Genomic DNA, 106037 nt, shown 5'->3' with positions numbered 1-106037 from the left:
CGCTTTGATGTCGAACAGGTTGTTTCCATTGCTGCCGCCGATGGCGCCCCGGGCTTTACTGGCGCCGTAGTAGAGGATTCGCTGGATATTCATTTCGTCCCATCCTTCCAATGTGTTGATGTCAGGCGATACCTCGGCGTACTGCCACCGGGTGCACGTAATCCTCCGTGTTCAGAAACCGAGATAGCGCGAGTACCCGGCTACTCGAATCTTGGTTTTGCGGTTTCGTGGTGCTATATGTTGCGACGTCGCGGCTTCCGGTCGCTGCAGGCCCTTTTGGCCTCGGGTTACCGACGTCAGGCATCTTCGTCGGTGTTCATGACTCGGCGGTTTCGTGTTGGAGGATCACGCACGTGACGACCACATTTCGGGCTACGACACACCTGATCTACCGACCGGACATCGTCCCGTACACCACTTCGCTGGACGTAACTCGGATTGCGCGTCTGCCGCAATCCGTCATGGATCCGAAGCACAGGTCAGCACCTGACGATCAATGCTGGCGACATGTATCTGTCAGCCAAGGCCGCATACCGCGCTGGGCTGATCGGGGACAACGATTCGGTCCAGGTGATCCTCACCGTAATTCGCGAGTTTCCAGCCCGCGCCGAGACCGTGACCCAACTCGATCAGAATCCGGGCTGACAGTCGAGGACCCTTAGCCCCTGTTGGCGATTGCTGCCGGAATCGGCCGATCGAATCATACTGCCGCACAAGCCATCAGTGGCATGACCGGCAACAGCACTCACTCGGTTCGAGTATATGAATACTGGCTGGTCGAGTAAAATGCAGTCCTCCAACTTGGCGCGATGAAAATGGCTACTGATGTGCAAATATAGGTGGCACTGGCGGGATACCGAATAGCAAGCCGCCGAGGACATTCGGTGATGGACGCACCCGGGCTGCTCGCGCCGCGCTAGCGGATACCGTCGAACTCAGCGCCCACTCCCGCGACGAATCCGCGGGATCAGGACAGAAATGGGCGCTGAGTCCATGGACCCTAACGAGCGTTCGCGCGCGAGAGGTTCCACCCCTGCCACGTATCTTCGTCGAGATCGAAGCGGATCGTCGAGAGCACTTGGCTGCGCTGCGGTTCGGGAAGCCGCTCGACGGCGGGGACGATATCGGGTGAGAGCCTGCCGAGGTAGAGCGTGTCGAGGTTCTTGCCGTGCTCCCAGCGGTCGACATTCCGTTCCGCGACAAGGCCTTCCGGGTTGAGCACGGCCAGTGCGAACAGTGTGGACATGGCGGTGCCGATGGCGGCGCGCGGCAGCCAGGTGCCGTCCAAGCGAAGGACAGCGGCGATCATCAACAGGTACACCAGCCCCAGCCAGAGTTCGCATACCTCGACCAGCAGACGCATGACAGTGAAGCCATAGGCCTGCTGGTAGGTCCACATGCGGCCGAGGGCGGAGGCCACGATGATCAGCGTCAGCGCGCTGATCGCGCACAGCAGGATCCGCAGCCAGGCTCGGTCGGCGGCAGATTCCCGTGCGGCCCAACGCAATACGACGGCGATCACGGCGAGGGTGAGGATGGTGACGATCGAAAGCTGCCAGAATCCGCTGCGCGCGTATTCGGCGTAGGTCAGATTCGCGGTGCGCTGCACGTAGTCGTCACCGCCGAACAGCGCGACGAACTGGGCGGCGACGAAAATCGCGAACAGAATGGTCAACGCGCCCACCGGCAGTGCCCACTCCAACCGTCGCAGGCCTCGGCCCGACGGTGCACCCGTCGCCGCGGCTCGCGGACCCGCAAGCAGATACATGGCCCCGACGCTGCCCAGACCCAGTGCCGCGAACAGCACGATCCACCGCACAACCGATGGCGCGTCGATCTCCGGCGTCACCGCGTCGAGCAGTTTCGCGAATGTCGCATCGGCGCCGCCCAGCAGCGGCACGAAAACCGCCAACAACGCCAGCGTCACCGCAACCGACATCCCGGCTCGCCACGATCGGCGCGCCGGACCGTCACCGATCCGCCCGAACGCCGAGTACACCCACGGAATGCCCGCGATCGACTCGATCGGCACCGCGATCACGTCGTACCACGCGCCATACACCGAACGCCGCCCGACAACGGCCAACGACCCGGCCACCCCAGCCCCGACGACACACAGCGCGAACAGCCACCCGGCCGCCCGCACCGCCCCGACTGCCAGCAGCGCCAACGCCAGGGCCGTCCACCACACTCGTCCCCAATGCACAGCGCGGACACCGAATCCTGATCCAGCTGGATCAGCGTCCGCACCACCGTCTTCCACAGTCGTCCGACCGCCGGTACCGACCGGATCCGAGCTCCCCGGTCCGCGCTCGGTCGCTTTCGAGATGGGCGATTCCGGCGAATTCGGTATCGATGCTGCATCGGCCTCCACCGAACCGCCGCTGTTCATGTCAGAGCGATCGGACTGCGCGCCTGCGTCTTCGAGTAATGTCCGCCCACCGGGTATCTCGGGGTTGCGCCTCGTCTCCTCGGACGCGGCCGAATGCTGTGCCGAGTCCGCCGCTTCTGCCGTACGACGAGCGCGGCGGTCCACTGTGAATACCGCGGCCGCTGCCACCGAACCGGCGAGCACCCAGCCGATTCCGGGGCGGTCCAACGGGATGAACACCGCGCCCGCGAGACCCGCGATGCCCGCTGCGGGCAATACGCCTGGCGGGCGGGCGACGCGCCGCCATCTCGGCACTTGTACAGGCCTGGGTCGCGGCACGGGCAACGCGGAGCCCGGCGGCGGAACCGGCGGCATCATGGGCGGCGGCGCACTCGATGGCGGGCTCATCGGCACACTCGACGGGCTCGACCACACACTCGGCGCGGTCGGCGGCGTTGCTGATGGCGTGTAGGCAATACTCGACGGCACTCCCCGATCCGCCGTCGACATGCCAGTAGGTTCGCCCGATTCCGTCCGCACCACAGCCGCGCTCGTCGAATCCGATGCGTCCGACGCCCGTTCAGCGGGCGACGCAGCCGACGCCACGACAGCCTCCGCAACCGGATCCTCGGTCGAGGTCGGCGCAGCACCCACGGATTCGGACGTGGACAGGTTGTCGGGCTCGAACGGTGTCCCCGTTTCGGCCGGAGAGTCGGCCGCGTTCGGTGCTTCGGCTGCCGATTCGGCTCGTACCGTCGGCTCCGATATCGCTGCGGATGGCGTCGGTGATTCGGGTTGCGATGGATCGACTTGGTCTGGCATGAATATCCCCTCCTACGGGTGTGCGAGATCGTCCCGGAACCCTCCGAGGTCCGGGTTGCGGAATGTTGAGCGTCAAGGGGCCGGAAGTACCACGCGGATGCGGGAGCCCGGATCGGCGACGGCTATGGTGCCGCCGTGTAGGTCGACTATCCAACGCGAGATGGCGAGGCCGAGGCCGGTGCCGCCGCCATCGGTGCGCCCGCCGCGGGTGAAGCGGTCGAAGATGGTGGCGCGCTCGGCGATCGGGATGCCGGGGCCTTGGTCTTGAACGTCGATGACGAGACCGCCCCGGTCGGCGCGGGCCTCGATGCGAACTTCCCCGCCCGCGGGTCCGTGGCGGGCGGCGTTGTCGAGCAGGTTGAGCAGCACCTGATGCAAACGTGCGCGGTCTGCGAAAACGCTTGCACTGCTTGGTTGCACATCGGTGCGGAAACGCACGCCGCGCCCGAGCGCCGCGGCGGCCACCTCGGCCTCGGCGATGACCTCGGCCAATAGCGGTGTGACGCTGAGTTCTTCGCGGTCGAGGGCGCGCGCGCCGGATTCGATGGTGGACAGGTCGAGCAGTTCGGAGACGAGACGGCCGAGCCGTTCGGTTTGGGCGAGTGCGGTGCGCAGGGTTTTGTCGTCGGGTTCGGATACGCCGTCGACCATGTTCTCCAGCACCGCATTCAGCGCGGTGATCGGGGTGCGCAGTTCGTGGGAGACGTTGGCGATCAGGTCGCGGCGCTGTTGGTCGGCGGCGGCCAAGTCGGCGGCCATCTGATTGAACGCCACCGCCAGTTGGCCGACCTCGTCGCGGGAGCTGGCCCGCACTCGTCGGGTGTAGTCGCCCTGCGCCATCCGCTTGGCCGCCGCGGTCATCTCGCGCAGCGGTCGGGTGGTGCCGTGCGCGAGGATCTGCGAGGTGATCAGCGCGATCACCGTCGCCGCGATTGTCGTCTTCGGCGGCAGCCAGCCGATCCGCAGCCGGAAGAAGCCGAATGCCACCCCGGCCGACCCGAGCATCAGAATCGCGAACTTCAGCTTGATCGATTTCACCGGATCCAACGGTCGCGGCACCACGTCCGCTACCGCGTCCGATATGCCGCGCAGCTTCCGTGAAACAGATGCGCGCCAGGGCACCCCCGCGCGCACGACATCCTCGGTGGCGTGATCGTTCATCGCGCGTCCAACGCGTAGCCGACACCGTGCACCGTGCGGATCACGTCCGCGCCGAGCTTGCGACGCAATGCCTTGATATGGCTGTCGACCGCCCGGGTGCCCGCGGCGTCGGCCCAGTCCCACACCTCCTCGAGCAATCGTTCCCGGGCCAGCACCACGCGGGGACGTCGTGCGAGGCGAGCCAGCAGGTCGAATTCGAGCGGAGTGAGTTGCGCTTCGATATCGGCGCGCCACACACGACGCTGGTCCACATCGATGCGCAGATCGCCGACGATGATGGTGGCGCCGTCACGCTCGGCGACGCGATCCACCCGGCGCAGCAGGGCGTGCACGCGAGCGGTGAGGACACGAAGCGAGAACGGCTTGGTCAAGTAGTCGTCCGCGCCGACACCGAGGCCGATGAGCTGATCGGTTTCCTCGGTACGCGCGGTGAGCATGAGAACCGGGATCGGGCGCGCGGCCTGGATGCGGCGGCACACCTCGAGACCGTCGAAACCGGGCAGCATCACATCCAGCACGACCAGATCGGGCACCACCGCCTCGGCCGTCGCGACCGCTCCCGGCCCGTCATGCGCCAGATCGACGGTGAAACCCTCGGCTCGCAGACGTACCGCCACCGATTCCGCGATGGTCACCTCGTCGTCGACGACCAGAATCCGTCGCGCCGCCTGCCCATTGCCCGCCGCGTGCTGTTCCATGAACCGAAACCCTAGCCACCCGCTGTGGAGAGAACCCGCGTCAATTGTGGAGATTCCGTGTGCACCGCAGGCGCGCTCGAGCAGGTCGGCGGAGTCGGCTACATCAAAATGTTTCCCACCTGCAACGAAGCGAATACCGAGAAGCTGCGACCACGGCGGACAGTTAGCGACATGGTTGCCATGGGCCGGATCGGGATACGTCTGCTGATGGCCGCGGTCATCGCGGTCATCGCGCCCTCGGCGACCCCCCGTGACGCGACGGCCGCACAGATGGCGACACTGGGCGGCGGCTCGGGCATCCTGATCGAGGGCCGAGCGGTATGCACCATCACGACGGTCGGCTATGACAGCGCCGGCCGGATGGTCGGACTCACCGCCGGACACTGCGCCGACCTCGGTATGTCCGTCCAGGCCGAGACACAGCAGGCGGGCACCATCGGTACCGTCGCCGCGGTCGGGCACAGCAACGACTACGCCGTCATCGAATTCGACCGCACCAAGGTCACGCCGGTTCGCCAGGTGGCGCAGACCTTCATCGGCGGCATCGGCGCACCGCCGCGACCGGGCGATATCGTCTGCAAGAACGGCCGGACCTCCGGCTTCGACTGTGGCGTGGTGTGGGATACGCACGAGTGGTGGTTCCGGAGCCAACTCTGCTCCAGGCCGGGCGATTCGGGCGGGCCGGTCACCCTGGGCGACCGCCTGGTCGGGATGAATATCGGGCACATCGGGATCGTGGTGGCCGGCGTGACCGTCTTCGACGTCGCCTGCGGCGCCGTGCCGGCGGTGCACGATCCGGCCGTCGCGATCGACATCGGCGTAATCCTGGATGAGATGAATCAGTCGGACGCCGTCGGTACCGGGTTCCGGCCACTCTGAGTTCACGGGCCCAATTCCGGGCTATCCGTTCGTGCACTCGATGCCGAATGCGCCGACTTGTCGAGCGTCACCCTCATCGACTTCGAACCCGTAGCCGCCACTACAGATCCATGCGTTGACCCGCGGACCGGCTACACCTGATCGCCCTCGGCCACACGCTGGCCCCTGCCGACGCGGTCCCCGCTGTTCCAGGCTCCGCGCGACCCACTCGCTCGAAGGCGTTATCCGCTCAGCTGGGCGAGCAGGAAGTCGCGGGCGACGCTGGACGCTCGTTCGAACTGCTCCTCGTAGACGGCGAAGTGTGGACCCGGGATCAGCGCCAGTTGTTTGGGTTCCAGGGCCTCGGCGTAGCTCTGCAGGGCGATATCGCTGGGCGTGAGAGTGTCTTGATCGGCGACCACCATCAGCAGTGGCGTCGGAGAGACGCGCCGCAGGAAGGCTTCGGGGGCGTAGGACTGGAACTTGTCGACGCTGGAGAGGGTGACCTCGTTGCGCCAGGTGGGGATCTGCGGGCCGTTGGCCATCAACCAGTTGTAGACCTCGATACCGGGCATGGCGACGAGTTCGGTCGGATCGTCGGAGGCCGCCTTGATCATCTGATGCGGTTTGCCCGAGGCGCGAGCTTGCCGGTCGGCGGCGATGGCCGCATGGACCGCGGGCAGCATGATGGAGGGGACCAGACTGCGGAAGTTGGCCCAGCCGTTGGTGAGTGGCACCTGCGACACCACCGCGCGCACCCGTCGATCGGTCGCCGCGACCACCAACACGTGGCCGCCCGCGAAACTGGTTCCCCAGATGCCGATCCGTTCCGGATCGATGCCCTCCAGGGTTTGCGCGAACGTGATCGCATCGCGATAGCCCTCGATCTGGGCGACGGGGTCGACCTCGTAACGCGGTTCGCCATCGGAGGTCCCGAATCCAGGGTGGTCGTACACCAGACAAGCCAGGCCCGCTTTGCTGAACACTTGGGCGAACGGGGCAACCCATTCCTTGACGCCCGCGAAGCCGTGTGTCATCACCACCAGCGGGACGGGGCCCGACGCCGCTTCCGGCCTGAAGAGCCAGCCCCGCAATGTCACTGCGCCGCTGGTGAATTCGATATCGACCCGCATCCGATGCCCTCCGTTACTTCCGTCCTGTAACGAAGGTACGACGCGGATGACGCGCTGTCGAAGGCCGTGCGCGCGCGCAGATCAGGTCCACAGCACCGCGATGAATACGTTGACGATCGCCAAACCACCGGACGCGTGCGTCAGCCACGGCATCGGCTTCCCCTTCTTGGCATCCGCACGACCGATCTCGGCGAACGCGGCAACCAGCACGGAGATGACCAGCTTGGTACCGATCTTCGCCATATTCGGATCCTTGCCGAGCGAATCGATCGAATCCGCCATCCCCACCAGGATCAGACCGGTGACGAGCTGTGCCCGCGCACCCCACACCATAAGCTCGGATACGCCCGGCTGTCCGGCGACATACCCGCCGACAACCGCAGCCATACCCAGCAGATGGGCGACGACGACGATGTTGTACACGACCTCCACGTCGCACACTCCCTCAGTCACGGTGACCGTTTCGACCCATGAGTCTTCCAGCACCGTCGCTCGCCGACAGGAGAATCCGAGGCAACGGCGATCTGGCAGAAACCGTGCACGCGGCTGGCTACCATGACGAGGATGCTCAGCAGCGCACACATCGAAGCCCGCATACCCACCCAGGACTTGGCCCGAGCCCGCCGCTGGTACGCCGAAAAACTCGGCCTCGAACCGGTCGAGGAACGCGAGGGCGGCTTGCGCTATGAAGGCGCCACGGGTGTCTTCTGCCTGTTCGCCTCTGCCGGTGCGTCCGACGGCTCGTTCACCCAGATGGGTTTCTACGTCGATGACATCGAGGCAACCGTCGCGGGCCTGCGTGCCCGTGGCGTGGTGTTCGAGGAATACGACGGCGCCGTGAACGGGATCATGGACATCGAGGGCAACTATCCGAGCAAGGGACGTGCCGAGCGAGGCGCGTGGTTCCGTGACAGCGAGGGCAATCTGCTCGGCATCGGTCAGGTCATCCCGTAGCGCACCGACTCTGACAGTATCAGATACTGTAGCTGTAACAGTAGGTCGCGGACCGTAAGCGGCTGGAGAAGGCGCGGGTACCACAGTGAGCGATGACGACCCAACCGACGGCACGGTACACAGCCACCGCGACGGCGCCCTGCTGCGCCTGACCCTGGACCGCCCTGCCCGGCGTAATGCACTCAGCTCCACCATGATCGATGATCTGGTCGGCGTGCTCACCGCCGCCGCCACCGACGACACCCTGCGCGTCATCCACATCCAGGGCGCGGGCGACGACTTCTGCTCCGGCGTGGACTGGGTCGCCACCAACAGCAATGGCAACCGCGCCCGGACCGGTGACCTCGTCCGCCGCATACCGCATACCGCGCACCGCGTCATCGAACTCGTCCACACCATTCAGCTGCCCGTGGTCTGCACTGTCCGCGGCTGGGCGGCGGGTATGGGATGCAACCTCGCGCTCGCGGCCGACTTCACCATCGCCGCCGCCGATGCCGTGTTCTGGGAGCCCTTCCTGGCCCGTGGATTCAGCCCGGACACCGGATCCACCTGGCTTTTGCCCCGCCTCGTCGGCCTCACCCGAGCCAAACGATTACTGCTGCTCGGCGAGAAGGTCGGGGCCGCCGACGCGGCCGACTGGGGCCTGATCCATCAGGCCACTGATCCCGCCGAACTCCAACAGCACACCGACGCGTTACTCACCCGCCTGAACGCGGCGGCGACCATCGCCTTCGGACTCACCAAACAGGCCATCCATCACAACCAGCACACCAGCCTGCCCGAAGCACTCGACCACGAACTCTTCGCGCTCGAACTCGCCTGCCGCACCAAGGATTTCAAGGAGGGCCTGACCGCCTTCCAACAGCGTCGCCCGCCGGATTTCCAGGGTCGATAGCAAGGTCTCCACCTCGCCGATGTGACAACGACTCCGCTGCTCGCCGAGGCGATGGCCAAGGGCCGGAAAATCGGGCGCACCCGATGAGCGGAACTTCGAATACGGGTCTGAAACGCATTCTCGATGACGCGAGTCGGCTGATCGAGGCACCGCGAGAAACGAACGCGCCGGGCCGTCGGTGAGCTGACTCGCTACGGCACGTCGGGTTCCTTGACATGGAAGTGTTCGTCCCGCAACCGGAATGCCTCCTTGGTCCCGTGCTCGGCGCGCGTCTTGACGAAGTTGAACTCGCCGGGGGCGAATTGCAGATTGGTGCCGAATGCGTGGAAGAGATAGCTGGCCACTTCTTCGCCTTGATATGCCTGACTCTGTTCGACGAGCCGGAACGCCTCTTTGGCGATGACGACGCCGTCGGCGGGCATCTTCGCGGCCTTCTCGGCCCAATACCGCGCCCGCGCGGTGACCGCGTCCGGCTCGCACGTTTCGGTGAAGACACCGAGATGTTCGATACCGCCCGCCTCGATGATGTCGCCGGTCAACAGCAACCGACGCGCGAGCACCGGACCGAGCCGGTGGAAGAACATATGCAGGCTGCCGAGCGCGGGACCGAGGAAGCGGGTCGCGGGCATACCGACTTTCGTATCCCGCGCGATCACCGAAATATCGGTCATCAGCGCCATTTCGAAACCGCCACCCAGTGCGTAGCCACTGATTTCGCCGACAGTGACCTTCGGAAAGCCGAGGAAATTGTGGTAGAAGTCGAACGATTTGCGGTCTACCGTCAGCCGCCGCCGTTGGCTGGGCCGACTCTTGGTGGGCCGCTTGCCGTTTCCGGCCCCCTCGCCGTACCAGCCATAGGCATTGTTCATATCGGCGCCGGTGCTGAACACACCGCCCGCCCCCCGCAGCAGCACGACGGTGATGTCGTCGTCCTCGGCGATCTGGTCCAGATACCGAGCCAGACCGTCACGCATGGCCGCATCGTAGGAGTTGCGCCGACTCGGATTGTTCAGCGTGACGGTGGCGACCCTGTTGTCCGGGTCCACGTCGTAGAGCACGCGGCCGTCGGCGGCGCTCGAACTGGTCATCTGCGTGTCTCTTCCTTCTCTTTCGGGGATCGCTTTCCGTATCGCGCGCCGGTCAGCCGCTCGGGTGGCAACGCGACCGTCTGGACGACCGCCGTGCACAGCACCTCGTCTTCCAGAATCAGCCGCGCCGCCGATTCGATGCCGGTCTCCCCCACCGACCGGACGATCTCGAATCGCAGCTCGACCAGAATCGGCGTCGGACGACGATAGGTGACATGCAACGAGCGAGTCTTGCCGGTCAGGCCGACCGCACAGCTCTGGTGCTGGACGACGGCATCGAAGAAGACCGCGAGGAACCCGCCGTGCACGAGCCCGGGCGGCCCCTCGTGCACCAGCGGAAAGGTCACCCGGCCAACGGCCGCCCCGATGTCGAGATGGTCGAATCGGTATTCCGGGAAACACGGATTGTATGCGCCGATATCCGAGGCATGGTCCAGATAGACGCGCTGCGAAGCACTTTGGGTGGCGCCGACCCGCGGCGCCGGATCCGGCGGGATCGCCAGGACCAGTTCGCGCTCCCATTCGCCGAATTGCCCGAGCATGGCGTCGACGGTCGGATGGGGATGTTCCAACGACAGCAGTAACCCGCTGAGCCTGCGGATGGCGGCGGCCGCGGCCATGGTCTGCGGCAGCGGTTGCTCGCCGAAACGAATCGCCGATCCGGTCGCGGCCGTAGCGCCGTCCGGGGGTGTTTGCCCATGCTCGGCCATCGGACCTCTTTTCGTCGTCGATGCGTATCCGCTACCTTTGCAGAAGGCTAACGGTACTGTCTACTGTATATACATCAGTAGCGTGCGTCAGCAGCCGTGCCGAGGAAGGAATACCATGCCGTTCGACACCATCGGATACGACGTCGACGGGCATACGGCCACCGTCACACTGAACCGGCCGGACGCCCTCAACGCGCTCAGCCCGCATATGATCACCGAGTTGCGGGCCGCATACGACGAGGCGGAGCACGACGACAAGGTCTGGTCGATCATCGTCACCGGCGTCGGGCGGGCCTTCTGCACCGGCGCGGACGTGAAGGCGATCCCCGGCGACGGCAAGGTGATCGACGAGCGGCCGTATCTGTCCACCTATGAGCAATGGGAAGCACCGCAGGAGGGCACACCGCCGTTTCGCGCCATGACCAAACCGATCCTGGCCGCGATCAATGGATTGTGCTGCGGCGCGGGGCTCGACTGGGTCACCACCGGGGATATCGTCATCGCCTCGGAGCGCGCGAGCTTCTTCGATCCGCACGTCAGCATCGGTCTCGTCGCGGGCCGCGAGGTGGTGCGCCTGGCCAGGGTGCTGCCGCGTTCGGTCGCGCTGCGCATGGCGCTGACGGGTAAGCACGAACGGATGAGCGCGCAACGCGCCTACGACTTGGGGATGATCACCGAGGTGGTCGAGCACGAGCGACTCCTCGAGCGCGCACACGAAATCGCCGACATCGTCAATTCCAATGCGCCGCTTGCGGTTCGGGGCACCCGCCTGGCCATCGTCAAGGGCCTGGACGTGCCGCTGCACGAAGCGGAGATGCTGGCCGAATCGTTCCGCGAGCGCGTCACCCGCACCGAGGACGCGCTCGAGGGACCCAAGGCTTTCATCGAGAAGCGGACCCCGGATTGGCAGTGCCGATGAGTTTCGAAACCATTCTGCTCGAAGTGGATCCGGTCGACCGGGTCGCCACCATCACCTTGAACCGGCCCGACCGCCTCAACGCCTTCGATCGCACCATGTGCGAGGAAATCGAACGTGCCTGGCATATCGTCAAATTGGACGATGCGGTCCATGCCGTCGTGGTGCGCGCGGCCGGCGATCGGGCATTCAGTGCCGGTTTGGATATCAAGAAGCCCTACGGGCAGCCCGCCAGCGTGTGGCATCACGAGGATCCCGGTGAGGCACTCAGCCCGAAGTGGCAGAAGATGTGGAAGCCGGTGGTCTGCGCCGTGCACGGTCTCTGCACCGCGGGCGCGTTCTATTTCGTCAACGAGGCCGACATCGTGATCTGTTCGACCGAGGCCACCTTCTTCGACTCGCACGTCTCGGCGGGGCTGGTCTCCGCATTGGAACCCGTCGGGCTCATGCGACGCGTCGGTCTCGGCGATACCTTGCGGATGGCGCTGATGGGCAATGACGAACGCGTCGGCGCGGACACCGCGTTGCGCATCGGGTTGGTGACCGAAGTGGTCGAGCGCGATCGACTCTGGGCCCGCGCGCACGAGATCGCGGCCACCGTCGCCGCCAAACCGCCCGCGGCCACGCAGGGCACGGTCAAGGCGATCTGGGAATCACTCGACAAGCCCTATCGAGCCGCGCTGGACCACGGCCTCATCTACACCCGCCTGGGCAATCCTATCGGTACCGCCCAACTCGCCGATGATTCTGCGCCACACCGTGTTTCGACCGAGCCGAGGATCCGGTGATGAACGACTACCCCGGCGCGGACCATCCACTGATCCGACGCATCGCCGATGTGCTCGACCTGCGACCGGACGCGCCCGCGATCGAATACGACGATCGGTGGTTCTCGTGGCGACTGCTCGGCGATATGGCACGCCGGATCCGCTCACACACCACCGAGCCCGGGACCGAGCCGCGAAAGGTCGGCATCCTGCTGCGCAATCGGCCCGAGCATGTCGCCGCGTTTCTCGGCGTCCTGCTCGGTGGCGGCAGTGTCGTGGTGATCAATCCGGGACGCGGTGACGACCGGATCCGAGCCGATATCGCCGCACTACGGCTACCGCTGGTCATCGGTCGCGCCAGCGATCTCGCGGCGCTGGTCACGCCCGAATCGGGCACGGCGACGGTGTCGATATCGGAATTGGATGTGGAGCCGCACTCGACCGGGCAGCCGCACGATTTCGGTGCGGCCGAGCCGGGGGTGGCGGTGCACATGCTGACCAGCGGGACGACCGGGCCCCCGAAGCGCGTCGATATCACCTACGACATGCTCGCGCGCAGTGTACTGGGCCCCGACCCGAGTCGTGCGACGCCGCCCAGCGAACCACGCCGTGGTGTCGCGATCGTCAATGCGCCGCTGGTCCACATCGGCGGCATATTCCGAATACTGCAGTGCGTCACCGAGGCCCGGCCGTTCGTGCTGTTGCCGCGGTTCGAACTCGGCAGCTGGGCCGAGGCGGTGCGTGCGCATCGCCCGGCCGCAGTATCGCTGGTGCCCGCCGCATTGCGCACGGTGTTGCATTCGGATCTGGGCAAGGACGATCTGGCGGGCATCCGCGTCGTCACCTCCGGCACGGCACCGCTATCGGCCGCCGATGCCGACGCCTTCTACGAGAAGTTCGGGATCCCGGTATTGACGTCTTATGCCGCAACGGAATTCGGTGGCGGCGTCGCGGGCTGGACGCTCGCCGATCACCGGCAATACTGGAATGCCAAGCGCGGCAGTGTTGGTCGCGCGAGCGGCGGCGCTCAGCTGCGGGTCGTCGACGAGGACGGTACGGTCCTCGGGGCCGACCAGCCCGGTCTGCTCGAGGTTGTCCCCGGCCAGCTGGGACCGTCGGCGGACTGGATCCGCACCACCGATATCGCTCGCCTCGATGCCGACGGATTTCTGTGGATCCTGGGGCGGGCCGATCAGGCGATCATCCGGGGCGGGTTCAAGATCATGCCCGACGATGTGCGCAGCGCCCTGGAAAGCCATCCCGCTGTGCGGGGGGCGGCGGTGGTGGCCCGGCCCGACCAGCGTCTCGGGGAGACACCGGTGGCCATGGTGGAACTGCGCGACGGCGCGACCGCCGAAACCGACCAGCTGGTCGTGTTCCTCCGAACTCGTTTGGCGGCCTATGAGATTCCCACTCGGATCGTCATCGTCGACGCCATTCCGCGAACACCGTCCGGAAAGGCGGATCTGAGCGCGGTGCGACGGCACTTCACCGAACCCGCGGCTGCCGCGCGAGGCGACAATGGCCGCTGAGTCCCCCACCGTGGCGCGGCTGCTGCACCGGCATGCCCGAACCCGCCCCGATCATCCGCTGTTGATCTGCGACGACGAACGCCTCAGCTATGGCGAAGCGCAGCGCCGCTCGGCCCGGCTCGCCCGCGGATTGATCGGGCTCGGGGCCGGTAAAGGTACACATATCGGGTTGCTGTATCCCAACAGCGCCGACTTCGTCGTCGGCGCGCTGGCGGCCGCGCGGATCGGCGCCGTGATCGTCCCGTTCTCGACCTTCGCCACCGCCAGGGAAATGCGCGAGCAGTTGGTCGACGGTGATATCCGAATTCTGCTGGCCGCCGACAGCTTTCGCGCCCACGATTACGTCCGACAGCTGACCGAGGAGCTCACCAGCTCGAAATTCGGCTCCGGGGGCAGGTTGTTCTGCAGTATGGTCCCGCAGCTGCGCCACGTCGCGATCAGCTACCGCACGGACCTGTACCGCGTCCGCAGCATCGAGGGTCTCGCCCACCTCGCCGAGTCCGTCGACCAAGCGCTGCTGACCGCGATGGAAAACGATGTCGACGGCTCGGACCCGCTGGCCATCATCTACACCTCCGGATCCACCAGCGCGCCCAAGGGAGTCGTGCACACGCACGCCGCACTGCTCGACCACCAGCAGAACTTGAACGAGATCCGCGGCCTCACCGAGGCGGACATCCTGTTCTGCAACTCCCCGTTCTTCTGGATCGGCGGATTCGCCTTCGGGCTGCTGGCGACCCTGGTCGCCGGATCGACGCTGGTGTGCTCGAACGCCACCGACGCCGGTGCGACCCTCGATCTGCTCGAAGCCGAAAAGCCCACGATGACAAACGGTTTCGCGGCGGCCACCGCCCACCTCGCCCGGCATCCCAGCTACACCGACCGCGATCTGTCCAGCATGCGCCGAGGCAACCTGTACCCGATCATGGCCGAAGAAGTGCGCCCGCGCGATCCCGAGCTGCGCCACAATATGCTCGGCATGACCGAGGCGGGTGGTGTCGTGCTGCTCAGCGGTGACGAATCCGATCAGCCGGAGCAGCGTCGCGGATCATTCGGCAAGCCCGCTCCCGGATTCGACATCAGGGTCGTCGACCCGGACACCCGTGCCGACGTCGAGACCGGTGAGATCGGCGAGCTGTGTATCCGTGGGCCCTATGTCATGCAGGGCTACTACAAGCGCAGCCGGGAGGAGAGTTTCGACGCCGACGGCTGGTTCCACACCGGTGACCTGGTGCGCGTCGACGCCGACGGCTTCGTCTACTTCATCGGCAGACACGCTTCGATGATCAAGACCGCGGGCGCGAACGTCTCCCCCGGCGAGGTGGAGAAGGCCATCACCAAGATCACCGCAGCCACCGCGCATGTGTTCGGCATTCCCGATCCGGATCGAGGTCAGACGGTCGCGGCGGTGATCGTGACACCGAACGGCGGCGCCATCGACGACGTGCGGGAAAAACTGCGATCGGAACTGTCGGCGTACAAGATTCCCCAACGGTTCGTATTCGCGCGCGCCGCGGACATACCGATGCTCTCCAGCGGCAAGGTCGATGTCCGACGACTCCGAAAGATGTTCGATGCCTGAGGATGTCGCGGCGAGCGCACGCACCGTAGATACCTTGATACGACTGCGCGCCGACCAGAATGGAGCCGACGCGGCGGTCATCGATACGGCCACGCGGCTGACCTACGCCGAACTGGACGCGACGACACGCGAGCTGGCCGCGGCATTCGTCGAGGCTGGTGTCGCCAAAGGCGCCCGGGTTGGGCTGATCATGCCCAATAGCGTCCGCTGGGTGCAGTTCGCGGTCGCGCTCACGCGTATCGGTGCGGTGCTGGTCCCACTCAGCACCTTGCTGAAGACGCCGGAACTGGTTGTGCAATTACGCGTCGCCGCAGTGGAATTCGTGATCACGGTCGAGGAGTTCCGTGGGCACCGCTACATCGCAGGCCTGCGATCCGAGCTGGGCCTACCCGACGACGCTCCGATCCAAAACCCGGCGCTACCCGCGCTACGGCGGGTATGGACGGTCGATCAGGCGATTGGGCTGCCTGTCACCGCGACGGCCACCGAAGTCGCCGTCGCTCTGGCGCGCACCGTCACCGCCGCCGATCCGCTCACGATCATGTTCACCTCCGGTAGCCGGAGTCTGCCCAAGGGCGTAATCCACTCGCACGGCAATGCATTCGGGGCCGTGCGCTCCGGACTCGCCAGTCGATGCATCCACCGCGGCACCAGGCTCTACCTGCCGATGCCCTTCTTCTGGGTGGGTGGCTTCGGTGGTGGCATTCTGTCCGCGGTGCTGGCGGGAGCCACCTTGATAACCGAGGCGATTCCGCGACCGGAAACCACCTTGCGACTGCTCGAACGCGAGCGGGTCACCCTCTTTCGCGGTTGGCCCGATCAGGCCGAAGCACTTGCGCGCCAAGCGGATACGATCGGCGCCGACCTCTCGGCGCTGCGGCCGGGCAGCCTCGAGGCACTTTTGCCGCCCGAGCAGCGCTCGCGACGCGGTGCACGCGCCAACCTGTTCGGCATGACCGAATCCTTCGGCCCCTACTGCGGGTACCGCGCCGACACCGATATGCCCGGCACCGCGGCGGGCAGCTGCGGGCGACCGTTCGCCGGTATGCAGGTGCGCATCGTCGATCCGGCGGACGGCCGCCCGGCACCCGCGGGCATAGTCGGTGAGATCCAACTCCGCGGACCGCATACGCTGCGCGGCATATGCCGACGCGGTCGCGAAGACCTGCTGACCGTCGACGGGTTCTACCCCACCGGAGATCTCGGCCATCTCGACGAAGACGGATTCCTGTTCTATCACGGCCGCTCCGACGATATGTTCAAGGTCAGCGGCGCCACCGTCTATCCCAGCGAAGTGGAGCAAGCCCTGCGCGGTATCGGCGGTGTCGAGAACGCCTTCGTCACCAATGTCGTTCAGGGACAAGGCGATCAGGTGGCCGCGGCCGTGGTGGGCGATATCGCCGTCGATCAACTCCGCATCGACGCCCGGCAACGCCTCAGCGCCTTCAAGGTGCCGACGATCTGGTTGCTGCTGGAATCCGATGAGGGCATCCCGCGCGGATCGACGGGCAAGGTCGATATCACGGCACTGCGCGACCTGCTGTCGCGCCTCGGCAGCAACTGAAATACCGCGCGTTCGACGACAAGGTGAGCGAAGACATGACAGCGATGCAAGCGATCAGTGGGCTCCTCGACCACATCGGATTCCGCCGGAACGGCGGCACGGACGCCTCGCCCATTTGGGAACTACCGGTCGCTCCACACGTGGTCAACACCTCGGGCGCACTACAGGGCCGGCTCATCGCGACACTGGCCGATATCGCCGCGGGCACGGCAGCATTGGCGACGCGGCCGAACAGCGGCGGCGTGGTCACCTCGGATCTGAGTGTGCGCTATTTCCGTCCCATCACAGACGGTGCAGCGCGCGCCGTGACCAAAATCGTGCACGCGGGTAAGCGGTCCATCGTCGTTCAGGTCGAAGTGCGGGGCGTCCCGGGTGATGAGTTGGCCGCACTCGCGACCGTCAACTTCGCCACGGTAAATTTCAACACCGGTACGTCAGAGCTGTAGCCGAGCGCGGCCGCATTCACCGGCCGGAACCGTAGCCGAGCGCGGCCGGACTCATCGGCCAGAGCCGTAGCCGAGCACGGTCAAGTCCGCCGCGATGCGAGCCAGTGCCGCGGGCGAACTCGCCCGCGCAGTCATTCGCGGCCGTACATGGCCGCCACCTCGTCCAGCTTCGCTTTCAATGCCGCATTGCGCGGCAATTGTTCGACGACCTCGATAGCGACGGGCACATGGTGGCTCGGGAGAGCTTGCCGGACCAGTTCTTTCAGGTCGGACTCAATCGGGACAGGCGCGCCGCGTCGCACCTCCACCGCGGCGAAGGGCACCTGACCGAGCCGCGCATCGGGCACACCGACCACGCAGGCGTCGCGGACCGCGGGATGCCCGAGCAGCACCTTGCGTACGGTCTCGGGCAGGATCTTGAATCCACCGCGATTGATCGCGCCGTCACCCCGGCCGTGCACCGTGACGAAACCGTCGGCATCCACCGAAGCGAGATCGGTCGTGCGCACCCAATCCGGGCCCAGCACAGCCACTTCGGCTTCCAGAAAGCCCTGCGCTCCGACTGCCGCTTCGGATCCGGTCACCGTGTCGATCACGCGGACCCGCACACCCGGCAGCGGCCTGCCGACACTGCCCTGCTTGGTGGCACCGAATCGCTGATGCAACTCGGGTGTCCACGCGCAGACCGAGCCCGCGAATTCGGTCGCGCCGTATGCCCATAGCAGCGGAATACCGTAGCGCTGCTCGAATTCCGCGCGCAGTTCCGGTTCCAGCGGCCCGGAACCACCGGGCAGATATTCCAGCGAGGCCAGGTCTTCGCGTGGGACATCGGCCTGCAGAATCAATCGCAGAATGGTCGGCTGCACGCCAGCGCGCCTGATCCGGTAGGTCTTGACCGCGCGAACCCACTCTTCGACGCTGAACTTCTCCAGCAGCACCATGCGCTTGCCGAGAAACGGACCGGCAAGCAACTGGCAGATGCCGACACTGCCGAATGGCCAGTACACCAGTTCCGGCGGATCGTCGCGTGCGGCGGTTTCACCGCCGGTCATGGTCCGGACCGTATGTTCGAGTGCGGACAGCGGGATCGGCACCCGTTTGGGCGGTCCCGTCGTTCCGCTGGTCAAGATATGCAAGCCGGGTACCTCTGCCACCGGATCCGCACTGCGAGTGCGCAGTAGCACCGTCTCGATCCGCGGCGGATCCAATGAAAGCGAAACTCCGGCACTACCGACTCGTTCGCACGCCGCGAGCACCAGTGCGGTCCAATCCTGGTGGTCGGCGATCACGGCGCTCGGCCGCAATTGCTCGATATCGCGGGCCATGGACTCGGCGGACTGATAGGAATTGATCATCGCGATCGGGCGCGACTCGGCGATGCATCCGAGCACCGCCGCCGCATGCGGTACGCGGTTGCGAACAATGATGGCGACCCGCTCGGATGTCGAGACATCGGCCAGCGCGAGTTCGATGGCACGGATGTGGTCGACGATCTCCTCGCCCGTATACCATCGCTGCTCGAACTCGATGCACGGGCAGTCGCCGTACTCCGCGAGTCGAGCCGCTAATTGGTTCGCGAATTCGGCAGTGCCGCCCGTGTTTTCGTCGTGCGTCTGTTTCGTCATCAGGAAACCGTCGTGGCCTGCGGCCGGTAGAAGATCGTAAGTTGCCCGATGCCGGATGCCGCTCCGAGACCGGCCGCGATCGCGAAACCCACCCAGCCATCGGGTTGATCGGCATCGAAGAGCAGCCGATCGATGCTGATCCGCCCGGGGCCGACCGTCGCTACGGCGATCGCCGCCACCGCGAGCACCATGTTGTACTCCCAGCCATTGCCCACGATGAAGAATCCATTGGACCGATGGACGGTCCACGCCGCCACCAACATGAGCGCGACGAATCCGGCCGCGGCGACCGGGGTGAGCACGCCGAGCGCGAGTGCGATACCGAAGCCGACCTCGCAGCCCGCCGCCAGGCGCGCGTGCAGCGCCCCGGGTTTCATCCCGATGCCGTCGAACCAGGCGGCCGTTCCGGCGAGGCGTCCGCCGGAAAAGATCTTGCCGTATCCGTGTGCGGCCATGGTCAGGCCGAGGCATGCTCGCAGTAGCAACAGACTGACGTCATAAGCATTCATCACAGCACCAATACATCGAGAACGGAGGTCTGGTACCGGTTCGCAGGGCTCGATCCGAGCGTTACCGTATTCCATACCGCTGGTATTACAGTAATGTTTATATACACTTGCCGGGCGGTCAACCAGGAGGCCATGTCATGACAAGTTCATCCACCGGCGGCAGTGCGGTCGCACCGGAGGATTTCCGCGAAATCCTGGCTCACACCAGGAAGTTCGTCCGAACCGTCGTCGTCGAGCGGGAGCGCGAGATCGCCGAAGAGAACCGGATGCCCGACAACATCGTCGAACAGGCCAAAACCATGGGGCTGTTCGGCTACGCCATCCCCCAGGAATGGGGCGGACTCGGCCTCGATCTCGCACAGGACGTCGAATTGGCAATGGAATTCGGCTACACCACACTCGCCTTGCGGTCGATGTTCGGCACCAATAACGGGATCGCGGGCCAGGTACTGGTCGGATTCGGCACCGAGGACCAGAAGTCACGGTGGCTCGAGCGCATCGCCTCCGGCGAGGTAGTGGCCTCGTTCGCACTCACCGAATCCGGGGCGGGTTCTAATCCGGCATCGTTGCAAAGTACAGCGGTCCGCTCCGGTGTGGATTGGATCATCAACGGCGAGAAGCGATTCATCACCAACGCTCCCGTGGCGGATCTGTTCGTCGCCTTCGCACGCACCCGCCCGGCCGACGAAAACGGCGCCGGAATCGCGGTATTCCTCGTACCCGCCGACTCCCCCGGCGTCGAGGTCGGACCCAAGGACCGCAAGATGGGACAGGAGGGCGCGTGGACCGCGGAGGTGCGATTCCAGGATGTGCGCGTGGGTCCTGAGGCGCTGGTCGGCGGCAGCGAGGATATCGGCTACCGCGCGGCGATGACCTCACTGGCCCGCGGCCGGATCCATATCGCCGCACTCGCGGTCGGTGCCGCACAACGCGCCCTTGACGAATCAGTGGCCTACGCCGCGACCGCCACTCAGGGTGGCACTGCGATCGGTCAGTTCCAGTTAGTGCAGGCCATGATCGCTGACATGCAGACCGGGGTCATGGCGGGCCGGGCGCTGGTCCGCGATGCGGCGCGCAGTTGGGTGGCAGGCGAGGACCGGCGCATCGCGCCATCGGTCGCAAAACTGTACTGCACCGAAATGGCAGGCAAGGTAGCCGATTTGGCGGTACAGGTACACGGCGGCACCGGCTACATGCGTGATGTGGCCGTCGAACGCATCTACCGCGATGTCCGGCTGCTGCGACTCTACGAGGGCACCAGTGAGATTCAGCGGCTGATCATCGGCGGCGCACTCGTCAAGAACGCCCAGCGCGGTCGGTAACGGAATCCAGCGTCGACAGCACGGCAGGAGCGGAAATCCCACTCAGGGCCAGGACTTCGTCCAGGCTGCTTTCCGTGAGCACCCGCGTCGTCAACGCCTTCAGCTGCTCCAACTTGGCACCACGGATCGCCTGCTCCACCGAGGCAGGCAGCCGACCGAACTTCAACGTCAACTGCTCGATCAACGCCTCCGCCCGCCCGCGCGCTTTACTGCGCGCGTAGCCTTTTGCAAAACCTTCTGCGCGCAACTTGTCGGCGGTAGTCACGATGACCTCCTTGGTTTCGGGACCGAGTTGTTCGGTTCCGCGCTGGCGTCCTCGACCCGCGCCCCCGCTCGAGCCAGGACATCATCAAGACTGCTCGCAGTGAGCACCCGCGCGGCCCACACCTTCAACTGCTCCAACCCACCATCACGGATCACCTGCTCCACCGACGCGGGTGTCGGTATAAACCCTCTATTCCTCACGCCGAAAACGTTTCCCACCATCGCACTGAGGAGATTGGCGTGAACTGGCATCGAGCGGGTCGGTGACCCGTTCCGTCCGCTGCCGCCGACTCGGATCGGCAGGCACGTGGTGGGCATCCTCGGCGTGCTAGAACTTCTCCCCCATCCCGTGAACCGCGCCACCAGCGTTGCGCAGGGACAGTGAGGGCACTGCGGCGGACCCGGAGCCCGTGTCGAGTCGATGATCGGGCTCCGGGTCCAGGATTACTGCACCGGCTGGGACACAGTTGGTCTCGTCTTCACTGGGGATGGTGACTACTTCCGCGGGCGCTCCAGCGCGTCCTCGACCGCCGCGAGGGCATCGACCGGGGTGCGGTTCGCGCCATGCGCGTCCCGCCCCAACTGCGGCCAGCCTTTACCCTCCGGTCCACGCAGCTGGATCCAGATCTCCCGGGTCTTCTCCAGCAGTTCGCGCTGCTCGATCTCGGTCAATGCGGACATGAATTCCTCCTCTAATCCCCCGCCACACACCGCGGCGAAATCCTGCGGCGACATGCCATTGGCGGCATTCATGTCGCAAGCACCCAACGGTGAGCAGCCCTCGGGCAAGCCACCACCGAAGCCCCGGCCATCGGTGTATTGATGCGCGATCTGACCGGGCAGATTCGAGTTGCGGCCATAACCCGCGCCGATCACCCGTTGCATTCCATGTCACCGGAGTCGTCCAAATGCACGCGCGCGCTGCCGACCCGCTGTTTGAACGTCTCGTAGTCACCGTATTCGGCCTTGTTACCCACCTGGATGATCCAGATGTTCTTGCCGTCGTGGTGCCAATCGCGATCGGCGAAGTAGTCCTGCGGCAACGGATCCGGCCAGAGCTGCTGCAGATCCGCCAGCGCCTTGGCCAGTTCGGTCCGCTTGGTCGCGTCCTTCTCTTGCGCGATCTGGAGCACGAGCGCGCCGATCTTGTCCTTGCCCTCCTTCGCCACCGCCTTGTTGTAGACGTCGACCTCGTCCTCCTGCAGGCTCAGCCAGGTCGGGTGCTGATTGGAGAACACACCGATATATGCCTCGCCCCGATCGGCAACCGGCACACCGGGATCCGGGTGCGTGTATTTGCCGAACACCCAGAAACCCTTCGGTCCGTAATGGAATACGTCGAAGTTTTCGAACAGTGCGGAGTTGGCGTCGTCGTAGGCCGAGCTGCGCAACTCATCGGTGCGGTCGAAGCCGCTCTTGGGGAAGAAGACATGTGATCCGCAGTCGGCGAGATCGTTCTGCACGGCATGGAAGTCGTAGGCGATGATCGTGGCCGGGCCGTATTGCGCGACCATGGGCAGTGCGAAATACCCTGTCCACCAATCCAACCCGTCCGCGCCACTACCGAACGGGCTGGTCCCGGTGATCGCCTGTTCGTTCCCGACGATCGCGGCGATACCACCGATCACCGCGCCGGGGGACCCGCGAGCGCGTTGCCGAGGAAGGCGCCCGTCAGCCCCGCGAGCACGGGCGAGACATCCAGGTTCACCAGCCCGGCTGTGGTGAAGACGTTGAGCGCGCCGTTCACCGTCGCCTGGTTGACATTCGATTGGATGTTCATCTGCCCGACTCGAAAGTTCTGGATGCTCGCCAGCATGATGTCGGGATTGCGATAGGTGAGGATATTGGCGCGGGTGCGCGTCGAGCCCTCGACGAAGATGGACAGATCGTCGGCGATGTCCTCCGCATCCGAGATGTCGAGAACGGCGCCGAGCACCGCACCGGCGACGGCCCTATAGAAGCCGCCGACAATGCCGCCGAGCACGCCGAGCAGCCCGGCCCCTTTGACCTTCGGCAGTGTGGTGCCGACCAGTGTGGCGAGCTTCTTGAACACCTCGCAGTCGTGCAGGCCGAACTTGTCGACCCGCTCCAAGGTCCCCGTCACCACCTGTTTGTTGAGGAAACCCGATGCGCTCCACCAGAACACGACGCTGTCGTCGTGGGCGGTATAAGCGACCGTGTCGTCGCGGGTGTGGGTGCGTTCGATGTCCCGGTACATCTCACCGAGAAACGCTGCGTGTCGGTCCAGTTTGGGCGCGTATCCCTCACGGTAGGAATCGATCTCGTCGGACTGCTGGGAGAACCACAGACCGTACCTGTGTGCCTCGGCAAAGGTGATCGACACCCGCGAGCGGTCGATGAATCCCGCTTTCGGTGGATGCGCTGCGATTTCGAGCAGTACGTCGGGTACCTGGTAGGTCGAAGTGGCCAGCGCGGCTCCGATCTCGGAATCGGAATCGTCGAACAATCCGCGCTCGCCGAACAGGATCTCACTGGCGTCGCCGAGCGCATTGTCGAATCCGGAGGCCTTCGACTTGAACTGGGCGAAAGCGCCGCGCCGACAGCGTTTCCGCCCGACACTCCCGTCGGCTACAGCCTGTACCGGCAGCTGATCCAGGACACGGGTTGCGCCGCTCGACGGCGGGCGATACCGCGAACGCGGTGCAGGCCCGATTCCTGCACAGCTACAGCGTCTTGGACGACAAGCGCATCCCGCGGCCGCGCTATCTGTATGGAATCCAGATCGGCACAACGGGATTCGAGGTCGATAGCGTCGAGAAGTTCCCGCATTCGGAGATGACGAAGTACTGGCTGCGCTGCTTCGCGCAGTTCACCAGTCATTCTCGTCGTGGGTTCACCGGCAGTGCACGTGCCCTTCCAGGAACGCTTCCTGACCAACCCGAGGCGAACACCCGCTGCACCGACCGGCCCGAGAACGACATCCACAACGAGAACAGGTAGACTACCGTTTCCTTACCAAGCAAACGGACGGTGACCTCACCGAAGTCGACCCATCGATGAACGGCTTGAACGGATCCAGCTTCGACGCCCGCTGCGGATACCGCTTGCGCTGCTGCGGGATCTGCGAGGACGTCTCCCCCGGCTCGGCCGCGACGGCCCGGCTGCACGACGGCCCGATCGCCCGATCGCCCAATCCAGCATCCGCTACGGATGTTCGTCATCCAATTCGAATTCGACGGCCAGCGCGCGACCCAGTCTGGAAGCCCACGGTCGCGGCCGGTTCCGCAGAGGCGCCGTTCTACCGCACGCTGCGGCAGTTCTCTCAGCGCTTCGGCGCGGAGAAGTTTCCCGGCAAGGACGTGCGGTGCGGTACTTTGTCTTCGCATGACGCGAATAGACCTGCCGCGCTGGGTGGAGCTTCGGGAGCAGCAGCGGACCGCAGTTACCGACGCGGTCCTCGCGCTCGTCGCCGACGGCAGCACCCAACTGTCGGTCGCGGATCTGGCCGAGCGCGCGGGCATGAGCCGACCGACGTTCTATAAGTACTTCCCGACCGCCGCGGCCGCGATTCTGCACACCGAACGCACCCTGCTCGAGCAGATCGAGCGGTTCGTCACCGAGCGCGAATCGCGTAACGAGAATGCTCGCGACCGCCTCCTGGAACGCTTCGAGTCGACTTTCGAGTACACGTGCGCACACCCGGAGGTGGTCCGCTTCTTCACCTTTTTCGACTTCACCTTCGAACGGTTCGGCCTGGCCGAGACCGAGAAGTCCGAACAGCGCCAGATCTCCGGCGCGGCAGGCGACCCATACCTCCAGTTGTTCCACGCCGGTCAAGCCGACGGATCCATCAACGCCGACTTCTCGACCGACACCACCTACCTGGCGCTCGTTACCTCGCTTGTCGGCACCCGCCAGCGGCTGCTGATCGAGACCGAATGGACCACCGGCGTCGACCAACGGGCCCGCGAGGCCTACTCGACCCTCATCGAAGTGTGGCGAAAAGCCTTGCGGCCGAAGTAGATACATCTCCACCACGTATGTGCATACACACCGCATGCACTGCAGTAGACCGTATGGCGCGGGGGTGTCTCATGAAATCGAAGGCGCACACACAGTGCTCACCAGCGAGAGTCGTAGATTGGGAGCCGCGCTGACGCGAGCGCTGCACGAGGCTGGCGCGAAGGTGGCGATCGTCGCCCCGCGAATCTCGAGCAATTCCGCGAACTGGCCACTCGCTACGCCATACGCGCCGCCTATTACCACGCGGAACTCACCATCGCCGCCATCATCCTATGGCTCAGATGAATTACAGAACACGGCCTTGGCCCTTGGGGAACATGCCCGACCACGCGGTGGCCGAAAAGTTCAGCGCCGCCGGGTTTCCCAGGTACATCGCGATCGCTGCGCCACCGTGCTCGGCCCGGATGCGGCGCAGCGATGTCGGGCACCGCTTCGTCCCAGCTCACCAGTGTGAAAGTGCCGTCGGGCGGCCGTCGCAATGGGTGGCGGACCCGCAGAAAGGCGCGCAGATGCGACAGAGCGTCACCTGTTCGCGTTTCATCGGCATTCCTGATCCGGGCCGGGCGCTGTCAGGTAGCGACTCGGGCGAGTTCGTGCGCACGGTAGGCGGTGAGGATGGGTTCGAGTTCGTCGGGAAGCGCGCCGTGCAAGATGACCTTGTCCGCGCCGTAGGCGAGTTCCTCGCGAACGCGGGCCGCGCACTGTTCGGGTGATCCGGTGGCAGCGTGTCTGGTCCATTCCTCGGGGATCAGTTCCTCGATGTGTCGCAACTGCTCGTCGGTCGCGATGCGGTCGATGGCGCCCGGGAGCGATTGCACGACCGGATCGTCGCGGAAGCGTTGCAGCACAGCCGGATCCCACTCATTGGTCTTGACCATAAGGTCGCCATAACCCTGCAGGTAGGTAGCCAGGCGGCCGATCAGCTTGTTGCGCCGACGCTCCTGCGGCAGGTGGTCCCCCACCGTCGCCAGGCAGGACCACACCTTGACGTCGTCGGGATCGCGACCGGCTTCCATGGCAGCGTCTTTCACCGTCTTCACGCAGCGTTGCAGCGTTTCGGGGGAGAAATACGTATGCAGGATCACGTGGTCGAACAGACGACCGCCGAGCCGAAGGGTGTTGGGGCCGAACGCGACAATCGCCAACGGGATGTCCTCGTCGAACTCCCCATCCAGGTACAGGGTTTGATATTTCCCGAGCGGTCCGTCGTGACCAACGACGACCCCGCCGTGCCAGAGCGTGCGCATCACCTGCGCGAAATCCTCCATCTGCGCGGTGGTGATACTCGGGATCCCGAACATGTCGTAGAGCCCGGGAACGCCTCGCCCGATACCGAGGGTGAATCGGCCGCCGGAGAGCCGATGCAGAGTGGTCGCCCACGACGCGGTGATCAGCGGATGACGCGTGTTGTGGTTGGTCGCCGCGGTCGCGACCCGCAGGCGGGTCGTCACCGCGCAGGCCGCCGCGCTGATCGTGTTGGCCTCCTTGAGGTTCCAGCGTTCGGAGATGAACGCAGTGCCCAAGCCCAGTTCCTCGCCGCGGCGGGCCTCGTCCATCACCCCGGCCGGGCCTTTGCCGCCTGCGCCGGGAAGCAGGTAGTAGCCGAGTTCGTCGAGGATGCGGTCGTTGGTCGACATTCCTACACTCCTGGGTTCAGACCGACAATTCACGGATCAGCTCGAGGGTGCGCAAGTCCCTGATAGCCCGGCACGAGCGGGTGAACAGGGTGTGCATCATGTCTTCGGAACGATGGGTCGGCGTCGAGGTGAACGCGTAGCCCAGTGTGGCGATGAGGTTCAGCTGCATGACACCGAGCCGGTAGTCGCGCCAACAGGTTTCGAGGTCGTAGCCCTGCACGCCCTGGGCGAGCAGCGCACGGTGGTACACACCCACGAGATCGCGCTCGGCCTGGACACGCACATCCGGCATCAGGCCACTGACGATGAAATAGGACAGGTCGCGAGCGGGCAGCCCGATCGTGGTGCTCTGCCAGTCCACCACCGAGATCCAACTCTCGTCGGGCGCGAACAGCACATTGTTGAGCCGAAAGTCACCGTGCAGCACACTGAATCGCTCCGGCGCGAGCTGCAGCCACGCGGGCGTCAATCGCGCGGCCTCATCCAACGTCCGGCAATCCTGTTCGCTCAAACGCGACCCGAATTCACGCAACGCGATATCGGTGGCCATCCGGATGCCGTCGCCCACGCCCTTCGCCACCTCCGGAGTGGCCTTCGGGATCACCACATGCGGAAATACAGCGATGGCCGGATCGCACCAGAACTGTGCGTGCAGGCCCGCGATCGCCTCGGCGGCCAATTCCGCCGCGCGCACCGAACACCCGGCCACCTCGTCGCCCTGCACAGCCGGCGCGAGATCTTCCATCACCAGAACGAAGTCGTAGCCCTCGCCCGCCGTATCGCAGTGGTAGACCTTCGGGATCGGCACGCGGGCCGACTCGGCGAGTTCGGAGTAGAAGCCGTGTTCGCTGCGATAGGCGATACCCACCTTGCCCCGCACCTCGGGATCCTGCGATGGCAGCTTGATCACGAAAGTCGTTGGCAGACTTGACGGATTCGCGGAGTAGGTGACTGTCGCGCGGTAGGTCGAACCTGTCTGGCCGGTGCCGACCGGCACGAGACCCACTGTGCTGACAACTACTTCGGTGCCGTTCTTGCCGAGTGTGGCCGACAGCCACTCAGGCGTCACGTCGGCGGGGGTGGCGGGAATATCGCTGGTCGTCCTAGTCGTCACAGTGTTCCGCTTCCTGGGTGCGCGGTCGCGCTCGGCAACCGCGAATAACGGGAAGTGATTCGGTCCGCCTACTCCCCCGCCCGGCTGGCCTCGGCAGGCACGGCCCTCGTGCGAAGTTGGTTTCTCTGTGGCGAGAATCACTGCCGCGAGCCTAGGCAACCACTTACACCGTGTCAACGGTTGATTCGGCCATACCGAATCCATTACAGTAAATGCCTCTACAGTCCATCGCCGCCACGCGAACGGCTATCTGCCAGGCGGTCAGCAGGACGGTGCTCGGCACAGGGGGTTGGGAATTCCGCCGGAAGGGTCCGGTGACGCTACGTACACGGCTCATCGGACCACGCGGCATCGTTGCCCGGCCGTTCACCTCACGTATCCGCCAGGCAGGAAAGGCACGCCGGAATGAAAATCGAAGGCGCACACGCGGTGGTCACCGGTGCGAGCCGTGGTTTGGGCACCGCGTTGGCACGAGCGCTTCAGGACGCCGGAGCCACCGTGGCGCTCGTCGCCCGCGAATCACCGGAGCTACACGAAGTTGCTCATCAGCTCGCCGCCACCGCCTATCCCACCGACCTCACCAATCCGGCGCAGGTGCGCGGCCTGCTCGACCGGATCGAAGCCGTCCGGGCCGTCGACATCCTGGTCAACAACGCCGGTACCGACATGATCGGGCCGTTCGACGAACTGACTGCCGACCAGCTGGCGTTCATCCTCGCCCTGAACGTATCGGCTCCCGCCGAACTGCAACGCCAGGCGGTCCCCCGCATGTTGGCGCGCGGGGCCGGGCACGTCGTCAACATCGCCTCCTACGCCGGCGTCGTCGCCGCACCCCACCTAGCTACCTACGCGGCGACCAGGGCATTCACCATTCATCACACGGCGAACTTGGCGTTCGAATACGCGCACACACCGATCGGGTTCACCAAGGTCGAGCTGGGCGAAATTCATGACACCGGCCTGTTCGACAACGCACAGAAAGACCCGCTGTACGCCGAAATGGTGACGCGCGCGGGCAGATTCCGGATCGCGCGAATCCTTACCAAGGACGAAATCGCCGCCAAGGTCGTCTCAGCCATCATCAACAACCGATCATCGGTGCGCCTCCCACGACGAATGTCCCCGTTCGGCGTCCTCCCCGATATCCCACGCATACTCTCCGGCAAAGCCGCGGCACAGTTGCGCCGTCGGGCCCAGCCCTCGGATCACGGCACGTACCGGGCACGGTGTTGAGACCGGCCCGCGGTCCGAACGCGATACCGGAGTTCTGCCGTCGCACCGCGTTTCGTGCCGAGCCTCCGGATGACCAGGCCACCCACCGATGTCGAGACGGCCCCGATGTCAGTGGCAGGTGGATCTCACCGTACTTCGCACCTCATGTAACGCCGATGGCCCGAAACTCGGAACGGCCGCAGGTCGACCGGTCTGAGATACGCTGAGCGTTGTTGAATGCTGAGCGCGCCTGTTACCTGGTGTCCGGGTATGTGCTGAGTGGATTGCACACAGCTGATGACCAACGATGATTTGTTCCGGACCCGCCGTGACGTCATTACTCCGGTCGCGGCGGAATTGAGTGCGGCAGGTTTCGAGGACGCGGAAGAAATCGGCCACGGTGGATTCGGTGTCGTCTATCGCTGCAGGCAAGTTGCGTTGGACCGTACGGTCGCGGTGAAAGTGCTGACCGCGGAGTTGGACGAGGAAAGCCGGGCGCGGTTCTTCCGCGAGGAGCGGGCGATGGGCCGGCTGACCGGACATCCGAATATCGTCACAGTGCTCCAAACCGGTGTCACCCCGAGCGGCCGTCCCTACCTGGTCATGCCCTATCACCCGTTGGATTCACTGGATGCGTGGATCCGCCGACAGGGTCCCCTGCGAACGGAAGAGGCGTTGCGGATCGGGGTGAAAGTCGCAGGCGCGCTGGACAGCGCACACCAGCTCGGGATCGTGCACCGCGATGTGAAGCCGGGAAACATCCTGCTCACCGAATACGGCGAGCCAGCACTCACAGATTTCGGTATCGCACGCATCGCCGGCGGATTCCAAACAGCCACCGGCAAGTTGACCGGATCACCGGCGTTCACCGCCCCGGAGGTGTTGGAAGGCGAGGCACCGGGCCCGGCCGCAGACGTCTACGGGCTAGGCGCCACCCTGTTCTGTGCGCTCACCGGGCATGCGGCGTTCGAACGGCGCAGCGGAGAGAACGTCGTGTCCCAGTTCCTGCGAATCACCACCGAGCCGACCCCGGACCTGCACGGGAGCGGCATTCCCGAAGACCTATCGGCGGCCGTGGCTACGGCAATGAGCCGGGATCCGCGCGAGCGGCCCTCGGCGGCGGTGTTCGGGGAAACTCTGCAGCGAATGCAACGGCGCCACGGGTACGCGATCGACGAGATGGCGCTGCACCTCGAACCTAACCGTGAGCCGCGAGATCACGCGCAGCAGAGGCGAGACACGGTACCGACGTGCGACAGCAATTTGCCACTCGAGCTGACCAGTTTCATCGACCGCCGCACCGAGACCGCCGAAGTGAAGAATCTGCTGTCCACCCATCGACTGGTGACCTTGACCGGCATCGGGGGCGTCGGCAAGACCCGGCTCGCCATGCGATCGGCGGCGAACGCGCGTCGTGACTTCGCCGAAGGGGTCCGGGTGATCGAGCTGGCCGACGTCCGCGATCAGACGGTGCTGGTCGAAGTCGTGGCAGCCACCTTGGGCCTGAGAGACGATTCGCACCAGCCGGTCCATTCGGTAGTGCTCCAGTACCTCTCTTCGCGAGAAATCTTGCTCGTTTTGGACAACTGCGAGCAGGTGGTGGAAGCGTTGGCCGAGCTGGTCGAGACATTGCTGCTGGCATGTCCGAATCTGCGGATACTCGTCACCACCCGCGAGCCACTGGATATCGCCGGAGAAGCGGTGCTGCGGGTCTTACCGCTGACCGTCCCGGATCCCGACCACGAACCAACCTTTCGCGGCCTGCCCAAATACGACGCCGTGACCTTGTTCGCCGACCGCGCAGCGGCCGTAGTGCCAGGCTTCGAACTCACCGAGGACAACAAGGCCACCGTGGCCCGGATCTGCTCCCGCCTCGACGGGTTACCGCTGGCCATCGAACTCGCCGCCGCGCGGATGCGCGCCATGTCACCCGCGCAGATCCTGCGGCGACTCACCGACCGATACGCCCTGCTCACCCGCAGTAGCCGCACCGCACCGGAACGTCAACAAACCCTGCGCTGGTGCATCGATTGGAGCTACCAGCTGTGCACACCGGACGAGCAACGTATCTGGGCGCGGCTATCGGTATTCGCGGGTGGCTTCGAACTCGACGCCGCCGAGCAGGTATGCGGTGGGGATCTCGCACCCGCGACGCTACTCGATGTCCTATCCTCCCTGGTCGACAAATCGATAGTGATCCGCGAGGAATCCGACGGCGTCGTGCGCTTCCGGATGCTCGAGACCATGCGCGACTACGGCCGCGAAAAGCTGCAAGAGACCGACGAATACCAGGATCTGCGGCGCCGACACCGCGACTGGTACGAGCGATTGGCCCTGGCCGCGGAGGCGGAATGGATCAGCGACCGCCAACTCGACTGGCTCGCCCGCCTCGACCGTGAACAACAGAACTTCCGCGCCATGCTCGAGTTCTGCCTCGCCGAAGACGACCCCGAAGCCACCGAGGCCGGGCTGCGCACCGCCACCGCGCTCTTCCCGTTCTGGAGTTTTCGCGGTGTGTACAGCGAAGGCCGACGCTGGCTGAAGCGCGCACTCGCCCACCCCGGAACGAGCTCGATCCAGCACAGGGCCGGAGCGCTTCACGCCGCCACCGTCATGGCGGCAGTACAGGGGAACCTCGACCGCGCGTCCGCCCTCACCGCGCAGTCGCACACATACGCCGAGCAGGATTCCAGCCCAATCGCCCAGGCCCTGGTCGACTATGCCGATGGCGCCATGGCGCTACGCCGAGATGAACCCGCTCGCGCAGCCTCGTTCTTCGAGGCCGTCATCGAAGCGCTCGGTTCGAATCGCCGACAGTATCTGTACTTGGTTTCGTCGCTCTCGCTCGCTATGGCGTACACACTTCAAGGCGATACGGCGCGGGCGATAGAGCAATACGAGCGAGTACTTTCCATCACCGAAGCGTGCGGCGAAACGCTGTATCGGGCAAACGCGCTGTGGGGAATCGGCATTGCTGCATGGCAACAGGGAGAGCCAGACCGAGCGCAAGAGCTGCTGAAGGAAGCCATACGAGTCAGCTCGCCGACCCGCAGCTCTGTCCTCGCGGCGTTCGGCCTCGAGGCACTAGCTTGGGTCGTCGCCGATAGCGATGGCGAGCGATCGGCGATACTGATGGGCGCCGCGAAAAAGTTGTGGCCGAGGGCTGGTGGTGTCAGCACTATTTTCCCGAATCTGTCGCATTATCACGACCAATGGGACCGTGAGACACGTCGAATCCTCGGCAAGCGAGGATTCGACGCGGCGTTCCGTCACGGCCAGTCGATGGGGATGGACGCAGCCGTGGCATACGCTCTCGGGCAGCAGCCGAACGCCTCGCAGCGGTTCACTGCGGAATCGAAATTGACCAAGCGCGAACGGGAGATCGCAAACCTCGTCGCACAAGGCCTCACCAACAAGCAGATCGCCGCAAAATTGGTGATCTCACGACGCACCGCCGAAGGTCACATCGAACACATCCTCACCAAACTCGGATTCACCTCACGGGCGCAGATCGCAGCCTGGATCGTAGACGAAGCCAGACAAGACAATCCTTGACCGCCAAACCGACCTCGGCACCACTGCCGAGGTCGGTCATAATTGGCCGGCTCGAGTCGCTTCTCGCGGAGTCGATACGGACAGCGGTTCGCGGGACGGGCGCCTTGTTCGCGAATCTCGACGGCGATCAGGTACCTGCCGCATGTTTGCTAGATCGCCGAGGGACGGCCTGCGCAAGGTCGGCTACTCCAACGAACGCCGCGTCGATCCACAGGCTGCGGCAGGGCTGAAATCCCACTTACATTGGCACGGAGAGGTATTCACCGACGGGCAGATCATCGATGTCCACACAAAAGCCATCGATGAAGTCGCCCTGGTCCGGGCCCGCCGCCTGGCAGGACCGAACGGCTGCCATGTCCGAGACCGATCTGGCCGCCCGGCCCATGTTCCACCGCACCCGCGACGCGGTGCGTTTCTATTTCGCCGGCGCCGGTGGGACGAAAGGCTGGTTGATGGTGGTGAAATACTGGATGGCCGCCATGATCGCAACGGGTGCCGTCACCAGAAGTTGCCCTGCCAGAGTTCCCAGGGCGCCCACGGCGACGATCCCGCCCAGGCATCCAATCGCTGCCGCCGGGATGAACGGGCCGAACATGCCGACGATCGTCGCCGCGGCGACGGTTGCGCCCGCGATACCGCCGAGTACACATCCGACTGCACCGCCGGTGATACCGCCAACAAGCGTGCCGATGGTGGCCCCCGCAGTGATGGTACTGGTCAGTCGGCTCCAAGCCGCTTGCTCGCGGTCATACGGAGTTTTCCACGGTGCAGTGTCTTCGTAAGGCAGCGCAACCGGCTTATAGGTCGCGTCCGTCAGATCGAATCGAGGAGTCAGGGTCGCGGTGCGATCATGGATATCAGCAGTGATCGGGAATTCGAAGTCATCGACCCGGAAGGCCAAATGGGTGCCTGCGAGCACGGTGCCGTCCGCCGCCTTGATCTCGAACACACCGTGATCATCAACCAGCGAGCCTGCGTCGGTGTGCACGATCGTCGATGTAGCGGTCCTTTCCGCGGTGTAGTGCACGGCACCGTCTTCGATTACCGGTGCGGGAGCAGCGGTCGCCGCTCCCGCGGACACCGTAAGCGCAGCGGTCAGCACGACCACGACCGATACCTTTTTCCCCATCATTTTTGTTCTCCTTTTCATTCCTCAGAGAAAAGCCCGATTTCGAACTCGCGGATCACCACCGAGTGGCTCATATCTGCGACTGTCTACAACGGGCTCTCATCCGAGGTGGATATTTATGTCACGGATCAGGGAGGGAAATACCCTCCGATAACCGCTTTTACGGCGGGAAATACCCGCTCCGATTCACGCCATCCGAACTGCCGGTTGAATTGCAGCACCGGCACCGGATACAGCAGGCCATCGTGGCATGAGAAACACAGACCCCATCCGCGCGGAAAGTTAGGGCGCCGAGGCCAGTTGAATGCCCCCTCGTTGCGAAAATTCCCTGCGAACGGTCTCCTGAACACAGCAGGATTCATCATGATGCCCCGCGAAGTGACACGAGGCGAAATTCGGTGTCTGTCGAAAATGCCTCCATCGCATGCCGCGGATGACACCGCGGCGGAAATGCATGTACTTGTTTTGCCGATTCGCCCAGCGAGTCCATATCGGCCGATGACCGCGCGGCGCAGAACATGACAATTGATTCGATCTCATGATGATGTCGGCTTTTCAACTTCAGCGAGTGCGTTCTGTAAATGTGTAGGCGCGTTATGCCATCAGGCGGACAGAACGCACGACCGGGCCTACGGCTTCGGCACTGGATGCTCGGAGTTGGCTGAGCCGGTGTGCAATCGGCTATTCGTCCGAACGTCCTGTATCGGCGGCGGCCTCAGGCGGTCATCGTGGCTGTTCGTCGGGATTGACCGGTACTGCCTACTGAGGCGCGGTACCGAACGCCGCCTCTCCAGCACGCCCGCTTGCCTGGTCAGTCCAGATATTTTGCCTGTTCAGGTGGCATTTTCTCGTTCTTGTGGCGTTGGTGCTGCTGGGTTCCGGGGGCCGACGGTGACTGTTTCCAGTGCGCGGCCGGTCGTGCGTTCGCCCCAGCCGAGGTAAGCGATGGCGGTGATGGCCAGGACGACACCGACATAGATGAACACCGCAGTGTAGCCGAAGGTGGTGAAGATGACGGGCAGTAGGTTGCTGCCGCCGGCGGTGGCGAGGCGGCCGAGGCCGTTGCCGAGCCCGCCGCCGAGCCCGCGGAGTTCGGTGGGGAAGATTTCGGGGCCGTAGGTGAAGGCGAGCACGGTCGAGGTTTGCAGCAGCATGGCAATGAGGAAGCCGGTAACGACGATGACACCGGCCTCGTCTGCGTATCCGTAGACGAGTACGAGTGCGGTGATACTCAGGTAACTGATGCCGAGGCTGTATTTGCGTTCCCAGCGGTCGGTGAAGGTAAAGGCCAGGAACGCGCCGGGGATTGCACCGAGTTGCACGATCGAGGTGTAGGTGAGGCTGTGCACGACGTCGAAGCCGTGCTCGACCAGCAGCGTGGGTACGAAGCTGGTGTAACCGTAGAACCCGACCACGGCGAAGATGCTGGCGATGAAGAACACGATGGTCCGCCGCCGGTACTGCGGACCGAACAGTTCGCGCAGCCCTCCTCGAGCCGCTGGTGTCTCGGTAGCGATCTCGGGCTCGGGGAGATCCGTTCCGAGTTTGGCCACGGCCTCGCGTTCCAATTGGGCGACAAGCGATTCGGCTTGTTCGCCGGTGCCGTTCGCGATCTGCCAACGGATCGACTCGGGCAGGTATTTGATCATCAGCGCGGCGACGACGATGCCCAGCCCACCGACGAGGAACACCCAGCGCCAGCCATCGGTGCCTGCGGGGACGACGGCGCGGGCGAACCAGGATATGAGGGGTATGCCGGAAAGCCCGACGCCGAAGATCAGGGCCAGGTACCGGCCGCGCAGGTCTCGTGGGTACATCTCGGAGACGTAGGAAAGCGCGATCGCGGTCATCGAGGTCAAGCCGACGCCGGTGAGGATGCGGAGTACACCCAGTGTCGCGAGATCTGTTGCCAGTGCCGAGAGTGCCGAGAATATCGAGAACCAGATCGAGGACCAGATGAGTGGTTTCTTTCGGCCGTAGGCGTCGGAGAGCCTGCCGCCGATGGCGGAGCCGAGGAACATTCCGACGAAGCCGAGCGAGGTGATCAGCCCGATGCTGGCCACGCTCAGGTGCCACTGTTTGCGCAGTTCCGGCGCGACGAGGGCGAATGTGTGGAGGTCGGCGAGTTCGAAGACGAACACGCCGGCCAGGAGGATCGCCCATCGCCGGTGGGAGCGGGTTGTTACGGGGATGCGGCTGAATCTGGCCAGCAGTTGCGGGCCGGTACCTGATTGTGTCATGAGTGTCTCACACGTCGTTGTGCCAAAGGAACGGGTTTAAATACCGAGGGCTGTGGCTCGGTCGAGGATGACGCGCAGAATCCGCACGGAGGCGATGTCGACCATGGTGCCGTCGACGGCGACCGCGCCGAGTCCTCGCGCTTGGGCGTCGTCGAAGGCTTCGACGAGCTTGCGGGCCTCGGCGACCTCTTGGGGGCTGGGCGCGAATTCCGCGTTTGCGAGCGTGATCTGGCTGGGGTGGATGGCCCATTTGCCGCTGAATCCGACGGTGTGGGCCAGCTTGGCTTGGCGACGATAGCCGTCGGGGTCGCCGAAGGCTGCGAAGGGGCCGTCGATGGCGTCTATTTTGGCGGCGCGTGCGGCGATGGCGATCTTGTTGCGGGCGTAGTGCCAGAGATCACCGGGGTAGCTGCCGTCGGAGTCGCCGAGGTCTTTTACTCGAACGCCTTGTGAGGCCGAGTAATCGCCGGGTCCGAAGATGAGAGCTTCGAGGCGGGGCGAGGACTGCGCGATCTCTTCGACCGCGATCATCGCCTCGACCTCTTCGATCAGTACTTCGATGCCGATCCGTTTGGTCAGACCGAGGTCGGTTTCCAACTGGGTGAGCAGTTTGTCGACCCACCAGACGTCGCGGGCGGATTTGATCTTGGGCACGATGACGATGTCGACCGCGTCGCGGGCACCGGTGACGACGTCGATGATGTCGCGGTAGGCGTAGTGCGTTTCCAGGTCGTTGATCCGCACGGCGCGGGTGGCGGGCCGCCACGAGTGGTTGATCAGAGCGTGCACGATCTTCTGCCGTGCACTCACCTTCTCGGCCGGGGCGACGGAGTCCTCCAGATCGCAGAAGACCAGGTCGGCGTCGCTGGCCGCGGCCTTGGCGAGCATCTTCTCGCTGCTGCCGGGGGTGGACAGTTCGCTGCGTCGCAGTCGCATGGGTGGTGTTTCCTTTCAGTGGGTTGCTTCGTGCAGGTCGAGTAGTTCGGCGGTGTGTTCGCCGAGCAGGGGTGCGCGGCGGGCCCGAGGTGTCGGCGCGCCGCCGAATTTGATGGGTTGTCCGGCGACGGTCACGGTTCGCGTGCTACCGGGGTGCTCCAGCTCGATCAGCATGTTGCGGAGGTGGACGTGTGGGTCGGCATAGATACCTGCCGCGGAGTTGACCGGACCGCAGGGCACATCGTCGGCAAGTGCCTGGACGATCTCGGACATCGTGCGCGCACTCGTCCAGCTTTCGATCAGAACGCGGACTTCGTCGCGAACGACGACGCGAGCGTTGTTGGAGGCGAACAGCGGATCGTCGGCCAGGTGGGGTTTGCCGACAGCAGTACAGAGTGCTTGCCACTGGCGTTCCCGCGGGGCGGCGATGGTGACCCATCCGTCGGCGGCACGGTAGAGGCCGAAGGGACACAGCAGTGGATGGTCGTTGCCTTCGCCGGTGGCGACCACACCGCTGTAGGAGTACTGATAGACGGTTCGTTCGCACAGGGAGACGATCGCGTCGTACATCGCGACGTCGACGAATCGTCCTCGTCCGGTGCGCTGGCATTCGGTGACCGCGGCGAGGATGCCGACAGCCATGAGGGTCGCGGGGAAGATGTCCCCTATCCCAGGACCAACCTTGGTCGGTGTGCCCGGTGGGCCGGTGATGCCCATGATCCCGCCCATCGCCTGCGCGACGACGTCGAAGGCAGGGCGTTCGGCGTACGGGCTGGGACCGGCGCTCGTACGCGGATCACCGAAACCGCGCAGCGCCCCGTATACGAGCCGGGGGTTGTCCTCGGCGAGACTTTCATAGGACAGGCCCATCCGGTCCATGACCCCGGCGCGAAAGTTCTCGACGAGTACGTCCGCGTCGCGGGCCAGCCTTCGAACGGCGGCAATGCCCTGGGGGCTGCGGAAGTCCACGACGACACTGCGTTTGTTGCGGTTGACGCTCTGGAAGTAGCCGCCGTAGTGATGCTCGGTGTCGTCATCGGGGAATGGGCCGTGGTGGCGGGCAGAGTCCCCGGCCGGTGCTTCGACCTTGATGACATCCGCACCGAGGTCGGCCAGCAGCATGGTGCAATACGGACCGGCCAATGCGCGGGTGAGGTCGACTACGACCAGACCCGACAGGGGGCCGGTCATCGCGCTGCCTCCGCGCGCTGGATCAGGATGCGGCGTTCGCCTTCGAATACCACTGTCTCGTCCTGATTCACGCCCCAGTGTTTGAACCTCACCACGCCTGCGTCGGCACGGTCACCGTCGTCCTTCGACAGAACCTGGGTGTAGGCGTAGAGGGTGTCGCCGTGGGTGACCGGCGCTTTCAGGCGGATCTTGTCCAGCCCGAGTTCGGCGACCGCGTGCTCGCCGGTGTCCTGGGTCGTCAGTCCCAGCACCATGGAGATGGTGACGCCGCCGAAAACGAGGATGTGTGGGAAGGCGCTGTCGCGGCGGGCGTCGGCGTTGAAATGGGCTTGGGCGGTGTTCATCACCATGTTCGTGATGAGTACCCCGTCCATTTCGGTGACTGTTTTGCCGCGCGCGTGGCGGTAGACGTCGCCGACAGTGAATTCTTCGTAATACATGCGGGAGTCCCTTCAGAGGACGCTCGCTGCGCCGGCGCAGCGGACGAAGTTGGTCCGGATGAAGTCGACGACGACCTCGTCTCCAATGAGTCCTTCGGTGTGCCAGCTGACGACACCCATGCCGGGCCGGCTGCGTGAGGTTCGGGTTTCACGGACCCGGCTGCGGGCCCGTATCGTCTCGCCGACCAGAACCGGGCGGTGAAAGGTCAGCTCCTCGACACCGAGAAACGGTCCACCGTTCTCGCTGAGGTCCTCGACGCTGAGCCCGAAGACGGTGAGGAAGACCAGATTCGGGTGCGCGACGAGACGTCGGTGTCCCTGCTGGTGGGCGGTGTCGGCATTGAAGTAGACCGGGTTGTAGCTCAGAGTCAGGGTGGAGAACCTGATGCTGTCGGACTCGGTGAGGGTGCGTCCCCAGTGGTGGTCGAACCGCTGCTCGGGGTGGAAGTCCTCGAAACAGCGACCTTTGGCCAGCAGTCGGGCACGGTGCTTGATGGTGTCGAAATCGTCGGACACGGACGGCGTTTTCCTTTCGGTCAGCGGTGGGTTGCGCGACACAGCGTTCGCGCATCGGACAGGTCGTCGAGGGATTCCACGACGGAGGCCAGATGTTGTGCGCGTCGCGCGCCGAGAACCGGATCGGCCAGAGTGTGGAACTTGGCCAGCAATGACCCGGTCTGCTCGGCGGGGTGGTGGCACCATTGCGGCTCCCGCATATCGCGTTGCGTGTCGAATCGCCGGCCGTCGGCCAGCCTCAGATGCACATCGGCGGCTGGGCCTTCCATGCTGCGATCGGCCGTTACTGTCACCTTGTCGCGCAGCGCTGCCACCGGCGCACTGGTGACGACGTCGTCGGTGAACAGGTCCGGTGTCGCGCGGTGGTGCAGCAACGCGAGCGCGGCCGTGAGGCGCAGGCTGAACTTGGCTTCCAATCCCGTTCGGGGCTCGGGGATACCGCAGACATTCAGATGACCATGCGGCACAACGATTTCCACGTGATCGACGTCGGCGGCGGCGATGCCGTGGTCGGAGCCGAGGGTGATGAGCGAGTCGATCGAGGCATGGGTGAGGAAACACGCGGCATGCAGCTTGAAGCGGACGTCCTGCAATCGCCACGGCGAGCCGAGCGGCTGGTCGAGCAGTTCGCCGTGAAAGGCATCGGATTCGGCGGCGGCGAAGCCCTGCTTGTCGGCGAGGATGTCGTCGGCGCCGGTGAAACCTCGAGCGGCGAGCTCGGCGGCGACCACTCCGTTGGCCGCGGCCCGCCCAGCGTGCAGGGGTTTGCACATGGTCCCGAACGATGCCTTGAGCCCGGCGGCCTGCGTACCCGCGATCGCCAGAGCGGCATTCATGTGTTCCGGGCCCAGGCCGAGCAGATGCGAGACCGCAGCCGCCGCACCGAAGGATCCCAGCGTCGCGGTGGTGTGGAAGCCCAGCGCATAGTGTGTGGCGCCGACGACTCGCGCGAGCCGAGCCTGTGTCTCGACACCGGCGACGAACGCGGTCAGCAGCGCCCGCCCCGACGCACCGAGTCGTTCGGCCACTGCCATCGCCGCCGGGGCTACCGCCACCGAGGGATGGCCTACTCCGCTGATCACGTCGTCGAAATCCAATGCGTGCCCGGCCGTTCCATTGACCAGCGCCGCACTCGACGCAGGCAGAGTCGTGCCGGTGCCGAACACCGTGCACGGACCCGAGGACACCTCACAGGTCACGTAGTCGGACACCGTGACGGCCGCCGGCTCCCGCGAACCGGCGATACTCGTCCCGAGCACATCCAGCAGACACTGCTTGGCCAGCTCGATCACCGACTCGGGGAGATCGTCGTATCGCAGGCGGCTGACTGTGGCCGCGAACGCCGCGGTCGGCGGGGAATCAACACTCGATTGGGGCATGGTTCGGCACCTCCAGAGGATGCACTTCGAAATCTATGCCATAATGTGGCATGGCATCCCGAATTAGTGGAGTGAGTATTGCCCCCGGGTGCCCCATCTGTCAACGACTTGCCCTCCGGGCTCCCGGCGGGGCTGTGAAAGGAGCTGGTGATGCAGAGTGTCCTGCGGAGCCTGCGAGTACTCGAAGCGGTATCGGAGCATCAGCCCATCGGCGTCGCCGCGCTGTCGCGCATGCTGGATCTGCCCACGTCCACCGTGCAGCGGATCTTGGTGACGCTGGCCGAGGCCGGCTGGTTGCGAGGCACGGAGGAGGATCTCAACCGTTGGGTGCTGACCGGTCAGGCGTTGATCGTGGGCCGCCGGGCGATGGGAGAGATCGGCATCCGAGAGGCGGCCGCCGAGCCGGTGCGAGCACTGGCCGAGGCCACACACGAGACGATTCACCTGTCGGTCCTAGACGGACGCAAACGCACCGTGCTCATCGATCGGTTCGACAGCGATCAGCCGGTGCGCACCTATAACCGCCTCGGCACCGCATCCCCGCTGCATGTCACCTCTATCGGGCGCAGCCTGCTGGCGGCGATGACCGACGAGGATGTCGAGTGGGTGATCGCTCACGGCTTGCCGCGGATCACCGAGAACACCATCACCGACCCGGATCGACTGCGAGCCAATATCCGCGAGATTCGCGAGCTCGGGTACGCGGTCAATATCGGCGAGAATCGCGCCAACGTCTGCGCTGTCGGCGCCGCGGTGCTCGGGCCGGGCCGCAAGCCCGTGGCCGCAGTCGCGATCTCGATGCCCGATATCCGGTTCGACCACCGGCAGGTCCCGCTTTGGGGTGACCTGGTGCGCAAAGCAGCGGCCGCTATCGGTGCGAACCTTCGCGATTAGGCGCAAGCACTTGACGTGACCACAGTCATGGGGTGATAGTCGCCTAGCAAATATGGAATGCCATCCCACATTGCGGCATAAATGAAGGAGCTATCCCATGTCGGTGACTGATGTCTTGATTCCACCGGTGCCTGTCGTGACCCCGCCGTTCGACACCGGCATGCGCGTAGAGATTCAGGCGCACGCGCGCCGGTTCACCGACGAAGAGGTCATTCCCGTTGCCGACGAGCTCGACAAGAACAAGATGGAAATGCCCCGCTCGCTGATCCACAAGATGGGTGAGCAGGGCTATTTCGGGATCATGGTGCCGCAGGAGTACGGCGGCATGGGCTTGGGTGTGTTCGAGTACTGCATGATCGCCGAGGAACTGGCGCGAGGATGGATGAGCGTTGCCAGCATCATCGCCCGCGCTCAGGGGATGGGCACCGGTTTCGACGACGCCGACAAGCGCCGCCGACTACTGCAACGCAGCGCCCGCGGGGAATGGATCGGCGCGGCCGCCCTGTCCGAGCCCGGCGCGGGATCCGATCTGGCCGGCGTCAGCACACGCGCCGTCCGCGACGGCGACGACTATGTCATCACCGGGGAGAAACGTTGGTGCGGCAACGCCAAAGCCGCCGACTTCATCCAACTGCTGTGCCGGGTGGGTGACCCCGAACCCGGCCAGCGACGCTCGGCCGGTCTGGCCACCTTCATCATCGAGAAAGACCGCGGCGGCTTCCCCACCGGTCTCACCGGCACCCCGATCGACAAGATCGGCTATCACGGATTCCTCACCTGGAACCTCGAGTTCGACGGGCTGCGCGTACCCGCCGCCAACCGAGTCACCGACCTGGGCCGTCCCCGCGCCGGCGGAAAGGGCAAGGAAGCCAACACCTTCCGCGCGATCGAACAAGGGCTCAACGTCGCCCGCGTGCACACCGCCGCCCGCGCGGTCGGACTCGCCCGCGCCGCCACCGAGGAATGCCTGCTCTATCTGCAGGAACGCCGGCAGTTCCAGCGCCCCATCGGCGACTTCCAAGCACTGCGATTCATGGTCGCCGAGATGAGCGCCCGCGTCGAGCAGGCCCGCGCGTTCTACCGGCAAGTCGCCCATCTCATCGACCTCGGTCAGGCATGCGAACGCGAAGCCGCGATGGTCAAACTCCTCGCCACCGAAATGGCTGTCGACGTGACCGGACAAGCCATGCAACTACACGGCGGCAACGGCTACACGACCGAGCGCCGCGTCGAACGCTTCTGGCGCGACGCCCGACTCACAACCGTCTTCGAGGGCACCAGCCAAATCCAGCAGAAAATCATCTCCGACCGCCTACTCCCACGCAGCCCGATCGCCTGACCGTGTCTGCCGACGTCACGATCCGCCTCCCCCATCGACCTGCTCCACACCATCACCGATCCGACAGGGCATCCGGGATGATTCCGAATACTGTTGTGCACGAAGATCTCACCGGCGATCAGCGGGGTGTGCGGGTGATCCGCATCTCCCGCCCGCAGGCCCGCAATGCGCTCGACACGGCCACGAAAGATCTTCTGATGCAGATGCTTTCGGACGCCGACGCGGATCCGGAGGTGCGCGCGATCGTACTCACCGGTACCGGTGGGGTTTTCGTCGCCGGCACGGATCTGAAGCAGATGAAGACGCTTGCACCGGCCGATCATCTGGTGCAGCGGACCGGGCAAATGTTCTCTGTGCTGGATGCGCTGGAGACGCCGGTCGTCGCCGCCGTGGAGGGTTACGCGCTCGGTGGCGGATGCGAGCTGGCAATGGCCTGCGATGTCGTGATCGCCGGTGCGTCAGCGCAATTCGGTCAACCCGAGATCAGGGTCGGGTTGATTCCCGGCGCGGGCGGGCTGAGTCGGCTGGTGCAGCGTGCCGGTCGTTCGCGGGCGCTGCACCTGGTGCTGACCGGTGACCGCATCGACGCCACGACCGCGCAGGAGCTGGGCATCGTTGCCGATATCGTGCCGGACGGGACGGCGCTGGGGACGTCGGTCGAGCTGGCCGCCCGGATCGCGGCGCAACCGCCGCTTCAGGTCCAGGCGATTCGCCGAGTGGCCCGGCATGCCGAGAACTCCCCGCTGCGCACGGCAATCGAGCTGGAGCGCACCACTTTTCAGCTGCTGTTCGATACCGCGGATCGAAGCGAGGGCATCCAGGCATTTCTCGACAAACGAACACCGAACTACCAGGGGAAGTGATGGCTGCCATCGAACGGATCCGGATTGTCGGCGCCGGTGCCATGGGAAGGGGGATCGCGCAGGTCGCCGCCACCGCGGGCTATCAGGTCGAGGTGACCGACAGCGACCCTCGCGCGGTGACGGCCGCACTGGACTTCATCGCCACCATGGTGCGCCGCTCGGTCGACAGGGGCCGCTGTACCGGCGAGGAAGCTGCGGCGATCCTGGCCCGGTTGTGCCCCGGCGTATCTCCGACGGCGCCCGCGGACGACGTCGATCTGGTCATCGAGGCCGTCGTCGAGGACCTGGCGGTCAAGCAGTCGATTCTGGCCGAGCTCGAAATTGCAACGCCCACTGCGATTCTCGCCTCCAACACCAGTTCGCTGTCCATCGGCGTGCTGGCGACGGCGCTGGGCGACCCGGGGCGGCTGGTGGGGTTGCATTTCTTCAATCCGGTGCCGCTGATGCGACTGGTGGAGATCGTGCCGGGACTACGGACCCGGCCCGAGCTGGTGGACACGGCCCGGTCCGTGGTCGAGCGGATCGGCCACACCGGGATCGTCGTCCGCGATACTCCCGGGTTTCTGGTCAATCATGTCGGCCGGGCGCTGCCGACCGAGGCATTGACCCTGCTGTCGGAGCAGGCGGCCGCACCCGCGGACATCGACCGCATCGTGCGTGATGTGCTCGGCCTGCGCATGGGGCCGTTCGAACTCCTCGATCTGACCGGTTTGGATGTCAGCCATCCGGTGATGGAGACGGTTTTCGCCGGGTTCTACAACGATCCGCGGCTGCGGCCGTCGCCGCTGGCGGCCGCCCGTACCACCGCTGGGCTACTCGGCCGCAAGACCGGCGAGGGTTTCTATCGATACGACGGTGGGGAGCGCGAATCGATAGCCGAACCCGAGTTCGTCGCCGATCCGGCAGCCATACCGGTGTATGTCCACGAGCATCCGGAATTCGCCGCAACGCTGCGTTCGGCGGGAGCGTCGGTGCTCGAATCTCCTTCGCCCGCAGCAGTTTCGCTGGTGTTCCCGGTTGGTGAACCGGCCTACCGGCTGGCGGTTCGTGCGGGGCTCGCCCCTTCCCGGACCCTCGGTGTGGATCCGCTCAGTGTGACGGGGAAACGACTGGTGGTGGCCGTTCCCGTCACCGCCGATCCAGTAGCCACCGCGCCTGCGCTCGCAGTACTCGCCGCCCCGGCGGCTCTGACCCTGACCGCCGACGGACCTGCTCCAGTCGCCCAGCGCATCCTCGCCACGATGGTGAACCTGGCCTGCGCGATCGCCGAATCCGGCATCGCGACACCCGCCGATATCGACCGCGGCGCACAGCTGGGACTCGGCTATCCGCAAGGCCCGCTCGACTACGGCGATTCCGTCGGCGCCGCATTGATCACCCGCATTCTCGACGGGATACACGCCTACACCGGAGACCCGCGCTACCGCGCCAATGGTTGGCTGCGCACCCATGCCGACCTGGGACTTTCTTTGCGCGCCCGCGAAACCCGACCCACCGACCTGATGAGAAATCGAGGATCGCATGCTCCTGCTTGACGACACGCACCGCGAAATAAAAGAACTGGCAGCGGATTTCGTCGAAAGAGAAGTCGTCCCGCACGCTCGCGACTGGGATCGTGCCGAATCGGTCGACCCCGGGATCGTCACCCGGCTCGGAGAGCTCGGATTCCTGGGCCTCGGTATCGACGAACGCTACGGCGGCACCGAGGTCGATCTGATGTCCTACATCCTGGTCTGTGAGGAACTGGGCCGCGGTGATTCGGCGGTCCGCGGGATCGTCTCGGTGTCATTGGGTTTGGTGAGCAAGACGATCGCTGCGTACGGCACCGAGGAACAGAAGCAATGGTGGCTGCCCGAGCTGACCTCCGGTCGCGCGCTGGGGTGCTTCGCTCTCACAGAGCCTGACAGCGGTTCCGATCCCGGTTCGCTGCGCACCCGCGCCGCCCGCGACGGTGACGAGTGGGTGCTGTCGGGAGAGAAGATCTTCATCACCAACGGCACCTGGGCGTCGGTGGCGCTGGTGTTCGCGCGCACCTCGCCGGACGGCGGTAAAGGCATCACCGCTTTCCTGGTACCCACGGATACAACGGGATTCACTGCCACCACGATCCATGGCAAACTCGGACTGCGTGGCCAGGCCACCGCCACCCTGTCCCTGGACGCTGTCCGCATACCCGACTCCGCGCGCCTCGGCGCAATCGGTCAGGGCCTGTCCATCGCGCTCGGCGCGTTGACCAAGGGCCGCATTTCGGTCGCCGCCGGCAGTGTCGGCCTCGCTCAGGCCGCCCTCGACGCCGCGGTCCGGTACTCCACCGAACGCACCCAGTTCGGGCAGCCGATCGCCACTAAGCAACTGGTGCAGGAATTGCTCGCGGACTCGGCGCTCGACATCGAGGCCGCGCGCCTGCTCACCTGGAAAGCGGCCTTGCTGGCTGATTCCGGGGCCCCAAAAGAGGAAGTCCGGCTGGCATCTTCGATGGCCAAACTTTCCGCCAGCGAGACCGCGGTACGAGTCAGCAACAACTGTCTGCAGGTATTCGGTGGCTACGGCTTCATCGACGAGTACCCGATGGGCAAGTACCTGCGCGACGCCAGGGTGCTGACCCTCTACGAGGGCACGAGTCAAATCCAGAAACTGATCATCGGCCGGTCGCTCACCGGCATCAATGCCCTGTAACCCCAATAATTTTCGAGGATCCTGCCATGCGTGATGCGGTCATCTGCGAACCCCTCCGGACTCCTGTCGGCCGATTCGGCGGAGTGTTCAAAAACCTTGCGCCCCAGCAGCTGGCCGCGGCCGTGATCACCGAACTGATGCGCCGCACCGGAATCGCCGGCAGAGTGATCGACGATGTCATCCTCGGTCAGGCCGGACCCAACGGGGAGGCCCCGGCCATCGGACGCGTCGCCGCTCTCGACGCCGGACTCGGCATCGACGTGCCCGGCCTGCAGGTCGATCGTCGGTGCGGATCAGGCTTGCAGGCGGTGCTGCAGGCCTGCATGCAGGTCTCGACCGGAGCCGGTGACGTCATCCTCGCGGGCGGCGTGGAGTCCATGAGCGACACCGAGTTCTATGCCACCGGCATGCGCTGGGGCGTCACCGGCGACGGGTTCGCACTCGCCGATCGTCTCGTCCGTGCCCGGGTCACCGCGGGTGGCGAGAACTTCCCGGTGCCCGGCGGCATGATCGAGACCGCGGAGAATCTGCGCGCCGAATACTCGATCAGCCGCATCGATCAGGACGCGCTTGCCGTCCAGTCGCATCAGCGGGCCGTGGCCGCGCAGCGCGCGGGCCGCTTCACCGACGAGATCGTGCCGATCTCCGTACCGCAGCGCCGATCCGAGCCGATCCAGATCGATACCGATGAACATCCGCGTGCCGACACGACCGCCGAATCACTGGCGCGGCTGCGCCCGATCCGTGCAAATGTGGACCCCGATGCAACCGTGACCGCCGGGAACGCCAGCGGTCAGAACGACGGGGCCGCACTGTGTCTCGTCACCACCCCGGATACCGCCGATCGGCTCGGCCTGCGTCCGCTGGCTCGGCTGCGGTCGTGGGCGGTCGCCGGTGTCGCCCCCGCCACCATGGGGATCGGGCCGGTCCCCGCCACCGCTTCGGCCCTCGACCGGGCCGGGCTCTCCCTCGACGATATCGATGTCATCGAACTCAACGAGGCATTCGCCGCCCAGGTTCTCGCCGTATCGCGACAGTGGGGACTCGAACCCGACGACCCGCGCCTGAACCCCAACGGCTCCGGCATTTCGCTCGGCCACCCGGTCGGCGCCACCGGTGCCCGGATCCTCGCCACCCTCCTTCGCGAAATGCAGCGCCGCGAAGCCCGGTACGGCCTCGAAACCATGTGTATCGGCGGCGGTCAGGGACTCGCGGCGGTGTTCGAACGGCTCGAGTAGCCGAAGGATCCTGTTGTCACCACCTCGGTGCGTGACATCAGGCATTGCCCAAGTGATCATCAGGACTACGCGGTCATCAGGATTGCGCGGGTGCGCGGTGTAACTCCTTCCAGTCGTAATAACGCGTCACAGCACTGCCCAGGACCAAGCCGATGACCATGCCCAGCAGGGTCATCCAGATCGCACGAGTAAATCCGGCGGAGCCGTCGGCGTTGAAGTACAGGATGGCCCTGATGCCGAGGTACACCTGGTGCATCGGTTCGAACTGGGCAAGCCAGGCAACGGATTTCGGAAGCGCCTCGACCGGAATGGTGCCGCCGGAGGACGGCAGGCCGAGCACGATGAACAGGACGAGGTTGACCAGCAGACCAAGGGTGCCGAGCGCTGACACGATCGACAGCGCGGTGACGCCGACCGCGATGATGGCGAAGGTGCTGTAGAGGAACAGCAGCAGCGGCCGCTCGATCGGCATATCGAGCCAATGCCCGACCGCCATGAATATCCCGGCCGCGACCGGCGCGGTGGCGGTGATCACGCCCCACTTCAGCAGCAATGTCCGCAGCCGGGAAATCGGCGTCGGCGGATAGTGCACGTACCAGGGACCGAATTCGGTCGGTGCGAAACCGAGCGACGAATCGACCATCCCGTTGATCACCATGGCGCCGGTGAATCCGGCCAGCAGCACCATCACCGTGTAGAAGAACGCCGTCAATCCACCGCCCGTACCCGACGGCAGCGGATGGAACGGGCTGACGACAACATCGATCGGCTTGGACAGCATCAATCGGCTGAGGCCGACCAGCTCCGGCGTTTGCCCGCCACCGGAGCTTTGCAGTTGGGTCTGCACGTTGTCGGTGAGCTGTTTGCCCACAGTCAGATTGGCTTGATTCAGTGCGTTCTCCGCGATGGTCTGCACGACCTGCGCGGAGAACGACCCGGTCCGCGGATTGGTGTACACCGTGATGATCGGCTGGGTTACTTCGCCGGGCACCACGCTGGCGGTGGCGAAAATTCCGAGCCGCTTGGTGAAGTCGCTCGGAATGACGATCGCCCCGTACACATCGCCCGAATCCAACTGAAGCTGCGCCTCGTTGATGCCGAGCACCCGCAGGTCGATCTTGTCACCAGGAATCTGCTGCACCAGCGCATCACTGATCTGCTTACCCACATTGGTCGGCTTCCCGCCGATCACATCTCCGCTGTCCTGATCCACCAGCGCGATCGGAAAACTGTGCAGATGCTTCCCCGGATCGACCACATACGAGAGATACATCGTCGCCAGCAGGCCCATGAGCAGCGAAACCACTACAGCCGGCACGAGCCATACACGCACGACCGAACGCCAACTGGTCGTTTGCTCGCCCTCTTGCGGATTCGTCATAACAGCACCGTCATTCCTAGGTTGTGACACATGGGGTTGAAGGACGTGCGGCTCGCCGCGATCACCGCCTCGACATCGAGGGCCTGGACCACGTTCAGCAGCCGCCCGTCGGGGGCAGTGATCGCGTCGAACGTCACGGTCTCGGCCAAGTCGTAGCCGAGTCGTTTTGCCCTACTGCGGACTGAATCTCGTACCATTCCCGGGAGACGCCGAATCTGTCCGTGCGCAGGTGACCGATCGCGGTCGGCGTCGGTCTCACCGCCGGTGCCTGTTCGCCGAAACCTGCGACAGGTACTCGCGGTACCTCGGCATCAGCAGTAGCGCGCGCCCACGTGCGGTGATCCGCCACCTGGCCGGCGGGGGCCGGGAGCCGTGGGCGAGACCGGAATCCGCGAGTCCTCGCAGGGCGGCTCGCGTCGCCGAGTCCTTGCGTCCCGCGTGCCCGCACAGCTCGCGTACAGTCAGTGATTGCATGGGACCCAGAATCGCGAGCGCGGCAAGGACTTTGGCCTGTGGCTCGGTCAACGCCATCGCATCCTCCGTTTTCGACGGTGCGGCAACTCGGATGGACTGCGTCCCGCGAGCGCGCGACCGCCATCGCCGCACCGATGCCGCGTTCGGCCCCTGTCCCGACGTGCGGCAGGCACAACGCCGGTGTCGCCATCGCTCGGGACATTGGTCGGTCGACCTCGCTCGACGGCGCCTCGGAGCTGCCGGTCACGGCCCGAGGAACAATCGTTCACACGGCAAGTGCGGCAGCTGCACATAGTCATCGGTGGTGTCGTGGATCAATTCGATTGTGTACCAATGCTTTCGCATCCAATCCTCGATCAAGTTGGGGACCGCCACCGCCGTGGCCGTGTAGTCGAACGCCATGTCGGCAAGCCATACCCGCAGGTGCACATTGCCTGTGGTCGGGAACCACCCTTCGCTGGTCATGACCTATCGACTCATGAGGCAACGCAAGATTGAACAGGCATGGAATTCGACCGATTGTCGCGTATGCGCGAGCCGACGGGTAGGTCGGTGATGGCTGCGCCGAGGTCGCCCTTCCCGACTCAGCACGACCACCAGAATCCTATTGCGGCAGGCCTTTCCAAGGTCCCGTGGCGTACTGCGGTACCGAAGTGTCATCTGGCGTGTCCGTGTTCGGTGATGAACTCGTCGTTGAACAAGTGCGTCATGGGACAGCTCCGAGCGCTGCTGATCGAGGGTCGATGTGGCGTGCGTCCACGGCGGTTAGACTATCAGAAATAATGTGGTTAACCAACTACTTTTTTAGGCCGTTTCAGGTCCGGCGACCCGGTGTGGGTAGCGGCTCATCCCCTTCCGCTGCGCGAGAACGGTGACTGCGAGCGCCAGTGTCGCGATGGTGAGCATCGCGGCGGCGGCGGACCAGAAGCCGTCGGTGCCGTTGAACCCGGCGATCAAGCCGCCGCGCACATAGCTCAACGGTGCGATGTAGTGCAGCCAGCGAAACGGTGCGGGGACGGTTTCGATCATCCAGACGCCACCGAAAGAGAAGACCTGCAGCATCAGCGCGGCGAGTGAAATCATTGTTCCGGCAACGTATCCGAACAGTGTGAATGCCGCACCGACGAGAGCTGCCGACATGATGGTCGCGAGGAGCACGACAGCGGCGACCATCCACAGGGTTTCCGGTGCGGGCTGGGGTGAGAGCGTCTTCCACAGACCAGCGGCGAGCCCAGCGGAGGCGATCATGCTGACCGCGGTGACCGCCGCCATCCGGCGCGCGGCATGGCGCAGGCGGCTGCTACGGGACTCGGATTCGGTTGTATGCCTGGACAGCTCGTGTTCGCGATGGGCTTGGAAGGTCATCCACACCAGTATTGTCAGCAGCATGGTGCCGATGGCCAGCAGCGCGGGCGCGGCACCTGGGCCGAGGTGGCGGGCGGGGGCGACGTTCTTGGATTCGGCGGTGACGGGTGTGGCCAGCAAGGTGGCCATGCGATCACGTGCGGTGGGGTCGTTCAGGTCGGGCAAACGTGTTGCGCCGTCGCGCAGCCCGGTCGCCAGTCGGCCGGCGCCGTTGTCGAGTTCGTGGGTGCCGTTCTGCAGTTGCTGGATACCGGTGCTGACCTTGGTCATTCCGTTGTCGAGCTGTCCCAGCCCGGTGGCGAGCCGGTCGGTGCCGTCGGCCAGGCGAGTGCCTCCGGCAGCGAGTTTGTCGACGCCGCCGCGATAGTCGGCGGTCGGGTCGTTGAGCTGGCGCGCCAGCTCCCGTCCACCGGATTGCAAATCCTGCAGTCCGTTCAACACCGAGGAGAGATTGCTCAGGATGCCCGCCGCGTCGTGACTCAGCGCGTCCGGGTTACCGGACAGCTGTCGGGTGAGAGTTTCGGCCCGGGCGGCCAGATCACCGTTGCGGTCGATGAGTCCGACCAGTCGGCTGATGCCGTCGGAGAGTCGTTGTGCACCGGCACCGACGGTGCCGGTGCCGGTCTGCAGGGTGGTCAGACCGGTGGACAGTTCATTGGCGCCCGCCGCGAGCTGTGCTCCTCCGGTCGCGGCCGCGGCGATTCCGGGGGCCAGCTGGGTATCGATGCCGGTGGCCAGTGTGTCGGCTCCGGCTGCGAGCCGTGTGGTGCCGTCGTGCAGTTGGCCGGCGCCGTCAGCGGCCGAGCGCAGCCCGGTCCCGGCCGAGTTCAATCCGGTCAGCACGGTGCTGACCGCTTGTGCGGCAAGTCCTTTCCGCACAGCGTTTTCGACCGCGGTCATCACCCGCGCGCCGGTCGAGGACGCCATGGTGGTGATGTTGTCGTTGTAGGTGATCTCGATCCGAGCGGGATTCGCCGTCGGTTGAGCGAACCGCGTGACGCTCGCACTGAAGTCGGCGGGGATCTCCACCACGAAGTAGTAGTCACCCGATTGCAGTCCGCGCGTGGCGGTTTCGTGGTCGACGAGGGCGAAATCGACGGGCTTGGTCGACAAGAGAGTGCCGATTACGCGGTCACCGGCGGCCAGCCGCTTGTCGCCCTCCCCTACCGGCTTGTCGGAGTTCACCAACGCCACCGGCATTTTGTGGACGGTCTTGGTCGGATCCCACATTGCCCACATGTACAGCGCCGAGAAGGCCAGAGGCAGAGTGATGATCGCGGCGAGAACCAGACGCGCCCAACGAGATCGGATCCATCGCGAAGGCCCATGATGGGCCGAGGTGGTGCTCAAAGTAGCTCCAGGTACATGTCATATGCGAAATGTGCGGAGGCGGGCGGACGTCAGGAACACGCGCAGGCCGCCTGCCTCGTGACTTCGAAAAGGAGCCCGGGCCCGTGTCGGAGGCGCAGAGTCGCAGCCGGTGCCGATCACCGATCGACCCTGATGAAATCGATCGGTCCGTGCAGGATCGGTTCCGGCTCACGACGTTTCCGCCACGGGCCCGGGTCCTTCGGGCCCCGCCACCGCCGAGGGGTGGCAGCGGTGACGGGGCCGGTCGGATGGCCTGATCAGTGACCGGAGCCGCTCGAGGAGCCGCTCCTGAGCGCACCGGCCGAGCCGCTGGGCAAGCGGAGGTTGGCATCGGGGACGCCAGTCCCGTCCGGGTCGAGCAGTCCGTCTTGATTGGCGTAGGGGCTCTGGCCGGGCGGAGCCTGGCGGGTGATGATGTACTTCCACAGTCCATCGGCCAGTCCGACTCCGCCCGCGAGCAGCGTGCCGACCAGGCTGCCGCCACCGGCGAAGGCGAGAATGATCGCAGGTGCTGTGGCCAGGCACCCTGGGCCGACGAGCAGGCACGAGCCCAGCCCGAGTACGCCGCCGACCACGGCCCCGACGGCGAGACCTACCAGAGTGCCCGCGATCGCTCCGCGGAACAGGTTGCTGGACAGATCGTCGAGTGCGAGTTGTTCTTCCAGCGGCGAGGCAACAGGCTGGGTGCCGTCCGCGCGAAGCGCCGCGACATCGGGCGTGAGCGCCAGCACCCGGCCGCCGTCGGAGATGGTTTGCCCGATCTGGTGGTGTTCCCCATCAAGGGTGAAGGTCAGCGGCAGGGTGGTCAGCAGTTGGCCGTCACGATCGAGCATGACCACCGACTGCTGGTCCGGGGCGAGTGAGAAGGTGCCGCGGTCGAGGGTCGTGATCACCGAATGGCCGATGACCTCGAGGCGATAGTGGTCCTCGGGAGTCGGGTCGGCATTCGCCGGTACTGTCGCCACCGAGGCCGCAGCGATCGTCGCCGCCACGGTGAGGGTTGTTGTTCCGAGTTTCATTGCGCGAACCTCGGTCCTTACTGCTCTTGCGGGGCGGCGGCGGGCGCGGGGATTCCACCCGGCTTGCCCTGGACCTGCGGGGCGTACTTGGTCTGGCCCGGTTCGGCCCGCATCGCGGTCACGTATTCGTAGAGCGCGTAGGCCGCGGTCGGGCCCCCGGCGAGGACCGCTCCGGCCAAACCTCCTACCGCGCCGACCAAAGCGACGATCGGTAGCACGGTCACGACACAGGCCAGGGCGATGACCGCGCAGGCCGCGCCGGCGATCACGAATCCGACGCCGATGCCGGCGATCGCGCCGATGGCGGTGCCGACGAGGCTCCCCAGGGAGGTGCCGATGCTCACGCTGTTGATCAGATCGTTCATCGCCAACTGGTTCTCCAGCGGCGAGGCGACCGGTTGCAGAGCGTCACGCCGGATCCCGTCGGTGTCGGGGGTGAGGGTCAGAGTGCGCCCGTCACTGGAGATCTCGGAGCGGATCGGCAAGGTCTGCCCATCGATGCGGTACGACAAGGGCATCGCATCCAGCACGTGGCCGAGAGAGTCGAGCACCGAGACCGACAGGGTGTCCTTCGCCAGCGTGAACACCCCGCCCTCGAGCGTGGCGATCACCGACTTGTCGACCACGTTCGCGCGGTAGGTCACCGGCGGCGCGGTCGGTTCCGGTTCAGCTGACGCGGTGGCCATGCCCGTTGCGACGGCAGCCACAGTGATCGCTGCTGTCCAGGCCGATCTGTGAATCTTCATTGATTTCCTCATCTTCGGAGGCGTTGGTCCCGGCGGGCGGGGTGCCCGCCGCCACTCCGATGCACAACCTCAGCATGTGATGGTCATTACACTGAGCGTAGACTGTGAATCTACTTATAGACTCCGAGTCGATCAATAGGGAATGAGAAAAATAAGGGAGGATGACCGGGGAGCGGACGGAAGGACAGGCATGCAGATCCAGAGATCAGTGGATCCGTCGACGCGGCAGGGCCGCCGCGTGCTGGAGACACGGCGGCGTTTTATGCGGGCACTGGCCGAACTGTGCCTGGAAATCGACTACGGCGCAGTGACGATCGACGCCATCGCCGCTCGGGCCGACCTGGGACGCGCCACGTTCTGGAAGCACTTCCGCGACAAGGACGATCTGCTGTTCCAGATGTCCACGGTGCTGCGTCAGGATCTGGACGCACGGGTGGCCGCGGTCCCGACCGACAATGTCGGCTTCACCGGTGAGCTGACGACCGCGGCCTTCGAACACGCCGCTGCCGAGCCGCAGATGTATCGCGTTGTGCTGCGCGGGACCGGTGACGGCGTACCGCTGCTTGCGTTGCTCGACGAGGTCGCCCGCACGGCCGAACAGATCTTCGGTTCCCGCGCCAAACGACTCGACGCGCAAGCCCGGATACCCCTCGAAGTCGTGTCGCGGGCGTGGGCCGGTCAAACGGCCACGCTGATGCTGTGGTGGCTGGAAACCGGGATGCCGCACCCGCCAGCCGAAATGGCCCGGATGGCAAATGAACTCGCGCTGCACGGACACCTGTGGGCGCAGGGCTTCGCCGAACGATATCTATCCGACGGCCCACAGATGTAGCACCACGGTCGGCGGACATCGCGCAGTCTTCACGCGTCGACCTGACTCTGGCAAGACCCGCTGCCCTCGACGGACTTGGAACACGGCGATCAAATAGCTTCCAATGAACGGAAATTGGTGCGCGGACCCAGCCACATCACAGTCACGGCCAGCATGAGCATCAGCAGTCCGCACCCAGCGTAGAGCGCTCCGGGACCGAGACTGTGCAGGGTCGGTACGGCGATGAATGGCAATACCGCGGCAATGACCCGAGACATCGAATAGGTCCGGCCAACCAGCGTGCTGCGCAGGTGGGTGGGGAACAGCTCTGCACCGTAGGCTCGGGCGACTGTGCCGTGGAAAGTAGCGCTGAGCCCGGTGAGGAACCCGAACAATACGATCAAAGTCGGCGGGCCTGCCAGCCCGAAAGCGAACCCGAACGCTCCCACCGCCACCGCCGAGGCGACCGCGAGGGTCTTGCGCTGGACGCGATCGGACAAGGCCACCAGCAGCAACGGCCCGAGTGGATAGCCCAGGGCCGACAATGCCGAGTAGGCCAGCGAGTCCACGACCTCGATCCCCTTCGCCAGGATCGCCAACGGCGCAATAGTGGAGAACCCGTAGATGCCAACGGATCCCAGCCCTTGAAGCAAACCGATCAAGGTGATCCTTCGCCGCAGCTCGGCAGGAGTGAGCAGGGAATCGTGGCCGGTGGACCGGTCGGCAAGTAAGGGGTCGGAGGCCGCGGTGACCGGCGGGGAGCCCTTGTCAGCCGCGCCCGCAGCGAGGATGGAGTCGATGATCGCGACCGCCTCGGTTTCGCGGCCGCGGGTGATCAGCCACCGCGGCGACTCCGGAAGACGTTGCCGCATAACCCAGATGAGCAGTGCGCCGCCTGCGGCGAAGGTGAGCATCCACCGCCAGCTGTCGATACCGGCAATGGTGTGTGGCAGTACCGTTACGAGGATTCCGGCGACCGGCACGGCGGTCATCCCGAAGGTATAGGACCAGGCGACCAGCCGCCCGCGGTCGCGGGGTGGGAGGAGTTCGGTGAGGTAGCTGTCGACCAACGCCAGCTCAGCGCCGAGGCCGATACCGAGCATGAACCGCAGCACCACCATGCTGAGTTCGCCGTCGGCGGCGGCGCAGGCAATGGACAGGATCGCGTAAGCGAGTAGGTTGAGCTGGAACATCCGGCGGCGGCCGAATCGGTCGGCCAGTGGTGTCAGCAGCCAGGCGCCGAGGAATTCACCGGCGAAGGGCGCTGCGATGATGGCGGCCTTCCAGCCGGAGCTGAGGTTCCAGTCCCCGGGCAGCAGCGGCAACATCAAAGTGCCGATAGCGATTTCGTAGAAGTTGAAGAACGAGCCGATCCCCACCAAGGCAACAACCCGCCGATGCCAGGGCGTCACCGCCAGACGGTCGAGGGCTTGCAGGGCGGTGTGCGCGTCGGTGGTGTGCGGTGTGGTGTTTTCTGTCATTGGATCTCATTCGAGCGGGGATCAGTTCAATGACCGATCCCGTGATCGGCCACGTCGATCAAGTCGTCGTGGCCGAAGTCGTTTTCAGGGGCGGGCAAGCATCATCAGCTCACGGACGCGATGTTCGGGTCCGAGATGCACGATCGTGGTGAGTAGGTCCCATGCCAGGATGTTGTCGAGCGCTGGGACTGCGAGCGAGGCGAACTTGTCGGTGAGACGTTGTTGCTGGGCGGCGAGATCGCGGTCGGGTATAGCGACCTCATGTTGCGCGGTGTAGGTCCTACCGTCCTGCAGCACCTCGACTCGTGTGGGTGGGCCGGGGGGCGCGTCGCCGACGAGCGTGATTTTCGCTCGTAGGGCGATGAGCTCCGGGTCGTGGGCGTCCTCGTCACGGATGACCGATGTGGGGCGTTTGAGCAGCGCCATGGCCGCGAGGTGCGTGAGGCTGTACTTCACCTCGAGGGCGGTGGTGGGTTCGGCGATAGCGGCCGCGCCGAGCTCGATGGCGCTGACATGGACCTCGACGTGGTCGATTCGGTCGGCCTGCACGGCGCCGGAACGCACCAGATCGCCGATACCTTCGAGCATCGAATGTGTCCAAAAGCAGGAGGCGTGGTACTTGAACAGGTTGTCACGCACGTGCCATCGACCGCGTGGATCGGCAAGGGCTGCGTCGAGGTCGGTGCCTCCGCCCAGCAGCGCGGCCAGGCCTTGGTCGGCTTCGATGGCGTCAGGATTTGCGGTGAATCCGTCGGCGGCGAGCAGCGCGGCGAGCAATCCGTTCTGGCAGGCCTTCCCCGCGTGCAGCGGCTTGGCCATGGTGCCGAAGTGACATTTGAGCCCGGCGGCCTGGGTGCTCGCCAGACCGAACGCGGTAGCGGTGGCATCGGCATCCAACTCGAGCAGATGCGCGCAAGCGGCGGCCGCGCCGATCGTGCCGATGGTGCCGGTCTGGTGGAAACCACGTACGTACGGCCGTGGACCCAACGCGCGGGCTACCCGGCAGACGGTCTCGTAACCAGCGACGAATGCGGCGATGAGTTCCCGCGCGGTGGCGTCGAGCTGTTCGGCGAGCGCGAGGGCGGCGGGCAGGATCGCCACGGATGCGTGGCCGAGGAAGGCGACACTGACGTCGTCGAAATCCAGTGCGTGCGAGGCAGTTCCGTTGATCAGTGCGGCGTCGAGCGCCTGGTAGCCGTTACCGTGACCGACCACCGTGGCCGGGCCTTCGGCCGACCTGAGCGCCAGCAGCAGGATCGCCGTGGCCGGTTCGTCGGCGGCGCCGAGGGTGACACCGAACCAGTCCAGCAAGCAGTGCCTGGCGATCTCGACGACATCGTCGGGTAACTGTTCGTATTCCAGCGCGGACGACAGCTCGGCCAATGAGCGTGTCAGTCCGGTGCTCATGCCCCCGCCTGCTCGTAGTGCTCACGGATGGCGCGCTTGAGAACTTTCCCAGTCGCGTTGCGCGGCAGCACATCCCAGACATCGACATGTTTGGGCGCCTTGACCGAGCCGAGCGTCGCCTTGGTGTGGTCGATGATCTGCTGTTCATCGACGGTCTGCCCTGGTTTGGCGACGACGACGGCGGTGACGGCCTCGCCCCAGCGTTGGTCGGGGACGCCGATGACGGCGACCTCGGCGACGCCGGGTACGGCACCGATTACACGTTCGACCTCGGCAGGGTAGACATTGAAACCGCCGCTGATGATGAGGTCTTTCTTGCGGTCGACGAGGTGGATATAGCCCTCGGCATCGATGTAACCCGCGTCGCCGGTGTGGTGCCAGCCGCCGCGGGAGACTTCGGCGGTGGCCTCGGGGTCCTTGTAGTAGCCGACCATGACGAACTCGCCGCGGACGCAGATCTCGCCGACCTCGCCCTGCGCCAACTCATGGCCGTCGTCTCCGAGGATGGCGACGGTGGACACCGATGTCGGTCGGCCGATGCTCGACAGCCGCTGTTCGGGTGCGAGTTTTCCGTCGACGAAGTGTTCTTCGGCGGGCAGTGCGGTGATCAGCATCGGTGCTTCGGTCTGGCCGTAGCCCTGTCGCATGATCGGACCGAACAGTTTCAGGGCCTGTTCGAGCTTGTCCAAGCGCATGGGTGCCGCGCCGTAGATCAGCTGCCGCAGCGCCGGGAAGCGCCGCTGCTCGATGCCGGGCATGTCGACGATCGCGTAGAGCACCGTCGGCGGCAGCATCGTGGTGTCGACACGATGTCGTTCGAGCGTGTCCAGGAGGGTGTCGAGTGCGGGGCGGTGCAAGATGACCACGGTCCCACCGCGGTACAGGGTGGCGAGCGCGATCCGGCCCGAGACATGTGTCAGTGGTGCGGCGGCAAGGAACACGGTCGGTTGGTCGGCGTCGTATTGCACCTGTTGGGACAGTGCGCTGATGAAGAACGCGAAGCGGCGGTTGTCGTGCATGACCCCGCGCGGCAGTCCCGTGGTCCCGCTGGTGGGGTAGATCGCGGCGATCGCATCGGGATCGCCGATGCCGGGGCCGCTGACGTCCTCGGCGGGCGCGTCACCCAGCCAGGAGTCGAGATCGGTATCGTAGATGATCATTTCGCGGATTCCCGGCGCAGCTTCGCTGAGTGCGTCGGTGTGTTCACGGTAGGCGGAGTGCAGGAAAAGGACGTCGGCGTCGAGCCGCTGGAGCAGCTGGCCGACCTGCGGGATCGCGTCATAGGGGTTGAGCGGGATCCATGTCAGCCCGGCACGCATGAGACCGAGGGCGCAGGCGAATCCGTCGATATCGTTGGGAGCCAGCACGGCACCGTGATCGCCGGGCCGGAATCCGTGTACGCCAAGGGTTTGCGCGATCCGGCAGGACAGGTCGCGCAGCTGTACGTAGGTGATGCTTTCCTCGCCGCAGATCAGTGCGATTTGATCGGGGTGTTCGTGCGCGCCGCGATCGAGTCCGTCGGTCGGCCTCATGACGCACGCCCCGCGATGAGCTCGGCCCGGTCGAGTACCGCGCCGAACATGCGGGTGGTGGCGGCGTCCACCAGTGCGCCCTGCGCGGCGGCCGCGCCGTCGCTGGATTCCTGTGCCTGGCACATCTGCCGCGCGATCGCGATCTCCTGTTCGGTGGGTGAGAAGATGTCGTTGGCCGGTTCGATCTGGCTGGGGTGGATCGCCCACTTACCGCTCGCACCGAGCGTGCTCGCCCAGGTGGCTTGGGTGCGGTAGCCATCGATATCACCGATGAACGGGTACGGGCCGTCGATCGCATCGAGCCCGTGCGCTCGAGCCGCGGCGATGACCCGCGCACGAGCGTGGTGCCACGGATCGCCCGGATAGGCGTCGGCCGGGTTCGCGACGTGGCCGTACCGGACGCCGAGGCTGGCGGCGAGGTCGCCGAATCCGAGGATCAGCGCCTCCAGTCGTGGGGAACAGCCCGCCAGTTCCTCGGCGCGGCCGAGTGCCTCGGCTTCCTCGATGAGGATCTCGAACCCGATGGGGGTGGACAGCCCTAGCTTGTCTTCGAGCTGTGTGACCAGTGTTTCGAAGAACCAGACATCGCGGGGGGCCTTGATTTTGGGCAGGATCAAGACGTCGAGGTTGTGCCCGGCGCGGGTGACGACGTCGATGACATCGTCGTGGGCCCAGCGGGTTTCGGCGTCGTTGACGCGGACCGCACGGACTTTCCGCCCCCAGTCGAGGTCGTTGAGCGCGGTGATCGCCAACTCGCGGGCGCGCTCTTTGTCTGCGGGGGCGACAGCGTCCTCCAGATCGAGGAACACCAGATCCGCAGCACTTTCGGCGGCCTTGTGGATCATTTTCTCGTTCGACGCCGGTACGGCGAGTTCGGAGCGGCGCAGGCGAGTCATCATCGAATCTCCCTCGGGTGGTGGCTTTCGCGTTTGAGCAGGACGGTGCGTTCGCCTTCGAAGACGATCGTGCCGTCGGCTTTGAAGCCCCAGTGCTTGAAGCGGACGAGACCGGCATCGGCCCGGTCGGTTGCGGGTTCGGTCGCGATCACTTCGGTCGCGGCGTAGATGGTGTCGCCATTGACGACCGGGGCGCGGAATCTCAGCTTGTCGAGCGCGATTTCGGCGATCGCGTCCTCGGCGGTGTCCTGGGTGGCCATGCCGACCACGAGTGATGCCGTCAGCAACCCGAATACGATGCGTTGCCCGAACGGGGTGGCAGCCATGGCGTCGTCGTTGAAGTGCGCCTGGGCCGAGTTCATCACCAGCTTCGACAGCAGTTGGCCTTCGACGTCGGTCACGGTGGTGCCGCGGTAGTGGCGCATCCGGTCACCCGGGGTGAAGTCTTCGAAACGTGTCATCGTTTGTGCCCCAATAGGTTGTCGGCGATCAGGGTGCGCTGGATCTCGGAAGTGCCCTCGAAGATCGTGGTCAGCCGGGCATCACGCCAGTAGCGCTCCACGCGTCGCTCGGTGGTGTAGCCGTTGCCGCCGTGCAGCTGCATCGCCTGGTTGGTGACCCGCACAGCCATCTCGGTCGCGACCAACTTGCACATCGACGGCAGCGTCGCGCTCTGGTCACCGGCGTCGAGTGCGTGCGCGGCTTGATAGGTCAATGCTCGGGCGGCCTCGATATCGGCCGCCATATCGGCCAATGTGAACCGCAGCGCCTGGAAACTGGCCAGCGGCCGCTCGAATTGGTGGCGCTCGAGCAGATACGCCTGTGAGTCCTCCAGCGCGCCACGCGCCAGGCCGATTGCCCGGGCCGCGGTGTGCACGCGCGCGACGTTGAGCCCATGCACGACACCGGCGAATGCGTTGCCCTCCAGGGCCGCCGAGGCGGGGACGAGTACGCCGTCCAGGTGCAGGTTGTAGGTGGTGATGCCGTGGTAGCCGATCTTGTCGATCGGTGTGGCGACCATGCCCTTGGGCAGCGTGCCGGGCTTCTTCTCGATCAGCAGCGCGACCAGTCCGGTCGTGCGATGCTCACCGGGCGCCGGGTCGTGCTCGCGGGCGATCATGACGATGAAATCCGCCCGAATGGCATTGCCTGTCCATCGCTTCTCACCGGTCAGCACCCAATTGCTACCGAGACGGTGTGCGCGACACGAGATTCCGGCGAGATCGGATCCCGCGCCCGGCTCCGATGCCGAGAACGCCCCGATCCACTCGCCTCGGGCGCTGCGCCGCAACAACTCGGCGCGATGCTCGGGATCGGGTACATCGCAACCGAATCCGTTGCCACGCGCCAGCAGGCTCGGCACGCTCATCCACGCACGCGACAGCTCCTCGGTGACCAGCACGTACTCGAACACACCCAAGCCGAGGCCGCCGTACTCGGCAGGCACCCGGATTCCGAAGTACCCTTCCACCGCCAACCGCTCGATGAGGGCGTCGGGGATATCCGCACCCTGTCGATCGAGCTCATCGGCGACGGGCAGCACCTCGGTCATCGCGACCTTGCGCGCCCGCGCCTGCAACGCGAGCCGCTCGGGAGTGAGATAGGGATTGGTCATACCTGCGCCTCCCGCATCAGAACAAGGTTCGCCCGCGTGAACGAGACGACGAGCTCGCCGTTCTGGTTGCGCCCCTCGGTGCGCCAGGCGACGATGCCGAAACCCGACTGCTTCTTCGACGGTCGTTTGTCGATGACAGTGCTGGTCGCGCGGAGCGTGTCGCCGGGATAGACCGGCCGATGGAAGCTCAGCTCATCGATGCCCAGGAACGGCCCACCCGCCTCCGACAGGTCCTCGACGCTGAGCCCGACGACCGTGCACAGCGCGAGCATCGGATGGATCACCATGCCGGGATGGCCTTCGATGCCCGCGTATTCGGCGTTGAAGTAGAGCGGGTTGTAGGACAGCGTGACGGTCGCGAACAGGGCCGCATCGCCCATCGTGAGCGTCCGCCCCCAGTGATGATCCAGGTGTCGGCCGACCTGGAAGTCCTCGAATTGACGCCCACGGGCCCGCAACGGAAAGGCCGTCGGCTCGAGAACTTGCTGGTTGAAGGTCATGGGAAGACCGTAACACAAAAAGTGGTTGGCTAACCACATAATTTTTTCTGCTAGGCTTACGGCCGTGACCACGCATGCCACACCCAGCCCCAAGCAGCAGCGATCGGAGCTGTCCACCACGCGACTGCTCGACGCCGCCGCCGAGCTCATCGCCGAGCGCGGATACGAGCGGATGACGCTCACCGCCATCGGCCAGCGCGCCGGGTACAGCCCCGCCCTGGTCACCGCACGCTTCGGCTCCAAAGAGGGGCTGCTGGCGTCGCTGCTGGATCGCATCACCGTCGAGTGGGCCGCGGAAAACCTCACCCCGGCGGTCGGCCAGTCCACCGGAGTAGAAGCGCTACACCGGTTCCTCGACGAGCTGCGCGCGAACTGGGGACGTCATCCACACCAGATGCGCGCGTTGTATGTCCTGATGTTCGAGGCGGTGCTGCCCGCACCGTTCCTACGCGACCGGATCGCCGAACTCCATCGCGATCTACGCCGCGCCATCGCACAGGGAGTTGCACAGGCATCCCCCACCGCCGACGCGCCGAGCCACGCGATGCTCATCGTCGGCGCCATACGCGGAGCCGTCTACCAGTCACTACTGGACCCCGAGGCCGTCCCGATCGACTCCGCACTACGCGAGGTGACCCACCTCGTCGATGCCCTGCTCCCGGACCCGACCCCACCACAATGATCTGCTGAGACACGGCGCCCGCGGCGGGGCCCGACCGTGGTGGCCCGGCTTGTCACCGAAACCGTCACCCTGGCATGGGATTCGGAGCGCACCGCGCCGAGCCTCAGCTCCAGGAGCCACGAGGTTTGATCTACTCGATCAGGTCGCGGCAGCAACTTGTCCGATTCACATGGACCCGAAATGGGAGGTGGTCCGATGACACCGCAGCTCGGTCCGCAACACTCGTATGAGCACAAACTGCGTTGGCTGTTCCTGACCATCGTGACCGCGAGTTTCGTGTTCCTCGTCCCCTGGATCGCATATCTGGCGACCAACCTCCCGTCCCGCTACGAGGTGCGGCAGTGGAATGTCGCCTGGGTCGGATTCGACTGCATGCTCGTGGCCGCGGTCGGGTTGACCGCACTGTTCGCCTGGCTGCGCCGTCAGGTATTCATCCCATGGGCGATCGCCACCGGCACCCTGCTCACCTGCGACGCATGGTTCGACATCGTGATGGACTGGAACACACCCGACCTGCCCAGCTCATTATTCACCGCGCTGTTCGGAGAACTACCGCTGGCCGCACTGCTGTTCTACGCCGCACGCCGACTCATCAAACTGGCACTGCACGCGGCATGGGTCCTCACCGGCCACACCGAACCCGCCCCCGGACTGGGCCAATTCCGCATGATCGGCCTGAGCACCTGGTGGCGCGTCGAGCAGCAGTTCGAGCATGACACCGACTCCATCCCCAATCGGTGACGGTGGTTGTCCGCGAAGTTCGATGCCACTCGTGTGCGACCAAGGCCGAGTCGGTCGCGAATATCGACCAGGCTGCGGTCAACTGCGAGGCAAGACGCTCGGGATCACTTGGGCGGCATGGGAACTCGAGAAAGTCATGATATGACCAGGCGTCATCGGCCACTGCCGATGTCAGGTGCGGATCGCGCCGATGGCTGGAAGCAGGAAGGCCCGGCCGAAACGCGCCGATGGCCACACCGGGCGCGGTCGGCGTTATACCGGCCGACCGACACCGCACTCGACCGCGCCGCCGGTACCGAGGGCGTTGAGGATCATGCTGGTGATCGTGCTGTCGTCGGCAAGACCGATGTGGCCCACCTGGTCCAGCGGGCAGACATCCTGGACGTACAAATTCGTCACACCGGGTTCCCGAACGAACGCGGTCTCGGTGGGCGTGGAGACGGCGTCCGACCGAGTCGCGATGATCGTGTAATCCACGCCTCGTTGAGCGATCGGACCGTCGGTCAATGTTGCGATTGCCTCGCCACCAACAACTACGTCACTGCACCCGTAGCACCCCACACCGTTGGGGAACGCGTCGACGAAGTCTTGACCACCGATCAACTCCCCCATGGTGATCACACCGGAAAGGGTCGTGCCATGGGTGGCCTGTCCCAACGCAACAACCCGGTGCACCTTGGGTGCGTAGTTCAGCACTTTGGGGACGTAGAGCGACAGGATGCCCCCCTCGGAGTGCCCGACCAGATCAACCTTCCCTGCGCCGGTGGCCGCGAGTACCTGGTCGATGAACGCGGCAATCTGGTCGGCGGACTCCGCGATTCGGATGATGCCGCCACGACCACCGGGCGATGCCTGGCCATAGGTTATCGAGTAGACGCAGTATCCGGCAGCTTCCAGCTTCGGCGCATGGAAGCTCCAGTTCCGCTCGGCGGTCGTGCCCAGTCCATGCAGCAGTACAACCGGCTCGGGGTGGGCTGCGGACGGCCGACAACTCCAGTCGTTGTATCCAGACGTCGGGGCGGCGGAGGCGCTGCCGACCGGGGTCAGCGCGACGGCCAACAGGGCGGTCGATACAGCAGCGAACACGGGGAACAGCACCTTCGGTATGGACAGACGCATCAGTGGGGATCCGTTCGGCAGGAATGGGATTCGGACCTGGACTCGACATGGCGAACGCCCGACACACGGCCGCTGTATTTACCATCCGAGAGAGATCGGCTCGGCAACACCGCCAGATGTCGGCGTCGTCGAGCTTACCGAGAAAATAGTTGTCGAACAACCAATTTCTACCCCCGCCACCCCCTGGACAACCATCCACGGCAGCCCCAACAGCAGCGATGAGGTATCACGGCTGTTGGACCATGATCCGGTCGATCGACGCTTGGAACCGACGCTCGGGGCTACGCGCAGTTGCCTGACCGCCCACATAGCGACAAGCACACCGTCCAGCTCCGGCACAGTTCCTCGGTGATCAACACATATTCGAAGGGGTCGCTCGAGTCCAGTCCGATATCCCGATCACCCTGGCCGCCAATGGTTTTCCGTTCATGATGTCGGGGTTATCAAGGCGCTGGATGATCGGGTTCGAAATTCGCGGTGTCATCGGCCACCCGCACAGCGATGACCGGGCAATGACCGAGAACAATCGCTCTATCCTCGCCGATCTGCCCGTCGATGAGAAGAAGCAACTCCATGCAGCACCTCGAGGGACGCACGCCCTTGTCCAAAGTGCCATCGCCACACTTCACACCGATTCCGCACATGGATAGCTTGACCCAAAGGCCGTAATCGAATTCAACCATGACAGGCCCGTCGCCGCACGGGCCGATACGGTCCCGAGCACGCCCGTATGGCATCAACCACCACAAGCCCGGATGGCCGGAACATGCATCGGAGTGGTTCGGGCCAGCGCCGAAACTGCGCGCCTTTGTCGGCGGGCGACGGCAACGCGACGGCGCTGTCGGTCCGCACCACCGACACGCTCAGACGGAACACCTCGGCGACCAAACGCACATCATCAAGGATGTCCGGCCGTACGAGCGTCCACCGATTCGAGCGCGGATGCGACAGAATCGGACCGATCTCCGAACCACGGTGTTGCACATATGTTTTCACGGCCATGCCAAGATGGGCAAGACGTATAGGCGCCCACACGTGCTCGGCCGTTATGATGATTCGGCCGAGGAGCGGCGGGACAACCTTGGCGGGCAGATCACACACCCGCCTATAGAAGTGGCAGCGCGACAACGGAGTATCGCCAAACGCTGTGTGGTCCATCGGATAGAGACCTCTGCTCGCGTTGTTGTGATAACGGCGCGCCCCGACCGAAGGGGGTTGGCCGGTCGGGGCGCCGAATGACTGATATCTGATGCGGGTTTCTCGATCACAAGTCCTGCTCATCGTCAGCCGGAGCCCGACGCGGCCTGCCGCGCTGATCGCGAGGACACAGACCACGGTGATCGCGGAAATCGATCACGTATCCCGGTGCGAGTCCTTGCACGACAAGGGCATTGGACTCCTCGCCGAACTCACGCTAGGTCAGGACACCGCGTCCATCGATTAGCGCGAGCACGTTCGGTGATCCTCGTGCTGCTGCCATGATCATCGATGCAGACGTGCGGTAGATCTTCCTGTTCTCGGCTGTTCGACGGACGAACTCCGGCCCGCCGAGGTCGCCGACACCATTCTGATGCACGCACGTTACGGCCTCTAGCGTCTGAGTTGCGTAGCGGAGCCCGGTACGGAGGGAATTGACGATCATGTCACCTGTTTCTGCGAATGATGCGGCGGCAGCGCCCATCCAGGACAACGACGCGAGGCCGAGAATCGAGAGTTCGAGTTCACCGTCCGCTTGTGGTGCTAGCAGTAATCGAGCTGTTGGCAGATCACGGCGAGCCGGAACAGGCCGAAGACTTTGCAGAAGGACCATTCGCAGTCGTTCAGGCTGATTCCAGTACAGCGGCAGTCATTTTCGACACCTTCTCGTCGGGTGAGGATGCAAGGTGGGTGTCTGGCGGCGGAAGCACTTGAAGTCCGGTTGTCAGCCTGATGCATCCAGCAGCCGAGCGCCCGCCGGTCCATCAGCGGTTCGCCGATAGTCGCCATCTCCCGGTCCAAGAGGCCGACATGACGGGATCGGATCGGTGCGCTCCAGGACAATGCCGTCGAAGAATCTCGCCGTCGGCGATACTGACATTTACGAGCCCGTCGCGGCCAATGACGATGTCCTCGGGTCCTCGACCAGGAAATTCGATTCTTTGCCGAGGCGGCATGGACGGTAAGTCGAGCTTCTGCTTCGCAGGCCGCACTGCGATCGGCGCAGGCCAGCGCGCCAGTTCCGTGCGGCAACCGGGACGAACAGTGTTGTCCATCGTGTCTCCAGCTCTGACCAGAATCAATAGGGGCCGACGACTACTCCAACATTCAACTACCTTGAGCGCAAACTCCCGTAGGAGCCAGACTTGGCAGTGGCGTCGCTGCCAATGGCCAAGCCGCCGCGGTCAGGTTTGCGCAAGACTACGCCTCATGGCGCACGGTTTTCGGCAAAAGGTCGCGTTGTTCCCGAACACGAAATTCGAACTGGCCGCGTGCAAAAACTACGTCGACGCACTGGGGTCGGTCGTCGATCGGGCCCCGGACGCTCCGCAGACGGTGCGCTCAGGGTCCAGGCGTCGGCCACGGGGTCGTATTCGGTCGTGGCGGCGTAGGAGTTATCCGACAACTGCCCGGAGTGGGTGAGGTCGCGGTCATCGGCGTGCCCGATGACCATTGGGGCGAAGCCGTCAAGGCCGTCGTCGTTGCCGCCCCGGGGGCGACCGTCGATCCCGCCGACATCATCGAGCGCACCCGCGCAGAACTGGGCGGCGTCCCGAATGTCGTCGCGTCGGGTTGTAGAACGCTTCGATGTCGTCGAACATCGCGTTGACCGACTCCTGTCGGGTTATCCACTGTTTGGTGTCGAATAGCTCCAATTGCATTGTGCCGAAGTAGCTTTCGACCATACTTTTGTCGAAGCATTCCCTCACCGAGCTCATTGGGTTCCGCCATACCGGGCAAGCGAACGGCGCCGGTGACCCCGGATCTGGGTCACCAACCGGGGTGAGCGCAGCTGGGTACAGGCTTAGCCCCCGGCGAGAGGTCAAGGCGTACCACAACGTTGGGTACAGCAAGTGTGATGGCCGAGAAACGCCGGATCCGGGAGATCGGTGCTACCGAGTTCGATGCCGCCATTCTCGCTGGCCCCCGAGCCGGGAAATACTCGTCAGTTAATATTGACAGCGGGCAGCCGACCGAACTTCAACGTCAACGGCTCGATCAACATCGCCGCGCGCCCCCGCGCTTCACCTTCTGCGCGACCTTCTTCGCGACCTTCTGCGCGCAATCTGTCAGCGGTAGTCACGATGACCTCCTTGGTTTCGGGACCAAGTTGTTCGGTCGGCGCTGGGAGTAGTCGAGTAGCGGCCCCATTCACGCCAGAACGTCGTCCAGGCTGCTTGCCGTGAGCACTCGCGCGCTCCACACTCTCAGCTGCTCCACCTCGGCATCACGAACAACCTGCTCCACCGACACGGCCAGCCGACCGAACTTCAACGTCAACAGCTCGATCAACGCCTCCGCACGACCTTCTGCGCGACCTTCTGCGCGCAACTTTTCGGCAGTAGTCACGATGACCTCCTTGGCTTCGGGACCGAGTTGATCGGTGAGGGGATCGAGGTCGTCGGCATTCATATCACCGACGAGGATAATGTATGTCACGATGGCTCTGAAGGCCTGTTTCCCTCCTGGACCTGCGATAATGGCCCGCAGTTCGGGCCGCAGGCGTAGCAGCTGTGTGACCAGGTCGGTGTTGCCTGAGGCAATCTTCTGGAGGCAGAGCATCACCTTGGCCGCGGGTGTCAGCGGCCGTCGCAGTAGTGCGGGCAGATCGACGGCATTGACGTCGTCGAGTACGTAGCGCAACCGTGGCAGGTACTCTCCGAGCGCCGCTCGGACGTCGGCGTCAGCGTCGATCAGGTCCACCACGTCCATGGGGGCCGTCCATCGGTATCCGTTCGGGCCGACGTGCACGACAACCGGAATGATCGGCGGCAGCAGTCGAGCATCGGGCTGGGAGCGTAAGTAATGGTTCCAGATGTTGACGACGTATTCGAGCATCCGGAACGGCATCAGATTGTCACTGCGGCTCTGGTGTTCCAGCAGGATATAGACGAACGCGTCGCGGCCGTCGAGGCGAGTCCGGAACAGGAGGTCACTCTGCCGGGACCGCAGTTCATCGGACACGAAGGTGCCCGACTGCACCTCGAGCGTGTCCCAATCCAGGCGCGCCACAATCTCCTTCGGCAATACCAGGCGTAGTTCCGAGGCCGCCTCGGCGGGTCGGCCCAGCACGTTGCGGAAGTAGGCGTCGTGCGGGTTCGACGGGTTCGCGGCCATGTGGCGCACCGTACTACCGCCCACCGACACGGCGGCCGGGCGAGCGACGTTGCACGCCAGGATGATTCACCCGCCGAGCTGCTCGTCCCGGACCGCCCGTAATGACTCGAATTGCTGGACAATTATCGGCGAACCGAGTTGCCGGGGCGCGGTGGGTGTCCAGCGGATGTGTCATTGGGACAGCCATTGCTCGATGAGGTCCAGTGACGCTGTCGAATACAGCGCTTCGCCGTCTTCCGCGTCGAGCAGTGTCCAGCGCTGATCGCGCACAAGCAGGTATCCCGCTCGTTCGGCGCGACTGGCGAGCTGCTGCTCTCGAGCCGATTCCGGATCGGAAGTCACCGGATACTCCTTTCACTAGATGGTTCCCTGTGAATGTTCCTGGGGGACAAAGAATTCGAGCCAATATTCATGCCGGATCGCATCCCATAATCGAGAGAGTTCCGGGAATCGCTCGCGCAGGTCGGCCAGATCCGGTGCGGCGGCGGGGGTCGCGGCGGACTGTAGCGGTTGCGCTTCGGATAGGTTGCGGACCAGCATTATTCGGATGCGGTGTCGGTCGATCCGCCAGTCGGCCCGCCAGCCGTCGATCTCGGTGCGACGCTCGCTCATTCCGGCCCCCGTTCGAAGTCAGTCGTTGCCGTGATCGTTCGCGAGTGCGCCGCAGATCGGGGACGCCAGCTCGTTGAGCTTGTCCAGCACCTCATTCAATGTGCGCAAGGGCAGCCCATGGCGGGCGCGCGGCGCGCTGTCCAACGGAGGGAACGCGATCCCCCGGGCGGCGGTCCGCTCGCGCGGGGTCACCGATTGCGGGACAAGCCGTCCGGCATCGACCAGCGTGCAGTACGCCGCCGCCTTCCACGCGCACCGATGAATCCGGCAGGCACGGTGCCTGCGCATCAGTTCGTGTGCCAGCTCGATGTCCGCGTACTCGCAGATCTCCGGCAGGGTGAAGGTCAATTCCTGGCTCATCACGCCGCACCCACCGCACAAGGCCCAGCGCCCGCTGCCCGTGCCCAAGTTGTTGCGGGACAGACGGTTTCGAGATCGAAGTCCTCGCATACCCGCGCCGGTTGATCGTCGACGTGAGCCAGGTCGTAGACAACGAGCGCGGCCACATCGAGCCCGGCCGCGATACCCAGGGCATATCCGATCGGATCGGACGTGTCCTGTGGCGGCCGTATCGTGTAAACGTACTGATAACCCAACGACGCGGCATGCCGCGCCACGGTGCTCGCATGCTCGGGTGCTGCGAGTCCGGACACGTCACCGCGCACGAATCCGACAGCTTTCGGCCGCGCACTTCGGCGTGTATCCAGTTCTGCCACTTGCTTATTCGCTAGCATTGCGAACCTCCGGTCGTATCGAGTCTTTGGGCACCCGGCGTCGAATGGGATGGAACCGTCGAGCCAGCGGGCGGGGTCTCGCATCGAAGCCTTCCGCCCGGGCGCCTCCACATCAGATCACTCGACCGCCGAATCGACACTGCCGAATCAGCAACTCTCCGAAAGTGATTCAAAACCGCAGGTTGCCTGCCACTATGGCAGTCGACCCCTGTCATTTCTGATAGTGCCAAGGAGCTGCGATGGTCTTTGCGGGACACACTTCACTGCCACGACGCCAGCTGGGACAGTTCGTCCGCCGACAGCGCGAGGCGAATACGTCCTTCACCCAGGAGGCGGTCGCGAAAGCGATGCAGTGGAGCCACAGTAGGTACGCGCGCTTCGAACGAGGAGAACCCGGCAAGGTGCTGGACCGGGATCTCGTCGAGCTCGGCAAGATCCTCGAAATCCCGGACCATGAAGTCGCGGCCATGATCGAGCTGGCTCGGCAGGTGGCCGAAAAGACTTGGTACAACCCGTACAACGATCTCATTCGCGCCAACCTCGACATCTACATGCGCTTGGAGACCGATGCGCGGTTGATGGAAATCTGGCGACCTGATCTGGTGCCCGGACTGCTCCAAACGGCCGATTACGCTGGCGCTTTGAATCGGATCCACTTCCCGAAGGAATCCGAGGAGGAGCACGATCGCCGGATCGAGTTGAAGATGCAGCGCCAGAAGATCCTCACCCGCAAGAAATCACCGGTCACCGTCGATCTCGTCCTGCACGAATGTGTTCTGCACACGATCGTCGGAAGCGAGGCGATCACAGCGGCTCAATGCCGACATCTTGCGGACATGAGCACCAACCCGAACATCTCGATCCGCATCCTGCCATTCAAGGCAGGCTTTCCACTTGGCACACCAGTCGGACCGTTCGTAATCCTCGACTTTGAACCCAAACCGAACGGCGTAGCCGAACCGACCGTCGTCTACGTCGAGAACTACTCCGGCGACATGTACCTTGAGGAAGAGACGGACGTCGAGCTGCACCGGCGAGCGTCTGCGACGATCCAGCACACAGCGCTGGATGCGGTGGCCAGCAGGGCACTGCTGCGGCAGGTAGCACGGAAGGACTCGAGACAGTGAGCGATGACCGCCTAGCGGGTGCGAAATGGTTCAAGAGCACCCGCAGCTCCGGAAACCACGAATGTGTGGAGGTGGCATTCCTGGACGGTGGTGGCATAGGGGTTCGTGACAGCAAGAATCCGACCGGCCCGGCACTGGTATTCACTCCGGGCGAGTGGGAAGCCTTCACCGCGGGCGTGCAAGACGGTGAGTTCAGCCGCCCCAAGGCGTAACAAGACCTGATCGTAGGCAACGGCCTCAACCCAACACGTAATGGACTGGGGCCGTTACTGTTTCTGCACTGGTGCCCATCCGGATAGGTTGCCGCGCCGTCAGTCTGGCTGGCTCGCAGAGCGCAGTCGAAGCGCGGCACGACACGCCCCGCGGCACCGTCATCTGACTGCGCTCGGCGGATCTCGATTATCCCAGAAGCTAGCTGGACGCCGCACTGGCAGCCTCTATCAATAATTTGCCTCAGAATCGACCTGCGCTCCCGCGCGCCTTTTATCAAGCGCGCGAAATCGTGGGCGAAAACCATACAGGCGCGCGCGAATCGGTACGCGGGACATCCTGAGGCTTGCTGCGCGCTGGCGGCGAATCCCACCCGCTGCGATCGGGTGTGGGCGATGGGGTTACGGGAAGACGTTCTCGGCCGGTTGTCGAGGGCTGGCGTAAGACAATCGGATGTACCGGTATGGGCCGCGGCGAGGACCGACGACCCCTCAGAACCGGCTTGTTCGGACCGGTGATCACCCGAGGTCGAAGGGCCCGGCGGCGATGACGGTGCCGAGCAGGCCGAGATCGACGCCGAGATCGGCGGTCGCGGCGACACACGCCGCGACATCCTTGCGCAGGAAAGGTGCCGCCAACTGTTCGAATTTCGGGAATCCACCGGTGCGCCGAATAGCACTGGCCGCGAAGCTGTTACCGCTGCACGCCGCCAGCGCATCCAGCAAATCGTTGTCCTCGATGCCCAATCGCCTGCCGACCTCCGCCCCGAGCGCCACCAGTTGCGCATTCGCGGCGAACAGTGCGTTGTTCACCAGTTTCACGCTCAATGCGCTGCCGAGCCCGCCCGTGGCGACAATTGTTCGGGCATAGGCCTCGAGCACTGAGCGCGCCGCCTCCACCGCCAACGCCGGACCGCCCAGCAGCACCGTCAACTTCCCCGCCGCGATATCTTCGGCCGAACCGCTCACCGGCCCGTCCAACAGCACCGGTCCGTCCGGATGCGTTGCGGCCAAATGCTTTACCGTCGACACCGCGCCCGTCGTATGCGAGACCACGACCGTATCCGGGGCCGCAGCCGCCAGCACACCGTCGGGGCCGCCCACGACGTCGACCAATTGCGCGTCGGAGAACACGCAGACGATCACAATATCGGCGACCGCGGCCGCAGCTGCCACCGAATCCACTACCTCCGCACCACATTTGCGCAAGCGTTCCCGCACCGCTTCCCGGCGCGCATGGACCACCACCCGATAGCCCGCACGCACCAGCCGAACCACCATCGGCTCGCCCATCTGTCCCGCACCGACAAACCCGATGACCTGCGACATACGCGCACTCCTCACTGAGATCCGCGGGCAACCCACACGAGGCTACCGTTGCACTTACGATAGACAATACGATATACATTTCGGCGGATCGGCGGTACAGCAATGAGAGGCCGGTTCTCCGCTCGCGGATATGATCCATCCGTATACGACGCCGCAGGCAAAGGAGAGCAAGTGACCAGCCGACTCACGGATAAGGTGGCGTTCATCACCGGAGCAGCGCGAGGTCAGGGCCGCGCGCACGCGGTGCGCATGGCGACCGAAGGCGCCGACATCATCGCCGTCGACCTGGCGGGCCCACTCCCACCAGCGGTTCCCTATGATTCGGCGACGCCCGACGATCTCGCCGAGACGGTTCGCCTGGTCGAAGCGACCGGCCGCCGCATACTTGCCTCCACCGTCGACATCCGGGACCTGGACGGATTGCGCAAGACCGTGAACGAGGGCATCGACACCCTCGGTCGCCTCGACACCATCGTCGCCAACGCCGGAATCTGCATCCCGGAAACCTGGGACGCGATAACCCCCGAATCCTTCCGGGATGTCATCGACGTCAATGTCATCGGAACCTGGAATACCGTCGTCGCGGGCGCCCAGCACATTATCGATGGCGGCCGCGGCGGGTCCATCATTCTGATCAGCTCCGCCGCGGGCGTGAAGATGCAGCCGTTCATGGTGCATTACACGGCCAGCAAGCACGCCATCACCGGAATGGCCCGATCACTGGCCGCCGAACTCGGCAAACACGACATCCGCGTGAACAGCGTGCACCCGGGCGCGGTCAATACACCCATGGGCAGCGGTGACATGGTCAACGCGCTGGGCCGGGCGTTCGAATCGAATCCGCAACTGGCACATATGACCACACCGTTCCTCCCGGCGTGGGTCGCCGAGCCGGAGGACGTATCCAATGCCGTGTGCTGGCTGGCCAGCGACGAAGCGCGCTTCATCACCGCAGCCCAGATATCGGTCGACCTAGGTTCCACTCAATACTGAGCTCAGCACTAAGGACATATCCATGTCGCTACTCGAAGGCCGCGTCGCCGTTGTCACCGGCGGCGCCCAGGGCATCGGACTCGCCATCGCCGAAACATTCGTGCGGCACGGGGCACGTGTGGTGGTGGGCGATCTGAATCCCGGTGAGACGCAACAAATTCTGGGTGCCGATGTCGCGCGTGCGGTGCGCTGCGACGTCACCCAGGCAACCGATATCGCAGCCCTGCTCGATACGGCGCTCACCGAATTCGGTGCGCTCGACATCATGGTGAACAACGCGGGCATCACCCGCGACGCGGCCATGCGCAAGATGTCCGAAGAGGACTTCGACGAGGTGATCGCGGTACATCTCAAAGGCACCTGGCACGGCACCAGGCTGGCCGCGGCGATCATGCGGGAAGCCCGGCGCGGCAGCATCGTGAACATATCCTCGCTCTCGGGCAAGGTCGGGATGGCCGGTCAGACCAACTACTCCGCCGCGAAGGCGGGCATCATCGGATTGACCAAGGCCGCGGCCAAGGAAACGGCCGGACACGGGGTACGGGTCAATGCCATCCAGCCCGGGTTGATTCGTTCGGCGATGACCTTGGCGATGCCCGAACATGTTTGGGCGCAGAAGATGTCCGAGATTCCGATGTCGCGCGCCGGTGAGCCGATCGAGGTCGCGAATGTCGCGCTGTTCCTGGCCTCGGACCTGTCCTCCTATATGACGGGCACCACGTTGGAGGTGACCGGTGGGCGGTTCATGTAGCCGCCGCGGGCCCGACCCGAGGTGTCGCTTCCCTGCTCCTGGAGACGAATTCCATGCGTGAAGTTGTGATCTGCGAACCTGTCCGCACCCCCATCGGACGCTACGGTGGATCGTTGCGGTCGCTGTCCGCGGCCGAGCTCGGCGTCGTCGCATTACAAGGTCTGTTGCGGTGCACCGGAATCGATCCCGAACTGGTCGAGGACGTTGTGCTCGGCCACTGCTATCCGAATAGCGAGGCCCCCGCCATCGGCCGCGTGGTCGCACTCGATGCCGGGTTGCCGGTCACAGTCGGCGGGGTGCAGGTCGACCGGCGGTGCGGTTCGGGTCTGCAGGCCGTCATCCAGGCCGTGCTTCAGGTGCAGAGCGGCGCCAATGAGGTGGTCGTCGCGGGTGGCGCCGAGAGTATGAGCAATGTCGCGTTCTATTCGCTCGATATGCGGTGGGGCGGGGCCCGCGGGGGTGTCCAGGTGCACGACGGTCTCGTGCGCGGCCGCGAAACGGCGGGCGGACAACACCATCCGGTCCCCGGCGGCATGTTGGAGACCGCGGAGAACCTGCGCAGGACCTACGAGATCACCCGCGAGGAGCAGGACCGACTCGCCGTGCTCTCGCATCAGCGCGCTGTCGCGGCGCAGCAGAGCGGCGCGAGCGCCGAGCAGATCATTCCGGTCACCGTATCCGCACGGGGTACGGAAAGCCGGATCGAGATAGATGAACACCCACGCGCCGATACCACCGTCGAGGCGCTGGCCAAGTTGAAACCCATTCGCGCACAGCTGGATCCGGATGCCACGGTGACGGCGGGCAATTCCAGCGGCCAGAACGACGCCGCCGCCATGTGCCTGGTCACCACGCGCGAGAAAGCCGAACAACTCGGGCTCACCCCGCTGGTCACCCTCAAATCGTGGGCGGTGGCGGGAGTGCGACCCGAGATCATGGGCATCGGCCCGGTGCCCGCGACCGAGGCGGCGCTGAGCCGGGCCGGGCTCACCCTGGCCGATATCGACCTGATCGAACTCAACGAGGCCTTCGCCGCCCAGGCCCTCGCCGTACTGCGCGAGTGGAAGTTCGGCGAGCAGGACCTGGAACGAACGAATGTGCACGGCTCCGGCATCTCGCTCGGGCACCCGGTGGGCGCCACCGGCGGACGAATGCTCGCGACCCTCGCGCGCGAAATGGCCCGGCGCGAACTGCGTTACGGCCTGGAAACCATGTGTATCGGCGGCGGACAGGGCCTCGCCGCCGTCTTCGAAAGGGTGGCATGACCAAGCGCGTTTTCACCTCGCTGGACCAGTTGCGTAACGCGATCGGCGAATCCATCGGACCAAGCCCGTGGCTGACTATCGACCAGGCGCGAATCGATGCTTTCGCCGAAGCGACCGGCGACGACCAGTGGATCCACGTCGACCCGCGGCGCGCCGCGGACGGACCATACGGTGCCACCATCGCCCACGGCTACCTGACGCTGTCACTGATCCCGCTGCTGGGCCGCGATATCTACGGCCTGGACTTCGGCACGGCCCGAATCAACTACGGCAGCAACACCGTTCGCTTCCCGTCGGCGGTCCGCTCGGGCACCCGAATCCGTGCCACCGCGACCATCGCGGACCTGCGCGTCGAACAGGCACGGGCACAGCTGACCGTCCGCTGGACCATCGAAAACGAAGGACAGCCCAAACCCGCATGCGTCGCGGAAACGATCACGGTGGTGGTGCTGTGAAACTCGCACGAACACATGGTCTTTCCGAGATCCAGACCGAAATCCTGAATACCGTCCGCGCATTCGTGGACAAGGAGATCATTCCCAGCGCTCAAAAACTCGAACACGCCGACACCTACCCGCAGGCCATCGTCGACCGCATGGCGCAGATGGGGTTGTTCGGCCTCATGATCCCCGAGGAGTACGGAGGACTCGGCGAATCGCTGCTCACCTACGCGCTCTGCGTCGAAGAACTCGCCCGGGGCTGGATGAGCATTTCCGGGGTGATCAATACCCACTTCATCGTGGCGTATCTGCTTCAGCACCACGGCACCCCAGAACAGAAGCAACACTTTTTGCCCCGGATGGCCACGGGCGAGATCCGCGGTGCGTTCTCGATGTCGGAGCCCGAACTCGGGTCCGATGTGGCCGCCATTCGCACGAAAGCGGTCCGCGACGAGGCGGGCGATTACGTCATCGACGGCCGGAAGATGTGGTTGACCAACGGCTCGACGGCGACACTGGTCGCGGTTCTGGTCCGCACCGACGAAGGGCGCGAACGTCCGCACGACAACCTCACCACCTTCCTGATCGAAAAGCCCGCCGGATACGGCACGGTGGCGCCGGGACTGACCATTCCCGGCAAGATCCACAAAATGGGCTACAAGGGCATCGACACCACCGAGCTGCTGTTCGACAACTACGTCGCGGCCGCGGACACGGTGCTCGGCGGCATTCCGGGCGAGGGCTTCAAGCAGATGATGGACGGCATCGAAGTCGGCCGGGTCAATGTCGCCGCGCGCGCATGCGGAATCGCCGTTCGCGCATTCGAACTCGGCGCCCGCTACGCCCAGCAACGCTCGACATTCGGCAAACCCATCGTCGAGCACCAAGCCATCGGTTTCAGCCTGGCGGAGATGGCGACCAAAGTCGAAGCGGCACATCTGATGATGGTCAATGCCGCCCGGCTCAAGGATTCCGGTGAACGCAACGACGTCGCCGCGGGCATGGCCAAATACCTTGCCAGTGAATTCTGCAACGAAGTCACCCAGGCCAGTTTCCGCATCCACGGTGGCTACGGGTATTCCACCGAGTACGAGATCGAGCGGCTGATGCGCGAGGCGCCGTTCATGCTGATCGGCGAAGGCACCAGCGAGATCCAGAAACGGATCATCAGCAAGGGCGTCCTGCGCGACTACCGCCTCTAGCCACCGCACCGACCGGCCCCGCCGGAGCAGGGCCGGTCGGAAGCTGTCAGACGCGTGCCAGACCGTCGAGGTTGTGCACCGTCAGACCCCAGTCTGCGATCAGATCCAGGCTGACGGTCACCTTTCCGGTAGTGTCCTCGGCACAGTCACACAGCGCGACTACCGCCTCGACCGTTTCCTCCACCGCCTCGAACATTTCGGGTGCCAACTGATCCCCCATCAGATCGGCCATTCCCTCACTCATAACGGCGATGCGCGGCCCGACCGCATTGACCCGGATCCCGGTGCCGTGCAGATCTCCGGCCAGACCGCTGGTCAGCCGGTTCAGCGCCGCTTTCGTCGTGCCGTAGAGCTCCATGGTCGATCCCTGCGGGCCGAGATAGAACGGCGGCCCGTAATGCAGGTTGGCGCCGAAGCTGGTCATATTCACGATCCAACCCGCACCCGCCGCGCGCATACCGGCCACGACCTGCTGGGTAAGTTCCAGTGGCGCAATGACATTGCACTCGTATGCGGTGCGTTGTTGGCGCGCCGACACCTCGGTCAACGGGACGGCGGCGGGTGAGACGGCATTGTTGACCAGGATGTCGACCGGCCCGCCGAGAATTTCGACGGCCTGCGATATCACCGTCGATCGGGCCTCCGGATCCGCGAGGTCGGCGACGATCGAGCCGACCCGATGCCCGTACGCACGCAGAGTGGCTTCGGTCTCGCGCAGGCTGCCCGGCCTGGTCGGGTGCTTGTCGAGCGTGCGGGCCACCAGCGCGACACGCGCGCCCTCCGCTGCCAGCCGCTGCGCGGTACCGGCTCCGATACCCCGACTGGCGCCGGTGATGACCGCACGCCTGCCCTCGAAACGACCTGCCATGATGTTCTCCTCTGGGAATGGGTTACGCGTGTCCGCGCTGACGGGCCGCAGTCGCGCTGCCCGCAGCGGTGAATGCTTCGAGGTCGTAGGTACGTCCCGTGCTGTGGGCGGCCTCGGCGGCCAGCGCATCCGAGGGCGACAGCTCCGCGCCCCGGCCATAGAGTTCGAGTATCTCCCCCACCGCCGAGGTCGCCGGTATGCGCTCGGCGAGTTCGAGGGTGAACGGCAACAAATCCTCATGCGGCACAACGTGATTCACCAGGCCGAACCGCAGCGCGGCGTCGGCGGCGACGAAGGCACCGGTGACCGATATCTGCCGGGCCATACGGATGCCGACCGCGCGCGGCAGCAGTGCGCTGAGCCCCCAAGTCGGCACCACGCCGAGCAAGGCATGCGTGTCGGCGAAGCGGGCACGCTCCGAGGCGATGATGAACGAGCAGCTGAGCGCGATCTCCAGCGCACCGGAGACGCACGCACCGTTCACCGCACAGATCACCGGTTTACGCGCCGCGCGTACGGCGGCGGCCGGATTGCTCTCGGGCGAGCTGGCCACCGCGTCGAGTTGTTTGTAATCGACCCCGGCACTGAATACCGGATCGACCGCGGTCAACACGACGGCGCGCACAGTGTCGTCGCGGTCGGCGTCGGCTATGGCCTCGCACAGGGCATTTCGCAAGGGACCGTGCAGTGCATTTTTCGAATCGGGCCGATCGATGGTCAGGACGCGTATCGCGTCCCGCTGCTCGGAATGAAGATATTCGCTCACGCTCTCGTCTCATCACATTTGTCGACGGTTGCCGGAAGGCGCTGCCATAGGATAAAACTACAGTGATTTCTTATCAGACTTCACGGGCTGGCCACAAGGGCTCGACCTGCCCGGGCGTGGTCGCAATGATCGAGAGGAAGAATTCCGGTGAAAGTGCATTTGCAGGTGGACGGGTTACCGACCGAAGTCCGCGACAGCGCCCGCGCGATCGCCGCGCTTGGCGCCGATGGAATCTTTTCCTTCGAGGGACAGCACGACGTCTTCTTCCCGCTGGTGCTGGCGGCGGGCGAAACCGATCTGGAACTGATGACCAATGTGGCGATAGCCGGGCCACGCAGTCCGCTGCATCTGGCACACGCCGCATACGACCTGCAGGTATACAGCGGCGGGCGATTTCGGCTCGGCCTGGGGTCACAGGTCCGCGTGCACATCGAAAAGCGTTACGGCAGCCAATGGGGAAAACCGGCGAATCGGATGGCGGAATCGGTCGCCGCGGTCAAGGCGATCTTCGCCGCATGGGAGCGCGAGGCGCCGTTGGACTTTCGCGGCGAGTACTTCACCCACACGCTGATGCCGCCCAACTTCGATCCTGGTCCCAACCCGTTCGGACCACCGCCGGTACTCATGGGCGCCTTGGGGCCGGTGATGACCCGCAGGGCCGCCGAAGTGGCCGACGGCCTGCTGGTCATGCCATTCAACAGCACCCGGCATTTCGCCGAGCGCACCGTGCCCGCCATTACCGCGGGATTACGGAAGTCGCGGCGGGGGCTGGACCAGTTCCAGGTCATCGCCCAGGCCATGGTCGCGGTCGGGCGCACCGAGGCTAAACTCGCGACGGCCGTCGATCGGGTGGCCTCGCTCATCGCCTTCTATGGATCGACCCCGCCCTACCGTGCGGTTCTGGAAGTGCACGGGTGGGAGCAATTGCAGCCCGAACTCAACGAGCTGTCGAAACAGGGCAAGTACGCCGAGATGCGGGCCTTGATCACCGAGCCGATGGTGCGTGCCTACGGGATCGTCGGCACTCCGGAGGAATGCGCGGACCAGGTTCGAGAGCGCTACGGCGAGTACGCATCCGATGTCTGCTGCTATTTTCCGGGCTATGCGCCCGACAGCGCCGATATCGCCGATCTGGTCAAAGCCCTGCGGTCCATCGCGGGAAATAGCGTGACAGGCGAGCGCACGTAGAATGCAACGATGGCCAAGCCGCTCATACCCGTCGAGTCGATCTACGATCATGCGCTGGCATTGCTGGATGCCGAGGGTACCGCTGCGCTGAGCACGCGGCGGCTGGCCACCGAACTCCGGATCTCGACGCGCACGCTGTATCAGCAGGTCGGCAATCGGGAACAACTCATCCGCGCCCTGGTGGCCCGGCATTTCTCGCTGTTGCGACTGGACTTTCACGAATACGAGGATTGGGAGTCGACGGCACTGCAGTGGTGCCTGTCCCTGCACGACGCATTGCGGGCACACCCGTACCTCACCGAATTGATGACGATCGACGATCGCAATGCGGTTATGGACTATGTCCACGATTTGGTGGATGCCACTCGGCGCGAAGGCTTTCCATTTCGCCTCGCGGTCGAGTGCTGTCGCGCGCTGGTCAATCTCACGATCAATCACACCATCGTGGAGGTTCGCGGCCTGCGTGAACCGAAGCTTTCCGAGGAATCCGCGGCGCGGGTGGATAAAACCGAGAAGAACTTCGCGATGTCGATTCGCTGGCTGCTCGCGGGCGTCCGAGCCGAAGCGCAGTCGGATAGTTCCGAATCCACCGACACCACGCTGGTGGCGCGGCCACCCGAGCGACGCGACAAAGCCGTGCGCTGAGGCCGAAAATACAACGATCGCCGTCCCGTAATTCGGAACGGCGACCGCGAAGTCCTGCCTACCGAAGTAGTCAATGGGATGGCTCGTGCGGAACAGTCTCGGTAACGATCCGCGGGGCGCCCTGCCAGCCGCAGGGCAGACCACAGGTCGGGTAGATCGTCGTCTCCACCCGACCTCCGACGAAGGTCCGAGTCGTACTTGATGCCTGCGCCGCATACCCGCACCGCGGGCATTTCGCGAAGTAGTTCAGGACCTCGCGAACCGTGCTGGCGATCGGCTCGTCGACAGCGCCGTGCGGACGTCCATTCACCGGCGGCGGTGGATCGAGGTGCCACCAACGCAGCCGCGCCTCCGAGCTGCGCGGCGCACCGGGCCGGGCTCCGCCCGCTGCCCCACCCATCAGACCCAACTCACCTGGGCTGGAATCGTTGCGCACCATCGATCCGCACGACCTCGCCGTTGATGTACGGGTTTTCCAGCAGGTGCTGAGCGAGCGAGGCGTACTCGTCCGGCGCGCCGAGCCGCTTCGGGAAGGGCACCGACGCGGCGAATTTCGCCAGCCGCTCCTCGCCCAGGAAGTCCATCAGCGGCGTATGGATGGTGCCCGGTGCGATGCTGTTCAACCGGATGCCCACCGAACTGAGATCCCTTGCGCCCGATAAGGTCAGCGAGATCACCCCGCCCTTGGCCGTCGAGTAGGCGGACTGACCGATCTGCCCCTCGTACCCAGCGATCGAGCTCGTCATCACGATCGCGCCACGCTCGCCGTTCGGCTTGGGATCCAGCTTCGCGATCCGGGCGGCGGCCAGGCGCAACACGTTGTAGGTGCCGGTGAGATACAACGCGATGGTGTCGGCGAAGCCCTTCAGCGTCGCCGGGCTGCCGTCCCGGTTGATGATGCGCTCCAGCACACCGAAACCACCGTGGGCGATAACCGCATACCGCAGCACACCCAGCTCATCCGCCTTCGCGAGCGCGGCCTCGATGGTCGCGTCATCGAGCACGTCGGTGCGCACATAGGCGACCTTGTTGCCGAGTTCATCGGCCAGCGCCGTCGCCTTCTCGTCGTTGACGTCGGCGATGACGACGGCGGCGCCCGCACTGTGCAACCGGCGCACCGTGGCATCGCCCAACCCACCGGCACCGCCGGTCACCAGTACAACTTCACCTTCGAACGACACAGCGTCTCCTTACTTCATGGGTCGATTGTGATGCGGCGCGCGAGCCGAAAGCCCTTACGCACCGGTCCATTCGGGGGCGCGCTTCTCGGCGAAGGCCCGCGCCCCCTCCTGCGCGTCCTTCGACTGGAACACCGGAATGACCAGTTCCAGCTGCTTCTGCCACATCTCGTCGGAGGTCCAGTCGCTGGATTTGACGAGGACCTCTTTGGTTTTCGCGACAGCAAGCGGCCCGTTCGCCGTGATCCGCTCGGCCAGGGCCAGTGCTTCCTCGAGCGCTTTACCGGGCTCGGCGAGCACGTTCACCAGGCCGTAGGCCGCGGCCTCCTCAGCCGTGAAATTGTCACCGGTCAGCGCCAGTTCGACGGCCTTCTGATAGGGGATGCGGCGTTGCAGCCGCAGCAACGCACCACCCGCAGCGACCAGGCCGCGCTTGACCTCGGGCACACCGAATTTCGCGGATTTCGAGGCGACGATCAGATCGGTCGCCAGCACCACTTCGGTGCCACCCGCCAGCGCGTACCCCTCGACCGCGGCGATGATCGGCTTGACCGGCGGCTTTTCGGTGAAGCCGAGGCCACGCCCCGGCACGATCACGATTTCACCGGCCGAGAATGCCTTCAAATCCATTCCCGCACAGAAATTCCCGCCGGCGCCGGTAACCACGGCGACCGACAGTTCGGGGCTTTCGTCGAGCTCGTCGACCGCGTCGGCCAGACCCTGACTGACCGCGGTATTGATCGCATTGCGCGCATCCGGCCGGTTGATCGTGATCACCAGGGTGCGCCCGCGGCGTTCCCGCAGAACCTCATCCGACACCGATAGCCTCCACTCGTTTCGACAGCTTTAGAAGCACTTACTATAAGTCATTCAGTATGACTATCGCGGGCCGGGCTTCGGTCCGCACTGAGCAAACCGGAACCCGGCAGAGGGTGGTCAGACCTCCACGATGAGCGCACCACCCTGCCCGCCGCCTGCGCACATCGCCGCAACGCCGATGCCGCCGCCGCGCCTGCGCAGCTCGTAGAGCAAAGTGGTCACCATGCGTGCACCGGACGCCGAGATCGGATGTCCCAGACTGCATCCGCTGCCCGAGAAGTTCACCAGCTCTTCGTCGATTCCATGCTCGCGCACCGCGGCGATCGGCACCGACGCGAAGGCCTCGTTGATCTCCCACAGCGCCACGTCGGCGGGCTTCAGACCCGCGCGGTCCAGAATCTTGCCGATCACCTTGCCCGCTGCGAGCCCGTTGTCGGCCGGGGTGAGGGCCGCATTGGCCCAGGCCCGCACCGTGCCGAGGACCTCGAGCCCCTCGGCCGCGGCATAATCGTCACCGACCAGCGTCACCGCCGCCGCGGCGTCGTTGATCCCGCTGCTGTTACCGGCCGTGATCGAGAAGCCCTCGATCTCCGGATGCAGCACCGGCAGGGCCGCCAGCCGCTCCAAAGTGGTATCGCGGCGCGGGAATTCATCGACCGCGAAGTCGATCACCGAACCGTCGAGCTGCTGGATCTTCATCGGCACGATCTCGTCGACGAACTTTCCGGCATCGATCGCGGCAACCGCGCGCTGATGCGACCGCAACGCCCACGCGTCCATCTCCGCGCGACTGATACCAGCCTTCTCGGCCGTATTCCAGCCGACGGTGATCGCCATGTCGAGGGTCGGCGCGTCCGGCGTCTCCGGATGTGACGGCGGCATCCACGGTTCGATGAACTCGAGCCCGGCCTTACCCGGCACCCGCCATTTCATTATCGGCGCGGTCGACAGCGACTGCACACCGCCCGCGACGATCACCCGCTCCATTCCCGACACGATGTGCGCGGCGCCGTTCCCGATTGCGGTGAGACTGCCCGTGCAGTGCCGATTGACCGCCTGTCCCGGCACGGTCAGCATGCCGCTGGCCACGGCGGCATGGCGCGCCAGATCGCCACCGCCGTAATTCAATTCGGCGAGTATGACATCGTCGACGGCGGCCGGGTCGATACCGGCCCGCCGGACCACCTCGGGCAGGATCGTGGTCGCCAGAGTTTCGGAGGGCACATTCGCCAGCGCCCCTTTGAATGATCGTCCGATCGCAGTCCTGACGGCGCTGACGATGACAGGTTTGGCCATATCTCTCAACCTCTGAGCTATCGAGCCGCACCCGAGGGCGCGGCGTTCTCAATTCTCTTTGTACACCTTACAGTTAGCTTTACAGTACAAGCCGCCATGTCACTACTCACGCGGCACGGCCACCAGCGGTACACCGAATCATCTTCGTGTACCTGCTATCTCGACGGGATCGTCCCGCCCCCGACGCGGGACGCTCATCGCGCGACCTCGACCATTTCGAAGTCGGATTTCTCGGCGCCGCAGTCCGGACACGTCCAGTCGTCCGGAATCTCGTCCCACCTCGTACCGGGCGCGATGCCGTCATCGGGCCAGCCCAGTTCCTCGTCGTATTCGAATCCGCAGATCAGGCAGCGGAACAGCCGGTGGGTGGTCGCCGTCTCGTTCATCGGCCCTTGCCCCATGGCACGGCTTTGACGAAACCGCCCGCATCCACCCGCAATTGGCTGCCGGTGATGTAGCGCGCGTCGTCACCGGCCAGGAAGACAACGAGATTGGAGACGTCCTGCGGTTCGATATAAGGGATGGGCATCGCCTGCATCGCGGGGAATGCCGCCTCGGCGTCCTCGCGAGTCGGCGACTCCTTATCGGGCCGGAAGACCTTGTACATGCCCTCGTTGTGCAGCATGTCGGTATTCACATTGGTCGGGTGAACAGCGTTCACCCGGATCGACTGCTTCGCCAACTGGATCGACAGATCGTTGACGTAGTGTGCGACAACCTGTTTCGCGAAGCTGTAGGCCGAACCGCCGGGCCCCTGCTTGGTGGAGCTGCCCAGTTGGGCCGCCAGCGATCCGGTCGCAATGATGGACGCTCCGGCACCGAGGTACGGGATGCTGGCCTGGATGACATTGAACACGCCAACCAGATCGGTATCGACGGTATCCGACCACGACTGCATGGTCTGGCCCTTGCCCATCGCGGAGATGCCCGCATTGGCCACCACGATGTCGAGCCGACCCAGCGCCTCGACACCCGCCGCGACGGCACTCCAGACCGCGCTGCGTTCTCGCACATCCACGATCACCGGATGGACACGGACGCCTTCCTTTTCGACCAGCCGCGCCGTCTCCTCCAGATCCTCCGGCCGGGCCAGCGGGTACGTATTCCCCTCGAGGTCGGCGCAGATATCCAGCGCGATGATGCTCGCGCCCTCGGCGGCCAGATTGACCGCATGCGAACGTCCCTGCCCGCGTGCGGCGCCCGATATCACCGCGACCTTGTTGTCCAATTTGCCCACGGGTTACACCCTCTCCGTCATCCAGTGGTGGGCCGCGCTCCGGTAGTAGTCGCGGCGCCGCGAATTCTTCAGTGCCGCCTAACGATTCGGCTGCCGATCGTCTTGGTCTCCAGGTACTGCTGGAAACCCTCCAGGCCGCACTGGCGGCCGACTCCGCTGTTCTTGTAGCCGCCGAAGGGGGCGTCCGCGCCGTAGAACATGCCGCCGTTGACACCGACCGCGCCGGTCCGGATGCGCCGCGCGATACCGATGCCCCGCTCCGTCGATCCCGACAGCACCGCGCCGGCCAGGCCGTAGGCGCTGTCGTTGGCGATGCGCACCGCCTCCTCGTCGTCGGAGAACGGCATCATCACCAGGACCGGACCGAAGATCTCTTCCTGGGCGATCGGCAGTCTCGGATCGTCGCAGACGAATACCGTCGGCTGGACGAAATAACCACCGGCAAGATGGGGCGCCGGGTCCTGCACCGCTGCCCCGCCGGTGACCAGGCGGGCGCCGTCGACGGTCGCACGCGTGCACGCATCCAGGACGCGGCTGCGCTGTGCCGCGCTGATCACCGGGCCCACCAGCGTTTCCGGCAGTGCCGGATCCCCGACCGGCACCGCCTCGAACGCCGCCGCCACACTCGCGACCATCTCGTCGAACTTCGACCGGTGCACGAGCATCCGACTGGTCGCGGCGCATGCCTGACCCGCGTGCACGCAGACGCCGACCGCGCTGCGCAGTGCCGCCATCGGGTCGGCATCGTCCAATACGATCAGCGCCGACTTTCCGCCCAACTCGAGGAATGTCCGCTTCATGGTGTCCGCGCCCAACCGCATGAGCGTGCGCCCGACCGCGGTCGAGCCGGTGAACGAGATCATATCCACCCGCGGATCGGTCGCCAGCACTCCGGCGACCTCGTTGGACGGTGTGGGGACGACATTGACGACCCCCGGCGGAATATCGGTGCCCTCGGCGATGAGCCGCCCGAGTCGAGTGGCATGCCACGGGGTATTCGGATCGGGCTTGAGTACCAACGTATTTCCCGCCGCCAGCGCGGGGCCGAGCTTGTTGAGCGCGACCTCGAGCGGGAAGTTCGACGGGCAGATCGCCGCGACCACACCCACCGGTTCCTGTATCACGGTGCGCACGTTGCGGTCACCGAACAGGCCGCCACCCTCGAGCACGCGCTCCCAGCCGAATTCGTCGATCAATCGCGCCGGATAGCGCAGGGACTCCGCCAGCGGCCAGTCCAGTTGCGCATTACGCAGCGTCATCGCCGGAGCTCCGGCCTCGGCGACGAGTTCCTCGCCCAGCTCGTGCTTTTCGGCTTCGAGGGCTTGCTGCAATTGATCCAGGCACCGCTGCCGCAGCGCCCGATTCGTCGACCAGTCGGTTTCGTCGAAGGCCCGGCGCGCGGACGCGATGGCCCGCAGCATATCCGCCGAACCCGCCGCCGCCGTGCTACCGAGCACGTTGCCGGTTGCGGGGCTGATGTTGTCGAACGCGGCACCCGAGGCCGCCGCGACCAACTCGCCGTCGATCAGCATCCGGAATTCGGCTCGCTCTGCGGCGCGGCACCCCAATTCAACGATGGACGCCGACGCCTCCCCGACGATCTCGCTCACGACTCCGCCTCGCTGACGCACGGCTCCGTCGTGCGCGAAGGCGCACTGTACTGATGGTTCACTCGCTGACGCTCGCTCACGACTCCGCCTCGCCGACGCACGGGTCCGTCGTGCGCGACCGCGCGCTGGGTTGGACGGTTCGCTCGCTCACATGTCCTCCTGATCGTCGGGCAACAGTTACCGAGCGTCATCGCCTCGCGCGCGGCAGGCGGTGAGCTCCGGGTGCGCGGGAAGCAACGCTGATCCCCTTCGGACGACGTTGTCCGAGACCCGCCCGGGATTATCCATCCTGGATGCTCAACTGTAAGCATTACCGTATATTACTTCAAGACGGTGAGCAATCACAGGAAAGGGAGCTGCTATGTCGGGTCTGCTCAATGGCGTCCGAGTAGTCGAACTGGCGTCGTGGACGTATGTGCCCAGCGCCGGTGCCGCACTGGCGGATTGGGGCGCGGATGTGATCAAGATCGAGGACACCAGGGGCGGCGATCCGTGTCGCGCCCTGGTCGTCGGCGGCCTGGATCCCGCGCGCTCGCCGGTGCGGGCCAACTACATGATGGAACTCGGCAACCATGGCAAGCGCAGCATCGGCGTGGATATAAAATCCGAGCGCGGACACGAGATCCTCGGCAAGCTGATCGCAAATGCCGATGTGTTCCTGACCAATTGGCTGCCAGGGCCGCTCGAACGCGCCGGTTTGTCCATCGCACGAATTCGTGAATTCAATCCGAAAATCATCATCGCTCGCGGCAGTGGCCACGGCAGCCGCGGACCCGAGCGCGAGCGCGGTGGATTCGACGGCGCCAGCTATCTGGCGCGCGCCGGTGTCGCCTACGCCCTCACCCCGCCCGATGCCGAGTATCCGGTGGCCCAGGGACCAGCCTTCGGCGATCTCCAGGGCGGCATTACCCTGGCGGGCGGCGTCACGGCGGCGCTGTTCCACCGGGAGCGCACCGGACACGCCCCGATCGTCGACAGTTCCTTACTGGCGCAGGGCATGTGGGCCGTTGCCCCGGATATCGCGGCGGCCGATTACTACGATATCGACCGGATTCCGCCGAACCCGGCGGGCACCGCACTCAATCCCGCCGTCAACCGGTACAAGACGCGCGACGGCCGCTGGGTGCAGATGATGCTGCTGCAGGCGGACCGCTATTGGCAGGGATTCTGCGAGCGCATCGGCCGGGCCGATATGGCCACCGATGAACGGTTCGTTCCGCTGGCGAATCTGGTCGTCAACCACGAGGCCGCGACGGTCGAGCTCCGCGAGACTTTCGCCCAACGCGATCTCGCCGAATGGCAGAAGATCCTGGCCGACGAGCCGGGTGTATGGGCCACCATCGCCAGCCCGCAGGAAGTGCTCGCCGACCCTCAGGTGGCCGCCAATGGCTATCTGATGACATCGACCGACAGCGCCGGTAATTCCTACCGAACCGTCAGCGCGCCAGTGCAATTCGACGAGACCCCGGCGCCGCCGAGCCGCTCGCCGGAGTACGGCGAGCACACCGAGACCATCCTGCTCGAACTCGGCATGGATTGGGACGAGATCGTCGCCGCCAAAGATGCGGGCGCGGTCCTCTGAACCGGATCCCGTCGGCGATCCCGCCATGGCCCTGCCATGGGCTATATTGTAATCCATACTGTAATATCCACGAAGGAGTGTGGACGTGGACAAGAACGACATGATTCTGATCAGCGTCGATGACCACATCATCGAACCGCCGGACATGTTCGAAAACCACCTGCCGAAGAAGTACGCCGCCGACGCGCCGCGGTTGATACACACCGACAACGGCGCCGACATGTGGAAGTTCCGCGACATCGTCGTTCCCAATGTCGCACTCAATGCGGTGGCCGGGCGACCGAAGGAAGAGTACGGGCTCGAACCCGAAGGGCTGGACGAGATCCGGCCCGGCTGCTATGACGTCGACGAGCGCGTCAAGGATATGAACGCCGGCGGCATTCTGGCGTCGATGAACTTCCCGTCGTTCCCGGGCTTCGCGGCCCGCCTGTTCGCCACCGACGATTCGGACTTCTCGCTGGCCCTGGTGCGGGCCTACAACGACTGGCACATCGATGAGTGGTGCGGCGCCTACCCCGGACGCTTCATACCCATGGCGCTGCCGGTGATCTGGGACGCCGAACTGTGCGCCGCGGAAGTGCGCCGGTGCGCGGACAAGGGTGTGCATTCGCTGACGTTCACGGAGAACCCGGCGGCATTGGGCTACCCCAGTTTCCACGACCCGTACTGGAATCCGCTGTGGCAGGCCCTGGTCGACACCGATACCGTATGCAGCGTCCACATCGGATCATCGGGACGGCTCTCGATTCCCGCGGTCGACTCGCCGCCGGATGTGATGATCACGCTGCAGCCGATGAATATCGTGCAGGCCGCCGCGGATCTGTTGTGGTCCAGGCCCGTCAAGGACTATCCGGACCTCAAGATCGCACTGTCTGAAGGCGGCACCGGCTGGATTCCGTACTTCCTGGAACGCGTCGACCGCACCTTCGAAATGCATTCGACGTGGACCATGCAGGATTTCGGCGGCAAGCTGCCGTCCGAGGTTTTCCGGGACCACTTCCTGACCTGTTTCATCAGTGATCCGATCGGTGTGCGATTGCGCAACGAAATCGGCATCGACAACATCTCGTGGGAAGCCGACTACCCGCACAGCGACTCCATGTGGCCGGACGCGCCCGAGGCACTGCACGAGGTGCTGCAGCGCGAGCAGGTGCCCGATGACGAGATCGACAAGATGACCCACCTGAACGCCATGCGCTGGTACTCCTTCGACCCGTTCGCCCATGTACCGCGGGAGAAGGCCACCGTCGGCGCGTTGCGCGCGGCCGCCGGGGACCACGATGTCATCATTCAGGCTCGCAGCCACAAGTCGACCGCGGCGGAGGAGAAGCTGCGGCAGTTCCAGGCGCAGATCAAAGCCGCGACCGCCCAGAACGCGGGCTGAGGTTTGAGCATCGCGCTATTGCTCGACATGATCGAGGCCGACGATCCCGATCGCCTCGCGGTCGTGTCGGGCGCTTTTCGGATCACCACCGCGGAACTGGATGCGATGGCCCGCGGCGCGGCGGGACTGATCGGTTCGTCGGGCGTCGGACACGTCGCATACGTCGGCACCGGTGGCGTCATGGTGCCTCTGTTGCTGTTCGGCTCCGCCCGAGCCGGAAGGGCCTTCACCCCGTTGAACTACCGTCTCAGCGCCTCGGCGCTGCGCGAGCTGATCGACCGGTTGCCCGCGCCGCTGGTGGTGGTGGACGCCGAATACGCCGAGGCGGTCGAGGGTTCGGGCAAACAGGTCATCGACACCGATCTGTTCCTCGCCGCCACGCGGGCCGCGGCATCGGACAGCGAGATCGTCGAGGCAGCACCCGAAGACGTCGCGGTCGTACTGTTCACCTCCGGCACGACCGCACGTCCCAAGGCGGTGGAGCTGACCCATGCCAACCTGATCAGCTACGTCATGGGCACCGTCGACTTCGGCTCGGCCGCGCCCGGCGACGCCGCGCTGATCTGCGTGCCGCCGTATCACATCGCGGGCGTCGGCGCGGCACTGTCGAATCTCTATGCGGGACGAAAAATGGTGTACCTCAGGCAGTTCGAGTCACGGGAGTGGATCCGGCTGGTCAACGACGAGCAGATCACCAACGCCACCGTGGTGCCGACGATGCTCGATCGGATCGTCAGCACGCTGGAGGCCGCGCCGGTGACACTGCCGACCCTGCGCACCCTCGCCTACGGCGGTTCGAAGGCGCCGCTGCCGCTCGTGCGCAAGACCCTCGAGCTGCTGCCCGACGTCGGCTTGGTAAACGCCTACGGCCTGACCGAGACCAGTTCGACCGTCGCGGTACTCACCCCCGACGATCACCGGAACGCTTATCACGCCGACGATCCCGCCATCGCGAAACGGCTCGGCTCGGTCGGCCGCGCGGTCCCCGGCATAGAACTGCAGATCCGGGCCGAAGACGGCACTATCGCCGCCCCGGGCGCGACCGGCGCGCTGTTCGTCCGCGGCCCGCAGGTGTCAGGCGCCTACGCCGATATCGGTTCAGTGCTCGACGGCGAAGGCTGGTTCCCCACCAACGATCTCGCCACCCTCGATGAAGACGGCTACCTGTTCCTCGGCGGCCGCGGCGACGACACCATCATCCGGGGCGGTGAGAACATCGCACCGGCTGAACTGGAGGATGTGCTCGTCGAACACCCGCACGTCCACGAGACCGCGGTGGTCGGCGTCCCCGACCCGCAATGGGGCCAGATCATCGTCGCGGTGGTCGTCCCGGCGCCCAACTGCAACCCGGAACCGGAAGTGCTGCGCGACTACGTCCGCGCCAACCTGCGCGGATCGCGAACACCGGACCGCATCGTATTCCGCGATCAGCTGCCCGCCACACCGACCGGAAAAGTCCTGCGGCGCAACCTGATCGAAGAACTCACCCCCACCATCGAGGAAGCATCGTGATCAACAGTGGCGCCCGGCTGGAAAGCCAGGTCTGCGAAACCCAGGTGATCGTCATCAGAGCCACCGACGCTCTCGACGGGCTGCGCTGTGGCGGCGCTCCCATGGTGCCGGTCGGAGCCGAGAAGACGACCACCGATCTCGACCCGCGTTTCGCCGACGGCACCGCGCTCGGAAAACGGTACGTCCACGAGACGGGAGCCGAAATCCTCGTCACCCGACCGGGATCCGGCACGCTCGCGGTGCACGACATCCCCTTGGAGCTCAAGCAGGCCAAAGCTCTGCCGTCCAGCGACTGACGTGTAGGAGCAATCGTGCACCCGAGGATGGCGTGATCGCTGCCGAGGCATCCCGCTACGCTTCATCGGTGACTTTCACTACGAACGAGCAGCAGTTCCTCGCGGAGGCCGGGATCGGTCGGCTGGCGACGGTATCGCCCGACGGCGTCGTGCAGAACAACCCGACCAGCTATCGGGTGAATGCCGACGGAACCATCGATATCGGCGGCATGCGCATGCAGACCAGCCGTAAGTACCGCAACGTCGAGGCGGGCAGTCGGGTGTCGTTCGTCGTCGACCAGCAGGTCTCGTTGGAGCCGTATGTTATTCGCGGCGTCGAGGTGCGCGGCACGGCCGAAGCGCTCGACGACCAGGAGCCGCCGTTCCCGCCCCAGGAGCGCGCGATCATTCGGATCCATCCCGATCGGATCATCTCCTGGGGTATCGACGGCGGCTCCTTCGATTTCACCAGCCGCACGCCCAACAACTGATTCGAAGGCCGCCAGGCGTCGGCGACTTTGTCGGCGCCTGTGAAGTCGTTGGGCGAGAGAACCTTTCGCCGAACAATGGAGAAGAAGCCTACGACTTGGACGCCGTCACATCGCGCTCGATCGCCTCGAAGACGCCGATATCGGTCTTCTGCTGCCACTGCGGCAGTTGATCCCAAGGCGCGATGTAGCCCGGTTTCGGATCCGGGATACGCGCCCAAATTTGTCCGATCCAGCAGATCGCGACGAACTGCCCCTTCAGCTCCGAGCTCAAACGGGTCGCCGCGCCGTCGGTGAGCTCGATGAAGTCGACCACTTGACGGTAAACCGCCGCCGCATTGACACGCTCCCAGTCCGGCGTGTTCTCTTTTTGTGCGAGAACTGCCCTAGCCGGGCCCTAGCCGCTACGCGCCAATTCGGTCTCAGCGTCGATGCGCCCGAGATTGCCCTTGTGACTCCAGCCACTAGCGTGTTAAGAAGGCATTGATGTTTTAAAGGGCGTGGGTGCGACTCACCGTGGCGCTCGGCGCAGCAGCGGGCGTGAGTACGTTGCAACGCCGGTCGCGCGATGAACGCGTGCAGGAGATGTCTTGAAATGGAGTTCTCGGTCACCCGCGTGCGGGTCTGCCGCACCGGAGTTCGCGTGGGGCTGCTGCGACACGGTGACGGACTCCAGCTGCGATTGTTGTTTCGGCGCAGGGGATTTAGCCATCCGCGAGTGCGCTCAGTTTCCAACCGTCCTCGATGAGGAGTTGAACATGGACCGAATCAGGGGTAAGGCGATCGCGATTACGGGTGCGGCGCGCGGAATCGGGCTGGCCACCGCGACCGCGTTGCTCGACCGCGGGGCCCGAGTGGTGATCGGCGACCGCGATCTCGCTGAGCTCGGGATCGCGCTGGACTCGGTGCGGGATGCGCCGCTGACCGGTCATCCACTCGACGTCACCGATCGAGACTCGTTCGCTGACTTTCTCGAGCACGCTCGACACGACGTCGGCGGCCCAATCGAGGTGCTCATCAACAACGCCGGTGTGATGCCGGTGGGATCGTTCCTCGATGAAACGACGCGAACGATTCAAACCACTGTCGATGTGAACATCCACGGGGTGCTCAATGGCTGCCAGTTGGTGCTGCCCGACATGGTGTCTCGGCGCAGCGGACATATCATCAACATCGCGTCGATGGCAGGCGTCGTTGCCCTGCCTGGACAAGTGGTCTATGCAGCAACCAAATTCGCTGTCGTAGGCCTATCCCGTGCGATGGCCGATGAGTTCGCCCCTCATGGGGTCGAGATAAGCACCGTGCTGCCACCGTTCACCCAAACCGAGCTCATCGCAGGAACGCCGACCGGTAACCGAACCAGGGTGTTACATCCGTCAGAGGTGGCTACGGCGGTCGTCGGCGTTCTGGATCGCCCGAGGACGGAGTGTCCACTCCCTCCGTCGATGCGCTACGCATCTGCGCTGCTGTCGACGCTGACCCCACGGATGCGTCGATGGCTGTTCCGGCGATCCGGGATCGACCGGACGTTCCTTGATTTCGACGCCGCCGCTCGTCGGGCATATCACCAGCGGGTGGAGCGATCAACGGGCATCGTCAAACCGTCCGACGGCCCATCGTCGCCTCGCGACCACGCCGTGTCCGAGCCCAGCGCCGCTGCAGATATCGAGAATCGGCGGGCCCACGGGGCCGAATGACCAACTTGGAACGTCATCAGGACGCAGATCAGGAAAGCGCTCCGATCCAACACAGCGTCACCCGAATTTCGCCGCCACCGCAGTACAGGAGCTGGGCACCATGACCAACACGATCGAGCAAGCGGCCGCTTCAATCGCTGACCCGGCCGCCTACGCGGATGAGCAAAGCCTGTACCGCACAATGGAACAGCTCCGTCGCGAGTCACCGGTGACATTGGTCGACGTGCCGGCCTACCGCCCCTTCTATGCGATCGCCCGGCATGCCGACGTCATCGCGATCGAACGCGACAACCTGTTGTTCACCAATGCGTCGCGGCCGGTACTGATGAGCGAGGCTGACGAGGAACTACAGTCAGGGACACAGGTCCGCACACTGCTGCATATGGACGGAGCAGATCATCTCGCCATGCGCAGCATAGGTACCAATTGGTTTCGCCCGAAAGCCCTACGACGACTGCAGCTACGCATCGAAGAACTCGCGAGCGACTACGTCGACAGGATGCGTGCGGTCGGACCCGAGTGTGATTTTGTGCAGGAGATCGCCGTCAACTATCCCCTGCATGTGATCATGTCGCTCATCGGAGTCCCGGAAAGCGATTTCCCGAGAATGCTCAAACTGACACAAGAAATGGTCGGTAGCTCAGATTCAGAGTTTCAACGCAGTGCGACACCAGAAGAAAATATGCAGGCCTTGCTCGACATGTTCGAGTACTTCACTGCACTGGCGCAGGAGAAGAGACGCAACCCGACTGATGACTTCGGATCAGCGATCGCCAACGCCAGAATCAATGGACAGCCGCTTTCCGATATCGACACGACATCCTACTTCGTCACCATGGCCGTCGGCGGCCACGACACCACGAGTGCGACCATCGCGGGGGGTATGCGCGCCTTGGTGGAGAATCCCGATCAGCGGCAGCGGTTCTCCCAGAATCTCAGCCTGGCGGCGACTGCAGCCGATGAGATGGTTCGGTGGGTGACGCCCATCAAAGGGTTCATGCGCACGGCTCGAGCCGACGCCACCGTCAATGACGTGCGAATCCCGCAGGGAGAGTCCGTGTTTCTCTGCTACGTGTCGGCCAACAGGGATGAAGAGGTATTCACTGACGCCGATCGCTTCGACGTGACCCGCCACCCGAACAGACATCTGGGATTCGGACACGGCGCTCACTTCTGCTTGGGGGCCACACTCGCTCGAATGGAGATCAGTAGCTTCTTCTGCGAGCTGCTACCTCGGTTGACCGACATCGAGCTCGCCGGGCAACCGGAGTTGGTGGCCACCACGTTCATCGGCGGCCTCAAGCACCTGCCGCTGCGCTACCGGGTCACGTGACTCGCCGCCGTGCCGCGCGGCCCTGACCAACGCCTGCGCACCACTGGCAGCCGGGCCGGGGCCAGCTCGGCTGCGTTGCGCTCGGATCGTCGCTGCTCCCGGGTGTGGCTGGCTGCTCCGAGCCACGTCGGTCGACTACGCGTCGAGAAGCTCTCGCGCCCACTCTGCGCGCTCGAGAACGCCCTGGCCGATGTTGGCAAGACGGTCGTCGGCACTGTCACCGGCAGCATGACGATGGCTGAACTGCTGTATCACCACAGCGGTGCGCCAATGTGCGAAAGCCAGGTACCACGCCACGATGCTGGTGTCGGCTCCTGATCGCGATGAGTACCGCCTCAGAGCCTCCTCAGTTGACAACACCCACAACGGATTCCATGTCGTCGCGTCCAGCAACGCACCGATGTCGAAGAGCGGATCGCCGATGGTGGCCATATCCCAGTCGAATACGGCGGTGACGGTGTCGGGCTCACCTGACGCGAATTGGCAGTTGTCCAGCTTGAGGTCGTTGTGCACCAAAGCGATCTTCCGTGGCGCAGGCACTGTCTGAGCCAAACGCGCCGAGACGTCGAACATAAGAGACGACCCGTCTGGTGGCGCGACGCGGCGCCATCGCTCCGACCAGTTGGCAACCTGACGTTCGCCAAATCCACTGGGCTTACCGAGATCACTGAGACCGACCGCGTCGACGTCGACCGCGTGTAGATCCGCTGCGGCGTCGATGACGGCCATATTCAACCGGTGGGCCACGTCGGGCAGACCGGCCATTGATGCGGGCACGGCATCGTAAACCGTCTCACCAGTGCGGTATTCGACCACAATGAAGGGCGAGCCGACGATTGTCTCGTCGGGACAGAAGTGTAATGCCCGGGGCGCCCGTGGGTAGCTGTTGTTCAACCGGGAGAGCACACGGAATTCTCGGTGCATATCATGGGAGCCCAGTGCCAACGTTCCACGAGGCGGCCTACGGAGCACGATCGGTGCATCGCCGAAGTGCAACAGGTAAGTGAGATTAGCGTGGCCAGCGGTAAACTGCCGAACGGAGAAGGGTCCCTGCGGCAGATCGAGGACCGAGCGCAGGTAACGTTGCGTTGCTTCCCAATCGAGTTCATCGCCGGCACGTACGGCGTCTATGGTCATCTCTTCATCTCCGAATCCTACGAATTGCCGATCACCTGATCGCTTGTCAGCGGCCCTGGAAGCGTGGCGTGCGCTTTTCGAGGAAGGCCAGCGCAGCTTCCATGATGTCTTCGGTGGCCAGGAGTTCTTCGTGACGCCCGGTCTCGATCTTCTCGTATTCCGCGAGGCCCAAATGTTGGGCGTCGAGGAAGTTACGCTTCATCCCCCTTAAGGCCAGCGGTGACATGGCGGCAAGCTGATCGACCGCATCGGAGAGTGCAGCGTCGAAAGCGTCCTTGTCGAACACCCGGGTCGCAAGACCCATGGCAGCTGCGGCTTGTGCTTCGACCCGTTCATTGAACAGGTACAGCCGGTAGGCCAAACTGCTGCCGACGATCCGAGGCAGGCTCCACGCGCCGCACATGTCGCCTGCGACTCCGACTCTGGCGAAAGCGGTGCGGAACAGCGCAGTGTCGTCGCAAAGCCGGACATCGCACGCACACGCGATGCCGAAACCCGCACCGGCGCAGGCGCCGCGCACCGCGGCGACCGTGATCTGCGGGATGCTATGCAGCAAAACCGGGATCCGGTAGGTGTTGCGGATACGCTCTGGACTCGGCGCGTCCTGCGGTCGGTCACCTTGATTCATGGTCGCCAAGACCGACATATCGGCTCCGACAGAGAAGTCCGCACCGGCACCTTCGATCAGCACAACCTGCACGTAGCTGTCTTTTGCCAGGCTGTCGAGGGTGTCGACCAACGTCTCCAGCATCTCGAATGTCAGAGCGTTACGTGATTCGGGGCGATTGAGGACGATGCGAACCACACGTCCATCACGCTCAACGATGGCGTCAGACACCGGTCGATACCTCGATCTCGAAGGTCATGGGAATGCCCAGGAGCGTCTGTGTCGTCTCGGCGAGATCAACATCGGCTGACTTGACGGTCAGCCCGCTGACACCGACTCGGTCGCCGTTTTGGGCCTGCCCGATCTTGACGACCGCATTGTCGAGCCGGAGGGCACCGTCACTGTGGGGGCGCCCGGTAAGCGCAGCCCATCGGTCCAACATCTGCGCCGGATCGTCGGCGGTGATGTGCAGTCGCGAGAATCCATGTGCCCGATCGGTGCGCACCGCTGCCCGCCACCGCGGTCCTGCAGCCGGCCAGTCATCGTCGGTCCAGTCCAGCGAAACCATCACACCTCCACAGTCTTTGGGATGCAGTTGCAACGTGCTGTGATGTTCGTCGGCGTAGTCGAAGATCGTCCGCACTCCCAGCCGCGAGACTGCCCCTCGAGCGGCATCTGGATCACCGACTTGAAACAACACCATGTAGCCGCCTTCTCCGTGCCGTTGCAAATAGCGGCTCGCCGACGTGTCAGGGCCCAGCGGGCTCACCACCTCGATAAAGTCCTGTCCCAAGGGGCATACGACGTTGCGCAAGCCGAAGATTGACATCGATTCGTCGCGATGGGCCACTTCGAGCCCCAACGTCGCATGTACTTGCTCTGTGGCCGCATCGAGATCAGCTGCAATAAAGGCGAATTGGCGAAGCCGGACGCCGTTCACGAGGAAGCCTCGAGATCCAGACGAGCGAAGTCGGGATCTCGGCGTTCGAGCCACGACAACGTACCCTCGATGGCGTCGGGGCGACGCAGTGCTTCTTCGGTGAGCAGGTCCGCAGCGTCGACGGCCTTGGGTAGGCTCTCGGTCAGGTGCCGGTACACCAGGCGCTTGGACACCATCAGTGAATGCGGCGAGCTGTGACGAGCGAGAGTTTCCAGATACGAGACACATTCAGTGATCAGACTCGTTGGTTTTACGACACGTGTGGCCAGGCCTATGGCCAGCGCTTCGTGTGCGTCGATACTGCGCGAAGACCACAGCAGGTCCAATGCTCTGGAGTGGCCGACGATGCGGGGCAGAAGCCAGCTGACGCCATGTTCGGCAACCAAGCCACGTTTGGCGAACACCGTGTTGAATCGGGCGTTCTCCGAGGCGAAACGAAGATCACAAGCGGTCGCCAGCACGAATCCGCCACCGGCACATACCCCATTGATGGCTGCGATGACCGGTTTGCGAATGGCGATTGGCCAAGTGAATGTCCGCTGCATGTCTGCCATTTGAGGGTCTCCGGGGTATGTCCCGAACCATCCTTGACCTTCCGGGCCAACGGCGTCGGCTCCGTCGACGAGGGCACCGCGCAACATCGAGGCGTCCACGCCTGAGCAGAACGCGCGCTCACCGGCGCCGGTCAGGATGATGCCGACGACGCGGCGGTCTTGCTCGGCGACCCCGAAAGCGTGTCGCAGTTCGTGCAGCGTGGTCCCGGTGAAAGCGTTGAACTGCGCCGGCCGGTTGATCGTGACGATCGCGACCGGATCGTCGATCCGCAGCACGATGTCCTCATAGTCCATGCCGACCGGTCATCCCGCCGTCGATGACAGGACGTCGGCGTACTTCTTCAGCGCTGCTTCGCGCAGTGCGGGAATGTGCCGAGTCGGGAACAGGCCGGGCGCGGGTGTCGCCTGCCTGAGCAGGATGCGGCCCACTGTGAGCTTGTGGATTTCCGTCGGTCCGTCGGCCAACCCGAGCTGGTAGGCCCGAGCGACCATCTCCATCAACGGCATCTCGTCTGTCGTTCCCAAGGAGCCGTGGATTTGCAGTGCGCGCGAGGCGATCCGGTTCAATACGTCGGGTAGCGCGACCTTGACCGCTGCGATGTCGTGTCGCACCCGTTTATAGTCCTGATAGCGATCGATCCGCCACGCAGTGCGCAACACCAGCAGGCGATACTGTTCAAGGTCGATCCAAGAATCGGCGACCATCGCCTGCACGAGCTGCTTGTCGGCGAGCAGCTCACCCTGAGTGCGGCGCGACACTGCTCGTTCGAGCATGAGGTCCAGTGCCTGCCTGGCCATCCCGACGGTGCGCATCGCGTGATGCACCCGTCCGCCGCCGAGTCTTGTCTGGGACACGGCGAAGGCTTGGCCGCGGCCGCCGAGTAGGTTCTCCGCGGGCACACGTACATTGTCGTAGCGGATGTACGCGTGCACCCCGGGACCGCGCTCTCCGCCGAAGCTGCCCACGTCGCGAAGGAACGTCACACCCGGGGTGTCGGTCGGTACGATGAGCATCGAGTGCCGCTGGTACGGACTGGCTTCGGGCTCGGTGACCACCATCACGATCAAGATGTCGGAATTGCGTGCGAATGACGAGAACCACTTCTCGCCGTTGATCACCCACTCGTCGCCCTGAAGAACTGCCGAGCAGGTGAACTCCTTGGGGTCTGAGCCCGCCTGCGGCTCCGTCATCGAGAAGCTCGAGTAAATAGTGCCGTCGAGAAGCGGCTGCAGCCAGCGACTCCTGTGCTCTTCGGAGCCGTAGTGGGCCAGGATCTCGGCATTGCCGGTGTCGGGCGCCTGGCAGCCGAAGACGAGTGGCGCGAAGGTCGCTCGACCGAGAATCTCGTTGAGCAGTGCGAGCTTAACCTGTCCGTGACCGGGTCCGCCCAACTCCGGACCCAAGTGTGTCGCCCACAGGCCGCGCTTGCGAACCTCATCTTGAAGCGGCGGAACAAGCTTGTGCCAGAGGTCATTTCGCTCGAGAGGCAACACAAAGTCAAGCGGTTCGACCTCATCACGAACGAACTGGTCGGCCCAGTCCAGGTCTGCTTGGTAGTCGGGGTCGGTTTCGAAATCCCACATGGCTGTTCCTTTCGGGTGACCAAGAAAGAAGGCTGCGCGTCGCGTTGCCCTCAGATGCTGCGCACGAGGCCGCCGTCTACTTTGATGACTGACCCGGTCGTATAGCTGGACGCTTTACTGGCCAGATGGACAACAAGGGGACCGAGCTCGTCGGGCTCGCCGATGCGTTTGAGCGGTACAAATGAACCCTCCAGCGCTTCAGGTGGCCAGAACCGGGAGACATCGGTTCTGAACCCGCCGGGCAGGATGGCGTTGACGCGGACGCGCGGCGCATAGGCATTGGCCAATCCGACGGTGAGTACATTGAGGCCCGCTTTGGCGCAGGCATACGGTAGCTCTATCTCACCGGCGGTCAGCGACGCCACGGCGCCGATGTTGATGATCGAGCCGCCGTCATTGTCTGCCATATGGTTGCCGGCGAGAGCTCCCAGCCGGAACGGGCCCTTGAGGTTCACCGCGAGGGTCTTGTCGAAGAGTTCCTCGCTGACCGCGTCGAGAGTGTCGTAAGGAGGCGACATTCCGGCGTTGTTGACCAAGATGTCCATCCGCCCGAAATGGCTCGTTGTCTGTTCGATGAGGCGGTCGCAGTCATCCCAGTGTCCGACGTGGCACGCAATAGCGAGGGCTTGACGTCCCGTGGTGTCGGCGACCTCACGTGCCGCGCGCTCGCACGCGTCCAGTTTGCGCGAGGCGATCACCACATCGGCACCAGCCTCCGCGAGGGCTTGGACGAGCGCGCGTCCGATGCCGCGAGAACCGCCCGTGACGACTGCAACCCGGCCGGTCAAATCATGCAGTGCCGCTAAATCTGTCATCGTCGACTGCGATCCCGTCTCGAGAAGTGAAACTCGGTTGTGGAAGCGGAACTTCGCCTGCGTAACCATTCGTCAGCAGCACACCAGTCGTGCTGGCGGGAATGCTCCGCCGTTAAAACTACAGTGATTTCTTACCAGGTGTGGCTGGCGGTTGGCAACCATGCGCCGATCATCGTGGTAGCGCCCCCGGCGGCAGGGCACCGACCCCGCAATCCCGCAAGCAGCCCGTCCACGCGTGCGACGCAGGTCGTCGGTGGCAGCGCTGCGGAGAGCTATCCGACGAAGCCCGGGACAAGTCGCGACGCGCAAGTGCATGAACCGTGTGTCGCGCCCAATGGCGTCGAATCGGCGTCAGCGATGCAGGACGCCTTCGGCAGCGCCGACGGCGAGCCGGGGCTCAGTGACCGGCACGCTGCCCAGAGCTGTGTCGATGCGTGCGAGTAGGTCGGCGCTGAGGCTGACGCCCGCCGCCCGCGCGTTCGCCTCGACTTGTTCCGGACGCGATGCCCCCGTGATTGCCGATGCCACTTCAGGCCGCCGCAGAACCCAGGCCAACGCCATCGTTGACATATCCATGCCAGCGTCTTCGGCAATCGGAGCGAGCCGTTGCACCGCCTTCAGGACGTCGTCGGTATACCTGTCTTTCGACCCGCCCATGGTTTTACTCGCGAATCGGCTTCCGGGTGGAATGCGCTGTGCGGGTCGATATTTACCGGTGAGTACACCTTGAGCCAACGGTGACCAGACTATCTGGGAGATCGCCCGGGCTTGGCACAGGGGAAATACCTCGGTTTCGGGGGCCCGCCACAGCATTGAGTACTGCGGCTGCGACGCCACGAAGAGTTCATCACCGCCGATCTCGGTGCCGGCGCGGATCTGTTCAGGTGTCCACTCACTGAATCCGATATAGCGTGCTTTGCCCTGCTCCACCACGCTTTGGAAGCCTTCGATCGTCTCTTCGATCGGCACTCTGGTGTCGAATCGGTGGGCCTGATAGACGTCGACGTAATCGGTGCGGAGGCGCTGTAGGGACGCCTCGAGTTGCTTGCGGATCTGTTGTGCCGTCAGACCCCAGTCGTCGGGTTCCTTCGACATGGGGGCGAACAACTTCGTGGCTAGGACGTACTTCTCACGAGGATGTTCGGACAGAATCTCACCCCACGCCGATTCAGCGATGCCATAGCCATACGCGTTGGCGGTGTCGAAGAAGTTGATGCCTACGTCAAGTGCGGTTTCGGTGCATGCACGCGTCCGGTGGAAGTCGACCCCGCCGGAGAAAGTCAACCATGAACCCAGCGAGATCTCCGAGATCTGCAAGGTTGACGAGCCGAGCTGACGGTAACGCATGTGTTGATCCTTTAAGCCGAAGGGGATATGTCGTTGACAGAGAACGTCTTTGGCGTGACGGCGCGCCTGACCGTCTCGCGGGGGCACGGTGCGGTCGCGTTGGCTGCTTCAGTGGCGAAGATGGTCGACGAGTTCGAGTGTCTCGAGTTCGCGCACCGTCTGGCAGGCTCAGCCCAACACGGTGTGCATCAGCTCCTCCGATAGGCGAATGATGGGAGAATCGCGCGCGAAAGGCAATGTCTGGGTGACCTCGGCTGACGTGCGGGTGGCCTCGCCAATGCGCGCGGCCGCCTGCGGGATCGCTTGCGGCATCGAGGCGTGCGGGTAGTCGTCGATGCGTGGATCAGACCAGAAGGCAGCGTGCAGTCCCGCGATGGCCACGACGGCCAATCCGACCGCGTGTAGGACGCAGGGGCTGGCGACATGGTCACCGCGCACCGCCGGTGCGAGATCTTCCAGGACCAGGATTGTGTCGATAGTTTGACCACGAACGACGGCGGCAGGGAGTTCGCCGCGGCGGCCGGTCACCGTCGGGCTGACAAGATGGTCCTGCGCCGCTGGCTGCCGCAGAGAGTCATTCACGGCGACAGTTCCTATCCCGTTGCGCCGTCGACCTGTAGGTGGATTCGCATATGAGTCACGCCCTCTCGCCGAAGGACACATGCCATCACGGATGGCCGTACCGCGCTAAGAAACCAATGATGTTTTATCGTATGCCGAGTCGAATCGGCAAGGTGTGACAACCATAGGATGGAGTCAGCAGGCGGTCGTTGAGTCGACCAGGGCGCGCCGCTACACGGCCGGTGTCGCTGGGCGCGGTACCAGCTTGGCCGCCTGAACTCTCCACTGACGGTCCGGCTCTCGCAGAGCCGTGCTCGACGTAGGGTAGGCCGCCGACGAGGTGCCAGCCGAGCTGGTCCTTTTCCGACGGCCCCCCTCCGAACCAGCCGTGCCCGATTTCCGTGGCAGCTGGCTCTCCAGTGCTCATCGTGGCCTGCCTGTAGGGCGTCCGGCGTGGATGTCCTCGTGGCAGGCGCGGCAGACGACGAGGGTCTTGCGGCGGCGAGCCGCCATCTGCTTGACCCAATCCGGTTGTGGTTTCCGACCTTTCGGATTGAGGTCTTTCAACGCTCTCACGTGGTGGACCTCGACCTTGTGGGTGGAGCCGCATCGTTCGCAAGCCTCGGCGAGCAGGCGTTGCACCAGCTCGGACCGGCGGCTGTTCCAGATGCGTATCGGATCGTCGTCGAGGGGTCGTGGCGTGATGTCACGGGCCAAACTGATTCCGCCCCAACGTGGCTTCCAGTGGCGGCCGCCCGTCTCGGTCCAGGGTGGCTCGCAGGCCACGACGAGGACCCTGCTCGGTGTCGAGAACGGCACGGTAGCGGCGGTAGACCTGTGGGACCGTGATCCGGTATTTCCGGGCCAGGGTCTTGGTCAGCGACCGCTCCATAACGTATTTCAGGCGACCGAGCCGGTGACGGTTGAACGCCAGCCGGTAGTACTCTGCGACGCCCCGGAACTCGGCTTGGAACTGCGCGACAATACTGACATCGGTATTGACGATGCGCTCGGTCCGCCGAATAGGTTCGCCGTGATGCAGATAGGGGCGGGCCTTGGCCCTGATCACATCCAGCGGCACCTTCAGCCCGATCGCCGCGTTGATGCTGCGGTGACCGTGCGGGCCGCGTTTGTGATCAGCGTGCAACACCACGATCTCGTAGCCGAGGAACCGGGCGGCCTGCGTCCGCCCGTGCGTGATCAAGGTCTTGACCGGCGAAAGCTCCAGCGCCAATTCCTCGCGCAGGAACACCGCGATCTGATTCTTGATGTCCTCGGCCTCCTGCCGGGGACCGGCGAAACCCAGAATCCAATCATCGGCGTAGCGGCAGTAACGTAGCCGCCGATAGGCCGGATCAGCGGGATCACGGGACGGCAGGGATTTCATCTGCTTGCGCAGCAACACCCCTGTATCCAGATTTCCCGCCTGCTCGGCCCGCCACGCGCGTTGCCACAACCGCATATACGGCCGATACGGTGTTCTGCGGTTCCCTCGGTTGTAGGCAGGCAGCAAGGTCTGTTCGATGAACCGGTCCAGCCGATCCAGGTAAATATTCGACAGGACGGGCGAAACGACCCCACCTTGCGGACAGCCGCTCAGTGTGGCGTGATATCGCCAATCCTGCAGATACCCAGCCTTCATCAGCCCGTCAATCAAGCGCAGAAACCGGCCGTCGTGGATCTGTTCGGCCAGAATCGATCTCATGATCGAGTGGTCGAGCGATCCGAAACAGTCGGTGATGTCGCCCTCGACGAACCAGACCGTCCCGTGCCATTGGTGATAGATCTCCTGCAACGCGGTGTGACAGCCGCGGCCGGGCCGGAAACCGTGGGACCGATCGGAGAACTGCGGCTCGTAGTACGCCTCCAAGATCAGGCGCAGCACTTCCTGCAGCAGTTTGTCCGACCAGGTCGGCAACCCCAGCGGGCGTTTCTTCGTCGAATTCTTCTTCTCGATGAAACTGCGCCGCACCGGAGTCCACCGATAGCGTTCCTGCCGGAGTGCCTCGATGATGGCCTCGATCTTGCCGAGGCTCATGCCGTCCACGGTCTCTGTAGTGGCCCCGCGCGTCATCGCGCCCTTGTTGCGGTAGAGCTTTCCGTAGGCAAGCAGGAACAGATCCGGGTTGAACAAGCACCGATAGACCCGCTCCAACGGCAGCCCTCGACTGCCGCGTTCGCGAATGATCGCCAATACGGTTGCGGCATCCCGCATCTCGCGTACCTCACCATGTGTTGTCGATCTCGAGCACCTGGGCCCCTTCGCCCGTGCGGACGGCTCTCCCGTCCTCCCCGGCAGGGCGTTACTCCTGCGACTACTACGGACCCTCCGTGACCATAGGGCTCGCGCCCCGTAGGCCATCCCGAATTCCTCTGTGCACCAGACGTATCGAGCGTGACGTAGGCGTCCCGGTCCGTTTCCTTGAGCGGGCTCACTGCCCGCCGCCCGCCGGTCGGAAGGGTTCAAGGCGACGAAACTCGGAATCGCCTCCATACCGACGGCCCCGACCACAGACGCCGTGTCGGGATGTGTGACGTTTGCACCGCTGGAAACTGGGCTTCAAGCAGTCTGGCCTTCGCCATATCACGGGGGCCTTGCACGACCGTCCCTTCGACGTCTCCTCGGCACCTCGCGCTTTCCCGCCATGCTGTTGTCCCCTCCCGGTTTCCCGTTCAGGTAAGGCGGGTGGCCCAGAGGTCACCTCCTTCCGAACCTCTGCCCCCTGTAGGGGCGATCTGGCGCCGAGTTAGACGGCGCACAGTCTCGCGTCACACGGCTCTTACCATCCAGTCGCCATGAAACCATGAGTGTGTTCCGAGCCGGGAAATAGTCGAGAGTAGCGTTCTCCCAAGGCTTTCCACCATGCGTTGACTTTCTTCATGGGATGCGCCGACGCGCGCGCCTCGACGGTGTCGAGCGGGTCGGTGACCCGTTCGC

The 106037-nt window shown here is 64.7% G+C and carries 107 protein-coding genes; 43 read left to right on the top strand and 64 right to left on the bottom strand.

The window, feature by feature from the left end:
* Positions 1 to 507: 507 nt before the first annotated feature.
* Complete coding sequence (locus NP3_RS48245; RefSeq protein WP_157124565.1) at positions 508 to 645, top strand: hypothetical protein; 138 nt, start codon at positions 508 to 510, stop codon at positions 643 to 645.
* A gap of 355 nt (positions 646 to 1000) precedes the next feature.
* Here the strand turns inward: NP3_RS48245 and NP3_RS26800 are convergent, their stop codons facing one another.
* A complete protein-coding gene (locus NP3_RS26800) occupies positions 1001 to 2206 on the bottom strand; it encodes a DUF4153 domain-containing protein (protein ID WP_245721120.1) in 1206 nt (401 codons plus the stop codon).
* 331 nt (positions 2207 to 2537) lie between these two features.
* On the opposite strand from NP3_RS26800, the gene NP3_RS49285 reads away from it, so the two are divergent.
* Positions 2538 to 2843, top strand: a complete 306-nt coding sequence (locus tag NP3_RS49285; protein ID WP_084509017.1) for a hypothetical protein — start codon at positions 2538 to 2540, stop codon at positions 2841 to 2843.
* Between the two features lie 422 nt (positions 2844 to 3265).
* Here NP3_RS49285 and NP3_RS26795 read toward each other — a convergent pair whose 3' ends face one another.
* Both NP3_RS26795 and NP3_RS26790 read right to left on the bottom strand, forming a co-directional pair.
* Positions 3266 to 4198, bottom strand: a complete 933-nt coding sequence (locus tag NP3_RS26795) for a HAMP domain-containing sensor histidine kinase (protein WP_373864788.1) — start codon at positions 4196 to 4198, stop codon at positions 3266 to 3268.
* Positions 4199 to 4350: 152 nt separating this feature from the next.
* On the bottom strand, positions 4351 to 5052 hold the full coding sequence (locus NP3_RS26790; RefSeq protein ID WP_157124564.1) for a response regulator: 702 nt from the start codon (positions 5050 to 5052) through the stop codon (positions 4351 to 4353).
* A gap of 57 nt (positions 5053 to 5109) precedes the next feature.
* On the opposite strand from NP3_RS26790, the gene NP3_RS26785 reads away from it, so the two are divergent.
* Entirely contained in the window at positions 5110 to 5931 is an 822-nt protein-coding gene (locus NP3_RS26785) for a S1 family peptidase (protein WP_063044375.1), read from the top strand.
* A gap of 221 nt (positions 5932 to 6152) precedes the next feature.
* Here NP3_RS26785 and NP3_RS26780 read toward each other — a convergent pair whose 3' ends face one another.
* Together NP3_RS26780 and NP3_RS26775 are read right to left on the bottom strand one after the other, a co-directional pair.
* Positions 6153 to 7043 (bottom strand): alpha/beta hydrolase, encoded by an 891-nt coding sequence (locus NP3_RS26780; RefSeq protein ID WP_063044374.1) that lies wholly within the window; start codon positions 7041 to 7043, stop codon positions 6153 to 6155.
* An 81-nt stretch (positions 7044 to 7124) separates the two neighbouring features.
* The gene (locus tag NP3_RS26775; RefSeq protein ID WP_063044379.1) at positions 7125 to 7475 is read right to left on the bottom strand and encodes a hypothetical protein; all 351 of its coding nucleotides are present in this window, start codon (positions 7473 to 7475) and stop codon (positions 7125 to 7127) included.
* Between the two features lie 132 nt (positions 7476 to 7607).
* Here NP3_RS26775 and NP3_RS26770 point away from each other — a divergent pair, with 132 nt between their 5' ends.
* Both NP3_RS26770 and NP3_RS26765 read left to right on the top strand, forming a co-directional pair.
* Positions 7608 to 7997 (top strand): VOC family protein, encoded by a 390-nt coding sequence (locus NP3_RS26770; RefSeq protein ID WP_063044373.1) that lies wholly within the window; start codon positions 7608 to 7610, stop codon positions 7995 to 7997.
* 85 nt (positions 7998 to 8082) lie between these two features.
* Complete coding sequence (locus NP3_RS26765; RefSeq protein ID WP_063044372.1) at positions 8083 to 8892, top strand: enoyl-CoA hydratase/isomerase family protein; 810 nt, start codon at positions 8083 to 8085, stop codon at positions 8890 to 8892.
* Between the two features lie 191 nt (positions 8893 to 9083).
* Here the strand turns inward: NP3_RS26765 and NP3_RS26760 are convergent, their stop codons facing one another.
* Both NP3_RS26760 and NP3_RS26755 read right to left on the bottom strand, forming a co-directional pair.
* Positions 9084 to 9980: an enoyl-CoA hydratase/isomerase family protein gene (locus tag NP3_RS26760; protein WP_063044371.1), complete on the bottom strand. Its 897-nt coding sequence runs from the start codon at positions 9978 to 9980 to the stop codon at positions 9084 to 9086.
* Complete coding sequence (locus NP3_RS26755; protein WP_063044370.1) at positions 9977 to 10690, bottom strand: PaaI family thioesterase; 714 nt, start codon at positions 10688 to 10690, stop codon at positions 9977 to 9979. Before NP3_RS26755 ends, NP3_RS26760 begins: the two co-directional genes overlap by 4 nt.
* Positions 10691 to 10805: 115 nt before the next feature.
* Here NP3_RS26755 and NP3_RS26750 point away from each other — a divergent pair, with 115 nt between their 5' ends.
* Genes NP3_RS26750 through NP3_RS26725 form a run of 6 tightly spaced genes read left to right on the top strand, consistent with a single transcriptional unit; the run spans position 10806 to position 17497 of the window.
* Positions 10806 to 11609 (top strand): enoyl-CoA hydratase/isomerase family protein, encoded by an 804-nt coding sequence (locus tag NP3_RS26750; RefSeq protein ID WP_063044369.1) that lies wholly within the window; start codon positions 10806 to 10808, stop codon positions 11607 to 11609.
* A complete protein-coding gene (locus NP3_RS26745) occupies positions 11606 to 12394 on the top strand; it encodes an enoyl-CoA hydratase/isomerase family protein (RefSeq protein ID WP_063044368.1) in 789 nt (262 codons plus the stop codon). The genes NP3_RS26750 and NP3_RS26745 overlap by 4 nt, the downstream gene beginning before the upstream one ends.
* Entirely contained in the window at positions 12394 to 13905 is a 1512-nt protein-coding gene (locus tag NP3_RS26740) for a class I adenylate-forming enzyme family protein (protein WP_063044367.1), read from the top strand. Before NP3_RS26745 ends, NP3_RS26740 begins: the two co-directional genes overlap by 1 nt.
* Positions 13895 to 15487 carry a class I adenylate-forming enzyme family protein gene (locus NP3_RS26735; RefSeq protein ID WP_063044366.1) on the top strand — a complete coding sequence of 531 codons (1593 nt, stop codon included), beginning with the start codon at positions 13895 to 13897 and terminating at the stop codon, positions 15485 to 15487. The genes NP3_RS26740 and NP3_RS26735 overlap by 11 nt, the downstream gene beginning before the upstream one ends.
* Positions 15480 to 17051, top strand: coding sequence for a class I adenylate-forming enzyme family protein (locus NP3_RS26730; RefSeq protein WP_063044365.1), 1572 nt, complete (start codon positions 15480 to 15482; stop codon positions 17049 to 17051). The genes NP3_RS26735 and NP3_RS26730 overlap by 8 nt, the downstream gene beginning before the upstream one ends.
* 35 nt (positions 17052 to 17086) lie before the next feature.
* Positions 17087 to 17497, top strand: a complete 411-nt coding sequence (locus tag NP3_RS26725) for a PaaI family thioesterase (RefSeq protein ID WP_063044364.1) — start codon at positions 17087 to 17089, stop codon at positions 17495 to 17497.
* Between the two features lie 131 nt (positions 17498 to 17628).
* On the opposite strand, the gene NP3_RS26720 is transcribed toward NP3_RS26725, so the two are convergent.
* Together NP3_RS26720 and NP3_RS26715 are read right to left on the bottom strand one after the other, a co-directional pair.
* Positions 17629 to 19122: a class I adenylate-forming enzyme family protein gene (locus tag NP3_RS26720; protein ID WP_063044363.1), complete on the bottom strand. Its 1494-nt coding sequence runs from the start codon at positions 19120 to 19122 to the stop codon at positions 17629 to 17631.
* Positions 19122 to 19631, bottom strand: a complete 510-nt coding sequence (locus NP3_RS26715) for a DoxX family protein (RefSeq protein WP_063044362.1) — start codon at positions 19629 to 19631, stop codon at positions 19122 to 19124. The genes NP3_RS26720 and NP3_RS26715 overlap by 1 nt, the downstream gene beginning before the upstream one ends.
* Positions 19632 to 19768: 137 nt before the next feature.
* On the opposite strand from NP3_RS26715, the gene NP3_RS26710 reads away from it, so the two are divergent.
* Positions 19769 to 20953: an acyl-CoA dehydrogenase family protein gene (locus NP3_RS26710; protein ID WP_063044361.1), complete on the top strand. Its 1185-nt coding sequence runs from the start codon at positions 19769 to 19771 to the stop codon at positions 20951 to 20953.
* On the opposite strand, the gene NP3_RS26705 is transcribed toward NP3_RS26710, so the two are convergent.
* From NP3_RS26705 to NP3_RS26690, 4 genes are all read right to left on the bottom strand, one after another.
* On the bottom strand, positions 20928 to 21218 hold the full coding sequence (locus NP3_RS26705) for a DUF4351 domain-containing protein (protein WP_063044360.1): 291 nt from the start codon (positions 21216 to 21218) through the stop codon (positions 20928 to 20930). The two genes, NP3_RS26710 and NP3_RS26705, sit on opposite strands and share 26 nt — an antisense overlap.
* 494 nt (positions 21219 to 21712) lie before the next feature.
* Entirely contained in the window at positions 21713 to 22102 is a 390-nt protein-coding gene (locus NP3_RS26700) for a hypothetical protein (protein WP_174566264.1), read from the bottom strand.
* Positions 22090 to 22845 carry a hypothetical protein gene (locus NP3_RS26695; RefSeq protein ID WP_063044359.1) on the bottom strand — a complete coding sequence of 252 codons (756 nt, stop codon included), beginning with the start codon at positions 22843 to 22845 and terminating at the stop codon, positions 22090 to 22092. Before NP3_RS26695 ends, NP3_RS26700 begins: the two co-directional genes overlap by 13 nt.
* Entirely contained in the window at positions 22842 to 23684 is an 843-nt protein-coding gene (locus NP3_RS26690) for a hypothetical protein (RefSeq protein ID WP_063044358.1), read from the bottom strand. Before NP3_RS26690 ends, NP3_RS26695 begins: the two co-directional genes overlap by 4 nt.
* A 158-nt stretch (positions 23685 to 23842) precedes the next feature.
* Here NP3_RS26690 and NP3_RS26685 point away from each other — a divergent pair, with 158 nt between their 5' ends.
* Together NP3_RS26685 and NP3_RS51195 are read left to right on the top strand one after the other, a co-directional pair.
* A complete protein-coding gene (locus NP3_RS26685; protein ID WP_063044357.1) occupies positions 23843 to 24178 on the top strand; it encodes a hypothetical protein in 336 nt (111 codons plus the stop codon).
* A gap of 384 nt (positions 24179 to 24562) precedes the next feature.
* Entirely contained in the window at positions 24563 to 25201 is a 639-nt protein-coding gene (locus NP3_RS51195; protein ID WP_169814584.1) for a TetR/AcrR family transcriptional regulator, read from the top strand.
* A gap of 569 nt (positions 25202 to 25770) precedes the next feature.
* Here the strand turns inward: NP3_RS51195 and NP3_RS26670 are convergent.
* Positions 25771 to 26838, bottom strand: coding sequence for a TIGR03857 family LLM class F420-dependent oxidoreductase (locus NP3_RS26670; RefSeq protein WP_063044354.1), 1068 nt, complete (start codon positions 26836 to 26838; stop codon positions 25771 to 25773).
* 16 nt (positions 26839 to 26854) lie between these two features.
* Positions 26855 to 27952, bottom strand: a complete 1098-nt coding sequence (locus tag NP3_RS26665; RefSeq protein WP_063044353.1) for a phosphotransferase family protein — start codon at positions 27950 to 27952, stop codon at positions 26855 to 26857.
* A 405-nt stretch (positions 27953 to 28357) separates the two neighbouring features.
* On the opposite strand from NP3_RS26665, the gene NP3_RS26660 reads away from it, so the two are divergent.
* On the top strand, positions 28358 to 29185 hold the full coding sequence (locus tag NP3_RS26660) for an SDR family NAD(P)-dependent oxidoreductase (protein WP_063044352.1): 828 nt from the start codon (positions 28358 to 28360) through the stop codon (positions 29183 to 29185).
* Positions 29186 to 29461: 276 nt separating this feature from the next.
* Positions 29462 to 32719, top strand: a complete 3258-nt coding sequence (locus NP3_RS26655; protein WP_063044351.1) for a protein kinase domain-containing protein — start codon at positions 29462 to 29464, stop codon at positions 32717 to 32719.
* Between the two features lie 415 nt (positions 32720 to 33134).
* On the opposite strand, the gene NP3_RS26650 is transcribed toward NP3_RS26655, so the two are convergent.
* The 7 genes from NP3_RS26650 to NP3_RS26620 form a co-directional block, all read right to left on the bottom strand.
* A complete protein-coding gene (locus tag NP3_RS26650; protein ID WP_063044350.1) occupies positions 33135 to 33851 on the bottom strand; it encodes a DUF8020 domain-containing protein in 717 nt (238 codons plus the stop codon).
* Positions 33852 to 34681: 830 nt separating this feature from the next.
* Positions 34682 to 36088, bottom strand: a complete 1407-nt coding sequence (locus tag NP3_RS26645) for an MFS transporter (protein WP_063824922.1) — start codon at positions 36086 to 36088, stop codon at positions 34682 to 34684.
* 36 nt (positions 36089 to 36124) lie between these two features.
* Complete coding sequence (locus NP3_RS26640; RefSeq protein ID WP_063044349.1) at positions 36125 to 37024, bottom strand: HpcH/HpaI aldolase/citrate lyase family protein; 900 nt, start codon at positions 37022 to 37024, stop codon at positions 36125 to 36127.
* A gap of 15 nt (positions 37025 to 37039) precedes the next feature.
* Positions 37040 to 38215 carry a CaiB/BaiF CoA transferase family protein gene (locus NP3_RS26635; RefSeq protein ID WP_063044347.1) on the bottom strand — a complete coding sequence of 392 codons (1176 nt, stop codon included), beginning with the start codon at positions 38213 to 38215 and terminating at the stop codon, positions 37040 to 37042.
* Positions 38212 to 38655: a MaoC family dehydratase gene (locus NP3_RS26630; protein ID WP_063044345.1), complete on the bottom strand. Its 444-nt coding sequence runs from the start codon at positions 38653 to 38655 to the stop codon at positions 38212 to 38214. Before NP3_RS26630 ends, NP3_RS26635 begins: the two co-directional genes overlap by 4 nt.
* A 12-nt stretch (positions 38656 to 38667) precedes the next feature.
* Positions 38668 to 39171 (bottom strand): MaoC family dehydratase, encoded by a 504-nt coding sequence (locus tag NP3_RS26625; RefSeq protein WP_063044378.1) that lies wholly within the window; start codon positions 39169 to 39171, stop codon positions 38668 to 38670.
* Positions 39172 to 39191: 20 nt separating this feature from the next.
* Positions 39192 to 40550: an MmgE/PrpD family protein gene (locus NP3_RS26620; RefSeq protein ID WP_063044343.1), complete on the bottom strand. Its 1359-nt coding sequence runs from the start codon at positions 40548 to 40550 to the stop codon at positions 39192 to 39194.
* A gap of 150 nt (positions 40551 to 40700) precedes the next feature.
* Here NP3_RS26620 and NP3_RS26615 point away from each other — a divergent pair, with 150 nt between their 5' ends.
* From NP3_RS26615 to NP3_RS26590, 6 genes are all read left to right on the top strand, one after another.
* A complete protein-coding gene (locus NP3_RS26615) occupies positions 40701 to 41444 on the top strand; it encodes an IclR family transcriptional regulator (protein ID WP_063044341.1) in 744 nt (247 codons plus the stop codon).
* A 97-nt stretch (positions 41445 to 41541) separates the two neighbouring features.
* Positions 41542 to 42783 carry an acyl-CoA dehydrogenase family protein gene (locus tag NP3_RS26610; protein WP_063044339.1) on the top strand — a complete coding sequence of 414 codons (1242 nt, stop codon included), beginning with the start codon at positions 41542 to 41544 and terminating at the stop codon, positions 42781 to 42783.
* 77 nt (positions 42784 to 42860) lie between these two features.
* Complete coding sequence (locus tag NP3_RS26605) at positions 42861 to 43646, top strand: enoyl-CoA hydratase-related protein (protein WP_063044337.1); 786 nt, start codon at positions 42861 to 42863, stop codon at positions 43644 to 43646.
* Entirely contained in the window at positions 43646 to 45181 is a 1536-nt protein-coding gene (locus NP3_RS26600) for a 3-hydroxyacyl-CoA dehydrogenase (protein ID WP_063044336.1), read from the top strand. The genes NP3_RS26605 and NP3_RS26600 overlap by 1 nt, the downstream gene beginning before the upstream one ends.
* Positions 45168 to 46322, top strand: coding sequence for an acyl-CoA dehydrogenase family protein (locus tag NP3_RS26595; RefSeq protein ID WP_063044334.1), 1155 nt, complete (start codon positions 45168 to 45170; stop codon positions 46320 to 46322). The genes NP3_RS26600 and NP3_RS26595 overlap by 14 nt, the downstream gene beginning before the upstream one ends.
* Positions 46323 to 46348: 26 nt before the next feature.
* Positions 46349 to 47560 (top strand): acetyl-CoA C-acetyltransferase, encoded by a 1212-nt coding sequence (locus NP3_RS26590; RefSeq protein WP_063044333.1) that lies wholly within the window; start codon positions 46349 to 46351, stop codon positions 47558 to 47560.
* 76 nt (positions 47561 to 47636) lie between these two features.
* Here the strand turns inward: NP3_RS26590 and NP3_RS26585 are convergent, their stop codons facing one another.
* The 7 genes from NP3_RS26585 to NP3_RS26555 all read right to left on the bottom strand — a co-directional run bounded on the left by NP3_RS26585 (position 47637) and on the right by NP3_RS26555 (position 53916).
* The gene (locus NP3_RS26585; RefSeq protein WP_063044332.1) at positions 47637 to 48941 is read right to left on the bottom strand and encodes a YhgE/Pip domain-containing protein; all 1305 of its coding nucleotides are present in this window, start codon (positions 48939 to 48941) and stop codon (positions 47637 to 47639) included.
* Entirely contained in the window at positions 48938 to 49090 is a 153-nt protein-coding gene (locus NP3_RS26580; RefSeq protein ID WP_157124562.1) for a hypothetical protein, read from the bottom strand. Before NP3_RS26580 ends, NP3_RS26585 begins: the two co-directional genes overlap by 4 nt.
* A 106-nt stretch (positions 49091 to 49196) precedes the next feature.
* Positions 49197 to 49472 (bottom strand): helix-turn-helix domain-containing protein, encoded by a 276-nt coding sequence (locus NP3_RS26575; protein ID WP_063044330.1) that lies wholly within the window; start codon positions 49470 to 49472, stop codon positions 49197 to 49199.
* Positions 49473 to 49658: 186 nt separating this feature from the next.
* Entirely contained in the window at positions 49659 to 49880 is a 222-nt protein-coding gene (locus tag NP3_RS26570; RefSeq protein WP_063044329.1) for a hypothetical protein, read from the bottom strand.
* 339 nt (positions 49881 to 50219) lie between these two features.
* Positions 50220 to 52130: a YhgE/Pip domain-containing protein gene (locus tag NP3_RS26565; protein ID WP_084509009.1), complete on the bottom strand. Its 1911-nt coding sequence runs from the start codon at positions 52128 to 52130 to the stop codon at positions 50220 to 50222.
* Positions 52131 to 52408: 278 nt separating this feature from the next.
* Positions 52409 to 53170, bottom strand: a complete 762-nt coding sequence (locus tag NP3_RS26560) for a DUF8020 domain-containing protein (RefSeq protein ID WP_063044327.1) — start codon at positions 53168 to 53170, stop codon at positions 52409 to 52411.
* A 17-nt stretch (positions 53171 to 53187) separates the two neighbouring features.
* On the bottom strand, positions 53188 to 53916 hold the full coding sequence (locus NP3_RS26555) for a DUF8020 domain-containing protein (RefSeq protein ID WP_063044326.1): 729 nt from the start codon (positions 53914 to 53916) through the stop codon (positions 53188 to 53190).
* A gap of 190 nt (positions 53917 to 54106) precedes the next feature.
* Here NP3_RS26555 and NP3_RS26550 point away from each other — a divergent pair, with 190 nt between their 5' ends.
* The gene (locus tag NP3_RS26550; RefSeq protein WP_063824921.1) at positions 54107 to 54748 is read left to right on the top strand and encodes a TetR/AcrR family transcriptional regulator; all 642 of its coding nucleotides are present in this window, start codon (positions 54107 to 54109) and stop codon (positions 54746 to 54748) included.
* 89 nt (positions 54749 to 54837) lie between these two features.
* Here the strand turns inward: NP3_RS26550 and NP3_RS26545 are convergent, their stop codons facing one another.
* The 7 genes from NP3_RS26545 to NP3_RS26515 all read right to left on the bottom strand — a co-directional run bounded on the left by NP3_RS26545 (position 54838) and on the right by NP3_RS26515 (position 62158).
* Positions 54838 to 56208: an MFS transporter gene (locus NP3_RS26545; protein ID WP_063824920.1), complete on the bottom strand. Its 1371-nt coding sequence runs from the start codon at positions 56206 to 56208 to the stop codon at positions 54838 to 54840.
* 84 nt (positions 56209 to 56292) lie between these two features.
* Complete coding sequence (locus NP3_RS26540; RefSeq protein WP_063044324.1) at positions 56293 to 57615, bottom strand: MmgE/PrpD family protein; 1323 nt, start codon at positions 57613 to 57615, stop codon at positions 56293 to 56295.
* On the bottom strand, positions 57612 to 59147 hold the full coding sequence (locus tag NP3_RS26535; protein ID WP_063044323.1) for an AMP-binding protein: 1536 nt from the start codon (positions 59145 to 59147) through the stop codon (positions 57612 to 57614). Before NP3_RS26535 ends, NP3_RS26540 begins: the two co-directional genes overlap by 4 nt.
* Positions 59144 to 60046, bottom strand: a complete 903-nt coding sequence (locus tag NP3_RS26530) for an HpcH/HpaI aldolase/citrate lyase family protein (protein WP_157124561.1) — start codon at positions 60044 to 60046, stop codon at positions 59144 to 59146. The genes NP3_RS26535 and NP3_RS26530 overlap by 4 nt, the downstream gene beginning before the upstream one ends.
* Complete coding sequence (locus tag NP3_RS26525; protein WP_063044321.1) at positions 60043 to 60504, bottom strand: MaoC family dehydratase; 462 nt, start codon at positions 60502 to 60504, stop codon at positions 60043 to 60045. The genes NP3_RS26530 and NP3_RS26525 overlap by 4 nt, the downstream gene beginning before the upstream one ends.
* Positions 60501 to 61658, bottom strand: coding sequence for an acyl-CoA dehydrogenase family protein (locus NP3_RS26520; protein WP_063044320.1), 1158 nt, complete (start codon positions 61656 to 61658; stop codon positions 60501 to 60503). The genes NP3_RS26525 and NP3_RS26520 overlap by 4 nt, the downstream gene beginning before the upstream one ends.
* Positions 61655 to 62158 (bottom strand): MaoC family dehydratase, encoded by a 504-nt coding sequence (locus NP3_RS26515; protein WP_063044319.1) that lies wholly within the window; start codon positions 62156 to 62158, stop codon positions 61655 to 61657. The genes NP3_RS26520 and NP3_RS26515 overlap by 4 nt, the downstream gene beginning before the upstream one ends.
* A 64-nt stretch (positions 62159 to 62222) precedes the next feature.
* On the opposite strand from NP3_RS26515, the gene NP3_RS26510 reads away from it, so the two are divergent.
* Both NP3_RS26510 and NP3_RS26505 read left to right on the top strand, forming a co-directional pair.
* Entirely contained in the window at positions 62223 to 62840 is a 618-nt protein-coding gene (locus NP3_RS26510) for a TetR/AcrR family transcriptional regulator (RefSeq protein ID WP_063044318.1), read from the top strand.
* Between the two features lie 195 nt (positions 62841 to 63035).
* On the top strand, positions 63036 to 63581 hold the full coding sequence (locus NP3_RS26505; RefSeq protein WP_063044317.1) for a hypothetical protein: 546 nt from the start codon (positions 63036 to 63038) through the stop codon (positions 63579 to 63581).
* 252 nt (positions 63582 to 63833) lie between these two features.
* Here the strand turns inward: NP3_RS26505 and NP3_RS26500 are convergent, their stop codons facing one another.
* The 3 genes from NP3_RS26500 to NP3_RS51605 form a co-directional block, all read right to left on the bottom strand.
* Positions 63834 to 64667, bottom strand: coding sequence for an esterase/lipase family protein (locus NP3_RS26500; protein ID WP_218024939.1), 834 nt, complete (start codon positions 64665 to 64667; stop codon positions 63834 to 63836).
* A 476-nt stretch (positions 64668 to 65143) separates the two neighbouring features.
* The gene (locus NP3_RS26495) at positions 65144 to 65383 is read right to left on the bottom strand and encodes a hypothetical protein (protein WP_063044315.1); all 240 of its coding nucleotides are present in this window, start codon (positions 65381 to 65383) and stop codon (positions 65144 to 65146) included.
* A gap of 1278 nt (positions 65384 to 66661) precedes the next feature.
* Positions 66662 to 66853 (bottom strand): hypothetical protein, encoded by a 192-nt coding sequence (locus NP3_RS51605; protein ID WP_373864787.1) that lies wholly within the window; start codon positions 66851 to 66853, stop codon positions 66662 to 66664.
* A 353-nt stretch (positions 66854 to 67206) separates the two neighbouring features.
* Here NP3_RS51605 and NP3_RS51190 point away from each other — a divergent pair, with 353 nt between their 5' ends.
* Together NP3_RS51190 and NP3_RS26475 are read left to right on the top strand one after the other, a co-directional pair.
* The gene (locus NP3_RS51190) at positions 67207 to 67506 is read left to right on the top strand and encodes an AMP-binding enzyme (protein ID WP_218024940.1); all 300 of its coding nucleotides are present in this window, start codon (positions 67207 to 67209) and stop codon (positions 67504 to 67506) included.
* 249 nt (positions 67507 to 67755) lie between these two features.
* Positions 67756 to 68031 carry a hypothetical protein gene (locus NP3_RS26475; protein ID WP_063044311.1) on the top strand — a complete coding sequence of 92 codons (276 nt, stop codon included), beginning with the start codon at positions 67756 to 67758 and terminating at the stop codon, positions 68029 to 68031.
* A gap of 17 nt (positions 68032 to 68048) precedes the next feature.
* Here the strand turns inward: NP3_RS26475 and NP3_RS26470 are convergent, their stop codons facing one another.
* From NP3_RS26470 to NP3_RS26455, 5 genes are all read right to left on the bottom strand, one after another.
* Positions 68049 to 69014 (bottom strand): Rpn family recombination-promoting nuclease/putative transposase, encoded by a 966-nt coding sequence (locus NP3_RS26470; protein ID WP_063044310.1) that lies wholly within the window; start codon positions 69012 to 69014, stop codon positions 68049 to 68051.
* 171 nt (positions 69015 to 69185) lie between these two features.
* On the bottom strand, positions 69186 to 69356 hold the full coding sequence (locus tag NP3_RS49275; protein WP_169814583.1) for a hypothetical protein: 171 nt from the start codon (positions 69354 to 69356) through the stop codon (positions 69186 to 69188).
* 15 nt (positions 69357 to 69371) lie between these two features.
* Entirely contained in the window at positions 69372 to 69626 is a 255-nt protein-coding gene (locus tag NP3_RS26465) for a hypothetical protein (RefSeq protein ID WP_063044309.1), read from the bottom strand.
* 18 nt (positions 69627 to 69644) lie between these two features.
* On the bottom strand, positions 69645 to 69986 hold the full coding sequence (locus NP3_RS26460; protein WP_063044308.1) for a hypothetical protein: 342 nt from the start codon (positions 69984 to 69986) through the stop codon (positions 69645 to 69647).
* Complete coding sequence (locus tag NP3_RS26455) at positions 69986 to 70342, bottom strand: hypothetical protein (protein ID WP_063044307.1); 357 nt, start codon at positions 70340 to 70342, stop codon at positions 69986 to 69988. The genes NP3_RS26460 and NP3_RS26455 overlap by 1 nt, the downstream gene beginning before the upstream one ends.
* 257 nt (positions 70343 to 70599) lie before the next feature.
* On the opposite strand from NP3_RS26455, the gene NP3_RS26450 reads away from it, so the two are divergent.
* Positions 70600 to 71487 (top strand): helix-turn-helix domain-containing protein, encoded by an 888-nt coding sequence (locus NP3_RS26450; RefSeq protein ID WP_063044306.1) that lies wholly within the window; start codon positions 70600 to 70602, stop codon positions 71485 to 71487.
* Complete coding sequence (locus NP3_RS26445; protein ID WP_063044305.1) at positions 71484 to 71699, top strand: DUF397 domain-containing protein; 216 nt, start codon at positions 71484 to 71486, stop codon at positions 71697 to 71699. Before NP3_RS26450 ends, NP3_RS26445 begins: the two co-directional genes overlap by 4 nt.
* Before the next feature lie 516 nt (positions 71700 to 72215).
* Here NP3_RS26445 and NP3_RS26440 read toward each other — a convergent pair.
* Positions 72216 to 73025 carry an NAD(P)-dependent oxidoreductase gene (locus NP3_RS26440; protein WP_063044304.1) on the bottom strand — a complete coding sequence of 270 codons (810 nt, stop codon included), beginning with the start codon at positions 73023 to 73025 and terminating at the stop codon, positions 72216 to 72218.
* Between the two features lie 171 nt (positions 73026 to 73196).
* On the opposite strand from NP3_RS26440, the gene NP3_RS26435 reads away from it, so the two are divergent.
* Genes NP3_RS26435 through NP3_RS26415 form a run of 5 tightly spaced genes read left to right on the top strand, consistent with a single transcriptional unit; the run spans position 73197 to position 77676 of the window.
* On the top strand, positions 73197 to 74018 hold the full coding sequence (locus NP3_RS26435) for a mycofactocin-coupled SDR family oxidoreductase (RefSeq protein ID WP_063044303.1): 822 nt from the start codon (positions 73197 to 73199) through the stop codon (positions 74016 to 74018).
* A gap of 22 nt (positions 74019 to 74040) precedes the next feature.
* Positions 74041 to 74769 (top strand): 3-oxoacyl-ACP reductase FabG, encoded by a 729-nt coding sequence (gene fabG / locus NP3_RS26430; protein ID WP_063044302.1) that lies wholly within the window; start codon positions 74041 to 74043, stop codon positions 74767 to 74769.
* A gap of 53 nt (positions 74770 to 74822) precedes the next feature.
* Positions 74823 to 76034: an acetyl-CoA C-acetyltransferase gene (locus NP3_RS26425; RefSeq protein ID WP_063044301.1), complete on the top strand. Its 1212-nt coding sequence runs from the start codon at positions 74823 to 74825 to the stop codon at positions 76032 to 76034.
* Complete coding sequence (locus NP3_RS26420) at positions 76031 to 76489, top strand: MaoC family dehydratase (RefSeq protein ID WP_063044300.1); 459 nt, start codon at positions 76031 to 76033, stop codon at positions 76487 to 76489. Before NP3_RS26425 ends, NP3_RS26420 begins: the two co-directional genes overlap by 4 nt.
* Positions 76486 to 77676, top strand: coding sequence for an acyl-CoA dehydrogenase family protein (locus NP3_RS26415; RefSeq protein ID WP_245721119.1), 1191 nt, complete (start codon positions 76486 to 76488; stop codon positions 77674 to 77676). Before NP3_RS26420 ends, NP3_RS26415 begins: the two co-directional genes overlap by 4 nt.
* Before the next feature lie 46 nt (positions 77677 to 77722).
* On the opposite strand, the gene NP3_RS26410 is transcribed toward NP3_RS26415, so the two are convergent.
* Both NP3_RS26410 and NP3_RS26405 read right to left on the bottom strand, forming a co-directional pair.
* Entirely contained in the window at positions 77723 to 78544 is an 822-nt protein-coding gene (locus NP3_RS26410) for an SDR family NAD(P)-dependent oxidoreductase (protein ID WP_063044298.1), read from the bottom strand.
* A 22-nt stretch (positions 78545 to 78566) separates the two neighbouring features.
* Positions 78567 to 79310 (bottom strand): enoyl-CoA hydratase, encoded by a 744-nt coding sequence (locus NP3_RS26405; protein WP_063044297.1) that lies wholly within the window; start codon positions 79308 to 79310, stop codon positions 78567 to 78569.
* A 147-nt stretch (positions 79311 to 79457) separates the two neighbouring features.
* Between NP3_RS26405 and NP3_RS26400 the strand changes: the two genes are divergently transcribed.
* Together NP3_RS26400 and NP3_RS26395 are read left to right on the top strand one after the other, a co-directional pair.
* Entirely contained in the window at positions 79458 to 80498 is a 1041-nt protein-coding gene (locus NP3_RS26400; protein WP_063044296.1) for a TIGR03617 family F420-dependent LLM class oxidoreductase, read from the top strand.
* 9 nt (positions 80499 to 80507) lie between these two features.
* A complete protein-coding gene (locus NP3_RS26395) occupies positions 80508 to 81143 on the top strand; it encodes a TetR family transcriptional regulator (protein ID WP_063044295.1) in 636 nt (211 codons plus the stop codon).
* Positions 81144 to 81553: 410 nt separating this feature from the next.
* Here NP3_RS26395 and NP3_RS26385 read toward each other — a convergent pair whose 3' ends face one another.
* The 6 genes from NP3_RS26385 to NP3_RS26360 all read right to left on the bottom strand — a co-directional run bounded on the left by NP3_RS26385 (position 81554) and on the right by NP3_RS26360 (position 87205).
* Positions 81554 to 82324, bottom strand: coding sequence for an SDR family NAD(P)-dependent oxidoreductase (locus NP3_RS26385; RefSeq protein ID WP_063044293.1), 771 nt, complete (start codon positions 82322 to 82324; stop codon positions 81554 to 81556).
* Positions 82325 to 82378: 54 nt separating this feature from the next.
* Positions 82379 to 83140, bottom strand: coding sequence for a crotonase/enoyl-CoA hydratase family protein (locus tag NP3_RS26380; RefSeq protein ID WP_063044292.1), 762 nt, complete (start codon positions 83138 to 83140; stop codon positions 82379 to 82381).
* A gap of 117 nt (positions 83141 to 83257) precedes the next feature.
* Positions 83258 to 84436 carry a thiolase family protein gene (locus NP3_RS26375; protein ID WP_063044291.1) on the bottom strand — a complete coding sequence of 393 codons (1179 nt, stop codon included), beginning with the start codon at positions 84434 to 84436 and terminating at the stop codon, positions 83258 to 83260.
* 194 nt (positions 84437 to 84630) lie between these two features.
* Positions 84631 to 84822, bottom strand: coding sequence for a rubredoxin (locus NP3_RS26370; protein ID WP_063044290.1), 192 nt, complete (start codon positions 84820 to 84822; stop codon positions 84631 to 84633).
* Complete coding sequence (locus NP3_RS26365; RefSeq protein WP_063044289.1) at positions 84819 to 85673, bottom strand: mycofactocin-coupled SDR family oxidoreductase; 855 nt, start codon at positions 85671 to 85673, stop codon at positions 84819 to 84821. Before NP3_RS26365 ends, NP3_RS26370 begins: the two co-directional genes overlap by 4 nt.
* 68 nt (positions 85674 to 85741) lie before the next feature.
* Positions 85742 to 87205, bottom strand: a complete 1464-nt coding sequence (locus NP3_RS26360) for an aldehyde dehydrogenase family protein (protein WP_373864786.1) — start codon at positions 87203 to 87205, stop codon at positions 85742 to 85744.
* A gap of 439 nt (positions 87206 to 87644) precedes the next feature.
* Here NP3_RS26360 and NP3_RS26355 point away from each other — a divergent pair, with 439 nt between their 5' ends.
* The 5 genes from NP3_RS26355 to NP3_RS26335 all read left to right on the top strand — a co-directional run bounded on the left by NP3_RS26355 (position 87645) and on the right by NP3_RS26335 (position 92527).
* The gene (locus NP3_RS26355) at positions 87645 to 88865 is read left to right on the top strand and encodes a CaiB/BaiF CoA transferase family protein (protein WP_063044287.1); all 1221 of its coding nucleotides are present in this window, start codon (positions 87645 to 87647) and stop codon (positions 88863 to 88865) included.
* A gap of 85 nt (positions 88866 to 88950) precedes the next feature.
* The gene (locus NP3_RS26350) at positions 88951 to 90249 is read left to right on the top strand and encodes an amidohydrolase family protein (RefSeq protein ID WP_157124560.1); all 1299 of its coding nucleotides are present in this window, start codon (positions 88951 to 88953) and stop codon (positions 90247 to 90249) included.
* A 3-nt stretch (positions 90250 to 90252) separates the two neighbouring features.
* Positions 90253 to 91761, top strand: a complete 1509-nt coding sequence (locus tag NP3_RS26345; RefSeq protein ID WP_063044286.1) for a class I adenylate-forming enzyme family protein — start codon at positions 90253 to 90255, stop codon at positions 91759 to 91761.
* Positions 91758 to 92057: a hypothetical protein gene (locus tag NP3_RS26340; protein ID WP_063044285.1), complete on the top strand. Its 300-nt coding sequence runs from the start codon at positions 91758 to 91760 to the stop codon at positions 92055 to 92057. The genes NP3_RS26345 and NP3_RS26340 overlap by 4 nt, the downstream gene beginning before the upstream one ends.
* A gap of 68 nt (positions 92058 to 92125) precedes the next feature.
* Positions 92126 to 92527, top strand: coding sequence for a PPOX class F420-dependent oxidoreductase (locus NP3_RS26335; RefSeq protein ID WP_063044376.1), 402 nt, complete (start codon positions 92126 to 92128; stop codon positions 92525 to 92527).
* 88 nt (positions 92528 to 92615) lie between these two features.
* Here the strand turns inward: NP3_RS26335 and NP3_RS26330 are convergent, their stop codons facing one another.
* On the bottom strand, positions 92616 to 92840 hold the full coding sequence (locus NP3_RS26330; RefSeq protein ID WP_174566263.1) for a hypothetical protein: 225 nt from the start codon (positions 92838 to 92840) through the stop codon (positions 92616 to 92618).
* 442 nt (positions 92841 to 93282) lie between these two features.
* On the opposite strand from NP3_RS26330, the gene NP3_RS26325 reads away from it, so the two are divergent.
* Positions 93283 to 94221 carry an SDR family oxidoreductase gene (locus NP3_RS26325; protein ID WP_063044284.1) on the top strand — a complete coding sequence of 313 codons (939 nt, stop codon included), beginning with the start codon at positions 93283 to 93285 and terminating at the stop codon, positions 94219 to 94221.
* A 100-nt stretch (positions 94222 to 94321) separates the two neighbouring features.
* Positions 94322 to 95554, top strand: a complete 1233-nt coding sequence (locus NP3_RS26320) for a cytochrome P450 (RefSeq protein WP_063044283.1) — start codon at positions 94322 to 94324, stop codon at positions 95552 to 95554.
* 135 nt (positions 95555 to 95689) lie between these two features.
* Here the strand turns inward: NP3_RS26320 and NP3_RS26315 are convergent, their stop codons facing one another.
* From NP3_RS26315 to NP3_RS26275, 10 genes are all read right to left on the bottom strand, one after another.
* Entirely contained in the window at positions 95690 to 96691 is a 1002-nt protein-coding gene (locus NP3_RS26315) for a phosphotransferase family protein (RefSeq protein WP_063824919.1), read from the bottom strand.
* Positions 96692 to 96737: 46 nt separating this feature from the next.
* Complete coding sequence (locus tag NP3_RS26310) at positions 96738 to 97529, bottom strand: enoyl-CoA hydratase-related protein (RefSeq protein WP_063044281.1); 792 nt, start codon at positions 97527 to 97529, stop codon at positions 96738 to 96740.
* Complete coding sequence (locus tag NP3_RS26305; RefSeq protein ID WP_063044280.1) at positions 97522 to 98238, bottom strand: VOC family protein; 717 nt, start codon at positions 98236 to 98238, stop codon at positions 97522 to 97524. Before NP3_RS26305 ends, NP3_RS26310 begins: the two co-directional genes overlap by 8 nt.
* Positions 98235 to 99086 (bottom strand): enoyl-CoA hydratase-related protein, encoded by an 852-nt coding sequence (locus NP3_RS26300; protein WP_063044279.1) that lies wholly within the window; start codon positions 99084 to 99086, stop codon positions 98235 to 98237. The genes NP3_RS26305 and NP3_RS26300 overlap by 4 nt, the downstream gene beginning before the upstream one ends.
* Positions 99087 to 99095: 9 nt before the next feature.
* Entirely contained in the window at positions 99096 to 100376 is a 1281-nt protein-coding gene (locus NP3_RS26295; protein ID WP_063044278.1) for an acyl-CoA dehydrogenase family protein, read from the bottom strand.
* A gap of 50 nt (positions 100377 to 100426) precedes the next feature.
* Positions 100427 to 101191, bottom strand: coding sequence for an SDR family NAD(P)-dependent oxidoreductase (locus NP3_RS26290; protein WP_063044277.1), 765 nt, complete (start codon positions 101189 to 101191; stop codon positions 100427 to 100429).
* Between the two features lie 351 nt (positions 101192 to 101542).
* The gene (locus tag NP3_RS26285; RefSeq protein ID WP_245721118.1) at positions 101543 to 102625 is read right to left on the bottom strand and encodes an aldo/keto reductase family protein; all 1083 of its coding nucleotides are present in this window, start codon (positions 102623 to 102625) and stop codon (positions 101543 to 101545) included.
* 81 nt (positions 102626 to 102706) lie between these two features.
* Entirely contained in the window at positions 102707 to 103120 is a 414-nt protein-coding gene (locus NP3_RS26280; RefSeq protein ID WP_063044275.1) for a hypothetical protein, read from the bottom strand.
* A gap of 402 nt (positions 103121 to 103522) precedes the next feature.
* A complete protein-coding gene (locus NP3_RS49940) occupies positions 103523 to 103816 on the bottom strand; it encodes an HNH endonuclease (RefSeq protein ID WP_218024938.1) in 294 nt (97 codons plus the stop codon).
* Entirely contained in the window at positions 103806 to 105314 is a 1509-nt protein-coding gene (locus NP3_RS26275) for a reverse transcriptase/maturase family protein (RefSeq protein ID WP_218024937.1), read from the bottom strand. Before NP3_RS26275 ends, NP3_RS49940 begins: the two co-directional genes overlap by 11 nt.
* Positions 105315 to 106037 lie beyond the last annotated feature (723 nt).

This window comes from Nocardia pseudovaccinii NBRC 100343 (assembly GCF_001613225.1).
Lineage (GTDB): Bacteria > Actinomycetota > Actinomycetes > Mycobacteriales > Mycobacteriaceae > Nocardia > Nocardia pseudovaccinii.
This window is presented reverse-complemented; position numbering and strand designations above follow the sequence as displayed.

Excerpts from the sequence above, each read along its gene's own strand:
- NP3_RS48245 (WP_157124565.1), top strand. The coding sequence starts at position 508 with ATGTATCTGTCAGCCAAGGCCGCATACCGCGCTGGGCTGATCGGGGAC.
- NP3_RS26795 (WP_373864788.1), bottom strand. The coding sequence starts at position 4,198 with ATGCTCGGGTCGGCCGGGGTGGCATTCGGCTTCTTCCGGCTGCGGATC.
- NP3_RS26790 (WP_157124564.1), bottom strand. The coding sequence starts at position 5,052 with ATGGAACAGCACGCGGCGGGCAATGGGCAGGCGGCGCGACGGATTCTG.
- NP3_RS26780 (WP_063044374.1), bottom strand. The coding sequence starts at position 7,043 with ATGCGGGTCGATATCGAATTCACCAGCGGCGCAGTGACATTGCGGGGC.
- NP3_RS26770 (WP_063044373.1), top strand. The coding sequence starts at position 7,608 with ATGCTCAGCAGCGCACACATCGAAGCCCGCATACCCACCCAGGACTTG.
- NP3_RS26760 (WP_063044371.1), bottom strand. The coding sequence starts at position 9,980 with ATGACCAGTTCGAGCGCCGCCGACGGCCGCGTGCTCTACGACGTGGAC.
- NP3_RS26755 (WP_063044370.1), bottom strand. The coding sequence starts at position 10,690 with ATGGCCGAGCATGGGCAAACACCCCCGGACGGCGCTACGGCCGCGACC.
- NP3_RS26750 (WP_063044369.1), top strand. The coding sequence starts at position 10,806 with ATGCCGTTCGACACCATCGGATACGACGTCGACGGGCATACGGCCACC.
- NP3_RS26745 (WP_063044368.1), top strand. The coding sequence starts at position 11,606 with ATGAGTTTCGAAACCATTCTGCTCGAAGTGGATCCGGTCGACCGGGTC.
- NP3_RS26740 (WP_063044367.1), top strand. The coding sequence starts at position 12,394 with ATGAACGACTACCCCGGCGCGGACCATCCACTGATCCGACGCATCGCC.
- NP3_RS26735 (WP_063044366.1), top strand. The coding sequence starts at position 13,895 with ATGGCCGCTGAGTCCCCCACCGTGGCGCGGCTGCTGCACCGGCATGCC.
- NP3_RS26730 (WP_063044365.1), top strand. The coding sequence starts at position 15,480 with ATGCCTGAGGATGTCGCGGCGAGCGCACGCACCGTAGATACCTTGATA.
- NP3_RS26725 (WP_063044364.1), top strand. The coding sequence starts at position 17,087 with ATGACAGCGATGCAAGCGATCAGTGGGCTCCTCGACCACATCGGATTC.
- NP3_RS26720 (WP_063044363.1), bottom strand. The coding sequence starts at position 19,122 with ATGACGAAACAGACGCACGACGAAAACACGGGCGGCACTGCCGAATTC.
- NP3_RS26715 (WP_063044362.1), bottom strand. The coding sequence starts at position 19,631 with ATGAATGCTTATGACGTCAGTCTGTTGCTACTGCGAGCATGCCTCGGC.
- NP3_RS26710 (WP_063044361.1), top strand. The coding sequence starts at position 19,769 with ATGACAAGTTCATCCACCGGCGGCAGTGCGGTCGCACCGGAGGATTTC.
- NP3_RS26700 (WP_174566264.1), bottom strand. The coding sequence starts at position 22,102 with ATGCAACGGGTGATCGGCGCGGGTTATGGCCGCAACTCGAATCTGCCC.
- NP3_RS51195 (WP_169814584.1), top strand. The coding sequence starts at position 24,563 with ATGACGCGAATAGACCTGCCGCGCTGGGTGGAGCTTCGGGAGCAGCAG.
- NP3_RS26670 (WP_063044354.1), bottom strand. The coding sequence starts at position 26,838 with ATGTCGACCAACGACCGCATCCTCGACGAACTCGGCTACTACCTGCTT.
- NP3_RS26660 (WP_063044352.1), top strand. The coding sequence starts at position 28,358 with ATGAAAATCGAAGGCGCACACGCGGTGGTCACCGGTGCGAGCCGTGGT.
- NP3_RS26655 (WP_063044351.1), top strand. The coding sequence starts at position 29,462 with ATGACCAACGATGATTTGTTCCGGACCCGCCGTGACGTCATTACTCCG.
- NP3_RS26650 (WP_063044350.1), bottom strand. The coding sequence starts at position 33,851 with ATGATGGGGAAAAAGGTATCGGTCGTGGTCGTGCTGACCGCTGCGCTT.
- NP3_RS26645 (WP_063824922.1), bottom strand. The coding sequence starts at position 36,088 with ATGACACAATCAGGTACCGGCCCGCAACTGCTGGCCAGATTCAGCCGC.
- NP3_RS26640 (WP_063044349.1), bottom strand. The coding sequence starts at position 37,024 with ATGCGACTGCGACGCAGCGAACTGTCCACCCCCGGCAGCAGCGAGAAG.
- NP3_RS26635 (WP_063044347.1), bottom strand. The coding sequence starts at position 38,215 with ATGACCGGCCCCCTGTCGGGTCTGGTCGTAGTCGACCTCACCCGCGCA.
- NP3_RS26630 (WP_063044345.1), bottom strand. The coding sequence starts at position 38,655 with ATGTATTACGAAGAATTCACTGTCGGCGACGTCTACCGCCACGCGCGC.
- NP3_RS26620 (WP_063044343.1), bottom strand. The coding sequence starts at position 40,550 with ATGCCCCAATCGAGTGTTGATTCCCCGCCGACCGCGGCGTTCGCGGCC.
- NP3_RS26615 (WP_063044341.1), top strand. The coding sequence starts at position 40,701 with ATGCAGAGTGTCCTGCGGAGCCTGCGAGTACTCGAAGCGGTATCGGAG.
- NP3_RS26610 (WP_063044339.1), top strand. The coding sequence starts at position 41,542 with ATGTCGGTGACTGATGTCTTGATTCCACCGGTGCCTGTCGTGACCCCG.
- NP3_RS26605 (WP_063044337.1), top strand. The coding sequence starts at position 42,861 with ATGATTCCGAATACTGTTGTGCACGAAGATCTCACCGGCGATCAGCGG.
- NP3_RS26600 (WP_063044336.1), top strand. The coding sequence starts at position 43,646 with ATGGCTGCCATCGAACGGATCCGGATTGTCGGCGCCGGTGCCATGGGA.
- NP3_RS26595 (WP_063044334.1), top strand. The coding sequence starts at position 45,168 with ATGCTCCTGCTTGACGACACGCACCGCGAAATAAAAGAACTGGCAGCG.
- NP3_RS26590 (WP_063044333.1), top strand. The coding sequence starts at position 46,349 with ATGCGTGATGCGGTCATCTGCGAACCCCTCCGGACTCCTGTCGGCCGA.
- NP3_RS26585 (WP_063044332.1), bottom strand. The coding sequence starts at position 48,941 with ATGACGAATCCGCAAGAGGGCGAGCAAACGACCAGTTGGCGTTCGGTC.
- NP3_RS26575 (WP_063044330.1), bottom strand. The coding sequence starts at position 49,472 with ATGGCGTTGACCGAGCCACAGGCCAAAGTCCTTGCCGCGCTCGCGATT.
- NP3_RS26570 (WP_063044329.1), bottom strand. The coding sequence starts at position 49,880 with ATGACCAGCGAAGGGTGGTTCCCGACCACAGGCAATGTGCACCTGCGG.
- NP3_RS26560 (WP_063044327.1), bottom strand. The coding sequence starts at position 53,170 with ATGAAACTCGGAACAACAACCCTCACCGTGGCGGCGACGATCGCTGCG.
- NP3_RS26555 (WP_063044326.1), bottom strand. The coding sequence starts at position 53,916 with ATGAAGATTCACAGATCGGCCTGGACAGCAGCGATCACTGTGGCTGCC.
- NP3_RS26550 (WP_063824921.1), top strand. The coding sequence starts at position 54,107 with ATGCAGATCCAGAGATCAGTGGATCCGTCGACGCGGCAGGGCCGCCGC.
- NP3_RS26545 (WP_063824920.1), bottom strand. The coding sequence starts at position 56,208 with ATGACAGAAAACACCACACCGCACACCACCGACGCGCACACCGCCCTG.
- NP3_RS26540 (WP_063044324.1), bottom strand. The coding sequence starts at position 57,615 with ATGAGCACCGGACTGACACGCTCATTGGCCGAGCTGTCGTCCGCGCTG.
- NP3_RS26535 (WP_063044323.1), bottom strand. The coding sequence starts at position 59,147 with ATGAGGCCGACCGACGGACTCGATCGCGGCGCGCACGAACACCCCGAT.
- NP3_RS26530 (WP_157124561.1), bottom strand. The coding sequence starts at position 60,046 with ATGATGACTCGCCTGCGCCGCTCCGAACTCGCCGTACCGGCGTCGAAC.
- NP3_RS26525 (WP_063044321.1), bottom strand. The coding sequence starts at position 60,504 with ATGACACGTTTCGAAGACTTCACCCCGGGTGACCGGATGCGCCACTAC.
- NP3_RS26520 (WP_063044320.1), bottom strand. The coding sequence starts at position 61,658 with ATGACCAATCCCTATCTCACTCCCGAGCGGCTCGCGTTGCAGGCGCGG.
- NP3_RS26515 (WP_063044319.1), bottom strand. The coding sequence starts at position 62,158 with ATGACCTTCAACCAGCAAGTTCTCGAGCCGACGGCCTTTCCGTTGCGG.
- NP3_RS26505 (WP_063044317.1), top strand. The coding sequence starts at position 63,036 with ATGACACCGCAGCTCGGTCCGCAACACTCGTATGAGCACAAACTGCGT.
- NP3_RS26495 (WP_063044315.1), bottom strand. The coding sequence starts at position 65,383 with ATGGTTGAATTCGATTACGGCCTTTGGGTCAAGCTATCCATGTGCGGA.
- NP3_RS51605 (WP_373864787.1), bottom strand. The coding sequence starts at position 66,853 with ATGCCGCCTCGGCAAAGAATCGAATTTCCTGGTCGAGGACCCGAGGAC.
- NP3_RS26475 (WP_063044311.1), top strand. The coding sequence starts at position 67,756 with ATGGCCGAGAAACGCCGGATCCGGGAGATCGGTGCTACCGAGTTCGAT.
- NP3_RS26470 (WP_063044310.1), bottom strand. The coding sequence starts at position 69,014 with ATGGCCGCGAACCCGTCGAACCCGCACGACGCCTACTTCCGCAACGTG.
- NP3_RS26465 (WP_063044309.1), bottom strand. The coding sequence starts at position 69,626 with ATGAGCGAGCGTCGCACCGAGATCGACGGCTGGCGGGCCGACTGGCGG.
- NP3_RS26460 (WP_063044308.1), bottom strand. The coding sequence starts at position 69,986 with ATGAGCCAGGAATTGACCTTCACCCTGCCGGAGATCTGCGAGTACGCG.
- NP3_RS26450 (WP_063044306.1), top strand. The coding sequence starts at position 70,600 with ATGGTCTTTGCGGGACACACTTCACTGCCACGACGCCAGCTGGGACAG.
- NP3_RS26440 (WP_063044304.1), bottom strand. The coding sequence starts at position 73,025 with ATGTCGCAGGTCATCGGGTTTGTCGGTGCGGGACAGATGGGCGAGCCG.
- fabG (WP_063044302.1), top strand. The coding sequence starts at position 74,041 with ATGTCGCTACTCGAAGGCCGCGTCGCCGTTGTCACCGGCGGCGCCCAG.
- NP3_RS26425 (WP_063044301.1), top strand. The coding sequence starts at position 74,823 with ATGCGTGAAGTTGTGATCTGCGAACCTGTCCGCACCCCCATCGGACGC.
- NP3_RS26420 (WP_063044300.1), top strand. The coding sequence starts at position 76,031 with ATGACCAAGCGCGTTTTCACCTCGCTGGACCAGTTGCGTAACGCGATC.
- NP3_RS26410 (WP_063044298.1), bottom strand. The coding sequence starts at position 78,544 with ATGGCAGGTCGTTTCGAGGGCAGGCGTGCGGTCATCACCGGCGCCAGT.
- NP3_RS26395 (WP_063044295.1), top strand. The coding sequence starts at position 80,508 with ATGGCCAAGCCGCTCATACCCGTCGAGTCGATCTACGATCATGCGCTG.
- NP3_RS26375 (WP_063044291.1), bottom strand. The coding sequence starts at position 84,436 with ATGGCCAAACCTGTCATCGTCAGCGCCGTCAGGACTGCGATCGGACGA.
- NP3_RS26370 (WP_063044290.1), bottom strand. The coding sequence starts at position 84,822 with ATGAACGAGACGGCGACCACCCACCGGCTGTTCCGCTGCCTGATCTGC.
- NP3_RS26360 (WP_373864786.1), bottom strand. The coding sequence starts at position 87,205 with ATGCTGATCGACGGCGAGTTGGTCGCGGCGGCCTCGGGTGCCGCGTTC.
- NP3_RS26355 (WP_063044287.1), top strand. The coding sequence starts at position 87,645 with ATGTCGGGTCTGCTCAATGGCGTCCGAGTAGTCGAACTGGCGTCGTGG.
- NP3_RS26325 (WP_063044284.1), top strand. The coding sequence starts at position 93,283 with ATGGACCGAATCAGGGGTAAGGCGATCGCGATTACGGGTGCGGCGCGC.
- NP3_RS26320 (WP_063044283.1), top strand. The coding sequence starts at position 94,322 with ATGACCAACACGATCGAGCAAGCGGCCGCTTCAATCGCTGACCCGGCC.
- NP3_RS26315 (WP_063824919.1), bottom strand. The coding sequence starts at position 96,691 with ATGACCATAGACGCCGTACGTGCCGGCGATGAACTCGATTGGGAAGCA.
- NP3_RS26300 (WP_063044279.1), bottom strand. The coding sequence starts at position 99,086 with ATGGACTATGAGGACATCGTGCTGCGGATCGACGATCCGGTCGCGATC.
- NP3_RS26295 (WP_063044278.1), bottom strand. The coding sequence starts at position 100,376 with ATGTGGGATTTCGAAACCGACCCCGACTACCAAGCAGACCTGGACTGG.
- NP3_RS26290 (WP_063044277.1), bottom strand. The coding sequence starts at position 101,191 with ATGACAGATTTAGCGGCACTGCATGATTTGACCGGCCGGGTTGCAGTC.
- NP3_RS26275 (WP_218024937.1), bottom strand. The coding sequence starts at position 105,314 with ATGCGGGATGCCGCAACCGTATTGGCGATCATTCGCGAACGCGGCAGT.